This window comes from Pseudomonas fragi (genome assembly GCF_002269505.1).
Lineage (GTDB): Bacteria > Pseudomonadota > Gammaproteobacteria > Pseudomonadales > Pseudomonadaceae > Aquipseudomonas > Aquipseudomonas fragi_D.
The window spans coordinates 112,269-205,304 of the sequence record NZ_NQKQ01000006.1 but is presented as its reverse complement, the minus strand read 5'-3'; the positions used below and the strand labels follow the sequence as shown (position 1 = coordinate 205,304).

Below are 93,036 nucleotides of genomic sequence, written 5' to 3'. Positions count from 1 at the left end.
TCGGTACTCAAGTGTTTGTATTGGGTAGACATGGCAACACCTTACATCAGGTGTTGCACTTGTTCCTTGAGACCGCCGTGTCCGTGTCAGGCTCAGGTATAATATTAAATAGCGAGTATTTGGACTGAGGTCTTATTGAACCATTGAAAAAACTGGAGATTTCCGTCATCAGTTCAGTTTCAGATAAAGGTTCACTCTGTACAGCCTTCAACTCTTCAAGAAAATTGAATGGGCGTTGAGCAAATCTAGGCGACGGCGTTAACGAGGGTGAATGAGTGTTATAGGTGGACGTTCCGGACAGTACCAAGCGATCTACGAAGGAGTCAAACTCAACCATCTTTTGGGCTATAAGTGCTGTAGGACTTAATACTGAGCCACTGACAATAGAATCATATTTATCATGATGCCTTGCTAAAAACATAGCTTTCAACTCCTGATCCTTAGTTTATCCTGACACCTTAAATAGGCTGCGCAGACGGGCACATCAGTTACGCGAACTTGCCTTTCCTGCACTTAACTTACAAGCAGCGACATGTAACACACCATTGAAAACCAACCGCAACACATACCCTTTACCGAGTTAACTTAAACCACATATAACCTATAAACTTTCAACGCTATTTTTGTAAGCTTAAAATTGGACGATGCTGCATGAGCCATGACCAAGCACCCTCCTCGGGGTATCCTGCAAGCTCCCTACCCCCCTAATGTCCGGAGGCAGGGTAAAAATTTAATATTTCCTTAACTTCACCGGAACACTGTCAGATCGTATTTATCGATGGTTCAAAGCGAATTTTTCAGCTTTCATTCGATGTATAAAACACTATTCTTAGGCCCAGATTCCCACAGGATGTTGGCTATGCAGCTACGTAACTCTTCATCTCGCTATGGTGCCGTCAGCATCTTCATGCACTGGTCTGTTGCGTTGGCGGTGTTCGGGTTGTTCGCACTGGGTTTGTGGATGGTCGGTCTGGACTACTACAGCCCCTGGCGCAAAGAAGCCCCTGACCTGCATAAAAGCATTGGTCTGACGCTATTCGCTGTAATGCTGCTACGCGTTGTATGGATCTGGTTCAGCCCGGCACCACCGGCACTGGCCAGTTACAGCCGGGCAACACGAATCGGTGCCAAACTCGGGCATGGTTTTTTGTATCTGGGTTTGTTTGCCGTGATGATCGCCGGCTACCTGATTTCCACCTCTGAAGGCGTGGGCATCCCGGTTTTCGGCCTGTTTGAAGTGCCTGCACTGATTTCCAACCTGCCTGACCAGGCCGATGTCGCAGGTGTCATACATCTGTATCTAGCATGGGCCGTGGTAATTTTTGCAGGGCTTCATGGTCTGGTTGCTTTGAAACACCACTTTATTGATCGTGATGCGACCCTGACTCGTATGCTGGGGCGCAAAGCCTGATGCTCAACCTCAACTCAAAAGGAATAGAACGCATGTTGAAAAAGACCCTCGCTGCGCTGGCTCTCGGTACTGCAATGCTGACCGCAGGTCAGGCCATGGCTGCTGACTACACCATCGATAAAGAAGGCCAGCACGCCTTTATCGACTGGAAAGTCAGCCACCTGGGCTTCAGCTTCATTCACGGTACTTTCAAGGACTGGAGCGGCACTTTCTCGTGGGATGCAGCCAAACCTGCCGACAGCAAGATTGACGTGACCCTGAAAACCGCCAGCCTGTTTTCCAACCACGCCGAGCGTGACAAGCACATCGCCAGCAAAGATTTCCTGGACGTGAGCAAGTACCCGGAAGCAACCTTCAAGTCGACCAAGGTTGTGCCGACTGGCGAAAACACGGCTGACGTGACAGGCGACCTGACCCTGCACGGTGTGACCAAGCCTGTAACGTTCAAAGCAACGTTCAACGGCGAAGGCAAGGATCCGTGGGGCGGCGAGCGCGCTGGCTTCAACGCGACCACCACCATCAACCTGCAGGACTTCGGCATCAAGTCCCCAAGCAAGGACCAGACTCTGAGCCTGGATATCTCGCTGGAAGGCGTGAAAGCCAAGTAATAGCGCTTTCATACGGCTAAAAAAAACGCCCCGGCTTGTGAGAGCCGGGGCGTTTTTTTGTGCGTAGTTCAAGAGCCCCTCACCACGCCTCTCCTTCCGGGAGAGGGTTAGGGTGAGGGCGCTTTTGACTCAGCGGTTACGCGTCAACAGCGCTGGCTTCTCGCCACGAGGACGGTTGGGCAGTTGATCGAGCTGCTCAGGCGTCGGGAAGCGATCGCTTTTCGACTCTTTGTGCATGATCTTCGGCTGATTTTCCCGTGGGCCTTTAACCGCTGGCTCTTGACGTACATCGTCACGGGCCGGGCGGTTTTCGCGACGGGCCTGGCCGTCACGCGGAGCGCCACTGCGTGGACCGCTGCGCTTGGCAGGCGGAGTGCCAGTGCTGGCGCCGCTGCCGGTACGCGGACCGTTCTGACGACCACCGGTACGACCAGCTGGCGCAGCGCCAGTGCCAGCGCCAGTGCCAGTACCCTGTACCGGAGCGCCCGGACGACGGCCACGGCTCTGGTTGTTTTTGTTCTGGTACGGGCTGACGTAATCAGCGCGGTTACCAAAGTTATCCACATCGTCATCACGGAACTCGTCCGGCGCGCGGTTGGCGTCTGAACGAGGCGCTGGCTGACGCTGTTCACGGGCAGGTTGAGCCTCGCGTGGCTTTTGCTCACGAGCAGGACGCTCGCCACGAGCTGCCGCAGGCTTCTCTTTGCTCTTTTCCTTGCCCTTGTCTTTACGACCACCGCCACCGCCCGGGTTACCCGGACCGTCGCCACGTGGACCGCGCGGCGGGTTGCGCGGGTTACGCACATCCGGACGCTCACGTACTTCTGGTTTTTCAGCTTCTACGCTGCTGGCGTCAAAACCCATCAGGTCGCCATCGGCGATTTTCTGCTTGGTCATGCGCTCGATGCTTTTCAGCAGTTTTTCTTCGTCCGGAGCCACCAGCGAGATCGCTTCGCCCGAACGACCGGCACGGCCAGTACGGCCGATACGGTGAACGTAATCTTCGTCGACGTTTGGCAGCTCGAAGTTGACCACGTGTGGCAACTGATCGATATCCAGGCCGCGAGCAGCGATATCGGTGGCTACCAGGATGCGTACGGAACCGGCCTTAAAGTCAGCCAGGGCCTTGGTCCGTGCGTTCTGGCTCTTGTTACCGTGGATGGCCACAGCGCTGAGGCCGTGTTTGTCCAGGTACTCGGCCAGGCGGTTGGCGCCGTGCTTGGTACGGGTGAAAACCAGAACCTGTTCCCAGGCGCCAGCGGTGATCAAGTGCGCCAGCAAGGCACGCTTGTGCGTGGCAGGCAGACGGAACACGCGTTGCTCGATACGCTCTACCGTGGTGTTCGGCGGCGTCACTTCGATGCGTTCCGGGTTGCGCAGCAGCTTGCCGGCCAGATCGGTGATGTCCTTGGAGAACGTCGCCGAAAACAGCAGGTTTTGACGCTTGGCCGGCAGACGTGCGAGGACTTTTTTCACGTCATGGACAAAGCCCATGTCGAGCATCCGGTCGGCTTCGTCGAGCACCAGAATTTCAACGTGGGACAGGTCAACGCTGCCTTGGCCGGCCAGGTCGAGCAAACGACCCGGGCAGGCAACCAGTACGTCAACACCGCGAGCCAGGGCCTGAACTTGCGGGTTGGTACCCACACCGCCGAAGACGCAGGCACTGACGAACTTCAAGTCGCGGGCATAGAGCTTGAAGCTCTCGTGCACCTGGGCGGCGAGTTCGCGGGTAGGAGTCAGGACCAGCACGCGTGGTTGGCGTGGGCCGTGGCGCTGGGATTTGTCCGGGTGGCCATTGGGAAACAGCTTTTCCAGAATCGGAAGAGCGAAGCCGCCGGTTTTACCAGTACCTGTCTGAGCCGCAACCATCAGGTCGCGACCTTGCAACACGGCGGGAATGGCCCGCTGTTGCACCGGAGTAGGCTCGGTATAGCCCGCAGCTTCAATGGCGCGGACTAAAGCCTCGGAGAGACCGAGGGAAGCAAAGGACATGAGAAATCCTGTTCTAGTTAGGGCTTGGCCCAAAGGGATAGTCTTGCCTGGCGTGAATGGCGTTTAAGATGACGCAATCCCGTCCGGTCCTGCTCCAGTCCACAAGGTTCATTCGCACCGCTCGCGCGGGCAAGAGCTGCGCAGTAGCGGGGTTGAGTGGCTTGTACAAGGACGAGCGGCCGGGCGTAAGCCTGGCGGAAAACCCGGAGTATAACAGAGCAATCACGGCGCGCCGATTTCATGCTGCCCAACGGCTTTAAACCCATGTGGGAGCGGGCTTGCTCGCGATGCATACGACGCGTATCCCATGACGGACCGCAGCGATGCCATCGCGGGCAAGCCCGCTCCCACAAAGGCAGATCAGCGTGGCAGCTTGAGGTTGTTCCAGATCGCCAGGCTCGGATCAGCCTGGTTCAGGGTGTAGAAGTGCAACCCCGGGGCGCCGCCGTCGAGCAGGCGCTCGCACATTTCGCTGATGACCTGTTCACCAAACGCCTGGATGCTCTGCGTATCGTCGCCGTAGGCTTCAAGTTGCTTGCGGATCCAGCGCGGGATTTCAGCGCCACACGCGTCAGAAAAACGCGCCAGCTTGCTGTAGTTGGTGATCGGCATGATGCCGGGCACGATAGGGATCATCACACCGGCTGCTTCTACGCGCTCGACAAAACGGAAGTAGCTGTCGGCGTTGAAGAAGTACTGGGTAATGGCACTGTCAGCGCCAGCGTGGGCCTTGCGCACAAAGTTGTTGATATCGTCTTCGAAGTTGCGCGCTTGCGGGTGCATTTCCGGGTACGCAGCCACTTCGATATGGAAGTGATCGGCGGTTTCTTCACGAATGAAGCTCACCAGATCATTGGCGTAGCGCAGTTCGCCGCTGGCCATACCCATGCCCGAAGGCAGGTCGCCACGCAGCGCAACGATGCGCTTGATGCCCGCAGCCTTGTACTGGGCCAGCAGGCCGCGCAAATCAGCCTTGCTGTCACCCACGCACGACAGGTGCGGAGCCGCAGGGACTTTTACTTCGCTCTCCAGCTGCAGCACGGTATTGATCGTGCGATCGCGGGTCGAGCCACCGGCACCGTAAGTGCAGGAGAAAAAATCGGGGTTGTAGGTCGCCAGTTGGCGAGCCGTGTTCATCAGCTTTTCATGTCCAGCATCGGTCTTGGTCGGGAAGAACTCGAAGCTGAAACGACGGTCTTGAGACATGGGAATACCCTTGCGTACGCGAAGGGGGTCAGTGACAACCCCTGACGCTGAACTCACACATAAAAAAAAGGCGGTCAGTGCAAGCCTGACCGCCTTTCTTAATCAGTAACGGTAGGTTTCAGGCTTGAACGGGCCTTCGACGGTAACGCCGATGTAGTCAGCCTGTTGCTTGGTCAGTTGAGTGACCACGCCGCCGAAGCCGCGAACCATTTCCAGTGCTACTTCTTCGTCGAGTTTCTTCGGCAGGACTTCTACGGTCAGACGCTCGGCTTGCAGCTCGGCCGGCAGGTCAGCGTATTTCTGTGCGAACAGGAAGATCTGCGCCAGTACCTGGTTGGCGAACGAACCGTCCATGATGCGGCTTGGGTGACCTGTGGCATTGCCCAGGTTAACCAGACGGCCTTCGGCCAGCAGGATCAGGTAGTCGTCGTTCTGTGGGTCGAATTCGCCCAGGCCAGTACGGTGAACCTTGTGAACCTGTGGCTTCACTTCTTCCCATGCCCAGTTTTTGCGCATGAAAGCAGTGTCGATTTCGTTGTCGAAGTGACCGATGTTGCACACTACAGCGCGTTTTTTCAGCGCAGCCAGCATGTTCTTGTCGCACACGTTGACGTTACCGGTAGTGGTCACGATCAGGTCGATCTTGCCCAGCAGCGCAGCGTCGATGCTGGCAGCGGTGCCGTCGTTCTGGCCGTTGATAAACGGCGAAACCACTTCAAAACCGTCCATGCAGGCTTGCATGGCGCAGATCGGGTCAACTTCGGACACTTTAACGATCATGCCTTCCTGACGCAGGGACTGGGCCGAGCCCTTGCCCACGTCACCGTAGCCGATAACCAGTGCTTGCTTGCCGGACAGCAGGTGGTCAGTACCACGCTTGATGGCATCGTTCAGGCTGTGACGGCAGCCGTACTTGTTGTCGTTTTTGCTTTTGGTGACCGAGTCGTTCACGTTGATCGCAGGGATCATCAGCTCGCCTTTGGCCAGCATGTCCAGCAGACGGTGAACACCGGTGGTGGTTTCTTCAGTCACGCCGTGGATCTTTTTCAGCATGGCCGGGTATTTCTTGTGCAGCAGCTCGGTCAGGTCGCCGCCGTCGTCGAGAATCATGTTGGCATCCCATGGCTCGCCATCTTTAAGGATGGTTTGCTCCAGGCACCACTCGTACTCTTCTTCAGTTTCGCCTTTCCAGGCGAAAACCGGGATACCGGCAGCAGCGATAGCGGCAGCGGCCTGATCCTGAGTCGAGAAGATGTTGCACGACGACCAACGTACTTCGGCACCCAGGGCAACCAGGGTTTCGATCAGTACGGCAGTCTGGATGGTCATGTGGATGCAGCCCAGAATCTTCGCGCCCTTGAGCGGTTGTTCTGCTGCATAACGGCGACGCAGCCCCATCAGGGCCGGCATTTCGGACTCGGCGATAAAGGTTTCGCGACGGCCCCATTGGGCGAGGGACATATCGGCGACTTTAAAGTCGTTAAAACCTGCAGGCGTGTTTACAGCGCTCATCAAGAGCCTCCATTCGTTTAATCGCGAATGGGCGCCGTTGTGCGTTTAGTGCCTGCCCAGGGAGCCCTGAACAAACAACGCCCCATCCGAGCCTGACAGGTTGAACCTGCTGCAGCGCCCCTCGGACAGGTGGCGGGAACGGTACCGGGTAAAAATGACCGTTTTGAAGCGAGGGGCATTATAGCCATCCGCGCCGATGTTCCCAAGGATTTATCCACGGCATTTTGATTTGCATAATCGAGACCATAGTCGAAGCTTAATAGAGCTGAGTGCCGTGGTCTGACATCATGGTCGGCATCTAAGGCAAGACGGTCAGGAGCGAATATGAATTTTCACACCCGCAAATGGGTTAAACCCGAAGACCTCAACCCCAACGGCACCCTGTTCGGTGGCAGCCTGCTGCGCTGGATCGACGAAGAAGCCGCGATTTACGCCATCGTCCAGTTGGGCAACCAGCGTGTGGTCACCAAGTACATCTCCGAAATCAACTTCGTCAGTGCCTCGCGCCAGGGCGACATTATCGAGCTGGGCATCACCGCCACCGAGTTCGGCCGCACCTCGATCACCCTGACCTGCGAAGTGCGCAACAAGATCACCCGCAAAAGCATCCTGACCGTGGACAAGATGGTTTTCGTCAACCTGGGTGAAGACGGCCTGCCAGCGCCGCACGGACGTACCGAGATCAAATACGTCAAGGACCAGTTCCAGGACGACAATCAGGCTTGATGCCTGACTTGTGTAGTCGCTGCCGCAGGCTGCGAAGGGGTGCGTAGCAACCCGTTTGTTCGAAGGCACATCGATCCCCTTCGCAGCCTTCGGCAGCGACTACGGGTTTTGAGTGAACAGCTACAGTCCATGCGTGTCGTACCTTCACACGCCCATGGTTCTGGAGCCTTATGGACACTCAAAATTCAGGCAAAACCCCCAACCTGACGGCTGAAGAAAAGCACGACGTCACCAAAAACCAGCCGCCCAGGGCAGCCGTCCTGCACGAAATCATTCGCCTGCAGGGCGACATGGAGCTGGAGCGCAGCATCGCGGCCCTGTTCTGGTCGGCACTGGCCGCCGGGCTGACCATGGGCCTGTCGCTGATGGGCATGGGCCTGCTCAACTCACGCCTGCCCGACGGCGACGGTTTCAAGGTCATCGCAAGCTTCGGCTATTGCGCAGGTTTTCTGGCGGTCATCCTCTCCCGCCAGCAACTGTTTACCGAAAACACGTTGACCGCCGTTCTGCCGATCATGAGCAAACCCACGCTCAACAATTTCGGGCGGTTGCTGCGGCTGTGGGCGGTGGTGCTGGTGGGCAACCTGATGGGCACCCTGCTGGTGGCCTATGTGATGTTGCACCTTCCCATCTTCGATACACAGACCGACAAGGCCTTTCTGGAAATCGGCCGCAAGGTCATGGAAAACGACGCCAGCCAGATGTTCGCCAAAGGCATCATTTCGGGCTGGATGATTGCCACCATGGTGTGGATGATCCCGTCCATGGAAAGCGCCAAGATGTGGATCATCATCCTCATAACCTACCTGATGGCCCTGGGTGACTTCACCCATATCGTGGTCGGTACGGCCGAGGTGTCGTATCTGGTGTTTGCTGGCGAGTTGCCCTGGAAGGACTTCTGGCTGATCTTTGCCGGCCCCACCCTGGCCGGCAATATCATCGGCGGCAGTTTTATCTTTGCGCTGATCAGCCACGCGCAGATCCGCAGCGACACTCAAACACCCAAAGCTCAATAGAGCGCGATCAGATCACGTAATGCGCGATGGCCACAAAGTGCAGCAGGCTGCCGGCGATCACAAACAGGTGCCAGATGCCGTGGGCATGACGCAGGCGATGATCGAGGGCAAAAAAGATGATCCCCACGGTGTACATCACCCCGCCCGTGGCCAGCCATATAAAACCGGCAGTGCCCAGCGCTGCCAGTAACGGCTTGACGGCTACCAGCACAATCCAGCCCATGACCGCATAGATCACGATAGACAGAATGCGCGCCTCAGAGCGCGGCTTGATTTCTTGCAGCATGCCGATAACGGCCATGCTCCAGACAATCCCGAACAGCCACCAGCCCCAGGGCCCGTGCAGTGTGACCAGGCAAAACGGCGTGTAACTGCCCGCGATCAGCAAGTAAATCGACAAGTGATCAAACTTTTGCATGATCACCTTGGAGCGTCCGCGCACGCTGTGGTACACGGTCGACACGCTGTACAACAGCACCAGCGTGACCCCGTAGATGGCCACACTGACAATCTTCTGCGGGCTGCCATCGAGGCAAGCCATCACCAACAACCAGATACTGCCTGCTGCTGCCGCAACAGCACCCACCAGATGGGTCCAGGCGTTGAGTTTTTCCCCGTGATACATGTGCAAAATCCTCAAAAGCCGAGAGTGCGACTGCGTCACCTGGTTAGGAGATAAGGGTCAGGGTTGCGAACTTAAAGGGCAATGCGGCGTTCGTCGAGCAGTTGGACTGGATTGCCTTTGTGAGTGGCAGGTGCCTCTCGTTAACCGCCAAAAATCTTGACTCGCAGCATCAGCACCTGTTCAAGCAACTGCTGCGTACTGACCAACAGGCTCGCCAACAACCCCTCATCTTCGTCCATGTAACCTTCGTATTCCGCGAGGTTACGGCGCTCATGGCATAAGGCAAACAAACGCACCTGCACTTTGTCGATTGTTGACGTATGGATCAGGCTTTGAAAAACCAGATAACACCGGTCTGATCGATACCCGTATAGCCGCAAGGCGGTCAGTGCAATGGCGTGGGCTGCGTTGTAGGCCAGATCGAAACGGCTGGCGAAGGACAACTGGGCGCTGCCTGCATCTTTCAGGCGATCAACCGCCGACCGCAGCAGCCCTTCACACTCCTTGCGATCGAGCGGCTCAACCTTCAAGCCTCCAGTGCGTACCAGATTTTCCAGGTTTTCATTTTTCTCCATCCACGGGCTCCAACGGGTCATGACCGATCAGCGTGATTTTTTCCTGCTGCGCAACTCTCAGCACAAAACTGTTACCGGCAGCCAGCTTGGCGGCCCAGTCCTGAGGGGTGTAGAGCGTCGGGTTAATGGTACGGCCCAGCGATTCTTCAAGCGGAATCAGGTGCGCCATGACGTCACTGTAATGCAGATTTTCACCCATCAGCATGAGGTCGATATCGCTGCCGGCGTGTGCCTGATCCTTGGCAATCGAGCCATATACAAATGCCCATTGCAGTTGTTTTGCGAAGGGCATCAGAGCCGCGCGTAGCGGTTCAGAGAGCCCCGAAGTCTTGCGCATGATGCTGAGCAGCTCGTGATAAATCGGACACTGGGCATTTGCCTGGTAGTGAGCCTGATTTCCCTTACGAGTCACGGTGAGAATGCCTGATTGCTCCAGACGCACCAGCTCGCGCGTCAGGCTGCCTTTACCTACCTGAGCCCAACGTGCGATTTCATTGACGTAAAAACTCCGGTCAGGCTTGCCAAAGAGCAGGCCCAGCACCTTTTGCTGCGTGGTGGTAAATAGCGCATCACTGAGCGACAACATGTTCACGGCCCCACCAAAGAGTCCTAAAAGGGGAACGATAAGTCCCTTTTGAGGACTGATCAAGCTCTTGGAGGCTGATCGAGCTTCACCTGTGGAAGCGGGCTTGCTCGCGATAGCAGCACCGCGGTTCAACTGACAGGCCGCATCGCCCGCATCATGAGCAAGCCCGCTCCCACAAGTGAGGCTTAGTCAGCGCTTGTTCGCACCAGTTTTTCCAGTGCCAGCAAGTCCGGGATTTTCGCCACATGATCGCCCACCTGCACCGCCGCTCGCTCCAGCGGGCTGAGCGGTACGTCGACAAAGCTCAACTGGCTGTCGACCTTGTAGGAGCGCGGAATGCCTTGCACCACCATTGCCATGAACTTGAAGTCCGGGTCGCCGCCCAGGGTGTTGAGGATGACGATCCGCGCCCGCTCGCCGATCACCAGCGGTCCGCCGCACGCGGCCTCAAAGCTGATCAACGGCAGTTGATGGTCGCGCCAGGTGATCTGGCGCAGATGCCATGGCGGTGAGTCGCTGCTGGGTTCGCCGCGTTGCCAGCCGATCAGTTCGGCAATGGCCACGTTGGGCAGCAACAGGTAGCGGTCGGCCAGCGGCAGCAGTAACCCGGTCAGGCTGCCCACGCGATGGTCAAGCATGAAAGTTGCTCCAGTAGGCAATGCGCTCCAGCAGTACCGACTCTTGATAGGGTTTGCCCAGGTAGTCATTGACGCCAATGGCCATCGCCCGGTTCTGGTGTTTTTGCCCGGTACGCGAGGTGATCATGATGATCGGCAAGTCTTTGAGACGTGGATCGTTGCGCACGCGGGTGGCCACTTCGAAGCCGTCCATGCGCGGCATTTCGATGTCCAGCAGCATCAGGTCAGGGGTGTGCTCTTCCAGTACGCTCATGGCGTCGACCCCGTCCTTGGCGGTGATGACGTTCATGCCGTTGCGCTCCAGCAGACGACTGGTGACTTTGCGCACAGTGACCGAGTCGTCCACCACCAGTACCAGCGGCGGGCGCACGGCCGGAGTGAATTCCAGGGCACCCACCGCCTCGTGCTGCGCCCGCTGCAACGGCTGGCGCGCCTGATGGGCGCGGATATAGGCCAGCAGGTCGAGGATCAGCACCACCCGCCCATCCCCCAAAATGGTCGCGCCCGACAGGCCCTGTACCCCGGTGAATTGCGGGCCGAGGCTCTTGACCACAATCTCCCGCGAACCCAACAACGCATCCACCTGCAACGCTACGCGCTGGTCCTGGCAATGCACCAGCAGCACCGGCAGCGAATGGCTTTCGCCCACCAGCTTGGGTTTGCCCACGGTTTGCAACAGCTCGCCCAGGTAGCGCAGCTCGTAGGTTTGTCCGCCGTAGTGATACAGCGGCGGGTTGAGCTGGTAGTAACCCTCCAGCTCGTTGGGCATGACGCGCACGATACCTTCGACCGTGTCGAGGGCAATGGCGTATTGCTCGTCTGCGCACTGCACCATCAGGGCCCGGTTGAGCGATACGCTGAAGGGCAGGCGGATCTGGAAGTGCACGCCCTGCCCGGCCACCGAGTCGATGGTCATGCTGCCGCCCAACTGGCGCACTTCTTCGTGTACCACATCCATGCCGACGCCACGCCCGGAGATCTGGGTGATTTTTTCGGCCGTGGAAAACCCCGGTTGCAGGATGAACTGCAACACCTCGCGATCACTGATCGCCACTTCAGGGTCCAGCAGTCCGCGCAGGATGGCTTTGCGGCGCACGGCTTCCAGCGGCACGCCAGCACCATCGTCGTGCATGTCGAACACCACGTCGCCGCCTTCGTAGGACAGCTCGAGGCTGATCAGCCCCTGCTCCGGCTTACCGCTGGCATGACGCACGTCGGCGGGCTCCAGACCGTGGTCGACGGCATTGCGCAGCATGTGCTCCAGCGGTGCAACCATGCGTTCCAGAACGTTGCGGTCGATCTCGGCTTCAGCATTGATCACGCTGAATTCCACCTGCTTGCCCAGCTCGCTGGCCACCTGGCGCACCACGCGCTTGAGGCGCGGCAATACCCGCTCGAACGGCACCATGCGCGTGCCCATCAGACCTTCCTGCAACTGGGTGTTCACCCGCGCCTGCTTTTGCAGCAGGCCGTGGGCATCCTGGTAGCGCGCCGTCAGGGTGGCCTTGAGGTCGAGCAAATCGGAGGCCGACTCGAACAGGGCTCGGGACAGCTGCTGCAGCAGGGAATGACGGTCCATTTCCAGTGGGTCAAATTCGTCGTAGGCCACGCCATCGGCTTCGGTGTGCGCACGGTTGTGCAGGCGGCCCTGGGTTTCGTTGTCGAGGCGCCGCAGTTGGTCCTGCATCCGTTCAAGGGTGGTCTGCATCTCGTTGAGGGCGACCTGACCGTCGTTGACCTGCTGCTCCACGCGCCCCCGAATGATCGAAGCTTCACCCGCCAGGTTGACCAGGTCCTCGAGCAGCTCGGCCGGGACCTTGAGGGTATCCAGCCCGGTGCGTTCACCTTCGGGCACCGGTGCAGGTGCGGGCTCGGGCTTGACCGGGGTGGCAGGTGCCGGCCGGGCGTTGCGCTCAATCTGGCGGATTTTCTCGATCAGCACCTGAGGCGAAGGCAGCGACTGGCCACTGCGCAGCGCATCAAACATTTGCGCAAGCTGGTCGTGGCAACGCTGCAGCAACACAAACAGCTCATCACTGGGGGTGATGGCGCCTACCGAGATATCCTCGAAAAGAGTTTCAAGTTCGTGGGCAAAATCGCCAATCGCGGCAACTTCCACCATCCGCGCTCCGCCCTTGAGGGTATGGAGGTCGCGCAGCAGGTTTTCCACTTCCAGATGGTTCTGCGGTTCGGCTTGCCAACGCGCCAGGGCTGCACCCGAGCTTTCGAGGATATCGAAGGCTTCATCGAGGAAGATGTCCTGCAATTGCGGATCTTCATTGCTCGGTTTCGTTTGCGCAGCAACACTGCCGGGCGCAGGCAGGGCCGCACTGTAAAGGCGAAAGCCGCGAATGGCCTCGATCAGTTCATAGGGCTCGCTCAACGGTTGCTTGTGCAGCAGTTTTTCAAGCATCAGCGCCAGTTGTTCGTGGCTGCGCTCCAGTAGGCGAGCCAGTGCCGGGCTGTCACTCAGGCGCCGGTCCAGCAAGCCTTCGTACAAGTGTTCAAGCTCATGGGCCAGTTCGGCTACCGGCTCGATGCCGGCCATGCGCGCGCCGCCCTTGAGGGTGTGCAAGTCACGCTGCAAGGAGGACAGCGAAGCCAGGCTGTCGGGTGCACTGAGCCAGCGCTGCAGGGCTTGCGCGGCACTTTCGAGGATATCCACCGCCTCTTCGAGGAAAATCTCGACAATTTCCTCGTCAAAGTCCTCATCCTGGCCGCCCCCCAATTGCTCGGTGGCCGCCCCCAGCTCGGTCGCCTGCCTGCCATCACGGCGAATCAGCCCAGTGGCATCGGGCGCCAGCCCCTCATGCAGCAGCCCGTGCAGGGTCTGGAGCAACTGCGGCTGAGGGGTGATTTCCTGTCCCGCAGCCAACTGGTCGAGCATGTTGATCAGCGCTTCATGGGCGTCATCGGCGGCCTCGAAAAACCGCTCGCTGGGTGCCAGGCTGCTTTCTTCAACGGCGCCATAGAGGTCAAGCAAGGCTTCGCACAGCGCATCCATGGGCTGCAAGTCCAGCAGGTGAGCCGACTCCCCCAGAGTGGTCAGCTGGTCCAGCAGGGTGTCCAGGCCATCGCGTTCGTGGGGGTTGTGGTGCCAGGCTTTCAGCAGCTCCTGGGCATCGAACAGAATGTCCATGCTCTCGGCCAGAAACTCCGCCGTGCGCTGTGGGTCGCGCCTGGTCACCCAACTGTTTGCAGGGCTGTTGAGCACGGTGTCCAGGCGGGTGTCGATCAGTTGCTCGGTGCGCTCGATCAGAGAGCGTGCGCCCTGTATCTCGGCCAGCGGGTCGCTGTCCAGTTGCTTGAGCCCCGCATGCAGCAGAGTGTCAGCCTCCAGCAGCAGATCGATTTCATCCTCCCCCAGAGCAAGCGAATGCGCTTTGTATTCACGCACCAGATGGTCCAGCGGCGCGGCCAGCTCTGCCATGGGCACCACACCCGCCATATGCGCGCTGCCTTTGAGGGTATGCATGGCCAATTGCAAATCGTCACTGGCGTGCAGTGGCATATGTGCCCGGGCCTGGTCCAGAAAGCGGTCAAGGCGCTCCAGGTGGCTTTGTGCTTCCTGGCGGAAGATATCCAGCAACTGCGGATCGAAACTGCTGGCGTCCTGGGCGATCAGCAGCGGTTGCGGCTCGCCTTTGGCCAGGCGCTGGGCCCGTGCGGCCAACTGATCGACGTCTTCGCGCTGGCGCTGGCTTTGCTCGGCAAACGCCTGGATCAGCTCGGGCAGCATGGCCATTACGTCTTCAAGCAGTTGGAAGATCTGTGCAGACGGCGCCACGCTACGCTCAATCACCCGATTGAGCAGGTTTTCGACCGCCCACGCCAGTTCTGCCAACACCAGCGCACGCACCATGCGCCCGCTGCCCTTGAGGGTATGGAAGCCACGCCGCAACTCGGCCAGCGCAACACTGTCCGCCGGGTTGGCGACCCATTGCGGCAAACAGTCGTGAAGGGCAATCAGGACTTCATCTGTTTCTTCAAGAAAGACTTCCAGCAGCTCTTCGTCCAGCGGCGCTTCATCCACGGGGGGCGGCAGCAAACTGGCAGGCATGTGTTGAGCCGGAGGATTGAGTGCCGACAGCGGGCTGGCCAGTACATCGGCCAGGCTTGGCGCATGCAGGTCAGGCATCAGCCGTTGCTCCTGGGCGCCGGGTAGAGTGTTGGGCAAAGGTACGGGGTCAGGCGCCGGCGCATAACCCAGCTCGGCCAGGCTGCTTTCAGCCCGATCCAGCACCTGTTCGCTGGAAGCACCGGGGTCCAGGGCCAGGCGCTCCAGGTAATATTCGATGCTGATCAAGGTATCGGCCAAGTGATCCAGTTGCTCGTCCGCGGGGTGATCCGGGCCTTGCAGCACGCGCTCGCGCAAATACTCATTGCAGGCTTGCAGCAAACTGGCCGCGCGACTCAAGGGAATCATCGCCAGCGCGCCGCGGATTTGCGTCAACAGCGCAGGTACGGTCTGCAGGTGCTGGCGGTCGTACTCGGCCGCCAGATAATCGCCGATCAGGTCTTTGACTTCTTCAAGGCCGGTGCGTGCTTCCTTGATCACCAACTGGTGAATTTGCATCAGGTCAGTGGTGGGCAAACGGCTTTCTTCACGCAGCGAAGGCTCGACGCTACCGACCATGCCCGCCAGAGTGGCTTCGACATAGAGCAGGGCCGAGGCCACATCCATCAATACCGCATCGGTGGGTTCGCGCTGGCCCTGGGCCAGGCTTTGCAACACCGCCAGTTGATCAATAATGACTTTACGTGGCTGCCCGAACCCCAGCACGGCCAGGGTATCGGCGATCTGACGCAGCGGCGCCATCAGGCTGCTCAGTTCCGAGACATGGAGACGGTCGCTGCGCACAAACAGATCGAGGCGTTCCTTGACCCGCACCAGTTCTTCGCACAACGCCGCCACCACCGAGCGCATGGCGTCACGGTCAGGGCCGGCCAGCCGCGCCCGCTCTTCATCGACCATCGCCGCATCGGGCATGGCCTGATCCAGTTCGTAGTGGTTTTTCAACGCGAGCATTTTCGTGGTCGGGTGCTCGGCCTTGGCAATATAAAACAGCAGGCTGGTCAGCAGCTCTTCGGGGGCAGGATGGTTGATGGCCTCTATGCCCTGTGCCAGCAGGCGCTTGAGCTCCTTGTCCGTTTTTTTCAGCAGGCTGCGCAGGGCCGGGCTGTTGGGCACCCGGCCTTTAAACATGCCGTCGACCAGCGCCGCGGCAATCTTCCACAAGGCATTGAGCGGCGAGCCCTGGCACAGGCTTTGAAGCTTGGCGAACACGCTGGCCAGGATTTCCAGATTGGCCTGTACCGCTTCGCCCCGGCGCAAGCCCAAAAATGCGGCCTGCAGGCTATGGCGCAAAGCCCGCAATTCGCCCGGCAAATCTGCGGGCTGCAAGCGGGCCAGGGCGTCTGCATCCAGGGCGGGCAACACCTGCAAGGGCGGGCTGAACAGGCTGGTTTCCGCGAGCAGGGCCTCGCCACGGGCGCTGCGCAAGTCGTTGAGCAACGGCAACACCACCAAGGGCCAGTCGCGGCGGGCGCTGTGCACCCGATCCAGATACAAGGGCAACTGGCTGAACGCTTGCTGCAACAAGCGCAGGGCTTCGTCGATTTGGCTGACGCGGCCCTGTTGCAGGGCAATCACCAGTTTTTCCATTTCTTCGGCCAGCAGGGCCGCGCCATAGAACTCGACCATCAGCAAGCTGCCATGCACCTGATGAATGCAGCCCAGGCACTGGTCCAGCGCGTCGGTGGCCGGCTGCTGAGCGTAGGCGTCCAGCGCCACTCGGGCCTGTCTCAGGGTATGGGCAATTTCGCCTTTGACCCATTCAAGGGCCACGTAGTCGTGCCGATCAACCATAACGACTCCAGTCAGAATTGCAGCGCATTACTGTGGCTCATGGTCTTTGGACGGAGCTGGCAAAGTGAAGCCGGATACCGATCGCCGCAGCTGGCTGGCCATTTTGGCCAGGTTGCCAATGCTTTCGGCAGTCGCCGTGGAGCCGGACGAGGTCTGATTGGTGATTTGCTGGATGACATTCATGGTCAGGGAAATCTGCGCCGCCGAAGTGGTCTGCTTTTGTGCGGCATTGGAGATACTTTGAATCAAGTCTGCCAGATTCTGCGACACCCCTTCGATCTCTTCCAGCGCCACGCCGGCGTCATGGGCCAGACGGGCGCCACGCACCACTTCGGTGGTGGTTTGCTCCATGGAAATCACTGCCTCGTTGGTATCGGCCTGAATGGCCCGCACCAGGGTTTCGATTTGCCGCGTCGCCGCCGATGAGCGCTCGGCCAGGCGCTGCACTTCGTCTGCCACCACGGCAAAGCCGCGCCCGGCATCGCCAGCCATCGATGCCTGAATGGCGGCGTTGAGCGCCAAAATATTGGTCTGATCGGCAATATCATCAATCAGGCTGACAATATCGCCGATTTCCTGCGAAGACTCACCCAGACGCTTGATCCGCTTGGCGGTGTCCTGGATCTGATCGCGAATATTGTCCATGCCATGGATGGTGTTATGAACCACTTCATTGCCCTTGTTGGCAATGGCCACGGAACGCTCGGCAACCGCCGAAGACTCGGAAGCGTTGGCCGATACTTCGTCGATCGAATGGGCCATTTCCTTGATAGCCCCGGAGGCCTCGGCAATCTGCTGGGCCTGATGTTCGGAAGCTTCGGCCAGTTGCATGGCTGTGGCCTGGGTTTCCTGGACTGCTGCCGCGACCTGGCCTGCCGTCAGGTTGATGGTGGCCACCAGTTCACGCAGCTGGTCGATGGAGTAATTGATCGAGTCGGCGATGGCACCGGTGAAATCTTCGGTCACCGAGGCGGTCACCGTCAGGTCGCCGTCCGCAAGGTCGGCAATCTCGTCAAGCAGCCGCATGATCGCATTCTGGTTTCGCTCGTTCTTTTCTGCCGTTTCGCGCAATTGACGATTGGTTTCGCGCACCATCACCAGGCCGATCAGGATGATCGATGCCAGTGCCAACAAGCCCAGAACATAACCGCCGATAATATCCAGCGAGCGCCCGCTGGCGAGGTTTTCAAAACCATTGGCCAGGGTCGAAGCTTCGTCGAGCAGGGTTTGCGACAGACTGAAAATGTTGTTTGCCGCTTCACGCACATGGAACAGTTGCGGCGAGGTTTCAAGGATTTCGTCTACCGTACCGGACACAAACTGGAACAGTTCGGAAATGTCCTGCAAGCGGGCGCGGGCATCCTTGTCTTCAACCTGGGTAATTCTCATCCCTTCATTGCCTTCGAGCATGCCGTTGAGCACCAGACCGAAGCGGTTGGCATCACGGCCGAAGGCTCCGGCGGCCTGGGCGGCATTTTCGTCACCGGCCAGCACGGTATTGACCGCACCCAAAATACGCTCGGCCAGCAAGGACTGACGCTGGGCCAGGGCGACCTGGCTGGCTGGGGCGCCACGCTGCAAAAGGATTTCGACGACTTTTTCGTATTCGACCTGCAACTGCGGCACGGTTTCGGCCAGCGTTGCGGCCACCTGATGCAGCGACAGCACGGTTTGTTCGCTGGCCAGAATGGCGTTGACGTTATTGAGCAGCAGCTCCCAGTCACGCTGCACCGCCTGCATTTCCTTGTGTACGGACGCAGGAGCAGGAGGCAGGCCGGTAGCCGGGTCGCCTTTTTTCAGATAACCCCAGCGCTGGCTGAAATCATTGCGCGCATCGATCAGCAATTTGAATGCCGCGGCTTTGCCGGCAGCGGCCTCGGTGGCGTTTTTGGCGATACGCTGGGACAAAACCCGCAACTCGCCCGCGTGGCTGATGTACTGCTTGTCGTAGTTGGACTGGGTATTGAGGTAAGCAAAATTGGCGAACAACAGCATGATGAACACGATCAGGGCGATAAAAAGCACGATGATCTGCGAACGACTGCGCGACCCTTCCATTGGTTTAGCGGTATTGGCTGTGGTCATCGATCAGGTCCTGAGATGCCGTTTTAAAGCTGAAAGCCTGTTCACACGGCCACCGCCCAGAACTGTGGCGCCCGGGCCAGGGCAAACGGGCTGAACACCCACCACAGGTGCTCAGCGGCAAAGTGCCCTTGCACATAAGGCGCAAATACCGGGTGGGGCAAGGTTTGCGTATCAGTATTGAGGTCGGCATGGGCAAAGTGCTGCATGCCCTGCACTTCATCGACCTGTAAGCCGACAAACACCTCTTTGTATTCCAGCACCAATACACGACGCTGTTTACGCAGGGGTGACAGTTCGATCCCGAAAAACCCGCACAGGTCCATGATCGGCAGCAGTTGTCCGCGCAAATTGGCCACTCCCTTGACCCAGGGTTTTACCCCGGGCAGCAGCGTAAACCGCGGCTCATGCAGGATCTCGGCAATTTCACCCATCGGCGCCACAAAACAATGCTCACCGATGCGAAAACCAATACCGCTCCAGGTGTCGAGCTGCGCCTGTGCAGGCGCCAGACCCGCTGCCAGCGAGCGACAACGCTGGTCGATCTCAAGCAGCAGCTCGAAGGCTGTCAGTGCGCCGGGCATAGGGTGACCGTCATTTAGGAGGGTTTTCTTCCAGGATTTTTTTCACCTTGAGGATCAGTTGCTCTTCGTCCACCGGCTTGGTCAGGTAGCCCTTGGCACCCTGGCGCTGAGCCCAGACCATGTCGGTTTCCTGATCCTTGGTAGTCACAACGATTACCGGGATGTTGCCGGTTTCCGGATCTTTTGTGAGCTGACGCGTCGCCTGAAAGCCGTTGAGACCCGGCATCACAATGTCCATCAGCACCACATCGGGTTTTTCCAGACGCGCCAGGGCGACACCGTCTGCGCCGTTTTCGGCCTTGAGCACTTCATGGCCGTGCTTTTCGAGCATGCCGGTCAATTTGTACATTTCAGTCGGCGAATCATCGACGATCAGAATGCGAGCCATGGTGTTCCCCATTTATCAGGTGATTGGCCGGCTGGCCGGTGTCATTGGGCACTTTGGGTGATGTTGAAGGCTGGCACATGAGCCTTGATTGCGCTCAGCAGTTCGTCACGACTGAAGGGCTTGGTCAAAAATTGATCAGACCCCACAATCCGCCCCTTGGCCTTGTCGAACAGACCGTCCTTGGACGACAACATGATCACCGGGATCGACTTGAACGCCCGGTTACTCTTGATCAGCGCACAGGTCTGATAGCCATCCAGACGCGGCATCATGATGTCGACAAAGATAATGTGCGGGTGGTGATCGACAATCTTGGCCAGCGCATCAAAGCCATCGATGGCGGTAATCACCTCGCAGCCCACGTTTTTCAACAGTGTTTCGGCGGTGCGGCGAATGGTTTTCGAATCGTCGATCACCATCACCTTCAAGGCGCTGGAATGCTTTTCCATATCTGCTCTACCATCGCCAAGGCGACCCGTTTTGTTACAAATCTACGGCCTGAAACCCCAACTCCTTGATGGACAAGGGCTGCAAGCACTGTACGAGCCTTTTTAGCACAGTCACGACCGTCAATCTATCGAAGGGCTGCGGGCTGACTGGAGCAGGCGGTTTTTCCTTGACCGGGGCCACACTCAGCGCCACTCTGGCGCCACTTTTCAAAGCCTTTGCGCCCACTATTTATTTGAGGAATTTGCCATGAGCGTTCGAGTCGGGATTGTCATGGACCCCATTGCGGGCATCTCCTATAAAAAGGACAGCTCGCTGGCCATGTTACTGGCCGCCCAGGATCGTGGCTGGACCCTGTTCTACATGGAGCAGCAAGACCTTTACCTGAATGAAGGCAAGGCCCGGGCCCGCATGAAGCCGCTGAAGGTGTTTGCCAACCCGCAAAAGTGGTTTGAGCTGGACGCCGAGACCGACACGGCCCTGAGCGATCTGGACGTGATCCTGATGCGCAAGGACCCGCCCTTCGACATGGAGTTTGTGTACTCCACTTACCTGCTGGAACAGGCCGAGCGTGATGGCGTGCTGATCGTCAACAAGCCGCAAAGCCTGCGCGACTGCAACGAAAAACTGTTCGCCACCCAATTCACCCAATGTACGCCGCCGACCGTGGTCAGCCGCCGCGCCGACGTGTTGCGTGAGTTTGCTGCCTTGCACGGTGACGTGATCCTCAAGCCGCTGGACGGCATGGGCGGCACATCGATTTTCCGCCACCGTGTGGGCGACCCGAACCTGTCAGTGATTCTCGAAACCCTGACCAACAACGGCACCCAGCAGATCATGGCGCAGGGCTATTTGCCGGCGATCAAGGATGGCGACAAACGCATCCTGATGATCGACGGCGAGCCGGTAGATTACTGCCTGGCACGTATCCCGGCCCAGGGTGAAACCCGTGGCAACCTCGCCGCAGGCGGTCGTGGCGAAGCCCGCCCGTTGAGCGAAAAGGACCGCTGGATTGCAGCTCAGGTCGGCCCAACGCTGCGTGAAAAAGGTCTGCTGTTTGTCGGACTGGACGTAATCGGTGAACACCTGACTGAAATCAACGTTACCAGCCCGACCTGCATCCGCGAGATAGACAATGCATTCGGCACCAATATCGGCGCCCTGTTAATGGATGCGATTGAGCGCAAGCTCGCTGCACGCTGATCTGCAAGCCCTGTAACAGACCAACATTGCGCTATCATGGGCACCCCGTGAAACCCGCGATGTTGGTCTTTTTGCCATGACACTTCCCAACGACCTGCCCCTCGAACTCGACCATAAAGGCGTGCGCGCGGCCGATCGCCTCGGATTTACCCTGTTTGTGGCGGCGCTGCTGCATATCGCGGTGATTGTCGGCGTAGGGTTCAACATGGAAACGCCCAAACAGATCAGCAAAACCCTGGAAATCACCCTATCCACGTTCAAAAGCGAGAAAGCACCGGAAAAAGCCGACTTTTTGGCCCAGGACAACCAGCAGGGCAGCGGCACCCTGGACAAGAAAGCCGTACCCAAGACGACACAAATCGCCCCTTTCCAGGACAGCAGCGTTAAAAAGGTCACTCCGCCGCCTGCCGCCAGACCCGAGCAGACCCAGGCCGCGCCCAAGGCCGCCGTAACCACCGTGGCGCCCGCGGCGAAAAAAGCGCCGAGCCAGCCGCAGAAGGTCAAGACCGAAGCGGCACCCAAGGCCAGCATTCCAACATTTGACAGTTCCCAGCTGTCCAGCGAGATTTCCAGCCTCGAAGCCGAACTGGCCAACGAGCAGCAGCTTTACGCCAAGCGCCCGAAGATCTACCGCATGAGCGCGGCTTCGACCATGCGCGACAAAGGTGCCTGGTATAAAGAAGACTGGCGCAAGAAGATCGAACGCATCGGCAACCTCAACTACCCCGAGCAGGCACGTCGGGAAAAGATCTACGGCAAACTGCGCCTGCTGGTGTCGATCAACCGCGACGGTTCGCTACATGAAGTACTGGTGCTTGAGTCGTCGGGCCAGCCGCTGCTGGACCAGGCGGCACAACGCATCGTGCGCCTGGCGGCACCTTTTGCCCCCTTTACCGGTGATCTGGCGGACATCGACCGGCTGGAGATTATCCGCACCTGGAAATTCGCCGAAGGCGATCGGCTGTCCAGCAACTAATACACAGGGCAACGGTGGGAGCGGGCTTGCTCGCGATTGGATCGCTGCGTTTTAACGTTAAACCGCGCCGCCTGTATCGCGAGCATGCCCGCTCCCACAAAGACCTAGGAATCTTGAGCTGCAAACTTGTCAGTTAACGCTGCCAGCGCCACACTAAGACTCATGAAAAAACACGCGCCGACTTACCTCAAGCATCAATTCCTGATCGCCATGCCCCATATGGCCGACCCGAATTTTGCCCACTCCTTGACCTACATCGTCGAGCACACGGCCAATGGCGCCATGGGGCTGATGGTCAACCGCCCGCTGGAACTGAGCCTGGCAGATATTCTTGAGCAGTTGCGCCCGGAAAAACCGTCTTCACCCCTGTGCCAGCACGTACCGATTTTCGGTGGCGGGCCTGTCATGATCGACCGTGGCTTTGTCCTGCATCCGGCCAGCATGAACTTTGACGCTACCGTCGAACTCGATGACGGGCTGGCCCTGAGCACCTCTGCCGATGCGTTGTTCAGCATTGCCGATGGCCGCGGCCCGAACCGCAGCCTGATCTGCCTGGGCTATGCCGGCTGGGATGCGGGCCAGCTGGAAGCCGAATTGGCCGACAACGCCTGGCTGACCTGCCCGTATTCCGCTCATATCCTGTTTGATACCCCAAGCGAGCTGCGCCTCGACGCGGCCGCCAAACACCTCGGAGTGAACCTCAATTTGTTAAGCACCCAAGCAGGCCATTCCTGATGGCCAGCCTTCGTTTACTGCTGGGCTTTGACTACGGCACGCGCTCCATCGGCGTGGCTGTGGGCCAGATGATCACCGGCCAGGCCCGCGAGCTGTGTAACCTGAAAGCCGAAAATGGCATCCCCAAGTGGGAAGAAATCGAAAAGCTGATCAAGGAATGGCAGCCCGACGCGATGGTGGTCGGCATGCCCCTGAACATGGACGGCACCCCGAGCGACTTCTGCGCCCGCGCGCAAAAATTTGCCAACCGTCTGAATGGCCGCTTCAATCTGCCGGTTTTTACCCATGATGAACGCCTGACCACCTTCGAAGCCAAGGGCGAACGCCGGGCCCAGGGCGGCCAGCGCGGCAGTTACCGCGACAACCCCGTCGATGCCATCGCCGCCAAGCTGGTGCTGCAAGGCTGGCTCGACGAGAACCCGGCGCACTCTCAAGACTGACCCGGCGCTTGTACAATTGACCCGCCTCATTGTTTGCGCCCGCCGCCGCACGTTCTGCTGCGCGGGCCTTTTAAGGAGCCACCATGATCCTGCCTGTTCCCGCTGAACTGATCTCCCAGATGGCCCTTGATCTCAAGGCCCACCTGGCCCGTCGCGGTATCACTGAACCGCGTTTTATCGGTATTCGCACCGGCGGCATCTGGGTTGCCCAGGCGCTGCTCAAGGCGCTCGGCAGCGATGCGCCGCTGGGCACGCTGGACGTGTCGTTCTACCGCGATGACTTCAGCCAGAACGGCCTGCACCCACAAGTGCGCCCTTCCGAGCTGCCGTTCGAAATCGAAGGCCAGCACCTGGTGCTGATCGACGATGTACTGATGAGCGGTCGGACCATTCGCGCGGCGCTGAACGAACTCTTCGACTATGGTCGTCCGGCCAGCGTAACCCTGGTCAGCTTGCTTGACCTGGACGCCGCCGAGCTGCCGATCCGCCCGAATGTGGTCGGGGCCACCTTGTCACTCAAGCCAAGCGAACGGGTAAAATTGTCCGGCCCTGAACCACTGACACTCGAACTTCAAGACCTAGCCCTCTAAGAGACCATTGCGATGACGCCTACAGACGCCAAGCGCCCGCTGCAGCTCAATGATCAGGGCCAGCTGCGCCACTTTCTGTCGCTCGACGGCTTGCGCCGTGAGCTGCTGACAGAAATCCTCGACACCGCCGACTCGTTCCTTGAAGTTGGCGCCCGGGCGGTTAAAAAAGTCCCGTTGCTGCGCGGCAAGACCGTATGCAACGTGTTCTTCGAGAACTCCACCCGCACCCGTACAACCTTTGAAATGGCCGCCCAGCGCCTGTCTGCCGACGTGATCACGCTCAATGTGTCGACCTCGTCAGCGAGCAAGGGCGAAACCCTGCTCGATACCCTGCGCAACCTTGAGGCCATGGCCGCCGACATGTTCGTGGTGCGCCACGGTGACTCCGGCGCCGCCCATTTTATTGCCGAGCACGTGTGCCCGCAGGTGGCGATCATCAACGGCGGTGACGGCCGCCATGCCCACCCGACCCAGGGCATGCTCGACATGCTGACCATCCGTCGGCACAAGGGCGGCTTCGAAAACCTGTCGGTGGCCATCGTCGGCGACATCCTGCACTCGCGGGTAGCGCGCTCGAACATGATCGCCCTCAAGACCCTGGGCTGTAAGGACATTCGCGTTATCGCGCCGAAAACCCTGCTGCCGATCGGCATCGAGCAATACGGCGTGAAGGTCTACACCGACATGACCCAAGGCCTCAAAGACGTGGACGTGGTGATCATGCTGCGCCTGCAGCGCGAGCGCATGTCCGGTGGCCTGCTGCCGAGCGAAGGCGAGTTCTACCGCCTGTTCGGCCTGACCACTGCCCGCCTGGCCGGGGCCAAGCCTGATTGCATCGTCATGCACCCGGGGCCGATCAACCGTGGCGTCGAGATTGAATCCGCGGTGGCCGATGGCCCGCATTCGGTGATCCTCAACCAGGTGACCTACGGCATTGCCGTGCGCATGGCGGTGTTGTCCATGACCATGAGCGGGCAAACCGCCCAGCGCCAATTCGAACAGGAGAACGCCCAGTGAAGCTCAGCATTCTCGGCGCCCGTGTAATTGATCCGACCAGCCACCTGGATCAAGTGACTGACCTGCACCTGGAAGCCGGCAAGATCGTTGCCATTGGCGCAGCACCAGCCGGTTTCACCCCGACGCAAACCATCGAAGCCAAAGGCCTGGTGGCCGCCCCCGGGCTGGTTGACCTCAACGTTGCCCTGCGCGAACCGGGCTACAGCCGCAAGGGCACCATCGCCAGTGAGACCCGCGCCGCAGCGGCCGGTGGTGTCACCAGCCTGTGCTGCCCGCCGCACACCAAGCCGGTGCTGGACACCTCGGCCGTCGCCGAGCTGATCCTTGACCGCGCCCGTGAAGCCGGCAACTGCAAGGTGTTCCCGATCGGTGCGTTGAGCAAAGGCCTGGACGGCGAGCAACTGGCCGAACTGATCGCCCTGCGCGACGCAGGCTGCGTGGCATTTGGCAACGGTCTCAGCAGCTTCACCAACACCCGCACCCTGTGCCGGGCGCTGGAGTACGCGGCCACGTTCGACCTGACCGTGATCTTCCACTCCCAGGACCGTGATCTGGCCGAGGGCGGGATTGCCCACGACGGCGCAATGGCAGCGTTCCGCGGTTTACCGGGTATTCCGGAAACGGCCGAAACCGTAGCACTGGCCCGTGACCTGCTGTTGGTTGAGCAAAGTGGCGTGCGTGCGCACTTCAGCCAGCTGACCAGCGCCCGCGGTGTGGCCCTGATCGCCCAAGCCCAGGCCCGCGGCCTGAAAGTCACTGCGGATGTGGCGTTGTATCAGCTGATTCTGACTGATGAAGCGCTGGTGGATTTCTCCAGCGTTTACCACGTACAGCCGCCGCTGCGCACCCGCGCCGACCGTGACGGCCTGCGCGAGGCCGTGAAGTCAGGTGTGGTGCAGGCCATCTCCAGCCATCACCAGCCCCACGAGCGTGACGCCAAGCTGGCCCCGTTCGGCGCGACCGAACCGGGCATGAGCAGCGTTGAAGTGCTGCTGCCGCTGGCGATGACCCTGGTAGAAGACGGCTTGCTCGACCTGCCGACGCTGCTCAACCGCCTGAGCGCTGGCCCGGCCGAAGCCCTGCGCCTGCCAGCCGGCAAGCTGGCAGTGGGTTCGGCGGCGGACCTGGTGCTGTTTGACCCGGCGGCCTCGACCCTGGTTGGTGAGAAATGGCATTCCAAAGGCGACAACTGCCCGTTCCTCGGCCATTGCCTGCCGGGTGCCGTGCGTTACACGCTGGTGGATGGTCGGATCAGTTACGAAGGCTAACAACGGCCCTCACCCCAACCCTCTCCCTCCGGGAGAGGGCTAGGGTGAGGGGCTTTTGATCTTTAGCGGCGCTCTGCGTTTTTGATCGAGATCTGCTCGTTCAAGGTCCAGAAGTCGTACAGGATACCGATCAGGAACAAACCACCGGTAAACAGGTAGATGATCCCCGTGATCCATTTGCCCATGTACATGCGATGTACGCCAAAAACGCCCAGAAACGTCAGCAGAATCCATGACACGCTGTAGTCGGTGTCACCTGCGGTGAACCGCAAGTCAGCTTCACGATCCATGCTCGGGATCAGGAACAAGTCGACCAACCAGCCGATACCCAACAAGCCCAGGGTGAAAAACCAGATCGTCCCGGTTACCGGCTTGCCGTAATAGAAGCGGTGCGCTCCCAGAAAACCGAAAATCCACAGCAAATAACCCAGCACTTTGCTGTGAGTATCGCGCTGTACATCATCTCGATAGCCGCTCATAAATGCCCTCTTTGCTGCTGATAGAAAAATATTGTGAAGTTTTTTGTGACTTTTTTACTGTCGCGCAAAAGGTAAAAGTGTCTTACAAGAATCGGCGCAAAGCCTTGTAGGACCTGACCTGCACCCTCGCCATGCGACAATTTGCCACCACGTTTACGGAATTTGACCCTACAGTCCACCTGACAAATGGCCTGAGAAAGGACAAAAAAGCTGTTATAAAGTTTCGCGTTTATAACCATTGAGCCCTGCCGAATGCGTCCTATATTCAAGACATGGCTAACCATTTGCCTATTATTGCCACTGGCCGCCCACGCCACCAATCGTGAGCAACACCTTCCTTCGGGCTTCACCGGCTACACCGCAAAGTCATCTGCGGGCACGCCTTATGTTGCCTCTACCAGCAAGACCGTAGCACGTCCTGCGTCCAGTAAAGCCCACCGCAAGGCCCCCGGCAAAATTGCGGCCGCTTCCCTGGCCGCCGCCAACAAGCAGAGCAGCACGGTCCTGAGCCGCGCCGTCAACGTGCTGGGCACTCCTTATCGTTGGGGCGGCAGCAGCCCAAGTAAAGGGTTCGACTGCAGCGGGCTGGTCAAATACGCCTTTAATGACGTGGCCACCGTTGATTTGCCGCGCACCTCCAGCGAAATGGCCAGCGGCCATGGGCAAAAGGTCGAACGCAAAGACCTGAAGCCTGGCGACCTGCTGTTTTTCAATATCAAGAGCCGCAAGGTCAACCACGTTGCCATTTACCTGGGCAATGACCGCTTTATTCATGCCCCGCGTCGCGGCAAATCGGTGACTATCGACACGCTGCAAAAGCCTTACTGGCAAAACCACTACGTAGTCGCCAAGCGCGTTCTGCCAAAAGAGAAAGGCGCTTTGCAGGTCGTACAACGCTAAGCGCAGGCAAATCCTGCAGCCGCTGCCAGCGGCTGCAGGCCAACCAGGTCGGCGATATCCATCCCCCCTCCCAATTCCAGTAGAATGCCGCTGACTTTCACAACAGCGGGCTTAAAGAATGTCCACGATAGCAGGCAACATTGCCCAAGTTGAGGCGCGCATACGCGCAGCCGCACTGGCTGTGCAACGTGATGTAACCAGCATTCATCTACTCGCTGTCAGCAAGACCAAACCTGCTGGCGCGCTGCGTGAAGCCCATGCCGCGGGCATTCGCGACTTCGGTGAAAACTACCTGCAGGAAGCCCGCACCAAACAGGTCGAATTAGCCGACCTGCCCTTGTGTTGGCACTTCATCGGCCCCATTCAATCGAACAAGACGCGCGACATCGCCGAGCATTTCGCGTGGGTGCATTCCGTGGACCGGCTCAAGATTGCCCAGCGTTTGTCTGAACAACGCCCGGCCGACTTGCCGCCGCTCAATATCTGCATTCAGGTCAATGTCAGCGGTGAGGCCAGCAAATCGGGCTGTACCCCGACTGACTTGCCTGCGCTGGCGGCCGCCATCAGCGCCCTGCCACGCTTGAAGCTGCGCGGCCTGATGGCGATACCCGAACCCACGGAGGACCGCGCCGAGCAGGACGCTGCCTTTGCGGCAGTACGCACCTTGCAAGAGAGCCTGAACATGGGCCTCGACACGCTTTCAATGGGCATGAGCCACGACCTGGAGTCGGCGATTGCCCAAGGCGCCACCTGGGTGCGTATCGGCACTGCATTATTTGGCGCCCGTGACTACGGCCAGGCCTGAAAGGGCCTATCTCATTTTTTATAAGGATCGGTTATGAGCAAAATGCGTATTGCCTTTATCGGCGCCGGCAACATGGCTTCCAGCCTGATCGGCGGCCTGTTGGCCAAAGGTCTGGATGCAGCACAGATCCGCGCCAGCGATCCGGGTGCCGAGACGCGGGCCAAAGTGGCCGCCGAGCATGGCATCGAACTGTTTGCCGATAACGCGCAAGCCATCCAGGACGCCGACGTGATTGTCATTGCGGTCAAGCCACAGGCCATGAAAGCCGTGTGCCAGGACCTGCGTGCGCATCTGCAGCCCCATCAACTGCTGGTGTCCATTGCTGCCGGCATTACCTGCGCCAGCCTGCTTAACTGGCTGGGCAACCAGCCACTGGTGCGCTGCATGCCAAACACCCCGGCCCTGCTGGGCAAGGGCGTGAGCGGCCTGTTCGCCACTGCCGACGTCACCGCCGAGCAACGCCAGCAGGCTGAACAACTGCTCAGTGCCGTGGGCATCGTGGTGTGGGTAGACAGTGAAGCGCAGATCGATGCCGTGACGGCCGTGTCCGGCAGCGGCCCCGCGTACTTCTTCCTGCTGATCGAAGCCATGACCGATGCAGGCGTCAAGCTCGGCCTGCCCCGTGAGGTGGCCAAGCAACTGGCCGAGCAAACCGCTCTGGGCGCCGCACACATGGCCGTGGCCAGCGATGTCGATGCCGCCGAACTGCGCCGCCGCGTGACCTCGCCTGCGGGCACCACTGAAGCTGCGATCAAATCATTCCAGGCCGACGGCTTTGCCGCCTCGGTCGAAAAAGCATTGAGTGCCGCCGCGCACCGCTCGGCCGAAATGGCTGAACAACTGGGTCAATAAAGGAGTACATGATGTCCGGACTTAATGGCGCTGCCATTTTCGTGATTCAAACCCTGGGTAGCCTCTACCTGCTGATCGTCCTGCTGCGGTTTATCCTGCAGCTGGTGCGGGCCAACTTCTACAACCCGCTGTGCCAGTTCATCGTCAAGGCCACCCAGCCGCTGCTCAAGCCGCTGCGCCGGGTGATCCCGAGCGTGTTCGGCCTCGACATGTCGTCGCTGGTGCTGGCGATTCTCGTGCAGATGGTGATCTTCGCCGTAGTCCTGACGCTCAGTTACATGTCCTTCAACATTCTGGGCCTGCTGCTGTGGGCGATCATTGGCGTGACCGCGCTGTTTTTGAAAGTGTTCTTCTTCGCCATGATCATCAGCGTGATCCTGTCGTGGGTAGCACCGGGCAGCGTCAGCCCTGGCGCGGAACTGGTCAACCAGATCACCGAACCTGCCCTGGCACCGTTCCGCCGCTTCCTGCCAAGCATGGGCGGCCTGGATATCTCGCCGATCCTGGCGTTCATGGTGATCCAGCTGATCCAGAGCTTCGTGATCCCGCCATTGGCCATGTACGTCGGCATGCCGGTCATCTTGTTCGGCCTGATCTGATGAGCTACTACCGTTGGGACGGCGAGGATCTGATTCTCGACTGTCACCTGCAACCCAAGGCCAGCAGCGACGAGTTTGCCGGCCTGCACGGTGACCGTCTGAAAATCCGCCTCACCGCTCCTCCGGTAGAAGGCAAGGCCAACGCCCACCTGATGGCTTTTCTGGCCAAGGCGTTCGGCATTGCCAAAAGCCAGGTGAGCCTGATCAGCGGCGAACTCAACCGGCAGAAGCGTGTGCGTTTGCATGCGCCGAAAAAACTGCCGGACTTGCCAGGTTTGTCCCGACCCTGAACCAAAACTTGTAGTCGCTGCCGCAGGCTGCGAAGAGTTGCGTAGCAACTCGTTGTCCAGAGGGCGCCCACGATCCCCTTCGCAGCCTGCGGCAGCGACTACAGGTTTGGGTCAGGTCATAAAATCAGCCCAGACCATTGCTTGCTGCTGCGCCCCCCGCTCATTAGACTTACGCCTCATTTAAATGAGAGCAGGGTCGATGCCAGCTGCCTTTCCCCCCGATTCCGTTGGTCTTGTCGTGCCGCAAACGGCGCACTTCAACGAGCCCCTCGCGTTAGCCTGCGGTCGCTCACTGCCTGCCTATGAACTGATTTACGAAACCTACGGCCAGCTCAATGCCACGGCCAGCAATGCCGTGCTCATCTGTCACGCGCTGTCAGGGCATCATCACGCGGCGGGTTATCACAGCGCCGACGATCGCAAGCCCGGCTGGTGGGACAGCTGCATCGGCCCCGGCAAGCCCATCGACACCAACAAGTTCTTCGTCGTCAGCCTCAACAACCTGGGCGGTTGCAACGGCTCCACCGGGCCAAGCAGCCTCAACCCGCAAACCGGTCGCCCGTTTGGCGCCGACTTCCCGGTACTGACCGTTGAAGACTGGGTTCACAGCCAGGCACGCCTGGCTGACCGCCTGGGCATCAACCAGTGGGCTGCGGTAATCGGCGGCAGCCTGGGTGGCATGCAGGCGTTGCAGTGGAGCATCAGCTACCCGGATCGCCTGCGCCATTGCCTGGCGATTGCCTCGGCGCCCAAGCTGTCCGCGCAAAACATCGCGTTCAACGAAGTTGCCCGTCAGGCCATCCTCACCGACCCCGAGTTCCACGGTGGTTCGTTCCAGGAAAAAGGCGTGATTCCCAAGCGCGGCCTGATGCTGGCGCGCATGGTCGGGCACATCACCTACCTGTCCGATGACTCGATGGGTGAAAAATTCGGCCGTGGCCTGAAGAACGAAAACCTCAACTACGACTTCCATAGCGTCGAGTTCCAGGTCGAGAGCTACCTGCGTTATCAGGGTGAAGAGTTCTCCGGGCGCTTCGATGCCAACACTTACCTGCTGATGACCAAGGCGCTGGACTACTTCGACCCGGCAGCCAACTTCGATGACGATCTGGCCAAAACCTTCGCCGGGGCCAAGGCGCGCTTCTGCGTGATGTCGTTCACCACCGACTGGCGCTTCTCGCCGGCCCGTTCGCGGGAGCTGGTGGATGCACTGATGGCGGCAAAAAAAGACGTCTGCTACCTGGAAATCGATGCTCCGCAAGGCCATGACGCCTTCCTGATCCCGATCCCGCGTTACCTGCAAGCCTTCAGCAACTACATGAACCGCATAGAACTGTGAGAACGCCATGAGAGCCGACCTGGAAATCATCCAAGACTGGATCCCCGCCGGCAGCCGCGTGCTCGACCTCGGTTGTGGTGATGGCGAACTGCTGAGCTGGCTACGCGACAACAAGCAAGTCACCGGCTATGGCCTGGAAAACGACCCGGACAACATCGCCGAGTGCGTCGCCAAGGGCATCAACGTGATCGAGCAGGACCTGGACAAGGGCCTGGGCAATTTTGCCAGCAACAGCTTCGACATCGTGGTCATGACCCAGGCGCTGCAGGCCGTGCATTACCCCGACCGGATTCTCGACGAAATGTTGCGCGTCGGTCGCCAGTGCATCATCACCTTCCCCAACTTCGGTCACTGGCGCTGCCGCTGGTACCTGGCCAGCAAGGGGCGGATGCCGGTTTCCGAATTTCTGCCGTACACCTGGTACAACACGCCGAACATTCACTTCTGTACTTTCGAAGACTTCGAAGCGCTTTGCCGCGAGCGCGAAGCACAAGTGATCAACCGCCTTGCCGTAGATCAACAACACCGACACGGGTGGGCGAGCAAGATATGGCCTAACCTGTTGGGCGAGATTGGCATTTATCGTGTCAGCAGTCCCGGCCTTCAGGATCATCAGGTCGCGGTCTAAACCAGCAAGTTCAAGGAGAGTGACAATGGGTCGTATTGGATTACTACTGCTTTCGATGTGTTTTGGCATGCAGGCCTTTGCCGGTGACGGCACATCTGCCCAGCGTCAGCAGACGTTTGGCGATACAACGGTGTATTACAACGCGTTCCCGTCGACTTTCCTGACGCCGGACATCGCCAACGAATTTGAGGTCACCCGCAGCAAAACCAATGGGGTGCTCAACATCACCCTGAACAAGGGCGGCAAGAACATTGCCGCCAACGTTCAAGGCACGGTGCAGACCGGCGATGCCAAGCCAACGCCACTGACCTTCCGTCAGGTGGGCAAGAACGGCGAAATCAATTATCTGGCCCAGTTCCCGGTGGCCGGTCCGCAGACCTTCACCTTCAAGGTAGATGTGAAAGCCGGCGGCGCCACCTCTGAAACCATCCAATTTTCTCAAATGGTCGCTCCAATCGAATGATGAACCTTACGCAACTGGTACTGGCTAGCCACAACGCCGGCAAACTCAAAGAACTTCAGGCCATGCTCGGCGAGTCGGTGCAGTTGCGCTCGATTGGAGAATTCAGCAGCGTCGAGCCGGAAGAAACCGGCTTGTCGTTTGTTGAGAACGCAATTCTTAAAGCCCGCAATGCGGCACGTATCTCGGGCTTGCCGGCACTGGCCGACGACTCGGGGCTGGCCGTGGACTTTCTCGGCGGCGCTCCGGGTATCTACTCGGCGCGCTACGCCGATGGCCAAGGCGATGCGGCGAACAACGCCAAACTGCTCGATGCCCTCAAGGACGTGCCCGAGGCCGAGCGCGGCGCACAGTTTGTCTGCGTGCTGGCACTGGTGCGCCACGCCGACGACCCGCTGCCGATCATCTGTGAAGGCCTGTGGCACGGGCGTATCCTGCCTGCCGCCAGTGGCGAGCACGGTTTTGGCTATGACCCGCTGTTCTGGGTACCTGAGCGCAACTGCTCCAGTGCCGAACTGAGCCCGTCGGAGAAAAACCAGCTGAGCCATCGTGCTCGTGCCATGGTTCTGCTGCGTCAGCGTTTGGGCCTGAAATGACCCACGACACACCTCCACAGCCGCTCTATCTGGGCGCGGCTGGCTTTACCCAGCAGGCGCCACGCGCGCCGCTGAGCCAATTGCCACCCCTGTCGCTGTATATCCATATTCCGTGGTGCGTGCGCAAATGCCCGTATTGCGACTTCAACTCCCACACCGCCAGCCCGGTGCTGCCCGAAGAAGAGTACGTCGACGCGTTGCTGGCCGATCTCGATCAGGACCTGCACGCGGTTTATGGCCGCGAGCTGAGTTCGATTTTCTTCGGTGGCGGCACGCCAAGCCTGTTCAGTGCGCAAGCATTGGGCCGTCTGCTCAAGGGTGTTGAAGCACGTATCCCGTTTGCCCACGATATCGAAATCACCCTGGAAGCCAACCCGGGCACTTTCGAGCAGGAAAAATTCGTGGCTTACCGCAAGCTGGGGATCAACCGCCTGTCGATCGGCATCCAGAGCTTCCAGCAGGAAAAACTGCAGGCCCTGGGCCGCATCCACAACGGTGACGAAGCGGTGCGCGCGGCCGGCATGGCGCGACAGGCAGGTTTTGACAACTTCAACCTGGACCTGATGCACGGCCTGCCCGATCAGTCCCTCGACGACGCCCTGAGCGACCTGCGCCAGGCCATCGCGCTCAAGCCGACCCACCTGTCGTGGTATCAGCTGACACTGGAGCCCAATACGGTGTTCTGGAACCAGCCGCCGGTACTGCCTGAAGACGACACCCTGTGGGACATTCAGGAAGCCGGCCAGGCGCTGCTCGCCGAACATGGCTACGCCCAGTATGAAGTGTCTGCCTATGCCCAGCCTGGCCGCCCGGCGCGGCATAACCTCAACTACTGGAGCTTTGGCGACTTTATCGGTATTGGCGCTGGCGCCCACGGCAAACTGAGCCATCCTGATGGTCGCATCGTGCGCACCTGGAAAACTCGCCTGCCTAAGGACTACCTGAATCCGGCGAAAAACTTTCAAGCAGGCGAGAAAACCCTGACAGCTGAAGAGCTACCTTTTGAGTTTCTAATGAACGCCTTGCGCCTGACCGACGGCGTTGATTCGGCGCTCTACCCTCAGCGCACCGGGCTGGCACTGGACAGCTTGAGCATTGGACGCAAAGCAGCCGAACAAAGTGGCTTATTGCAGGTCGAACCGTCACGCCTGGCGGCAACCGCCCGAGGCCAGCTGTTTCTCAACGACTTGTTGCAGCACTTTTTGACCTAAGGAACTCGAATGGACTTGGTACTTGACCTGCTTGCCACCGTATCGCGCTGGAGCCGCAGCCACCTCTCGGAGATTGCCCTGGCCTTGATTGGCTGTGTGCTGGTGCTGTTCGGTGCCGACTTCAAGGGCTGGGTCGAACAGCGCCTGGGCAGCATTGCCGGCGCCCTGCGTGTGCCGCTCATGGCCCTGCTTTGCCTGATCGGCAGCGGTGCGGCGCTGATCTACGCCACGCCGTGGGTCGAACGCGGGTTGAGCCAGTTCAACAACTACAGCCTGGCGCCTGTACTGTTGGTGGTGCTGGTGTTGATCGGGGTGGTGGCGGATCGACGGGGGTAGACGTAACTGACTGTAGTCGCTGCCGAGGCACGAGGCTGCGATCGGCGGCGAAGCCGTCGTAAAACCAGATAATGCATTTTTTCAGGAAGACTGCGCATTCAGGATTTACGACCGCTTCGCGCTCGAACGCAGCCTTCGGCAGCTGCTACAAATGCCATGCTGAACCGGCCCCAGAACTGAGGCCGGTATAGAAAAACCGTTTACGCCAGTTTTTCGAACTTCAAATCCCACACGCCATGGCCCAGTCGTTCGCCGCGGCGTTCGAACTTGGTCACCGGGCGCTCAGGCGGACGTGGCACGCACTTGCCGTCTTCAGCCAGGTTGCGATAACCCGGCGCGACGTTCATCACTTCCAGCATGTATTCAGCATAGGGTTCCCAATCGGTAGCCATGTGCAACACGCCGCCGACCTTGAGCTTGGAGCGCACCAGTTCCGCGAAGGACGCTTGCACGATCCGGCGCTTGTGGTGACGGCTCTTGTGCCAAGGGTCCGGGAAGAACAGCAGCAGGCGATCAAGGCTGTTGTCTGCCACGCAACGGGTCAGTACTTCGATCGCATCGCAATCGTAAACCCGCAGGTTGGTCAGGCCTTGAGTCAGCACGCCATTGAGCAGCGCGCCCACACCCGGGCGGTGTACCTCTACGCCGATAAAGTCCTGTTCAGGCGAAGCCGCTGCCATTTCCAGCAGTGAATGGCCCATGCCAAAACCGATTTCCAGGGTGCGCGGCGCTGAGCGACCGAACACCTGGTCGAAATCGACAGGCGCGTCAGCCAGTGGCAGTACATACAGCGGCGTGCCTTGATCGAGGCCGCGTTGCTGGCCTTCGGTCATGCGCCCGGCGCGCATCACAAAACTCTTGATGCGACGGTGTTGGCGATCTTCGCCTTCTTCCGGGATTGGGGTGTCTAGTGATTCAGTCATCAGTGGCTCTTACTTGATCAGACCATCCAGCGGCGAAGAGGCGCTGGCATAGAGTTTTTTCGGCATGCGCCCGGCCAGATACGCCAGACGGCCCGCCACAATGGCGTGTTTCATGGCTTCAGCCATGATGATCGGATGCTGGGCATTGGCGATGGCCGAGTTCATCAGCACCGCCTCGCAGCCCATTTCCATGGCGATGGTCGCGTCGGAGGCAGTGCCCACGCCCGCATCGACCAGCACCGGAATTTTTGCTTCTTCAAGGATGATGCGCAGGTTGTAGGGGTTGCAGATCCCCAAACCGGTACCGATCAGACCGGCCAGCGGCATCACGGCAATACAGCCCATCGCCTCGAGTTCGCGGGCAATGATCGGGTCATCACTGGTGTACACCATCACGTCGAAACCGTCCTTGACCAGGATCTCGGCGGCCTTGAGGGTCTCGATGACGTTGGGGAACAGGGTTTTCTGATCGGCCAGCACTTCCAGCTTGACCAACTTGTGGCCGTCGAGCAGCTCACGGGCCAGGCGGCAAGTACGCACGGCTTCGACTGCGTCGTAGCAACCGGCGGTGTTCGGCAGGATGGTGTAGCGATCCGGCGGCAGTACGTCGAGCAGGTTAGGCTCGCCAGGATTCTGACCGATGTTGGTACGACGCACGGCAACGGTGACGATTTCAGCACCCGAGGCTTCGATGGCCAGGCGGGTTTCTTCAAGGTCACGGTACTTGCCGGTGCCCACCAGCAGGCGCGACTGATAAGTACGGCCAGCCAGGGTAAAAGGCTTGTCGTTGCGAACGTTGCTCATCGGGAATCCTCTTTAATTATGTGCACTGCGGGGTGAGCGTGACGCGTAAGGCAGTACTTAGCCGCCACCGATGGCGTGCACCACTTCGACCTGATCACCTGCTTTGAGTACCGTCTCGGCATGCTGGCTGCGCGGGACAATGTCCAGGTTCAGCTCGACCGCGACCCGACGGCCGGTCAGTTCCTGACGGGCCAAAAGGTCGGCGACGGTCTCGCCGTCCGGTAGTTCAAAGGATTCACCGTTCAACTGAATGAGCATGCGCGACGCTGCCTTCATTTTAAGGGGCCAGCATTCTAGCCCGATCAGTCAGGTCGACCCAAGCCATTCATCTTGCAAGCTCAGCTCAGGCGCCAGGCGGCGAGCCCCAGGCACAGCCAGCCGGCCAAAAACGCCAGGCCACCGAAGGGCGTGATGATCCCCAGCTTGCTGATGCCGGTCATGGTCAGTACGTACAGGCTGCCGCTGAACAGCACAATCCCCAGAGCGAAACAGACGCCGGCCCAGGTCACCAGGCGCCCGGGAAGGTGGGTGGCCAGCAGGGCCACGCCGAACAGGGCCAGGGTATGCACGAGCTGATAGGTCACGCCTGTATGAAAAATAGCCAGATACTGCTCTGTCAAACGACCTTTCAGGCCATGGGCGGCGAAAGCGCCCAGTGCAACACCGGTAAAGCCGAAGAACGCGGCCAGCATCAAAAAAACGCGCAGCATGGGGTAACTCCAGTCGGGATCATGGAATAGCGCAGTGTCTGTATAATGGCCCGCTCAACGGGTTCGGCCAAGTCATCCATGCTGCGTTTTCTTGTTCATCGCTTTCTTAAAGCCCTGCTCTGGTTCGCAGTGGGCAGCGCATTGCTGGTGCTGATTTTTCGCTGGGTGCCACCCCCCGGCACGGCACTGATGGTCGAGCGCAAGGTCGAGTCGTGGCTTGATGGCCAGCCGATTGACCTGCAACGCAGCTGGCGGCCGTGGGATGAAATATCCGACGAACTGAAAGTTGCGGTCATGGCGGGTGAAGATCAGAAATTCCCCGAGCACTGGGGTTTTGACTTCGGGGCGATCAGGGCTGCGCTGATCCACAACGAGCAAGGCGGCACAGTGCGCGGCGCCAGTACGCTGAGCCAGCAAGTGTCGAAGAACCTGTTTTTGTGGTCGGGCCGCAGTTGGCTGCGCAAAGGTCTGGAAGCCTGGTTTACCGCGTTGATTGAAGTGTTGTGGCCCAAACAGCGGATTCTGGAGGTGTACCTCAATAGCGCGGAGTGGGATGAAGGCGTGTTCGGCGCCGAAGCCGCAGCACAGCATCACTTTGGCGTGAGCGCCAAAAACCTTTCGCGCCAGCAGGCCAGTTATCTGGCGGCCGTGCTGCCCAGCCCGCTGAACTGGAGTGCCAGCCACCCCAGCACCTATGTCAGCCGCCGCGCCGGCTGGATTCGTCAGCAAATGAGCCAGTTGGGTGGCGACAGCTATCTCACCACTCTGAACAACTCACGCAAGGCGCCTTGGTCCAGTTAACCTGAAAGCCTGAAAGCCCCTCACCCCAGCCCTCTCCCATAGGGAGAGGGGGCTTGTTCGGGGGTGACGCGGATTTTGAGTACGCTGAAGATCGGCCCCCTCTCCCTCCGGGAGAGGGCTGGGGTGAGGGCCGGGGGTGACTCAGCAATCCGGCTTGTCAGCCGTATAACGACGGGCCGGATTCACCGCCGCACCAAACTCGCGCAGCGCCTTGGCGCCGATCAACAGCGGGTAGTTGAAGCTGCTCCGATCGGTAAGGTTGACCTCCACGGTGCGCTTGACGTTACCCAGGCACATTTCCAGATCCACCACCGGGCGCTTGGCGCTTTCGGGCGTGTCCCGGTCTTCATCTTCATCGGCGCGGCTTTTGATTTTGCTGATGCGCGCCACCTTATGTTCATACACTTTGCTGCTTGCGCCTTCGGTGGCCAGCTGGAAGCGTACCCACTCTTCACCGTCACGGGTAAAGGTCTGGATATTTTTGGCCGACAGCGACGCGGTCAAGGCACCCGTGTCCATCTTGGCTTTAAGGGTCTCGCCGATTTCCGGCAATTTGATGTACTCGTAACGCCCGTAAAGGGTCGGCTCGGCGGCCATTACCGGCAGCGCCAATACAGACAGCAACGCAAGAACAGACTTCATGCAGGCATTTCCTTTGAAAAAGTAAGAGTTAGACCACTTAGCCACAGTAGGTTCACACTGGGTGTGTGGGAGCGAGCCTGCTCGCGATACTGGCGACCTGATGAGTCTGCTTCACCGCGTTGAGGCTATCGCGAGCAGGCTCGCTCCCACAAGGTCCATGGATTTGGCGTTCTACGCCAGTCTGCTTATCATGACCCGTCCTTAAACGTTCAAGAGTTGCTTATGCGCCGCCTGCTCACCGGCTGTCTGGTCACCCTGTTATTGCTGTGCAACACCCTGATCCTGTTCGGGCCGTTGATGCTGTTTGCCTTGCTCAAACTGGCATCGTCGGGGCGCCTGCGCGACTACAATTCGCGGGCGGTGATGTGGATCGCCGAAACCTGGTCCGAAATCGACAAACGCATTTTTGCCCTGTGCCTGCCCACCCAATGGGACATTCGCGGCGCCGAAGGCCTGAGCCGCGATACCTCGTATCTGGTGATCAGCAATCACCAGTCGTGGGTCGATATCCCCGCCCTGATGCAGGGCCTGAACCGACGCACGCCGTTCTTCAAATTCTTCCTGAAAAAAGAACTGATCTGGGTGCCCTTTCTGGGCCTGGCCTGGTGGGCCCTCGACTACCCCTTCATGAAGCGTTATTCCAAGGCCTTTCTGGCCAAACACCCGCAGCTCAAAGGTGAAGACCTGAAGATCACCCGGGCCGCCTGCGAACTGTTCAAGCGCCAACCGGTGACGATCGTCAATTACCTCGAAGGCACGCGTTTCACCCCGGCCAAACACGCGCAGCAACACTCACCCTATACCTGGCTGCTCAAGCCCAAGGCAGGCGGCGTAGCGTTTGTGCTGGCGGCGATGGGCGAACAGCTGGATGCCGTGCTCGACGTGACCGTGGTTTATCCACAGGCAAAGATTCCGGGCTTTTGGCAGTTGATCAGCGGGCAGGTGCCCAAGGTGATTGTCGATATACAGACCCGCGAACTGGATCCGGCATTGTGGCAGGGGGATTACGAAAACGACCCGGTGTTCCGTGAACAGGTCCAGGGCTGGGTCAACCAGCTCTGGACCCTGAAAGACCAGCGCATCAGCACTTTGCGTGCCGAGCGCGGCTAGCCTTTAAACGCCCCAGGCGCTGCTCAGTTTGCTCAGCAGCGAAGTGCTGACGTTCTGGCCTTTGAAGTAGTCCAGCAATACCGGGGCAAACTTGGCAACCATGCCGTCCTGCATGCCCAGCGCAGTAAAGGCGCTGTTGAGCTGGTCAGTGTTGGCCACGTTGCTCACAGCGCTGGTTGCGGTCTCGGAAACGCCGCTGGACTTGCCCAGCAAGCCGCCCAACTGGCTCAGTTGGCCCAGGGCACCGGCGCCTGCCAGCTTGTTCACGCCTGGCACTTGCTTGGTCAGTTCGGAGTAGTCGCTGGAGGTCAGCTGGTTTTTCGCAAGGCTCAACATCGCGCCAATACCGCCCGCCGCCTGCTCAGGCTTGACGCCCAGCTCGTTGACCTTGGTCAGCATTTGCACGGCTTGTGCCGATTTGTCCGTGGTTGCGCCGTTACCGTTGCCACCCTGCACTTGCGCAGCCACGTTGGCCACGTCGCTCAGGCTAAAACCTGCAAACACCGGGCTCGCTGCCACGGTCATCAATGTTGCCAGTGCCACGCCGCTCAACTTTTTCATCGCTTCAACCTCTAGAACCAAAAAACCGCCCGCCATGGAGCGGTAAAACTATGGGTAAGACCCAAAAACCGGACAGATGTTCCCAAGTGCCACTATCGGATCAGACGGCCTGCGATCTTAATTGAAAACAGGTGCATCCGCTGAGCCCTTGCCTGCGTATACAGAGCAGCGAGGTGACTCACATGATTGGAACAACCCCACACCCTGAACTACCCTCAACCGACAACTGGTCTGAAGTCCTGGCTTTTTTTGAGGGGAGAACAGCTATTTTAACCGCCAATACCGATTACCTTGAAAAGCTCCTGGCCCAATGTTCACTGGGTAATCGGCGCGCCTTCGAAACCCTCTATCGCAGTGTGGCCCCGCGCTTGTACAGCGTGGCTTTGCGCTGCATGGGGCGCAGTGATCTGGCAGAGGAAGTGGTGCAGGAAAGTTTTGTGCGTATCTGGCACAACGCCTCGCGTTACGAAGCCCATTTGTCGGCACCGCTGACCTGGATGATCACCATCACCCGCAACCAGGCCATCGACCAGTTGCGCAAGCACCGCGAATTGCCATTGAGTGACCTGCAGCAGGACGCCGTGGCCGATCAAAGCCCCAGCGCCCTGGAACAACTGGACAGCGCCCGTGAAGCACGCGCCCTCAACCAATGCCTGGAAGGTCTGGAGGGCATGCAGCGCCAGAGCATCACCATCGCTTATTTTCATGGCCTGAGCGCCAGCGAACTGGCGCAGCAATTGGCCGCGCCGCTGGGGTCGGTCAAGTCCTGGATCCGCCGGGGTATGGAGCGACTGCGCAGGTGCCTCGAATCATGAACTATCAAACCCCCGAGCTGCGCCGTGCGCTGGCTGCCGATTACGCCATCGGGCTAATGCCGCCCAGGGCCCGCAGACGCTTTGAGCACCTGCTGCAAGGCGATGCGCTTCTGCGCGCCGAACTGGCCCGCTGGCTGGAACACCTTAACCTGCTGACCGAGCCCCTGATCGAGCAACCTGTTCCCGGTCACGTATGGCAGGCGATCGTGGCGCGCATCGAACCGCAAACCCTGCATGTGCCGGCAAAGCGTGCGTTCTGGAACTGGCTGCGCTTGAGTGCACTTGCCGGTTCACTGCTGATCGCCCTGAGCGTAGGCCTGCTGTATAACCGCGACAACGTTCAGTACAAGGCCACCTTGCTCAGCGGCACGGCGCAGCCCGCCCTGCGTATCGAGGCGCACGCTGACTATCTGAAGGTGCGGCCACTGGAACTGGCGGCTGTGGATACAGGCCGCAGCCTGGAGTTGTGGGCGATACCGGTCGAAGGCAAACCGGTGTCCTTGGGGCTGATCCCCCGCGATGGCGATGGGCGGATCGTACTCAGCCAAAGCCAGCAGCAATTGATCAGGATTCCGGTGGTGCTGGCGGTCAGCCTTGAACCCCAGGGCGGCTCACCAACCGGGCAACCAACCGGCCCCGTGCTGTATCAGGGACCGTTGGCGGCACTGTAAAACCCGTAGTCGCTGCCGAGGAACGAAGGCTGCGAGCTCTTGATAGTCAAAAGCTCGCAGCCTTCGTTCCTCGGCAGCGACTACGGGCGAAGCATGGTTTAACCCTTGCTGAACATCCGGTGCGGGTCGATCACAAACTTCTTCGGCACACCGGCATCGAACTCGCCGTAGCCCCGTGGCGCATCGTCCAGGCCGATCACCTCAACGCCGACAATGTCGGCAATCTTGATCCGGTCCCACATGATCGCCTGCATCAGCTGGCGGTTGTATTTCATCACCGGGGTCTGCCCGGTGTGGAAGCTGTGGGATTTAGCCCAGCCCAACCCGAAACGGATGCTCAGGCTGCCCTTCTTCGCAGCCGCATCCACCGCGCCCGGATCTTCCGTCACGTACAGGCCCGGAATACCGATCTTGCCTGCCACCCGCACCACGCCCATCAGCGAGTTGAGCACCGTGGCCGGCGCTTCATGCTTGACTCCGTCATGGCCGTGGCCGCGCGCTTCAAAACCGACCGCATCCACGGCGCAATCCACTTCCGGCTCGCCCAACAACTCGGCGATTTGTTCGTGCAACGGCGTGTCCTTGGACAGATCGGCAATTTCAAAACCCTGCGCCTTGGCGTGGGCCAGACGAATCGGGTTAACGTCACCGACAATCACCACCGCCGCACCCAGCAAGCGCGCGGAGGCCGCAGCTGCCAGGCCCACAGGTCCTGCGCCGGCGATATACACCGTACTGCCAGGGCCAACACCAGCAGTGACTGCGCCGTGATAGCCGGTGGGCAGGATGTCGGAGAGGCAGGTGAGGTCACGAATCTTTTCCATCGCTGCATCGCGATTGGGCAGCTTGAGCAGGTTGAAATCGGCGTAAGGTACCAATACATATTCAGCCTGACCGCCAACCCAGTCGCCCATGTCCACGTAACCATATGCGCCGCCGGGACGGGCCGGGTTGACGGTCAGACACACGCCCGTGTTCTGCTCCTTACAGCTGCGGCAGCGGCCGCACGCCACGTTGAACGGCACCGACACCAGGTCGCCGACTTTCAGGTGCTCCACATCACGCCCGGCTTCAATCACCTCGCCGGTAATTTCATGCCCCAGCACCAGCCCGGTTTGCGCCGTGGTGCGGCCACGCACCATATGCTGGTCCGAGCCGCAGATATTGGTCGACACCACCCGCAGGATCACCCCGTGGTGAATGGGCTTGCCCTGGGGGTTCTGCATCTTGGGGAAAGGAATGCTTTGCACTTCAACCTGGCCGTTGCCCAGGTACACCACACCGCGATTGTCAGCCATCGTATTCACCCTTGTTGTTATTGGAGGGATTAACTTGCTGCTTGCAGCTTAGAAGGTGGCGCGGGCTCAAAGCACCACCGTACGACCTCCATTTAGGAAAACGCGCCGTTCAATGTGATACCCCACACCTCGGGCCAGGGTTTGCGCTTCGATATCGCGGCCCTTGGCGATCAGGTCTTCGGGGTAGTGGCTGTGATCTACCACCTCGACACCCTGGGCAATGATCGGCCCTTCGTCGAGGTCGTTATTGATGTAGTGCGCGGTGGCGCCCACCAGCTTGACGCCCTTTTCATAGGCCTGGTGATAAGGCTTGGCGCCCTTGAAGCCGGGCAGCAGGGAGTGGTGAATATTGATCGCCTTGCCATCGAGCTTGCGGCACAGCTCGGGGGACAGCACTTGCATATAGCGGGCGAGGATCACCAGCTCGGCGCCAGTGTCTTCGATCACCTGCCAAACCTTGGCCTCCTGCGCGGGCTTGTTGGCCGGGTCGAGGGCGAAGTGGTGATAGGGAATACCGTGCCACTGCGCCAGAGGCGCCAGATCGGGGTGATTGGAGACCACGGCCACGACGTCCATTGACAACTGACCGATACGCTGGCGATAGAGCAGGTCGTTGAGGCAGTGGTCAGCCTTGGACACCATAATCAGCACTTTGGGCCGATGGTGTGGCGGCGTCAGTTCGAACGTCATGCCAAAGGCCTGGCCCCGTTCGGCCAGGCCTGCGCGAAATTCGTGTTCATCGAAACCGTCGGGCTGACGGAATTCGACACGGATAAAAAACCGCGCCGAGCGCTGGTCATCGAAGGAGTGGTGTTCGGTGACGTAGCAGCGATGTTCGAACAGATAGCGGGTAACCGCGTCCACTGTGCCCAGCAGGCTCGGGCAGTCGGCGGTGAGGATCCAGGTGTCGGGGGCGCGGCTCATGGGGAGTTCCTTGTTGTTTTTAGGTGAAAAGCAAAGAGCACCTCCCCCGGGCCCTCTCCCGGAGGGAGAGGGCACTGACCGCACGCGCGTTCAAGAACACCGACAATCAGCCCCCTCTCCCTCCGGGAGAGGGTTGGGGTGAGGGCCCGCCGTGACTCAGGCTTCGACGCTCAACCCGTATTCAGCCGCCGCATCCTGCAACCATAACCACCAGTAATCCGAAAAGCTGCGGCGAATCAGCAGTTCCCAGGTGTCTTCAGCCGTGTGGCGGATCACCAGCTGCGATTTGGCGAACACCGTGCCCACCGCCTTGCCCACCGGGAAGTTGTCCGGGTGTACGTCATAGCTGGTGGACTTCATCAGCACCTCGCGCACCTTCGGCCCGCTCAGTTCCAGCAGCTGTTGCCCGCCACTGACGTTGACCACCGAAATATGCAGCCCCGCCAGCGCCGCCCGCAGCGCTTGTTCCACGGCAAATTCCTGGCCGCCGGGCACAATCAGCAGCCATTCATCAGGCCCCATCCATTGCAGCGAGGTCTCAGCGTTGGCCACCAGGCTCAGGGCCACGGGCAGTTCCAGGCCCAGGGCCTTGTGCACACCTTCGGCAAAAGCCGGGTCTTTGGCGTCACCGCGCAGAGTCAGGTGACCCAGCAGTTTTTTCTCGCGTACGGTCACGCCGGGGTTTTTGCGGCCCTTGGCGATCAGACCGGCCAGGTTGGCATGGTGCAGCGATGACTCGGCTTTGGCGCCCGAGTCCGGACGCTGTTGGTATACGTTGGCTGTGGTCATGGATCACCCGTTAGCAATATTGTGTTGATTGACTGCCTTCGCGAGCAGGCTCGCTCCCACAGCTTGGCTCAAATATTCTGCCGTTCGCCTTTCGGGTCGAAGAACACCGAAGACACAATTTCCGCCTCGATCACGCTGCCGTCCGCCTGGGGCGAAAACACCCGTTCGCCGATGCGCTTCAAGCCACCCTTGACCACGCCCATGGCAAACGAATACCCCAGCGAGTTGTGCGCATAGCTGGAGGTCACGTGGCCGACCATGGTCATCGGGATCGCCTGCTTGGCGTCGAACACCAGTTGCGCACCCTCGGGCAGCCACTGGGTCGGGTTTAGAGGCTTGAGGCCCACCAGTTGCTTGCGTTGTTCACGCACGCAGTCTTCACGGTTCATGCCGCGCCAGCCGATCCACGAGAAGGGTTTGGTGCGGCCCACACACCAGCCCATGTTGAGATCGTCGGGGGTCATGGAACCGTCAGTGTCCTGGCCAACAATGATGAAGCCCTTCTCGGCCCGCAACACGTGCATGGTCTCGGTGCCGTAGGGGGTGAGGTTGTACTGCTTGCCCGCTCCGACGATTTTTTCCAGCACGCCCATGGCGTAATCGGCCTGGATATTGACCTCATAAGACAGCTCACCGGTAAACGAGATGCGAAACACCCGTGCCGGCACACCACCCACCAGGCCTTCTTTCCAGGTCATGAACGGGAACGCCTCGCGGTCCAGATCAATGTCGGTCACTTCGCTCAGCAACTTGCGGCTGTTGGGGCCGGACAAGGTCAGGGTTGCGTAGTGGTCGGTGACCGAAGTGAAGTACACCTTCAGCTCTGGCCATTCGGTCTGTTGATAGATTTCCAGCCACTGCAACACGCGGGCCGCGCCGCCAGTGGTGGTGGTCATCACAAAATGGTTATCGGCCAGACAGGCCGTCACGCCGTCGTCGAAGACCATGCCGTCTTCTTTGCACATCAGGCCGTAGCGGGCCTTGCCGACGTCGAGCTTGGTCCAGGCGTTGGTGTAGATGCGGTTAAGGAATTCGCGCGCATCCGGGCCCTGAATGTCGATTTTGCCCAGGGTCGAGGCATCGAGAATACCGACACTGTCACGTACAGCCTGGCACTCGCGCTTGACCGCCGCATGCATATCTTCGCCGTTACGCGGGAAGTACCAAGGGCGTTTCCACTGGCCGACGTCTTCAAATTCAGCGCCCTGCTTCACATGCCAGGCTTGCAGCGCGGTGTAGCGCACCGGCTCGAAGATATGCCCGCAATGGCGGCCCGCTACCGCGCCAAACGTCACCGGCGTGTAGTTGGGGCGGAACATGGTGGTGCCCATCTGCGGGATGGTCACGTTCAGCGAGCGGGCGGCAATCGCCAGGCCGTTGACGTTGCCCAGTTTGCCCTGATCGGTACCGAAACCCAGTGCGGTGTAGCGCTTGACGTGCTCCACCGACTCGAACCCCTCGCGGGTTGCCAGTTCGATGGCCGCAGCAGTGACGTCGTTTTGCAGGTCGACAAATTGCTTGGGCGCACGCGCCGTGCCCTTTTCATGAGGCACATGGAACAGCGCCAGGGTTGGCTCCTGAAGCTGGTTCAGGGCTTTGGGCAACACCCCTTCCACAGCCTTGAAACCTGCTTCGCAAGCGGCACGCACACCGCCTTCAAAACCATCGGCCAGGCTGTCACCCAGCGGGTAGACACCGTTGATACCCCCTACACACACGCGCTTTTGCGGGGCTTCGCCGGGGACGAAACCGAGGATATCTTCACGCCAGGTCGGCTTGCCGCCCAGGTGCGAGGCCAAATGCACCACCGGGCTGTAACCACCCGAAGTGGCCAGCAGATCGCACTCCAGCCACTCGCCGGGGCTGGCGACGCTCAGCGCCTTGACGTCAATCGCCGCCACCCGTGCACCGGTCACATGCTTGCTGCCACGCGCCTCGATCACTGCGCTACCAGTAAGAATGCGAATGCCCTTGGCCCGTGCCTCTTCGACCAGCGAACCACGGGGGTTGCTGCGCGCATCGGCGACGGCCACCACTTGCTGGCCGGCGTCGAGCCAGTCCAGCGCCACACGGTAGGCATGGTCGTTGTTGGTACTGAGCACCAGCTTTTTACCCGGCGCAACGCCGTAACGGCGTACGTAGGTAGACACGGCACCGGCAAGCATATTGCCCGGCACGTCATTGTTGCCATACACCAATGGCCGCTCGCAGGCGCCAGTAGCCAGCACCACGCGCTTGGCCCGGACCCGATGGATACGCTGGCGTACCTGACCGATCGGGGCGCGATCGCCGAGGTGGTCGGTGAGACGTTCGTGAATGGTCAGAAAGTTGTGGTCGTGATAGCCGTTCACCGTCGCCCGGGGCAACAGGATCACGTCTGGCAGCGTCTTGAGTTCAGCAATAACCTTGGCCACCCATTCCATGGCCGATTTACCGTCCAGGCTTTCGCGGCTGTCGAGCAGGCTGCCGCCGAACTCTTCCTGTTCGTCGGCGATGATCACCCGCGCACCGCTGCGGCCCGCTGCCAGTGCCGCTGCCAACCCCGCAGGGCCAGCACCGACGATCAGCACATCGCAGTGGTGGTTCATATAGTCGTAGGTATCAGGATCATTCTGGGTCGGCGAACGGCCAAGACCAGCCGCCTTACGGATGTACTTCTCGTAGGTCATCCAGAACGACTGCGGGTACATAAAGGTTTTGTAGTAAAAGCCCGGCGGCATCAGCTTGCCGCCGACCTTGCCGAGGATACCCATCACGTCGTTATTGACGTTGGGCCAGCCGTTGGTGCTGGTGGCGACCAACCCTTGGTACAACGCCTGCTGGGTGGCACGCACGTTGGGGATTTGCGTGGCTTCGGTGGCGCCGATCTGCAGCACTGCGTTGGGTTCTTCGGCACCGGCGGCGTAGATGCCCCGGGGCCGGGAATATTTGAAACTGCGACCGATCACGTCAACACCGTTGGCCAACAATGCGGCCGCCAGGCTGTCGCCTTCGTAGCCTTTATATTGCTGACCGTTGAAGGTAAAGCTCAGCACTTTGGTGCGGTCAACGCGGCCGCCATTGGGCAAGCGATGGGTCTGGCTCATACTTTTTCTCCCAGCTCGCGGGTGGCCGTGGTGGCCGATGGCGCCGTCTGTTCAGTGAACTGCGGTTTGCTGCCGATCAGGTAGGTTTCAAGAATTTCATAGGTCACGGTGTTACGCGTGGCATTGAAGAACTGCCGGCAACCGGCGACGTGGTTCCACAGTTCGTGGTGCAGGCCGCGGGGGTTGTCGCGAAAGAACATGTAGTCGCCCCACTCGGCGTCGGTGCAACTGCCGGGGTCAAGCGGACGCGGGATGTGCGCCTGGCCGCTGGCGTGAAATTCTTCTTCGGAGCGAAGCTCGCCGCAATGAGGACAGAAGATATGCAACATGGGTAATTCCTCTGTTAGTGGGCGACAGCGGCGGCGCCGTGTTCGTCGATCAGGGCACCGGTGTGGAACCGGTCAATGGAAAACGGGGCGGCCAGCGGGTGCATTTCACCTTTGGCCAGGCTGGCGGCAAACACGTTGCCCGAACCCGGCGTAGCCTTGAAGCCGCCGGTACCCCAGCCGCAGTTGAAGAACAAGTTCGGCACCGGGGTTTTCGAGATGATCGGGCAGGCGTCGGGCGTGGTATCGACGATGCCGCCCCATTGGCGGTTCATGCGCACCCGGGACAACACCGGGAACATCTCCACAATCGCCTGGATGGTGTGTTCGATCACCGGGTACGACCCGCGCTGACCGTAGCCGACCCAACCGTCGATACCGGCACCGATCACCAGGTCGCCCTTGTCGGATTGGCTGATGTAGCCGTGAACGGCGTTGGACATGATCACGCTGTCGATAATCGGCTTGATCGGCTCCGACACCAGTGCTTGCAGCGGGTGCGATTCGATCGGCAGGCGAAAGCCCGCCTGACGGGCCATATGCCCCGAGTTGCCGGCAGTGACCACACCCACGCGTTTGGCGCCAATAAAGCCCTTGCTGGTTTCAACGCCGATGCACACGCCGTTTTCCTTGCGAAAGCCGAGCACTTCGGTTTGCTGGATCAAATCCACGCCCAGGGCATCGGCGGCGCGGGCAAAGCCCCAGGCCACGGCATCGTGACGGGCCACGCCGCCACGCCGTTGCACGGTGGCGCCGATGATCGGGTAGCGGGTGTTTTTCGAGCAGTCGAGGTAGGGGATTTCGTCCGCCACCTGCTTGCCGTTGAGCAGCTCGCCGTCCACACCATTGAGGCGGTTGGCGCTGACCCGGCGCTCCGAGTCGCGCATGTCTTGCAGGGTGTGGCACAGGTTGTAGACGCCGCGCTGGGAGAACATGACGTTGTAGTTCAAGTCCTGGGACAGGCCTTCCCACAGCTTCATCGCGTGCTCATACAAGTGCGCCGACTCATCCCACAGGTAGTTGGAGCGCACGATGGTGGTGTTGCGCGCCGTGTTACCGCCACCGAGCCAGCCCTTCTCGACCACGGCCACGTTGGTGATGCCATGTTCCTTGGCCAGATAATAAGCAGTCGCCAGCCCGTGGCCGCCACCGCCGACGATGACCACGTCATAGACCTTTTTCGGGGTCGGCGTGCGCCACATTTTCTGCCAGTTTTCATGATGGCTGAGGGAGTGTTTGAAGAGGCCGAAGCCTGAATACCGTTGCATAGGGTTTACTCCAAAAACGCGCTCAGCGATAAACCGGGAAGTCTTTGCACAGCGAGGTCACCTGGCGGGCCACATCGGCCTCGATATCGGCATCGCCGAGGTGATCGAGGATGTCGCAAATCCAGCCAGCCAGCTCCGTGCACTGCGCCACCTTGAAACCCCGAGTGGTCACCGCCGGGGTGCCGATGCGCAGGCCCGAGGTCACGAAGGGTGATTGCGGATCGTTGGGCACGGCATTCTTGTTGACCGTGATATGGGCGCGGCCAAGGGCGGCGTCGGCATCTTTGCCGGTCAGGCCCTGGCGGATCAGGCTGAGCAGGAACAGATGATTGTCGGTGCCGCCCGAGACCACGTCGTAACCGCGCTTGATAAACACCTCGGCCATGGCCTGGGCGTTGTCGATAACCTGTTTCTGGTAGGTTTTGAAACCCGGCTCCAGCGCTTCCTTGAAGCACACGGCCTTGGCCGCGATCACGTGCATCAAGGGCCCGCCCTGACCGCCCGGAAACACCGCCGAATTGAGTTTCTTTTCCAGTGCTTCGTTCGCTTTGGCCAGAATCAGCCCGCCACGGGGGCCGCGCAGGGTTTTGTGGGTGGTGGTGGTGACCACATCGGCATACGGCAGCGGGTTGGGGTAAAGCCCGGCGGCGACCAGCCCGGCAACGTGGGCCATGTCGACAAACAGATATGCACCGACCTTGTCCGCAATCTGACGAAAGCGTGGGAAATCGAGGAATTTTGAGTAGGCCGAGAATCCGGCAATGATCATTTTTGGTTGATGCTCAACAGCCAGACGCTCGACTTCGTCGTAGTCGATCAAGCCGGTACTGGTGTCGATACCGTACTGCACAGCGTTGTACAGCTTGCCCGAAAAGCTCACGCTGGCGCCGTGGGTCAGGTGACCGCCATGGGCCAGGCTCATGCCCAGAACGGTATCGCCGGCATTGAGCAACGCCAGGTACACCGCGGCGTTGGCCTGGCTGCCCGAGTGCGGCTGCACGTTGGCGTAATCGGCGCCGAACAATTGCTTGGCGCGGTCGATTGCCAGCTGCTCGACTTTATCCACATGCTCGCAGCCGCCGTAGTAGCGCTTGCCCGGGTAGCCTTCGGCGTACTTGTTGGTCAGGCCGCTGCCTTGAGCTTCCATCACGCGCTGGCTGGTGTAGTTTTCGGAGGCGATCAGCTCGATATGATCTTCCTGGCGCTGATCTTCGGCATTCATGGCCGCTAACAAGGCATCGTCGTAACCCTGGATCTGATCCTGCTTGCTGAACATTGCGTTCTCCCAGCGCCAGCGCGCCTTTTGGTCTCGGTGGGGCTGATGCCCTTTGAGCCAGATGGTAGAGCTGGCGCAGACAGACCAAATGCCCATGGACGCCACGCAATGGTGCGTTTACGACATGGTTTCCCATAACCCTGTGGGAGCGGGCTTGCTCGCGATACTGGCGGCGAGGTTTGTCTGGTGAAACCGGGCGATGCCATCGCGGGCAAGCCCGCTCCCACATTTTGTTACAGGGCTTTGGGTTATTCTTTTGCAAGGTATTTGCGCACTTAAAGTCGTGCCTGTGCACCCGCCGGAATCTTGGATAAAGTGCACAACACAATTCGACCATGGAACCGGGAAATGACTGATAAGAGCCAACAATTCGCCAGCGACAACTACTCCGGTATCTGCCCTGAAGTCTGGTCTGCCATGGAAAAAGCCAACCACGGTCACCAGCGCTCTTACGGCGACGACGAATGGACCCTGCGTGCCTCCAACGACTTTCGCAAGCTGTTCGAAACCGACTGCGAAGTGTATTTCGCCTTCAACGGTACAGCGGCCAACTCCCTGGCGCTGTCGTCCTTGTGCCAAAGCTTTCACAGCGTGATCTGCTCCGAGACCGCGCACGTCGAAACCGACGAATGTGGCGCACCGGAGTTTTTTTCCAACGGCTCCAAGCTGCTGATCGCCCGCACTGAAAACGGCAAGATCACCCCCGAGTCGATCCGCGAAATCGCCCTCAAGCGCAAAGATATCCACTATCCAAAACCGCGGGTGGTCACCATCACCCAGGCCACCGAAGTCGGCAGCGTCTATCGCCCTGAAGAAATCCGCGCGATCAGCGACACCTGCAAGGAGTTGGGCCTTCTGCTGCACATGGACGGCGCCCGTTTCTCCAATGCCTGCGCATTTCTGGGCTGCACGCCGGCAGAGCTGAGCTGGAAAGCCGGTGTGGATGTACTGTGCTTTGGCGGGACCAAAAATGGCATGGCAGTGGGCGAAGCGATTCTGTTTTTCGACCACGCCTTGTCAGTGGATTTTGACTATCGCTGCAAGCAGGCCGGGCAACTGGCGTCGAAAATGCGCTTTCTGTCGGCACCCTGGGTCGGCCTGCTGGAAAACGACGCCTGGCTCAAACACTCGCGCCACGCCAACCACTGCGCGCAGTTGCTGAGCCAGCTGGTGAGTGACATTCCCGGGGTTGAACTGATGTTCCCGGTGGAGGCCAATGGCGTGTTCCTGCAACTGTCGGAACCGGCCGTGGCTGCGCTGACCGCCAGGGGCTGGCGTTTCTACACGTTCATCGGCAAAGGCGGCGCACGCTTCATGTGCTCGTGGGACACCGAGGAAGCGCGAGTGCGGGAACTGGCTGCGGATATACGGGAAGTGATGGCAGCTTAAAGCGAACACACCATCAATACTGTGGGAGCGAGCTTGCTCGCGATGGCATCAGCGCGGTCGTGCAGACAAACCGCGTTGCCTGAATCGCGAGCAAGCACGCTCCCACAGGGGGTGATTGGTTTGCGAACCGTCAGGATTGCCCCAGGGTTCGCTCAATCACATCGACCGTGGCGCTGACTTGCTCTTGATAACGGTCGAGTTCCTGTTTGTGGCTCAGTTGCAACTCAATCTGCTTTGAACACAGATTCAGTGCTGCCAGCACCAGCAGTTTGTCCCCGATCAGGCTCGGGTACTTTCTTTTCGTTTCGGCCAGGGCGGTTTTCAACATGACCGTGGCCGCCATCAGGGTTTTTTGCTCCCCTTCCGGCGCTTTGATCGTGTAGTCGTTACCCAAAATCGAGACGACATTTACTCCGTCTCTGTCCACGCTCATGCGCTGACAGGGCTCGCGCGCTCAACCAGTGCCTGGATGCGGGCGGCAGTCGCGCCTTGCTTCTCTTCCTGTTCCATCAGGGTCAGTTGCAGGCTTTCGTTTTCATCACGGGCCTGAGCCAGTTCGGCATTCAGTTGTTCGTTGGTGTCCAGCAGCTCTTGCTTTTGCTGAACCAGATCGCTGACCAGTTGTTCCAGTTTGCTAAGGGATGACTCAATCATGGTGATGTTCTCAAGCAGTTTCGAAGGGCGCGTACGATAAAGAAAAGTCACCGGCTAAGCTAGCGGCAACCTTGCTTTCAGACCCCTAAAGACTGTGGTTTGCAACCTTTGTTCCCGGCACGGGTTCTGGAACCACGAAAGCCCGTCAAAACTCGATCCGCACATCGCCCTTGGGCACGCTGCAGCACGACAAAATATAGCCTTCGGCAACGTCTTCGTCGGTGATGCCGCCGTTGTGGTCCATTTCGACTTCGCCGCCCAGCTTGAGCACCTTGCAGGTGCCGCAAATCCCCATGCCACACGCTTTGGGAATCAGCAGTCCCAGCTTGGCCGCCGCGGCATGCACGGTCTCGGCCGGGCCCACGCGGATGCTCTTGCCGGAGGCCGTGAATTCCACCTGGTTCAAGTCCGCCACGTCCAGTTCCGGTGCATCAGCGGCCTGCTCGGCCTGTTCCACCGCATCGGCCCGGGCTTCGGGCGGCGTCGCACCAAAGGACTCCTCGTGATACCGGCTCATGTCAAAGCCGTTGTTCTCCAGCAGGCGCTTGACCGCATTCATATACGGCGTCGGCCCGCAGCAGAACACCTCGCGCTCCATAAAGTCGGGCGCCATCAGGTCGAGCATCTTGTGGTTCAGATAACCGCGATACCCGGCCCAGGGTTCGCCCAACCCGTGTTTTTCGCAGATCAGGTGCAAGCTGAAGTTGTCGATACGCGACGCCATATGCTCCAGCTCGCGGTGGTAGATGATGTCTTTGGGCGAACGGGCGCTGTGGATAAACACCATGTCGACATTGGCGTTGGTGTCGTAGAACCAGCGCGCCATCGACATCACCGGGGTTATACCGACGCCGCCACTCAGATAGAGCACTTTGGGGCTCGGCGCGTCGATGGCGTTAAACAGCCCCACCGGCCCGTGCACGGCCAGTTCCTGGCCTTCCTGCAGGTTGTCGTGCAGCCAGTTGGACACACGCCCGCCCGGTACACGCTTGATCGTCACCGAAAAGCTGTAGGGCACCGAAGGCGAGCTGGAGATGGTGTACGAGCGCATCACCGGGTCGCCGTCGATTTCCAGCTCCAGGGTCACAAACTGCCCCGGCTTGAAAAAGAACAGGATCGGCTGGTCGGCCATAAAACAGAAGGTGCGCACATCCCAGGTTTCCTGAATCACTTTGACGCATCGCACGATGTGTCGGCCATTGGCCCAGGTCTGAGTGGTTACCGGGTTCAGAAAGCTATTGGACATGCGCTTCTCCACGGCCGACAACCGGCCTCTTGCTGGCGATTCTGCGCATGCCCTGAGGCGGCCATTTATCTATTCGCGACATTCACATGCTTATGGCGACCAGCCCCTGAAAACAGCACCTTCAGCGTCGGGAACAGATTTGGCCATGTCGCCCGCAGATATGGCCCCGGCGCACTTCGAACGCACACTCAGCGCCACTCATTGCATGTATTGCTTTGCCTTGCGTCGCACCCCTGATCAGCCATTTTTAGGCCACATCCGATGGCCATGAGGACTACAACGATGGACGTCACCGCAAACCTGAGCCTGGGCGATCCACTGGAACCCGCACGCAAGGCCACCGCCGAGATGTTGCAAAACCGCGAACGCACGTTTTCGCTGCCGCAGCCGTTTTACAACGACGAGCGCCTGTTCGACATCGACATGCAGGAGATTTTCCAGAAGGAGTGGCTGATTGCAGGCATGACTTGCGAGATACCGGCCAAGGGCAACTTTCTGACCCTGCAAATAGGCAAGAACCCGATCATCGTGATTCGCGGCGCCGAAGGCCAGGTGCATGCCTTTCATAACGTGTGCCGCCATCGCGGCTCACGGTTGTGCACCAGCGAAAAGGGCAAGGTTGCCAAGCTGGTGTGCCATTACCACCAGTGGACCTACGAACTGGACGGGCGCCTGCTGTTTGCCGGCACCGAGATGGGCGCCGATTTCGACATGAAGCAATACGGGCTCAAGCCGGTAAACGTCAAAACCGCGGGCGGCTACATCTTTATCAGCCTGGCCGAGAACCCTCCGGCCATCGATGAGTTCCTGGCTACGCTGAACCACTATATGGAACCTTATGACATGGAAAACACCAAGGTGGCGATTCAGACCACCCTGGTGGAAAAAGCCAACTGGAAGCTGGTGCTGGAAAACAACCGCGAGTGCTATCACTGCAACGCGTCACACCCCGAGTTGCTCAAGACCCTGCTCGAATGGGACGACGTGACCGATCCACGGGCCGATCAGGCCTTCAAGGATCACGTAGCCGCGTCGGCCGCTGCCTGGGACGCCGAAAAAATTCCTTATGCCCACGCCAGCTTCGGCCTGCGTAACCGTATTGTGCGCATGCCGCTACTCAAGGGCACGGTCTCGATGACCCTGGATGGCAAGCAAGGCTGTGCAAAACTCATGGGGCGGATCAAAAACCCGGACCTGGGCTCAATGCGCATCCTGCACCTACCGCACTCCTGGAACCACTGCATGGGCGATCACATCATTGTGTTTACCGTGTGGCCGATCAGCGCACAGGAAACCGTAGTCAGCACCAAATGGCTGGTCCACAAGGATGCGGTTGAAGGCGTGGATTACGACGTGGAGCGCATGCGCAAGGTCTGGGACGCCACCAACGACCAGGACCGCCGGCTGGCAGAAGAGAATCAGCGCGGCATCAACTCAATTGCCTACCAGCCGGGGCCGTACTCCAAGACCTACGAGTTTGGCGTGGTGAACTTTATCGACTGGTACAGCGAGCGGCTGCTGAACAACCTGGGGGCGGCGCCAGCGGCTTACCTCAAGGGAGTAGTGGCCCAGTAAACGCCGGGCCACCAGGGGATCAAGAAAGCGGGCAATGCATCAAATACGCCTCACCCGTCACGCGGATCAGCGGGTGGGGCGTTATCTGACAGGTTTTAACGATCCCGAAGCCATGGCGCTCATAGAATCGACGGGCACCGGTGTTGGCCGCATAGTCGATCAGGCTCAAGCCAGTCACACCCTGTTCGCTGCAACGCTGCCTGGCATGCTGCAAGAATCTGCCGCCCAATCCACGATTTCGCCAACCCTCATGCAGGGCCAGGCTTGAAATATACAGTGTGTCCGGTATTTCCATTTCCGCATAAGGTGCCAGCACCGGATCGGTCTCAGGCTGGGCGTCTGGATCGTGGCACATCACAAAGCTGTGCATCATGCCGATCACCTGGCCCTCGGCCTCGGCAATCAAGCAGTTTTCATACGAAAACTGGACGCCCTCACGGGCATAACGCATCGCCCCGACGTCCAGTAATTGCTGACCCGGCTGCGCAATCCGGCTCCAGATGTAATCGGCGCAACCTTCAGACGATATCTGAAAAAGACGCGCAATATCGCGTGCATCGGCACGCCTTCCTGGACGAAATAACACGCTCATTCACTTTACTCCACAGGGCCGGGAGCCCTTCTTTTAGCTCAAACCGATTCAAGCCGACAACACACCCGCTGCCTCATTTATGTCCATATATTGCATGCTTGTGATCATTTTTTAATCACACCCCTGTAACCCATGTAATCAAAGGGCTTCAGCCCTTAACCAACATCTTGTCCACAGGCACACCCACAGTAACTGTGGGGAAGTCATCAGGCATTACCTATAAAAGTCTCTGTACATTTTTTGTACAAAACCCTGTAGATCAAGCAGTTAAAGGCTTTCAGACAACCACACCCACCTTATCCACAGGTTGACCAACTGAATATGTGGGCAACTTTATCCACCCTGTTGAAAACTGCCCAAACCCCTACGCTGGCTGGATGTATGGCTTCAAAAGGACAGTAGAGTCGGGATTGAACGTTTTTTGAACAACAGCCTGCAGCCTATGAAAATAGAGGCCTGCAAGATATAGCGAACAAGTTATCCACATCTTCACCAACAGAGTTTGTGGATAAACACCGCAATCAACCAGCAGATAAGATTTCTTACTAGCGATCATTTTTCGTACAACCCCGCAAGAAGCCCGTAGGCCGTGCCCTGCAAGCAAATACAGACAGGTTACCCACAGGCAGGCACACAGAAATCCGGGGTAACTTTGTACAGGTGTCAGGCAGAACCTTGCTCACAAGAAATACGGTTCGTGAATTTGCTCACGGGGGAAGTTATGTCAGACGTAAAAAACGCCCGATCTATCACCCGCATCTGGAACGTTTCTTAGACTTTTTAGAGATTTAGCATCACTCCAAGCATTATAACAATTCCAGACTGCAAGCCCTCCCCCCTTATTAAATAACTCTAAACACTCACAAAATGAATAATTCAAAAGAAACATAATCAGAAAACGATTAGTCGCCTCATTTCAACGGATCCAATTTTGATTGCAGGACAATTGCCATCAAACGAATAAGTTCTATATTTATTTTTATGCAGCCTGTTCATCGACACGTTAATTCAGGCACTCAAAAACATACAAAAACTTCAGGTAACACGCCCCTAAACACGCAAATGCTTATATTTTAAACGTGAAAAATATGTGATCTTACCCGCCACACCTACAACTGCGAGCTCCTTATTAACCACCGATACAACCGTACAGAATCAACAAAATAAAACAATTTAGCTATTACATTTACACCCCTGCTTTATCCGTTTTCTGAAACGGCGAGGTCTGAATATGAAACATTCATTTCTGATTATACTTGTCATATGTGCAGGACTAACACCGACCTTTGCCCGTGCCAATTGCTGGCAAGATGCAGGTAACCGCTATGATATTGATCCGTTGCTGTTACATGCCATTGCCCAAGTTGAATCGAAAATGAATCCGGCAGCACGTAACATCAATAGAGACGGGACATACGATATAGGTTTGATGCAAGTCAACAGTCGTCATTTGAAGCACCTCGCCACTTTTGGCATCAGCGAATATCAACTCCAGACTCAACCCTGCACCAGTGTTATGGCGGGTGCCTGGATTCTCGCCAGACTGGTCCAGCAACTGGGTTACAGCTGGGACGCCGTGGGCGCCTACAACGCCGGAACAAGGCCAAATCGTGAGCATTTGCGCAATAGGTACGTCCTTCGCGTCAAGGGGTACTACGGGCAGTTAGTCAACCAACGCGAACAAAGACTCCAGGCTACCGCCCGTAAATCTCAGGCCATATTTGCATCTGGCGGTGAGCGCCAATACAAATGAAGGCGCTGGCTCAGGTTCCGGCCGCAAACGCTAACGCACAACGCCTTCTTCGATCAGGAGTTTGAGAATCACCTCGGCTCCCGCTTGAGCACTGAGCCCCGTGTGGACCTGCCCGGAACCGCCAGCCGCCTTGGCGGTAGCTGCTTTCATGCGATCTGCGCCACTTTTGGCCTTGATCACCTTCAAGCGCTTGGGCCGTGGTCGGGCAGGTTGCAGTACGCCGGTTGTGGATAACTCATCGGTAACGATTTCAACCACTTCAGCGTTGACCAAACCCCGCGTGGCGGGGCCGTAGGCGCTTTGACGCGCCTTTGGCGCAGCGTTATCCACAGTGACCAGAAACGGCAGGCGAACCTGCAGCCGACGTCGCTGCCCCCGGGGCAAGGCTTGCAGCACCTGCGCCACGCCATTGTGGATAGATTCGATTTGCGCCACGCCCACCAGCAGCGGCCAACCCAGCTCCTCGGCCAACAGGTAAGGCAGCATGCCCGAGCCCTCACCGGTTTCGGCCTGGCTGCCGGTGAGCACCAGTTGCACGCCCGCTTCACGGATGTAATCACGCAACACCGGCACGGCATCCGCGCCGTCGGGTTGCTCCAGCACATGCAGCTCGTCCAGGCCCATGCCCAAATAAGCGCGCAATGCGGGCTCATGGGGGTTGCCCGCGTGCAGCACATGCAGGCTTTCACCGGCCAGCTCCAGGCCCAGTTCGACGGCACGGGCGTCCTGCTCGGCGCGGCGGGCGCGGCCTGAAGCGGGATGGGCACCGATTGAAACCAGTGCAACGGTGGCGATGGTCATGTGTCTTTCTCCCAATCAAAAGCCCCTCACCCTAACCCTCTCCCGGAGGGAGAGGGGATTGACCGCACGCGGTCTAACGAACACTGACAATCGGCTCTCTCTCCCTCTGGGAGAGCGCTGGGGTGAGGGTACCCTGGCGCCAGTTATCCACAGCCACGATCAGCGCTTCAAGCACCGCCGCCCCGTCACCGATCACCGACAAATCAGCACGTTTGATCATGTCGCAGCCCGGATCGAGATTGATCGCCACCACCTTGTCGCACGCGCCAATCCCTTGCAGGTGCTGGATTGCACCGCTGATACCGACCGCCACGTAAACCCGCGCCGTCACCCAGGTGCCGCTGGCACCGACCTGACGGTCACGGCCCATGAAGCCATCGTCCACCGCCACCCGCGACGCACCTTCAGTAGCGCCCAATGCAGCGGCCGCCCTGTGGAAAAGTCCCCAGTCCTTGATGCCATTGCCGCCGCTAAGGATAAATTCGGCCTCGGCCATCGGCACTGCGGCCGGGTCGACCTCCACCGCGCCCAAATCTTCGATCCGCGGCAGGCAAGGCACTACGGCTGTGGATAACTGCACCACCAATGCTTCATGACGGGTTTCACTGACCGGCTCGGCGCATTCAGCCGTCGCCAGGATCAAACGGCGCAAAGGCTGCGCCATATCTTGCAGGCCCGCCCCGGCACGGCCGATACAGGCGCCGTCCTTGACCTGCCACACCCGCGTGGCCGGACGCTCGCCCAGGCTGGCAGCCAAACGTCGACCCAGTTCACCGCCCCCCGTGCGGCTGTCAGGCAACAGCCAGTGGCGCGGCGCAAACTGGTTATCCACAGCGCGCAAACCTAGCACCCGCTGCTCCGGTGCATAACCCTGGCTGTCGAGCAGCAACAGCCGATCCACCCCGGCCGTGGCAAAGGCCGTTTCCTTGCACTCGCCAAACACCACGGCCAGCACGGCGCCATCGCTGCCCGCCAATTGTCGGGCCAGCCCCAGCAGATCGCGGTCGTGACTGCTCAGGCGGCCCCCGACCATATCCGGCACCACGGCGATAAAAAACGCCGGGGCCGCAACCTGATGCAGCGGCAATTGCACCGTGGCACTGGCGGCACGTTTGGTCACGCCGCCCTGCTGCGCACCGCTGCGGTCTATACGTTTGATGCCGTTAGGGCCAATAAAGCCCACCCCGTGGACGTTTTTGCGCATTACGCCATTGGGTCCCATCCAGCTCTGCTGGGCGGGTTGCATGGCAGCGTGCAACGGGTGCAGACGGTTGCGGGCGATCCACTCGGCACGCGGGTCGCGGCGAATAATGTCACTCATGCGATGACCTCCGGTTCTGCACGCCGCGCCGGTTTGGCCGGGGCGCTGTCTTCAATCAGCGCATCAGCCACCAGTTCGGCGATGTCCTTGATTTGCGGACGGGGCTCGACCACCCCTTCGAGCATCGCCGTACATTGCGGGCAACCCACCGCTACGCGTTCGGCGCCAGTCTCGCGGATGTCATCCATACGCATGTCGGGGATCCGCTGTTTGCCGGGAATATCGGTAATCGGCGCGCCGCCACCGCCACCGCAGCAACGGGAGCGAAAGCCCGAGCGCTGCATCTCCTTGACCTCAATGCCAAGCGCGCGCAACACCGCACGCGGGGCCTCGTATTCGCCGTTATAACGGCCCAGATAGCAGGGGTCGTGATAGGTCACGCTGCCGCCCGCATCCGCGGCAAGGTTGAGCAGGCCGGCACTGATCAGCTCGGCCATGTAAGTGCTGTGATGTTGCACCAGGTAGTCACCGCCAAAGGCGCCGTACTCGTTTTTCAGCACATGAAAACTGTGCGGGTCACAGGTGACGATGCGCTGGAAGCTGTACTGCCCCAGGGTCTGGATATTGCGCTTGGCCAGCGCCTGAAAGGTTGCTTCATCGCCCAGGCGCCGTGCCACGTCACCACTGTCGCGCTCTTCCAGGCCCAGCACGGCAAAATTGATCCGCGCCGCCTTGAGCACTTTGACGAAAGCACGCAAGGTGCGCTGGTTACGCATGTCGAAGGCACCGTCACCGACCCAGAACAGCACATCCGCGGCGGGCTTGTCGCGCATCAGGTCAAGGTTCAGGTCTGCCGCCCAGTTCATCCGCCCGCCGGGGGCAAAACCGCCGGGGTTATCGGTGGCGATCAGGTTATCCAGCACCTGGGCACCGTTGTTCGGCGTCGCGCCTTTTTCCAGGGTCAGAAAGCGGCGCATGTCGACGATGGCGTCCACGTGCTCGATCATCATCGGGCACTCTTCAACGCAAGCACGGCAAGTGGTGCAGGACCACAGTGTGTCGGCATCGACCAGACCATTGACGATGGGCTGGTGCGGGTTGCCGCCGTGTTCACCGATGGGTTTGCCGGGGTATGGGCTGCCAGCAAAATGGGCATCGGTACCACCCGCAAGCCCGACCACCATGTCCTGAATCAGCTTTTTGGGGTTGAGCGGCTGGCCAGCGGCAAAGGCCGGGCAAGCGGCTTCGCATTTGCCACATTGCACGCAGGCGTCAAAACCCAGCAGTTGGTTCCAGGTGAAGTCCTTGGGTTTTTCCACGCCCAGGGGGGCATTGCGATCGTTCAGATTCAGTGGTTTCAGCCCGGTGGAGCGGCCACCACCAAAGCGCTCGGCGCGGCGATGCCAGGCCAGATGCAATGCGCCCGCGAAGGCGTGCTTCATCGGCCCGCCCCAGGTCATGCCGAAAAACAGTTCGGACACGCCCCACAGCACACCAAGCGCCAGCACGGCCGCCAGCGCCCAACCGCCAAAGCCTTCGGGCAATACACCTGCAACGGGCAGGGTGAGGACAAAAAAGCTCGCTGAAAACACCAGCAGGCTTTTCGGCAGGCGCATCCACGGGCCTTTGGACAGGCGTGACGGCGGGTTCAGGCGACGTTTGAACACGAACAGCGCGCCCACAAACATCAGCGCCGTGGCCAACAGCAAAACATAGCCGAGGATGCGGTTATGCAAGCCCAGGCCATGCACCAGGATTGCCAGCACGGCTGCCAGCACAAAGCCGCCAGCCGTGGCGACGTGGGTGTTGGCCATGTATTTGTCGCGGGCAACCACATGGTGCAGGTCGACCATATAGCGACGCGGCATGGCTAAAAGTCCGCCGAGCAGGTCGACTTTTGACGGGCGGCCGCGGCGCCACATGTTCATGCGGCGCACGGCGCCGATAAAGGCGAGGACCAGTGCCGCGAATAACAGAATGGGGAGAAGAAAGTTCAGCATGGGTGGCTCCCATCAATATTCGGTGTAAACACAAAACCCTCACCCCAGCCCTCTCCCGGAGGGAGAGGGGGCTGATTTGTGGAGGCTTTGAATCCGCGTGCGGTCAGTCCCCTCTCCCTCCGGGAGAGGGTTAGGGTGAGGGCCAGGGGTGTACTTAAAAATCCTTGCACAACCGCAGCGCGTCATAGATCGCCGCATGCACGTTGCGCTGGGCCACGCAGTCACCGATACGGAACAGCAAATAACCGTCCCCCGCTTCGCTTAAACACGGCTGCGGCTTGATCGCAAACAGGGCTTCGACATCGATCTGGCCCTTGTTGCGCGAATCCGGCTTGAGCCCGTAATACAGCTCTTCGTCAGGACGCACGCCGTTTTCAATCACCACCTGATCGACCACCCGCTCTTCCCTGGTTCCGGTGTATTCGTTCTCCAATACAGCAATCACCTTGTCACCCTCGCGGTAGACCTTCTCCAGCATCATGTCGCCGGTCATGATCACTTCCTTGGGGTACAGGCTGCGGTAGTACGTGGGGAAGGAGGTGCCGCCAATAGCCACGCCAGGCTTGGTGTCATCGGTGACGATTTCGACCTGCGCACCTTTGTCCGCCATATAGTCGGCAACCGACATGCCGGTAAATTCGCAAATGGTGTCGTAAACCAGCACGTTTTTGCCCGGTTCCACCTTGCCGTCGAGCACATCCCAACTGCTGACTACCAGCCCTTCGGCTGCGCCCCAGTGTTCGTTCTGCTCCACAAACGGGTGCCCGCCCACGGCCAGCACCACGATGTCCGGACGCAAGTCCATGATCGTCGCCGCATCAGCCGCCGTGCCCAGGCGCAGGTCAACTTTCAGGCGCGCCAGTTCCAGTTGAAACCAGCGGGTGATGCCAGCCATCTGATCTCGCTGCGGCGCTTTGGAGGCGGTAGTGATCTGCCCGCCGATGGCGTCCTTTTTCTCGAACAGGGTCACGTCATGGCCGCGCTCGGCAGCTACCCGCGCCGCTTCCATCCCCGCAGGCCCGGCACCGACAATCACCACCTTGCGTTTGGCCCCGGTGGATTTTTCGATAATGTGCGGCACGCCCATGTACTCACGGGAGGTGGCGGCGTTCTGAATACACAGCACGTCCAGCCCCTGGTACTGACGGTCAATGCAGTAGTTGGCACCCACGCATTGTTTGATCTGATCGACCTGGCCCATCTTGATCTTGGCGATCAGGTGCGGGTCGGCGATATGGGCACGGGTCATACCCACCATGTCGACATACCCCCCCTCCAGAATCCGCGTGGCCTGGTTCGGGTCCTTGATGTTCTGCGCGTGCAGCACCGGGGCCTTGACCACTTCCTTGATACCGGCGGCCAGATGCAGAAACGGCTCCGGCGGAAAGCTCATGTTCGGGATGACGTTGGCCAGGGTGTTGTGGGTGTCACAGCCCGAGCCGACCACACCGATAAAATCCAGCATGCCGGTATCGTCGTAGTACTTGGCAATTTGCTTCATGTCCTCATGGCTGAGGCCATCAGGGTGAAATTCATCGCCGCACAGGCGGATGCCCACGCAGAAATCAGGCCCCACTTCGGCGCGCACGGCCTTGAGCACTTCAAGGCCAAAACGCATGCGGTTCTCAAAACTGCCGCCCCATTCATCGGTGCGTTTATTGACGCGAGGGCTCCAGAACTGGTCGATCATGTGCTGGTGCACCGCTGACAGCTCCACTCCGTCCAGTCCGCCCTTTTTAGCCCGGCCTGCGGCGCTGGCATAGTTGCCGATCACCCGCCAGATTTCTTCGGGTTCGATGGTCTTGCACGTGGCCCGATGCACCGGCTCACGCACGCCGGAGGGCGACATCAGGGTTGGCCAGTTGAAACCGTCCCAACGTGAGCGGCGGCCCATGTGGGTAATCTGGATCATGATCTTGGCGCCATGCTTGTGCATCGCGTCAGCCAAATTCTGGAAGTGCGGGATAATGCGGTCGGTGCTCAGGTTGACCGAACTCCACCATTCTTGCGGGCTGTCGATGGCCACCACCGATGAGCCACCGCAAATCGCCAGGCCGATACCGCCCTTGGCCTTTTCTTCGTAGTACTGCACATAACGCTCGGTGGTCATGCCGCCATCGGTGGCATACACCTCGGCATGGGCGGTGCTGAGCACACGATTGCGAATGGTCAGTTTGCCGATTTGAATCGGCTCAAACATTGCTTCGAACGCCATATCCCGATCCTCGACTTACAACGGCTTGACGATAAACAGGCCGTGGTCGTGGCCTTCTTCCGATCCGCTATAAACCTGTTCTGCCACGGTGCGGATGTTGCTGCCACGGGCGTGCAGAATCTGGTCCATCGCGCCGGCAAACCAGCCGGTGAACATGTAGTCGACCTTGCGACCGACCTTGCCGTATACGTACACAAAGCAGGAGTGTTCCAGCTTGATGGTCGCGGTGCCTTTATCGAGGTCGATGTCCTCAATCGTGAACCGGCCCCAGCCGCGCTGCGAAAGGCGTTTCATATAGTGCTCGAACACTGCGACGCCTTCGATGCCGTGGCATTCAGCCTCTTTCTCGCACCAGTGCCAGGCGGATTTGTAGCCAGCTTTGTAGAGAATTTCGGCGTAGGCATCAGCACCCAGGACTTCTTCGATACCCATGTGGTTGTTAACGAAAAAGTGTCGCGGCACGTAGAGCATGGGCAGGGCGTCGGAGGTCCAGACACCGGTTTCGCTATCGACTTCGATGGGCAATTGCGGGGCGATTTTAGCCATGGAACAAAACTCCAGAAAATGAGTGAAACTATTGCTGGCGGCTTATTCGCCCCAGACATCCTTGAGCACGTTGACCCAGTTCTCGCCCATGATCTTGCGCACCACGCGTTCGCTGTGGCCGCGCTTGAGCAGGGTTTCGGTGAGGTTGGGAAACTCGCCCACAGTGCGGATACCCAGCGGGTTGATGATCTTGCCGAAGCTGGTCAGACGGCGGGCATAGCCCTTGTCGTGGGTCAGCATTTCGAAAAAGTCCTGACCGTGGCCCTGAGTAAAGTCAGTGCCGATACCGATCGAATCTTCGCCGACAATATTCATCGTGTATTCGATCGCTTCGGCGTAGTCGTCGATGGTCGAGTCGATGCCCTTGGCCAGGAATGGCGCGAACATGGTCACGCCGACAAAGCCGCCGTGGTCGGCAATGAATTTGAGTTCGGCGTCGGATTTGTTGCGCGGGTGCTCTTTGAGACCGGACGGCAGACAGTGGGAGTAGCAGACCGGCTTTTTCGACTCCAGGATCACCTCTTCCGAGGTTTTCGAGCCGACGTGAGAGAGGTCGCACATGATCCCGACACGGTTCATTTCAGCCACTACTTCGCGGCCAAAACCCGAGAGCCCGCCATCGCGTTCATAGCAGCCGGTGCCCACCAGGTTCTGGGTGTTGTAGCACATCTGCACCACGCCAACGCCGAGCTGCTTGAAGATCTCGATATAGCCCAGCTGGTCTTCAAAGGCATGGGCGTTCTGGAAGCCGAAGATGATCCCGGTCTTGCCCTGCTCTTTCGCTCGACGGATGTCAGCAGTGGTCTTGACCGGGATCACCAGGTCGCTGTTGTCGCGAATCAGGGTCTGGCTGGCGACGATATTATTGATCGTGGCCTGAAAGCCCTCCCAGACCGACACGGTGCAGTTGGCCGCAGTCAGGCCGCCCTTGCGCATGTCTTCAAACAGTTCGCGGTTCCATTTGGCAATGATCAGCCCGTCGATAACGATGCTGTCGGCGTGCAACTCGGCTGGGCTCATCAGGCGTCCCCTTGTTGGTGTTTGCTGCGCCGAATCGTCTGCCGGCGCTATTGGGGCCAGCATAGGCCTGGGGTCAAAACCAGCCGGGTGCAAAAGCGACAGCGTAATTGCCGAAAGCGTCAACTCGCGACAAAGCCGCCAACAGCAATGTCATGAGCCAGCTGTTCTTTGGCTCACGCATAAGCCAGAATCGGCCCCAACTATGGATTAGGAAGCGGCAATGAAATCGATTCTCCTGGCCTTGGCATTGATCACCGGCGGCGCCCATGCAGCTGAAAATGCCGACTACAACCCGTGCGACGCGGTGGAAAACGACCGCCAAACCCTGGCGTGCTCGGTGTTCAGCAAAAATGCGGCCGAGCAGTTGCTGACCGAAAACTACGAGGCCCTGCAGGAACGCATGACTTCGCTGTACGGCAGTAACGCCACCCAGCTCAATAACATCCTGAGCAAGATCAAGACCGCTCAGGCCCTGTGGCTGCACCAGCGCGACGCCGATTGCGCAATTGCCGTGTTCCCCGCGACCGCCGGTACCGAAGCGTTCAACATCGCCCAGAACGACTGCATGGCGCGCATCAGTGACGACCGCTCGGAGTTTCTGGAATCGATCGGGCAGGACTGATTTTCAAACTTGATAAAACCAGGGTTCTTATGACTATTTGCGGTATCGAGATCAAAGGCAGCGAAGCCATTTTTGCAATGGCTACCCAAGGCGCCAATGGCCTTGAACATGTGGCCCTGGCCACCAAAAAAATCGCCCTTGACGATGATGACGAAGCCGCCAACGTCAAGGCTTTCGCGGTGCAGTTGGCAGGTTTTGTAAAGAGCAACGGTATCACCCGGATCGCGATCAAGAAGCGCAGCAAAAAGGGTGAATTTGCCGGTGGCCCGACCACGTTCAAGATCGAAGGCATCATCCAGTTGCTGGACGATTGCGAGGTGCAGTTGCTGTCGCCGCAGACCCTCAATGCGCAATACAAGAAACACGCCTTCGACCTGCCGGCCTCGCTGAACAAGTATCAGCATGAGGCGTTCAAGGCGGCGTGTGCGGCATTGCTCAAGGGTTAGTAACGGCTACCCGATCCTGCCTCGGCGCACAGCTAAACCGCGCCCGGTAACTGCGGGTAAAATAGGACGGTGATTCAAAGCCGCAGGCAATGCTGATGTCCAGCACGCTCATGTCGGTCTGCCGCAGCAGTTGCCGGGCCTTTTCCAGACGCAGACCGAGGTAGAAGTTGCGCGGGGTGTCGTTCAGGTGCAAACGGAACAGACGCTCCAGCTGGCGCCTTGTAACCTTGATGCCAAGCGCCAGTTGCGCGGTGCTCAGTGGCGGCTCACTGTGTTGTTCCATCTCGCCAATCACCTGCACCAATTTTTTGTTATGGATGCCATAACGGCTGGCGACCTGCATGCGCTGGTGGTCTTTGCGCTGACGGATACGGCCAAGCACGAACTGCTCGGACACCTGAATCGCCAACTCTGGCCCATAAGCCTGGGCTATCAGGTCCAGCATCAGGTCGATCGAGGCAGTGCCGCCCGCACAGGTGATGCGCTGGCGATCAATCTCAAACAGCTCTTGAGTCACCTGCAGCTTGGGGTATGACTCTTTGAACGCTTCCAGCGCCTCCCAGTGCAAGGTCAGGCGATAGCCGTCGAGCAAGCCCGCCTGCGCCAGCACCACGCTACCCGTGTCGATGCCGCCCAAGGTTACGCCGTCGTTGTCCAGGCGTCGCAGCCACTGAATCAGGGCCGGGGTCACGTGGGTCAGCGGATCAAAGCCGGCCACCACCAACAACGTCGCACCGGCTTTAAGTGCCTCAAACCCGCCTTCGGCATTGACCGACATACCGTTGCTCGCCAACACGGCGCCACCCCCGCAACTGAGCACATGCCAGCGGTACAGCTCACCGCGAAAACGGTTGGCCACCCGCAGCGGCTCGATGGCCGAAATAAAGCCCATTGAGGAAAAGCCGGGCAGCAGAAGGAAGTAAAAATCCTGGGCCATAGGGGGGCTCTCAAGTCGGTTCAGCGGATTGAACCACAGTCAGGTCGCTGCAGTGCAAATCCACGTCGCCCCAGTGCGGTTGCGCAGCACGCCGTCTGCGTACCTTGGTATCACGGTGCACAAAGACGCCGATCCTCCAATAACAACCTGCCGAGGCCCCTCCCCATGAAACGACTGATCAGCTGTTGCCTGTTGGTACTGAGCCCCTACGTGTTGGCGGCTGAAGATGCTTCGTGCAAGAACGTACGCATGGGTGTGGTCAATTGGACCGATGTAATAGCCACCAGCGCCATGGCCCAGACCCTGCTCGACGGTCTGGGCTATAAAACCAAACAAACCAGTGCCTCACAGCAAATTATCTTCGCCGGCCTGCGTGACAAGCGGCTGGACATGTTTCTGGGTTACTGGAACCCGATCATGAACCAGAGCATTACCCCGTTTGTGGACGCCAAACAGGTCACGATACTGGCCGAACCGAGCCTTAAAGACGCCAAGGCCATGCTTGCCGTTCCGACCTATATGGCTGACAAGGGGCTCAAAAGCTTTGCTGACATTGCCAAATTCGAGAAAGAACTGGGCGGCAAGATTTACGGGATCGAACCGGGCTCCGGCGCCAATACCCAGATCAAGGCCATGATCGAGAAAAACCGGTTTGGCCTGGGCAAGTTCCAGTTGGTGGAGTCCAGTGAAGCCGGCATGCTCTCGGCGGTGACCCGCGCAGTTAATCGCAATGAGCCGATTGTGTTCTTCGGTTGGACCCCACACCCGATGAATATTAATCAGGACATGACCTACCTGACCGGCAGCGAAGGCGCTCTGGGCCCGGATGAAGGCCTGGCCACAGTATGGACAGTCACCACCCCGGACTACGCCAGCCGCTGCCCCAATGTCAGCCGTTTGCTCAGCAACCTGACCTTCAGCGCCGAAGACGAGAGCCGCATGATGCAGCCGCTGCTCGATCACAAGGATGCTCAAGCCTCTGCCCGGCAGTGGCTCAAGGACCATCCGCAAGACCTGCAGCGCTGGCTTGAAGGGGTGACCACGGTAGACGGCAAACCCGCTGCCGAACACCTGAAACTCAGCGCCAAATAATTCAACACTGAGCCCGCCTCGCAGCCTGCAATGACTGCGGTGTGGCGCACTACGCCCCAAGGAAATGCCCCATGAACCACGACGTCATCATCACCTGCGCACTCACCGGTGCCGGCGACACCAGCGGGCGCAGCCCTCTAGTACCGGTCAGTCCCAAGCAAATTGCCGAAGCTGCCGTAGAAGCGGCCAAATCCGGAGCCACAGTGGTGCATTGCCATGTACGTGATCCAAAGACCGGACAGTTCAGCCGCGATGTAGCGCTGTACCGCGAACTGATGGAGCGCATTCGCGAGGCGGATATCGACATCATCGTCAACCTCACCGCCGGGATGGGTGGTGACTTGCATATCGGCCCCGGCGAGAACCCGATGGAGTTTGGCCCCAACACCGATCTGGTCGGGCCGCTGACCCGTCTGGCTCACGTCGAGGAGCTGTTGCCGGAAATTTGCACCCTGGACTGCGGCACCCTGAACTTTGGCGACGGCGATACGATTTACGTGTCCACCCCGGCACAGCTGCGGGCGGGCGCCAAGCGGATCCAGGAACTTGGGGTTAAAGCAGAACTGGAAATTTTCGACACCGGCCATCTGTGGTTCGCCAAACAGATGATCAAGGAAGGCCTGCTGGATGACCCGCTGTTTCAGCTATGCCTGGGTATCCCGTGGGGCGCTCCGGCAGACACCACCAGCATGAAAGCCATGGTCGACAACTTGCCGCCTGACGCGGTGTGGGCCGGTTTCGGCATTGGTCGCATGCAAATGCCGATGGCCGCGCAGGCGGTGCTGTTGGGCGGCAACGTGCGGGTCGGGCTTGAGGATAATTTGTGGCTGGATCGCGGGGTTCTGGCCACCAACGGGCAACTGGTGGAGCGCGCCACAGAGATCCTCAGTCGCCTGGGCGCCCGGGTACTGAGCCCGGCAGAAGGCCGGGTGAAGATGGGGCTTAAAGAACGCCGCTAAGCAATTACGCAGCAGCATTGCCTGTGGGAGCGAGCCTGCTCGCGAAGGTCGTCAACGATAACGCCTGTTAACTGAGTTATCGCGCTGCCCTTGGGGCCTTCGCGAGCAGGCTCGCTCCCACGCAATCTCATTATTTTTATCCAGGAGCACGCCATGAGCTTTATCACCGAGATTAAAACCTTCGCCGCCCTGGGCAGCGGCGTCATCGGCAGCGGCTGGGTTGCCCGCGCCCTCGCCCACGGCCTGGACGTGGTGGCCTGGGACCCGGCCCCCGGCGCCGAAGCGGCCCTGCGCAAACGCGTCGCCAAAGCCTGGCCAGCACTGGAAAAAAGCGGCCTGGCTGAAGGCGCATCCCAAGACCGGCTTAGGTTTGTCAGCACCATTGAAGAATGCGTGCGCGATGCCGATTTCATTCAGGAAAGTGCCCCGGAGCGACTCGACCTGAAGCTTGAACTGCACAGCAAAATCAGCGCCGCCGCCAGACCCGATGCATTGATCGGTTCCAGCACCTCGGGCCTGCTGCCCAGCGAATTTTATGAAACCTCCACACTCCCCGAGCGTTGCATCGTCGGGCACCCGTTCAACCCGGTCTACCTGCTGCCACTGGTCGAGGTGGTGGGCGGGCAAAAAACCGCACCCGAGGCCATTCAGGCGGCGATCAAGGTCTATCAGTCACTGGGCATGCGCCCCCTGCATGTGCGCAAGGAAGTGCCCGGGTTTATTGCCGACCGCCTGCTCGAAGCCTTGTGGCGCGAAGCGTTGCACCTGATCAATGACGGGGTAGCCACTACCGGTGAAATTGACGATGCCATCCGCTTCGGCGCGGGTTTGCGCTGGTCGTTCATGGGTACCTTTATGACCTACACCCTGGCCGGAGGCGATGCTGGAATGCGTCACTTCATGAACCAGTTCGGCCCGGCCCTGAAACTGCCGTGGACCTACTTGCCTGCACCCGAACTTAGCGAAAAACTGATCGACGATGTGGTTGAAGGCACCACTGAACAACTGGGTCAGCACAGCATTGCCGCACTGGAAAGCTATCGGGATGACTGCCTGCTGGCGGTGATGGAAGCGGTTAACGCGACTAAACTCAAACATGGCATTGCCATCAACGATTGAACGAGGTTCAGCATGCCCGCGCTCACCACCTACACCACGCCCATTCTTGAAGAATGGGTCGATTACAACGGCCACTTGCGCGACGCCTTTTACCTGCTGATTTTCAGCTACGCCACTGATGCCCTTATGGACCGCCTGGGGCTGGACAGCCAGAACCGCGAAGCTGGCGGCCACTCCTTGTTCACCCTTGAAGTGCACCTCAATTACCTGCACGAAGTGAAGCTGGGCACTCAAGTGGAGGTGCACACCCGGCTTATTGGCCATGATAAAAAACGCCTGCATGTTTATCACAGCCTGCATCGGATCGGTCATGAGCAAACCCTGGCCGCTAATGAGCAAATGCTGCTGCATGTCGACCTGGCCGGTCCGCGCTCGGCACCGTTCAGCGAACATACGCTTGCGCTGTTGCAGGCCATAGAACGCCAGCAACGTGATCTGCCGAAACCTGACCATGTGGGTCGAGTGATTGCCTTGCCTGTGCCTTAAAACGACCTGTTCTTAGGCATATCAGACATATCACCGAACCGCCCTTGCCCACTGGCCAAAGCCCTACCAGAATCAGACTTCGATCGCGCTTTGTAGAAGGATAAACAGTCATGATGCACGCGGATTTGATTGATGAGCAGGATCTGGTTGGCCAACTGCGCTCGCTGGGCTTTGAAGTGTCAGGCACGGCGGAGCAGGCCTGCACTGCGGCAGTCTGTGGGCTGAACGAGACCAATGCTCGCGCCCTCAAGGGTTTTGTCGAAAAGCTCTACACTGGCAGCGCAACCATCTTGCCTGCGGTGCGCGAGGCCATTGACCGGCAGTTGCTGCCGGGCCTGGCGCAGTTCAAGCAGAGCAAGGCCGGGTAAAGTAAAGGCGCCCTCTCCCTCCGGGTAAGGGCGCTTTGGCCTGTTAAATCCTCACACTGGCAAACGTAGATTCGTTGCGCGCCTGATTCAACGCCGACATCGGCCCGGCCAGCGGCGCCAGCAACAGGGACTGCGGGATCTGCACCAGGGTGGTTTGCTGCGCCGTATTGGAACCCACACGCTCGTCCCGTGGCGGAATACCAAAGTATTCGCGGTAGCACTTGGAAAAATGCGGCGTCGACACAAAGCCGCACACCGCAGCCACTTCGATAATCGACATCGGCGTTTGCTTGAGCAACTGTCGCGCCCGCACCAGGCGCAATTTCAGGTAATAGCGCGACGGCGAACAATGCAGGTACTTCTGGAACAAGCGTTCGAGCTGACGCCGTGACACGGTTACATACACCGCCAGCTCATCAAGGTCGATGGGCTCTTCGAGGTTGGCTTCCATCAACGCGACGATTTCCTGCAGCTTGGGCTGGTTGGTACCCAGCATGTGCTTGAGCGGTACGCGCTGGTGGTCCTGCTCGTTGCGGATGCGTTCATACACAAACATTTCCGAAATCGCTGCCGACAGTTCACGGCCATGATCGCGGCTGATCAGGTGCAGCATCATGTCCAGCGGCGCGGTGCCGCCCGAACTGGTGAAGCGACTGCGGTCGAGGGTAAACAGCCGCGTGCTCATGGCCACCCGCGGGAAGGCTTCCTGCATCGAGGCCAGGCATTCCCAGTGCACGCTGCAATCAAAACCGTCGAGCAAGCCGGCATAGGCCAGGGCCCAGCTGCCGGTGCACACGGCACCCAGGCGACGTGACTGGCGCGCCTGGCTTTGCAGCCATGACACATGCTCACGGGTCACGGTGCGCTGAATACCAATACCACCACAAACGATGACCATATCCAGCGCCGGAGCCTTGTGCATGCTGGCGTCGGGGGTCACCTGCAGGCCATCACTGGCCCAGACCTGGCTGCCATCGGCGCTAAGGGTGCTCCAGCGATACAACTCACGGCCCGACAACTGGTTGGCCATCCGCAAGGGTTCTATCGCGGATGCCAGGGAAATGAGCGTGAAATTGTCCAGCAGCAGAAAGCCGATGGATTGAGGCGTACGGTTCTGGGGTTGGACCCCGGAGTTGAACGACGTCATCGCGGTATCTCCTCACACAAAGCGGGTGATGGCCTCAGGCGCAGGCTCTTGTTATTACCCTCGTTTCACGGGGCTTTAAGATAACAACGCAAATGCCATGCCTAAACTTGAATGGCTATTCAACAAAGCCTGAAAACGACGTCGCAATGTGTCTGGACAGCTGATGGGAAAACGCCGGTTAAACGCGGGTACACAGGTGCTGACCGACGCCGTTGAGCACATCGGTAGCACTTGTGGGAAGGATGTAGGAGCAGCTCGGTTACAGAATGTCACCTAAAGTACGAGTGCGCCAAAACGGGTCGGTGTGCGCTGAAAAAGCGCTACCCCAGGTGATTGAGGCTCAGCATTCCACCGCGCTGACCGCCAGGCCGCCGCGCGAGGTTTCCTTGTATTTGTCGTGCATGTCGGCACCGGTGTCGCGCATGGTGCGGATCACCCGGTCCAGAGAGATAAAGTGCTGGCCATCGCCACGCAAGGCCATCTGCGCTGCGTTGATCGCCTTGACCGCTGCAATGGCATTACGCTCGATGCATGGCACTTGCACCAGTCCGCCCACCGGGTCGCAAGTCAAACCCAAATTGTGCTCCAGGCCAATTTCAGCGGCGTTGCACAGTTGCTCCGGGGTGGCCCCGAGGATTTGCGCCAGCCCCGCTGCCGCCATCGCACAGGCCGAGCCGACTTCGCCCTGACAACCCACCTCAGCCCCGGAAATCGACGCATTCTTCTTGCACAAAATACCGATCGCCGCCGCGCTCAGCAGGTAGTCGACCACATGGGCTTCGCTGACTTCATCGCTGAATTTCATAAAGTAGTGCAGCACGGCCGGGATGATCCCCGCCGCACCATTGGTGGGTGCCGTGACCATGCGCCCGCCGGCTGCGTTTTCTTCGTTGACCGCCAGGGCGAACAGATTGACCCATTCCATCGCGCTCAAGGTCGAGCCGATCACATTGGGTTTGCCCAGTTCCTGCAGGCTGCGGTGCAGGCGCGCCGCACGCCGGCGCACATTGAGGCCGCCGGGCAGGATGCCTTCATGTTTCAGGCCTTGCTCCACGCAATCTTGCATGGCGCGCCAAAGCTTGATCAGACCGCAGCGGATTTCATCTTCGCTGCGCCAGATGCGTTCGTTGGCCATCATCAAGGCCGCCACGCTCAGGTGGTGTGTGCGACACAGATCAAGCAGCTCGACAGCACTATTGAAATCGTAAGGCAATTCAGTGCGATCCATGTCCAGTACGCCACTGGCCGCTTGCGCCGCATCCACTACAAAGCCACCGCCTACCGAGTAGTAGGTATCGCCATGCAATATGCCGTGCCCGCTGTACGCTACCAAAGTCATGGCATTGGGATGAAACGCCAGGTTCTCGTCAATCAGGCGCATGTCCTGCGACCACTCAAACGGAATCGGCAGATGGCCGTCGAGTAACAGGGTGCGGGTTTCGCGCAGCTGTGCAATACGCGAACCAATGCAGGAAGGGTCAATCGCGTCGGGCCATTCCCCCATCAAACCCATGATGACCGCGTTGTCACTGCCATGGCCAATGCCAGTGGCCGACAGCGAACCATACAGCTGCACCTCGATGCGGCTTACCTGTTGCAACTGGTCGCGCTCACGCAAGCCCTGAACAAACAGCGCAGCCGCCCGCATCGGGCCCACGGTATGGGAGCTGGAAGGGCCGATACCGATCTTGAACAGGTCAAACACGCTGATAGCCATGAGCACGAACCTCGGGGGTGAATACCTGCATCATGGGGTGTTTGCCAGGGGCGAAAACGTCCAGCTACGACCCGCCTTTGCCTGCCAGCGCCCCAGGCGTTTTATAGGCATGAAAAAGGCAGTTTTCAGGCCCCATTCGTCTAGATACGACCTCGCAGGTATCAGATACGACCCTGCCTGTACTGGTTGCGACGCCCCCTGTAGGCGTTTGATTTTCGCTGTTACATGATCAGTCCTGACTCGATTGCAAGATGCGCTGGCAATACGCCCGCCAGGCATCGCCCAACTGCAACTGATACGTGCGGCTTTTCGATCGAAAAACCGCAACCCGGACACACAGGAGTCGTTCCATGACACATTCCTCATCGTTGTTGTTGGCTGCATTGCTGAGTCTGCCCGTCATCACCCAGGCAGCAGAACCGGAGCAATGCAGCACCGTCAATTTCTCGGATGTCGGCTGGACCGACATTACCGTCACCACTGCCGTTACCAGCGAAGTGCTCAAGGGCCTCGGCTACAAAACCAAAACCACCATGATTTCCGTCCCGGTTACCTACAAGTCGCTGGCCGATGGCAAGAACATGGACGTGTTTCTGGGCAACTGGATGCCGACCATGGAAAACGACATCAAGGCCTACCGCGACGCAGGCACCGTCGAGACCGTGCGCGCCAATCTGGAAAACGCCAAATACACCCTGGCCGTACCCCAAGCGCTCTATGACAAGGGCCTCAAAGACTTCTCCGACCTGCCCAAGTTCAAAAAGGAGCTGGACGGCAAGATCTACGGCATCGAGCCGGGCAACGACGGCAACCGCATGATCCAGACCATGATCGACAAAAACGCCTTCGGCCTGAAGGACGCCGGCTTCAAAGTCGTGGAGTCCAGCGAAGCGGGGATGCTGTCGCAGGTCGATCGCGCCCAGCGCCGTGGCACCGACGTGGTGTTCCTGGGCTGGGAACCGCACCCGATGAACACCCGCTTCAAAATGAAATACCTCACCGGCGGCGACGAATTCTTCGGCCCCAATTATGGCCAGGCAACCATCTACACCAACACCCGCAAGGGCTACTCCGAGCAATGCAGCAACGTCGGCCAGTTGCTGAAAAACCTGGTGTTTACCCTCGACATGGAAAGCACCCTGATGGGCAAGGTGCTGGACGACAAGATCAAACCCGACGCGGCCGCCAAAGCCTGGCTCAAACAGAATCCACAAGTGCTCGAAACCTGGCTGGCAGGCGTCACCACGGTGGATGGCAAACCGGGGCTTGAGGCCGTTAAAGCCAGCCTTGCGAAGTAATCGCGGGCGCCGGGCGGTAACTGCACCCGGCTCCGTTTCAATTCCCCTGCATGCGGACGTTCACTACCATGCTGATTGATCAAAAAATCCCTCTGGGTGATTACATCGCACGCTTCGTCGAATGGCTGACCCAGCACGGCGCCAGCATTTTCGATGCCATCGCCAGCACACTGGAAGCCATGATCCACGCCGTGACCTTTGCGCTGACCTGGTTCAACCCCTTTGTGTTTATCGGGCTGATTGCCCTGCTCGCCCACTTTATCCAGCGCAAGTGGGGGCTCACGGTTTTTGTGGCGCTGTCGTTTCTGCTGATCCTCAACCTGGGTTACTGGCAAGAGACCATGGAAACCCTGGCCCAGGTGCTGTTCGCCACGTTTGTATGCGTGATTATCGGCGTACCGCTGGGAATCCTCGCGGCCCACAAACCCATGTTCTACACATTTATGCGTCCGGTGCTCGACCTGATGCAGACCGTTCCTACCTTCGTTTACCTGATCCCGACCCTGACCCTGTTCGGTCTGGGCGTGGTGCCGGGGCTTATCTCCACAGTGGTGTTTGCCATTGCCGCGCCGATCCGCCTCACCTACCTGGGCATTCGTGACGTCCCCCATGAGCTGCTCGATGCGGGCAAGGCGTTTGGCTGTTCGCGGCGCCAGTTACTCACCCGTATCGAGCTACCCCACGCCATGCCGAGCATCGCCGCCGGGATTACCCAGTGCATCATGCTGTCGCTGTCGATGGTGGTGATTGCTGCGCTGGTGGGTGCCGATGGCCTGGGCAAACCGGTGGTCAACGCACTGAACACCGCCGATATCGCATTGGGCTTTGAAGCCGGGCTGGCGATCGTGCTGCTGGCCATCATGCTCGACCGTATCTGCAAGCAGCCGGACGCCAAAGCGGGAGCCGACGCATGAGTATTATTCGTTTCGATAATGTGGACGTGATCTTCGCTAAAGACCCGCGTGAAGCGCTCAGCCTGCTGGATCAAGGCCTGTCGCGGGATCAGATCCTGAAAAAAACCGGGCAGATTGTCGGCGTTGAAAAAGCCAGCCTGGACATCGACAAAGGTGAAATCTGCGTACTGATGGGGCTGTCAGGTTCTGGCAAGTCCAGCCTGCTGCGTTGCATCAACGGGCTCAATACGGTCAGCCGTGGCCAGTTGTATGTAGAGCACGAAGGCAAACAGATCGACATCGCCTCGTGCACCCCCGCCGAACTGAAGATGATGCGCACCAAACGCATCGCCATGGTGTTTCAAAAGTTCGCCCTGATGCCCTGGCTGACGGTGCGCGAAAACATCAGCTTTGGCCTGGAGATGCAGGGCCGCCCCGAGAAAGAACGCCGCACGCTGGTGGATGAAAAACTTGAGTTGGTGGGCCTGACCCAATGGCGCAATAAAAAGCCCGATGAGCTGAGTGGCGGTATGCAGCAGCGGGTTGGCCTGGCGCGGGCGCTGGCGATGGACGCCGATATCCTGCTGATGGATGAACCCTTCTCGGCGCTGGACCCGTTGATCCGCCAGGGCCTTCAAGACGAGTTGCTGGAACTGCAACACAAGCTGAACAAGACCATTGTATTTGTCAGCCATGATCTGGACGAAGCGCTCAAGCTGGGAAGCCGCATTGCGATCATGAAAGACGGCAAGATCGTGCAGTACAGCAAGCCCGAAGAAATTGTGCTCAACCCTGCCGACGACTATGTACGCACCTTTGTGGCCCACACCAACCCGCTCAACGTGCTGTGCGGGCGCAGCCTGATGCGCACACTGGACAACTGCAAACGCATCAACGGTTCGGTGTGTATCGACCCGGGGGATGACTCGTGGATTGACCTGGCCGAGGGCAACACCATCAAGGGTGTGCGCCAGGGCGCCAGCGTCGTGGACCTGCAACACTGGAAAACCGGCCAGGCGGTAGAAGGCCTGGGGCGTGGGCCCACGCTGGTAGACAGTGGCATCGGCATGCGCGATGCACTCCAGATCCGCTACCAGACCGGCAACAAACTGGTGCTGCACGACAATCACAAAGTGGTGGGGATACTGGGCGATACAGAGCTGTATCACGCGTTGCTGGGCAAGAATCTGGGGTAGGCATTACCCTCACCCCAACCCTCTCCCAAAGGGAGAGGGAGCTGACTTGTGGAGATATTGAGTCAGCATGCGGTCAGTCCCCTCTCCCTCCGGGAGAGGGTTAGGGAGAGGGGCTTTTGCAGCACTTAGCTATAAACACGGCCAAGGAGTTGGCGATGGCTTTCAAACTGATCGAGCACATCACGGCTGATTTGCTCCTGGGTGAAGCCCATCAGGTCGTACTCCTGGTTGCCGTTGTGCAGGTACACCTCGGCCCGGTAATAACGACTGCGCACTTCATCAGCGTTGCTGGCGTCCTGTTCCGACTCGCTCGGTGCAGCCAGATAGCCGTCCAGGCTGACTTCGTAGACAAACGGGTTGCCTTCTTCCATCTCCACCCGCAGGCCCATGCAACGCTTGGCGCTGCCCAGCAGGGTTTGCACGTCCAGGCCCTGGCTGCGCAGTTGTGCCGCAGCGTCTTCCAGTGCCGGGGTCACACGCTTGTCCATAAAGCGCTGCACCACCGCTTGAGTCGGTTGCAGGTCTTGTGCAGTCAAACGCTCGCTGAAACCACGACGGCCTCGGGCAGCCAGTTCTGCTTGCTCCTGTTCGACCAGGGTGTCCTGACGCATTGCCTTGTGCAGGCCGAACATAAACAGCACCAACACCACCGAGAACGGCAGGCCTGCCAGCACCACCATGGTTTGCATGGCGGCGAAGTTACCGGCAAACAACAGACCGATGGTTACCAGTGTGATCACCGCCGACCAGAAAATCCGCAGCCAGTGCGGTGCATCCTCATCCACGTCGCCACCTTTGCAAGAAAGGTTGGCCATCATCACGGCACCCGAGTCCGCCGGGGTCAGGAACAATACAAAACCGACAAAGATCGACACGCCGATCACAATTTTCGACGCCGGGTAGTGCTCAAGCAGTTGGTAAATAGCCATCGACGGCTGCTCAAGCGCCGTTTTGCCCAGCTCCACGGCACCGTGGTTAACCACCAGGTCCAGCGCCGAGTTACCGAAGATCGACAACCAGGCCAGGGTGAAGCCCAACGGAATCAGCAGCACGCCCGCCACCAGTTCACGCACCGTACGACCACGGGAAATACGTGCGATAAACATCCCTACGAATGGGGCCCAGGAAATCCACCAGGCCCAGTAGAACAAAGTCCACAAGCCCAGCCAGCCTTCGGTTTTCTTGTTGTCGCCTTCGTACACGTACAGGTCGAAGGTTTTCATCACGATACCGTTGAGGTAATCGCCGGTGTTTTGCACAAAGCCATTGAGCAGGTGCAAGGTAGGCCCGAACAACAACACGAAAATCAGCAGGCCACTGAACAGGATAATGTTCAGGTTGGACAGTCGGCGGATACCGTTTTCAACGCCCGATACGGCAGCGATGGTTGCCACGGTGCTCATCACGATAATCACGATAAGCAGGTTGGTGTTGCTGTGCTCCATGCCGAACAGGTTCTCAAGCCCCGACGACACTTGCATCGAACCAATGCCCAGGTTGGTAACCAGACCCAGCAGCGTCACGAACATGCCGAAGCCGTCCACCGCATGGCCCGCAGCACCTTTGACCCAGCGCTCGCCCATCAACGGATACAGCGCCGATCGCAGCGCCAGCGGTTGGTTGTGACGGTAGGCAAAATAGGCCACGGCCAGACCGACCAGCGCATAAATCGCCCATCCATGCAGGCCCCAGTGCAGGAACGTCAGTTGCAACGCCTGACGCGCCGCTTCATGGCTGCCCGACACGCCTTCAGGCGGGTTGAAGTAGTGATCCAGCGGCTCGGATGCGCCGAAGTACAGCAGCGAAATACCGATGCCGGACGAAAACAGCATTCCGGCCCAGGCTCCATAGCTGAAATCCGGGGTGTCCTGCTTGGTGCCCAGTTTCAGTTTGCCGTAAGACGAAAACGCCAGACCGACCACAAAGATCAGGTAAGCGGCAATCACCACCATGTAGTACCAGCCGAAGCTGCGCGACAGCCATTCCTGGGCAATACCCAGAATGCGGCCCGCTTCTTCGGGGGCGATGATCAGAATGGCAGTCAACAAAAGTATCAAGGCAGTGGAGGTGTAAAACACCCAACCGTTGACCGTCACCTTTTGCGGTGGGGTCTTTATAAGAGAGGCAGAACTCATTGCACGGGTGCTCCAGGGAGTGCGAGACAAGGACTTAAGGCAACGCACCACACGACCATTCGCCTAGATAGCGACCAACGGTCGAGTGATATAAAGACACCGCTAAAAAACCGGACCCGCCCAGACCGCGTTCAAAACCTGTGTGCGTCCCCTTGAAATCAAGGGCTGCCCCGCGTGGTCTGATGCGTTGTGCCTGTTTGGATCTCCCGTCAGCGCCTGCGAAAGCCTGCTTCTGCTTGGGTTCCATGGGAATTTACCGTGTCGATTTGCGCCATTCATGCGTAGGAAAACGACATAAATCGCGACGATTTGTCGCAGAGCTTATTCTTTGTTGATTGAACGTTCAATCAAAACAAAATAGACTGGCTGCCGTTCAGTGATGTTTTTGCACTGCTCGCCGGCCCAAGGAGATTTGCGAAATGCCCAAGGTCGGTATGCAACCCATACGCCGCCAGCAGTTGATCGAAGCCACATTGACGGCTGTCGACCAGGTCGGGATGGCAGATGCCAGCATTGCGCTGATTGCCCGTCTGGCCGGTGTGTCCAACGGCATCATCAGTCACTACTTCAAAGACAAGAACGGTCTGATTGCCGCCACCATGCGGTACTTGATGAATGTCTTGATCGATAACGTCACCGAGCGCCGCCAAGCGCTGGCCGACGACAGCCCGCGGGCTCACTTGCAGGTGATCGTTGAAGGCAACTTCGACGCCAGCCAGGTCAATGGCCCGGCAATGAAAACCTGGCTGGCCTTCTGGGCCGCCAGCATGCACCAACCGTCGTTGCACAGATTGCAGCGCATCAACGACCACCGCTTGTACTCCAATCTGTGCTGCCAGTTCCGCCGAGTACTGCCCCAGGCCCAGGCCCGCAATGCAGCACGGGGCCTGGCAGCGCTGATCGATGGTCTATGGTTGCGGGGTGCCCTCTCCGGTGACGGCTTCGACACCGACCAGGCACAACGCATCTGCTACGAATATATGGATCTACAACTGGCGAAACAGGTGAGTTAGGCCTCAATCAATGCTTAACCCCTGAACTGTCGTGAGTTTGAGTTGCCCCAATCAGATGGCACCCGGCTCACGATGACCGCCAACCACTTATGCACTTGCGAGGATTTTATGGCCCGTTTCGAACTGCAAAAACTCTACATCGACGGCGGCTACACCGACGCCGGTAGCGACGCTACTTTCGATGCCATCAACCCGGCTAACGGCGAAGTCCTCGCTCAAGTGCAACGCGCTACCAAAGAAGACGTCGAACGCGCCGTTGTCAGCGCTGAAAAGGGCCAGAAAATCTGGGCCGCCATGACGTCCATGGAGCGTTCGCGCATTCTGCGTCGCGCCGTGGAAATCCTGCGCGAGCGCAACGACGAACTGGCCGCCCTGGAAACCCTGGACACCGGCAAGTCGTACTCTGAAACCCGCTACGTCGACATCGTCACCGGCGCCGACGTGCTGGAATACTACGCAGGCCTGGCGCCCGCCATCGAAGGCGAGCAAATCCCGCTGCGCACCACCTCTTTCGCTTACACCCGTCGCGAGCCGCTGGGCGTTGTGGCCGGTATTGGCGCGTGGAACTACCCGATCCAGATCGCCCTGTGGAAATCCGCACCGGCCCTGGCCGCCGGCAACGCGATGATCTTCAAGCCAAGCGAAGTCACTTCCCTGACCACCCTCAAGCTGGCCGAGATTTTCACTGAAGCAGGTCTGCCGGACGGCGTGTTCAACGTCCTGACCGGCAGCGGCCGTGAAGTCGGCACCTGGCTGACCGAGCACCCGCGCATCGAGAAAATCTCGTTCACCGGCGGCACCGACACCGGCAAGAAAGTCACCGCAAGCGCCACCAGCTCGTCCTTGAAAGACGTGACCATGGAACTGGGCGGCAAGTCGCCACTGATCATTTTCGACGACGCCGACCTGGATCGCGCCGCGGATACCGCGATGATGGCCAACTTCTACAGCTCGGGCCAGGTGTGCACCAACGGCACCCGCGTATTTATCCCGACGGCCATGAAAGCCGCTTTCGAAGCCAAGATCCTGGAGCGCGTTGCGCGCATCCGCATCGGCAACCCGGAAGACGAGAACACCAACTTCGGCCCGCTGGTCAGCTTTGCTCACATGGAAAGCGTGCTGGGCTACATTGCCAAGGGCAAGGAAGAAGGCGCCCGCGTGCTGTGCGGCGGTGAACGTCTGACCGAAGGTGACCTGGCCAAAGGCGCATTCGTGGCACCGACCGTGTTCACCGACTGCACCGACGACATGACCATCGTCAAAGAAGAAATCTTCGGCCCGGTAATGAGCATCCTCACTTACGACAGCGAAGAAGAAGTGATCCGCCGTGCCAACGACACCGAATTCGGTCTGGCGGCAGGTGTTGTAACCAAGGACCTGAACCGCGCTCACCGCGTGATTCACCAACTGGAAGCGGGCATTTGCTGGATCAATGCCTGGGGCGAGTCCGACGCAAAAATGCCGGTTGGCGGTTACAAGCAGTCGGGCATCGGTCGTGAAAACGGCATCAGCTCGCTGGCTCAGTACACCCAGATCAAATCGGTACAGGTAGAGCTGGGCGACTACGTTTCGGTGTTCTAAACCTGTCTGACTGATTATCTGTAGTCGCTGCCGCAGGCTGCGATGAAGTCCGCGCAGGCTTCAGGAAAACGGGTTGCTCCGCAACCCTTCGCAGCCTTCGGCAGCGACTACAGGCTTGTTTATTTCCAAGAGGGTGCATTTATGTCCCAAGAATTCGATTACATCATCATTGGTGCCGGCTCTGCCGGTAACACCCTGGCGACCCGTCTGACTGAAGACCAAGGCGTCACCGTGCTGCTGCTTGAAGCTGGCGGCCCGGACTACCGTTTCGACTTCCGTACCCAGATGCCTGCCGCACTGGCATTCCCGCTGCAGGGCCGCCGCTATAACTGGGCCTTCGAAACCGACCCGGAACCACACATGGACGGCCGTCGCATGGAATGTGGCCGTGGCAAGGGTCTGGGCGGTTCGTCCCTGATCAACGGCATGTGCTACATCCGCGGCAACGCGATGGACTACGACGGCTGGGCAAAACTGCCAGGCCTCGAAGACTGGGATTACCTGAACTGCCTGCCATATTTCCGCAAGGCCGAAACCCGCGACATCGGCCCCAACGATTACCACGGTGGCGATGGCCCGGTCAGCGTGACTACTCCTAAAGCCGGGAACAACGTGTTGTTCCATGCCATGGTTGAAGCAGGCGTACAAGCCGGCTACCCGCGCACCGAAGACTTGAACGGCTATCAGCAGGAAGGCTTCGGCCCGATGGACCGTACCGTAACGCCGAATGGCCGTCGCGCCAGTACGGCCCGCGGCTACCTGGACACGGCCAAGCAGCGTTCGACCCTGACTATCGTCACCCACGCCCTGACCGACAAGATCGAGTTTGAAGGCAAGCGTGCCGTTGGCGTGTCTTATATGGTTGGCGACAGCGACACCCGCATCCTGGCCAAAGCGCGTAAAGAAGTGCTGCTGTGCAGCGGCGCCATCGGTTCGCCAACTGTGCTGCAACGCTCCGGTGTCGGCCCGGCCGAACTGCTCAACAGCCTCGATATTCCTGTGGTCCATGACCTGCCGGGCGTCGGCCGGAACCTGCAGGATCACCTTGAGCTGTACCTGCAATACGCCTGCACCCAGCCGGTGTCGCTGTACCCGTCGCTGCTCTGGTACAACCAGCCGGCCATTGGTGCCGAGTGGCTGTTCCTGGGCAAGGGCATTGGCGCCAGCAACCAGTTTGAAGCCGGTGGTTTTATCCGCACCCGCGAAGAATTCGAATGGCCGAACATTCAGTACCACTTCCTGCCGGTAGCGATTAACTACAACGGCAGCAATGGTGTGAAAGAGCACGGTTTCCAGGCGCACATGGGCTCCATGCGTTCGCCAAGCCGTGGCCGGATCAACGTGAAGTCCAAGGACCCGCGTGAGTACCCGAGCATCCTGTTCAACTACATGGCCAGCGAACAGGACTGGCAGGAGTTCCGTGACGGCATCCGCCTGACCCGTGAAATCATGCAACAGCCTGCGCTGGATGCGTACCGTGGCCGTGAAATCAGCCCGGGCATCGACAAGCAGACCGACGAAGAGCTGGATACCTTTATCCGCGAACACGCCGAAACCGCTTTCCACCCGTCCTGCTCGTGCAAGATGGGCACCGACGAGATGGCCGTGGTCGACGCTGAAGGCCGTGTGCACGGGATGCAGGGGCTGCGCGTAGTCGATGCCTCGATCATGCCGCTGATTACAACCGGCAACCTCAACGCACCAACGATCATGATCGCCGAGAAAATCGCCGACAAGATCCGTGGTCGCCAGCCACTGCCACGCAGCACTGCCGACTACTACGTCGCAGGCGATGCGCCGGTACGCGGCAAGCCACTGCGTGAAGTGAGCCGTACCGCGCAATAACAGCAACACCCTGTGGGAGCGGGCTTGCTCGCGATACAAGCGACTCGGTACACCGGGAAATTCGCGGTGATACCATCGCGAGCAAGCCCGCTCCCACAGGTTCCATTCCAGTTTCATCTTGCCCCGCTTGCCCCGGCCTCAACGCAGGCACTACTCTAGTACCTCGCTTCGCGCCACACCCCCCCGCCCCACCCGACATGCCAGCCTTGCCTGGCCAAGAGGTTTTCTATGTTTGATGTTGTCTCTTCGAGCAAATGGCCGACCGGCTTTCTGATTAATCCAAACGCAGAACCTCTCGATCCAAAATGGCTCACCGAATTCAGCAAGATCCCCGCAGCCGCTGTCAGTGACTGTCTGGGCCGCAACGTCGGCGGTCTGGGCCTGAAGTCTTTCCACGGCAATCGTCCGATGTTGGGCAGCGCCCTGACCGTTCGCGTACGTCCGGGCGACAACCTGATGATCCTCAAAGCCATGCAAATGGCCCGCCCTGGCGATGTGCTGGTGATCGACGGCAGCGCCGACCTGACCCGCGCCGTTTTCGGCGGCATCATGCGCGCCATGGCCCTCAAGGCCGGGATTGTCGGCGTGGTGATCAACGGCGCCCTGCGCGACCTCGACGAATGGCAAACCGGCGAACTCCCGGCCTACGCCATCGGCGGTGTACATCGCGGCCCGAGCACTGACGGCGGCGGCGAAATCAACGTCCCTATCTCGTGTGCCGGCATGCTGGTAATGCCAGGCGACCTGATGATTGGCGATGGTGACGGCGTGGTTGCAGCTTCGCGCTCCGAACTGCCTGAATTGCTCAAGCGCTGCCATGACCTGCTGGCCCGTGAACAGGCAACGCTCAAGGCAATCGAAGAAGGCACTCTGGACCCGGACCGTTTTGACGCCATCCTGCGCGCCAAGGGTTGCCCGGTTTAAAGCAGAGCTTTACCCCATGCGCATATCTGCTTTTGCCTTTAGTCCCCTCTCCCTCCGGGAGAGGGCTAGGGTGAGGGGCTGTTGACTCTAACAAGGAGGTCCATGCATGTTCGATTTCTACCCTCAGCTCAAGCAGCGCTTTGACGCGCTGCGCACCCGGGCCGAGTTCTTTTCGTTACGTTATGTACGCGAGTCCGGGCAATACCTGTCGGTACGCAAGAACGTCGCAGAGCCTCCCTCATTCAGTCACGACCAGGGCGCCATGCTCACCGTGCGGTTGCGCGGCATCGAAGCCTACGCCGCCACCAACGACTTGTCCCAAGCCGGTCTGCAGGCCGCGCTTGATCGTGCCGAAGCCCAGGCCCAACTGATCGCCGGGCACGCGCTGCTCAACCTGAGCCAGGAGCCGGTGTCCCATGAGCGCGCGGATTTTTTCTCACCCGATCTTGACCAGGCCTTTCCCTCTCTCAGCGAGTGCTTTGCCCTGCTGGGCGCCGAATCCGCCGCCGTGCCCAAAGACGAGCGGCTGGTGAGCTGGGTAGTTTCACTGGGCCTCAATCACGTCGAACAAATTTACCTGAACAGCGCCGGTGCCGAGCTGCGCCGGGCCCAGCGTTTTGTCTACCCGGGCATGAGCGTCACTGCTTATGACGGCAACGACAGCCAGAGCCGCAGCCTGGGCCGCGAGAACTTTGGCCAGCAAGGTGGCGCCGATGTGATCAGCCGCTGCGGGCTGATCGGTGCTGCCCCCCAGGTCGCCGATCAGGCCCTGCAATTGCTGCTGGCGCCCAATACACCGGTCGGCAAGCGCGACCTGCTGCTGATGCCGGACCAGATGATCCTGCAAATCCATGAATCCATCGGCCACCCGCTGGAACTGGACCGTATTCTCGGTGACGAGCGCAATTACGCAGGCACCAGCTTCGTCAAGGCCAGCGACTTCGGTAGCCTGCAATACGGCTCAAAACTGCTGAACGTGACCTTCGACCCGACTATCCCCGAGGAATTGGCCAGCTACCGCTTCGACGACGACGGCACCCCGGCCTACAAGGAGTTCCTGATCCGCGAAGGCCTGCTGCTGCGCCCGCTGGGTGGCGCGCTGTCGCAATTCCGTTCGGGCCTCGAAGGCGTGGCCAACAGCCGCGCCTGCGGCTGGAACCGGCCGCCGATCGACCGCATGGCCAACCTCAATATCGAGCCGGGCGATCAGTCGCTGGAGCAAATAATTGGCGGTATCGAAAGCGGCATTCTGATGGCCACCAACCGTTCATGGTCGATTGACGATGCGCGCAACAAGTTTCAGTTCGGTTGCGAGTGGGGCCAGTTGATCGAGGACGGTGAGCTCAAGGGCGTGGTCAAGAACCCCAACTACCGGGGCATTTCCGACCAGTTCTGGCGCAACCTCAGCGCCGTGGGCGACGCCAGCACCTTCAAGGTGCTGGGCACGCCGAACTGCGGCAAGGGCGAACCCAACCAGGTCATCCGCGTGGGCCATGCGTCCCCGGCCTGTGTGTTCAGTCAAATTGATGTGTTTGGAGGCGATGCCTGATGAGTACCCCATTGAGTCAGGCCGGGCAGTTCAAGGCGTTGGTCGAGTGGCTGGGCAAAGCGATCCGCCCGCCAGAGCAATTCACCCTGGGCTATGACGGCGAAGCATCGGAATTTATCCGCTTCAACAAGGGCAAGGTGCGTCAGGCCGGGCAGGTGCAGCAGGCCAGTCTGAGCCTGAAGTTGATCCGCGACGGCCGCCATGCCGATGTGAGCCTCACCCTGGCCGGCGAGTCGAACGTCGACAAACAACGCCTGGCCGATGCGCTGCAGCAACTGCGCGACACCTTGCCGTTGCTGCCCGTCGACCCGTATTTACTGCTTAACCCGCAGCCGTGGCACAGCCATGCCGAGCAGAGCCAGCCGCTGCCGGACACGGCCCGGGTTCTGGAAGAAATCCGCAGTGCGTCCAAAGGTGTCGATCTGGTGGGCTTTTATGCCAGCGGCCCGATCAGCTACGGCTACGCCAGTTCCGAAGGCGCTTTTGGCTGGCATCAGGCCAATAGTTTCAACTTCGACTGGAGCCTGTTCCACAGTAACGGGCAGGCCGTCAAAGCCAGCTACGCCGGTGCCGACTGGGACAGCGAGCGTTTCGCCCGACGCATGCAACTGGCCCGCGAGCAACTGAGCTTCCTCGATCGCCCGCTGCACGCCCTGGAGCCCGGTGAATACCGCGCCTACCTGGCCCCGGCCGCGCTGGAGGAAGTGATGAGTATGTTGTGCTGGGGCGGCTTTTCGGCCCAGGCCCTAGCCAGTAAATCCAGCCCGCTGCAAAAGCTCTACGCGGGCGATACGCAACTGAGCCCGCTGGTGTCGTTTGATGAGCAGGTCAGCCAGTCCCTGAGCCCGGCGTTCTCCGGCGAAGGGTACCCGCGCCAGGACTTGTCACTGGTCAAGCACGGCAAGGCCGAGCAGCAACTGGTGAGTTCGCGCAGTGCCGCCGAGTATGGCCTGGAGGTCAATGGCGCGCCGGAACACGAAGCACCGAGTGCACTGGCAATGGCAGCGGGGACGCTGGCGCAGGCCGATATCCTCAAACAGCTGGGCACCGGGCTGTATATCAGCAACCTGTGGTACCTGAACTACTCGGACCAGCCGGCCGCGCGTCTGACCGGCATGACCCGCTTTGCCACCTTCTGGGTCGAGAACGGCGAGATAAAGGCCCCGGTCAACACCATGCGGTTTGATGACAGCGTCTATAGTCTGCTGGGTTCGCAGCTGGAAGCGCTGACGGCCGAGCGTGAACTGCTGCTGTCGGCCAGCACCTACGACCAGCGCCAGACGGCGTCGAACCTGCTGCCGGGGGCGCTGATCAAAAAGCTGACTTTGACGTTGTAATAAAATCTGTAGTCGCTGCCGCAGGCTGCGAAAGATTTGCAGGGCATTTAATAAGACGGGTTGCTCAGCAACCCTTCGCAGCCTTCGGCAGCGACTACAAAGAATGCTCATCATAAAAAGAGGTCCTATGCCCGTACGCCCGGTTCTAAGCCCTGAAACCCTGCGCTGGTTGCCGTGGGTGGTGGCCATTGCGTTTTTCATGCAGTCACTCGACGGCACGATCCTCAACACCGCCCTGCCCGACATGGCCAGCGACCTGAAAGAAAACCCGCTGCGCATGCAGGGTGTGATCGTCGCCTACATGCTCACCGTCGCCTTGCTGATTCCGGCCTCGGGGTGGATCGCCGACCGCTTCGGCACCAAAAAAATCTTCTTCAGCGCCATTCTGTTGTTCAGCTTTGGCTCGTTGCTCTGTGCCCTGTCCGGCACCCTCAACGAGCTGATTGGCGCACGGATCGTCCAGGGCCTGGGCGGCGCCCTGATGCTGCCCATCGGCCGGCTGGTGGTGCTCAAGGCCTATCCGCGCTCGGAACTGGTGCGGATCATGGGCTTTATCACCATCCCCGGCCTGCTCGGCCCGCTGATCGGCCCCACGATGGGCGGCTGGATGGTGCAGTACCTGAGCTGGCACTGGATCTTCCTGATCAACCTGCCCGTGGGCATTCTCGGCTGCTGGGCGGTCTGGCACTTCATTCCGGATTTGCGCGGCAGCGAACGTACCCGTTTCGACGGGTTGGGCTTTGTGCTGTTTGGCGCGGCGATGGTGTTTATCACCATTGCCATGGAAGGCCTGGGCGAGCTGCATATGCCGCATCTGCGCGTGATGTTGCTGCTGTTTGCGGGCATGGCCTGTCTGGCCGCGTACTGGTTACGCGCGGGCAATATCAGCAACCCGCTGTTCTCCCCGGTGCTGTTTAAAACCAAGACCTTCGCAGTGGGCATCCTCGGTAACCTGTTCGCCCGCCTGGGCAGCGGCGCCCTGCCGTTTCTGGTGCCGCTGCTGTTGCAAGTCGCGCTGGGCTATTCCCCGTCGCAGGCCGGGATGAGCATGCTGCCACTGGCCGCGGCTGCGATGCTGGCCAAATGGGTGGCAAGGCCGCTGATCGAGCGCGTGGGGTATCGCACGGTGCTGACGGCCAACACCTTTGCCCTGGGCCTGATGCTGGCCAGCATGGGCCTGGTGACAGAACACACGCCTTATCCGCTGTTGCTATCAATGCTGGCCGTACTGGGGGCGATCAACTCGTTGCAGTTCACCGCCATGAACACCGTGACCCTGATCGACCTCGATGACGCCAGCGCCAGCAGCGGCAACAGTTTGCTGTCGGTAGTGGCGCAACTGTCCCTGAGCCTGGGCGTGGCTTGTGCCGGGGCATTGCTCGGCGGCTTTACCGGGGATGGCGGCAGCGATGGGGTGGACACGGTACTGGGCGCGTTCCAGCTGACCTTCCTGACGGTGGGGATCATGGCGATGCTGGCAGCGGCGATTTTCCTGCAATTGTCACCGCAGGACGGGCGAAAACCCAAGGCCAACTCGGAGCATGAGCTGGAACATTAAGCTGCTTTTTAAGCAGAACTGGATGACATCTCGTCCAGAATGTTCAGGCAAAGGGCATGGGACTGGTACACTGCGCGACATTTTGTTTTGCAGGCCAGTCCCGTGACCACCATTGCCACCGCTTTTAATACTCTGCCTCTGTCCGCCGCCATGCTGGCTAACCTCGACTCCCTCGGTTATGCCCAGATGACGCCGATTCAGGCGCAGAGCTTGCCGGTGATCCTCAAAGGCATGGACCTGATCGCCCAGGCCAAGACCGGCAGTGGCAAAACTGCCGCCTTCGGCATCGGCCTGCTGAACCCGATCAACCCGCGCTTCTTCGGCTGCCAGGCCCTTGTGATCTGCCCGACCCGCGAACTGGCTGACCAGGTTGCCAAGGAAATCCGCCGTCTGGCCCGCGCCGAAGACAACATCAAAGTGCTGACCCTGTGCGGCGGCGTGTCGTTCGGCCCGCAGATCGGCTCGCTGGAGCACGGCGCGCACATCATCGTCGGCACTCCGGGGCGTATCCAGCAGCACTTGCGCAAGGGCTCACTGGTACTGGACGGTCTGAACACCCTCGTACTGGACGAAGCTGACCGCATGCTGGACATGGGCTTCTATGACGCCATCGAAGACATCATTGTCAAAACCCCGGAGCGTCGCCAGACCCTGCTGTTCTCGGCCACCTACCCGGCCGGTATCAAGCAGCTGTCGTCCAAGTTCATGCGCAACCCTCAGCAGGTAAAAGCCGAGGCGCTGCACACTGACAGCCAGATCGAGCAGCGCTTCTACGAAATCTCGCCTGAAGAACGCATGAGCGCCGTGACCAAGGTGCTGGGCCACTTCCGCCCGCAGTCCTGCGTAGCGTTCTGCTTCACCAAGCAGCAGGTGCAGGAAACCGTTGATCACCTGACCTCCAAGGGCATCTCGGCCGTCGGCCTGCATGGCGACCTGGAGCAGCGCGACCGTGACCAGGTACTGGCCATGTTTGCCAACCGCTCGACTTCAGTACTGGTTGCCACCGACGTAGCCGCCCGTGGTCTGGACATCGACGCGTTGGACATGGTGCTCAACGTTGAGCTGGCCCGCGATTCGGAAATCCACATTCACCGTGTTGGCCGTACCGGTCGCGCCGGTGAAAAAGGCGTGGCCATCAGCCTGGTTGCCCCGTCCGAAGCGCACCGCGCCCAGGCCATCGAGCAGTTGCAGAAAGCGCCGCTGAACTGGGAAACCCTGGACACCCTGACCTCTCAGGGCGGCGCTCCGTTGCTGCCGGCCATGAGTACGCTGGTGATCGGTGCCGGTCGTAAAGACAAGGTTCGCCCGGGTGACATCCTCGGCGCCCTGACCGGCGACGCGGGTATCCCGGGTGCCCAGGTTGGCAAGATCGCGATCTTTGACTTCCAGGCCTACGTGGCGGTTGACCGCACCATCGCCAAGCAAGCGGCCCAGCGCCTGAGCGAAGGCAAAATCAAAGGCCGCGTACTGCGCGTGCGGGTTTTGTAAGACGCTTCAAGAGCCCCCTCACCCCAACCCTCTCCCGGAGGGAGAGGGGGAAGATTTACACAGAATTCGAAATCACCTCGATCAAGCTCCCTCTCCCTCCGGGAGAGGGCTGGGGTGAGGGCTGCTTTTAACGAGGACACCGCTTTGCGCTCTACCGACGTTGTGATTATTGGCGCTGGCGCCGCAGGTTTGATGTGCGCGCTGACCGCTGCCGGCCGCGGGCGAAAGGTCATGCTCATCGACCACGCCAACAAGGCGGGCAAAAAGATCCTGATGTCGGGCGGTGGCCGCTGCAACTTCACCAACATGTACACCGAGCCCAATAATTTCCTGTCGCAGAACCCGCACTTCTGCAAGTCGGCCCTGGCCCGCTACACCCAGTGGGACTTCATCGAACTGGTGAGCAAGCACGGCGTGCCTTACCACGAGAAGAAACTCGGCCAGCTGTTCTGCGATAACAAATCCAGCGACATCCTCGAAATGCTCCTCGATGAATGCCAGAAAGCGGGCGTCAGCCTGCACCTGGACACTTCGGTCGAGCAGATCGAAAAAACCGACAACGGCTACAGCCTCAACACCACGCTGGGGCCGGTTGACTGCCAGTCTCTGGTGGTCGCCACCGGCGGGCTGTCGATCCCGACATTGGGCGCGACAGGTTTCGGTTATCAAATCGCCAAACAGTTCGGCCACACCCTGCTGCCAACACGCGCAGGCCTGGTGCCGTTCACCATCACCGATCAGCTTAAAGAAATCTGCACCGAACTCTCGGGCACCTCAGTGGATTGCCTGGTGAGCTGCAACGATCAAAGCTTTCGCGAAAATATCCTGTTCACCCATCGGGGTTTGAGCGGGCCGGCGATTTTGCAGATTTCCTCGTTCTGGAACCCGGGCGACACCGTTGAAATCAACCTGCTGCCCGACCTCGACGCCCTGAGCTGGCTGCAAACCCAGCAGGCGGAACGCCCCAACAGCGAGTTGAAAACCCTGCTGGGTGAAATCTTCACCAAGAAAATGGCCAACCTGCTGGCCGAGCACTGGTTCGAGTCCAAGCCAATGAAGCAGTACACCCCGGCTGAGCTGGCGCTGGTGGCTGACAAACTGGCGAGCTGGAAGGTGGTCCCTGCGGGCACCGAAGGCTATCGCACCGCGGAAGTGACTCTGGGCGGGGTCGATACCCGTGAAGTATCGTCCAAGACCATGGAATCGCTGAAAAGCCCCGGTCTGTATTTTGTCGGCGAAGTGTTGGATGTCAGCGGCCATCTGGGCGGTTTCAACTTC

General features: G+C 59.5%; 88 protein-coding genes and 1 riboswitch (1 of these 89 cut by a window edge). Of the genes, 48 read left to right on the top strand and 40 right to left on the bottom strand.

The window, feature by feature from the left end:
- Positions 1-859 precede the first annotated feature (859 nt).
- Together CJU81_RS08135 and CJU81_RS08130 are read left to right on the top strand one after the other, a co-directional pair.
- Entirely contained in the window at positions 860-1,411 is a 552-nt protein-coding gene (locus tag CJU81_RS08135) for a cytochrome b (protein WP_095027486.1), read from the top strand.
- Positions 1,412-1,443: 32 nt separating this feature from the next.
- A complete protein-coding gene (locus CJU81_RS08130) occupies positions 1,444-2,019 on the top strand; it encodes a YceI family protein (RefSeq protein WP_016782513.1) in 576 nt (191 codons plus the stop codon).
- Positions 2,020-2,148: 129 nt separating this feature from the next.
- On the opposite strand, the gene CJU81_RS08125 is transcribed toward CJU81_RS08130, so the two are convergent.
- The 3 genes from CJU81_RS08125 to ahcY all read right to left on the bottom strand — a co-directional run bounded on the left by CJU81_RS08125 (position 2,149) and on the right by ahcY (position 6,732).
- Positions 2,149-4,014 carry a DEAD/DEAH box helicase gene (locus tag CJU81_RS08125; RefSeq protein WP_095036196.1) on the bottom strand — a complete coding sequence of 622 codons (1,866 nt, stop codon included), beginning with the start codon at positions 4,012-4,014 and terminating at the stop codon, positions 2,149-2,151.
- Between the two features lie 360 nt (positions 4,015-4,374).
- The gene (gene metF, locus CJU81_RS08115) at positions 4,375-5,220 is read right to left on the bottom strand and encodes a methylenetetrahydrofolate reductase [NAD(P)H] (protein ID WP_016782516.1); all 846 of its coding nucleotides are present in this window, start codon (positions 5,218-5,220) and stop codon (positions 4,375-4,377) included.
- A 102-nt stretch (positions 5,221-5,322) separates the two neighbouring features.
- On the bottom strand, positions 5,323-6,732 hold the full coding sequence (gene ahcY / locus CJU81_RS08110; protein WP_016782517.1) for an adenosylhomocysteinase: 1,410 nt from the start codon (positions 6,730-6,732) through the stop codon (positions 5,323-5,325).
- Positions 6,733-6,754: 22 nt separating this feature from the next.
- Positions 6,755-6,861: riboswitch (S-adenosyl-L-homocysteine riboswitch) on the bottom strand.
- 195 nt (positions 6,862-7,056) lie between these two features.
- Between ahcY and CJU81_RS08105 the strand changes: the two genes are divergently transcribed.
- Both CJU81_RS08105 and CJU81_RS08100 read left to right on the top strand, forming a co-directional pair.
- Positions 7,057-7,458 carry an acyl-CoA thioesterase gene (locus CJU81_RS08105; RefSeq protein ID WP_088378780.1) on the top strand — a complete coding sequence of 134 codons (402 nt, stop codon included), beginning with the start codon at positions 7,057-7,059 and terminating at the stop codon, positions 7,456-7,458.
- A 170-nt stretch (positions 7,459-7,628) separates the two neighbouring features.
- Positions 7,629-8,474: a formate/nitrite transporter family protein gene (locus CJU81_RS08100; protein ID WP_095036194.1), complete on the top strand. Its 846-nt coding sequence runs from the start codon at positions 7,629-7,631 to the stop codon at positions 8,472-8,474.
- A gap of 7 nt (positions 8,475-8,481) precedes the next feature.
- On the opposite strand, the gene trhA is transcribed toward CJU81_RS08100, so the two are convergent.
- From trhA to pilG, 9 genes are all read right to left on the bottom strand, one after another.
- Positions 8,482-9,099: a PAQR family membrane homeostasis protein TrhA gene (gene trhA / locus CJU81_RS08095; RefSeq protein ID WP_095027489.1), complete on the bottom strand. Its 618-nt coding sequence runs from the start codon at positions 9,097-9,099 to the stop codon at positions 8,482-8,484.
- Positions 9,100-9,239: 140 nt separating this feature from the next.
- On the bottom strand, positions 9,240-9,674 hold the full coding sequence (locus CJU81_RS08090) for a hypothetical protein (RefSeq protein WP_095036193.1): 435 nt from the start codon (positions 9,672-9,674) through the stop codon (positions 9,240-9,242).
- The gene (locus tag CJU81_RS08085; protein ID WP_095036192.1) at positions 9,661-10,266 is read right to left on the bottom strand and encodes a transcriptional regulator; all 606 of its coding nucleotides are present in this window, start codon (positions 10,264-10,266) and stop codon (positions 9,661-9,663) included. Before CJU81_RS08085 ends, CJU81_RS08090 begins: the two co-directional genes overlap by 14 nt.
- A gap of 179 nt (positions 10,267-10,445) precedes the next feature.
- Entirely contained in the window at positions 10,446-10,898 is a 453-nt protein-coding gene (locus tag CJU81_RS08080; protein ID WP_095036191.1) for a chemotaxis protein CheW, read from the bottom strand.
- Complete coding sequence (locus CJU81_RS08075; protein WP_095036190.1) at positions 10,891-16,767, bottom strand: Hpt domain-containing protein; 5,877 nt, start codon at positions 16,765-16,767, stop codon at positions 10,891-10,893. Before CJU81_RS08075 ends, CJU81_RS08080 begins: the two co-directional genes overlap by 8 nt.
- A 27-nt stretch (positions 16,768-16,794) precedes the next feature.
- The gene (locus CJU81_RS08070; protein WP_095036189.1) at positions 16,795-18,852 is read right to left on the bottom strand and encodes a methyl-accepting chemotaxis protein; all 2,058 of its coding nucleotides are present in this window, start codon (positions 18,850-18,852) and stop codon (positions 16,795-16,797) included.
- A gap of 41 nt (positions 18,853-18,893) precedes the next feature.
- The gene (locus CJU81_RS08065; RefSeq protein WP_095036188.1) at positions 18,894-19,433 is read right to left on the bottom strand and encodes a chemotaxis protein CheW; all 540 of its coding nucleotides are present in this window, start codon (positions 19,431-19,433) and stop codon (positions 18,894-18,896) included.
- Between the two features lie 10 nt (positions 19,434-19,443).
- Positions 19,444-19,821: a twitching motility response regulator PilH gene (pilH, locus tag CJU81_RS08060; protein WP_095036187.1), complete on the bottom strand. Its 378-nt coding sequence runs from the start codon at positions 19,819-19,821 to the stop codon at positions 19,444-19,446.
- 41 nt (positions 19,822-19,862) lie between these two features.
- Entirely contained in the window at positions 19,863-20,270 is a 408-nt protein-coding gene (pilG, locus tag CJU81_RS08055) for a twitching motility response regulator PilG (protein WP_095036186.1), read from the bottom strand.
- A gap of 247 nt (positions 20,271-20,517) precedes the next feature.
- On the opposite strand from pilG, the gene gshB reads away from it, so the two are divergent.
- The 7 genes from gshB (at position 20,518) to CJU81_RS08020 (ending at position 26,497) form a co-directional block, all read left to right on the top strand.
- Positions 20,518-21,471, top strand: a complete 954-nt coding sequence (gene gshB, locus CJU81_RS08050; RefSeq protein ID WP_094999863.1) for a glutathione synthase — start codon at positions 20,518-20,520, stop codon at positions 21,469-21,471.
- Between the two features lie 76 nt (positions 21,472-21,547).
- Positions 21,548-22,447 carry an energy transducer TonB gene (locus CJU81_RS08045; protein ID WP_095036185.1) on the top strand — a complete coding sequence of 300 codons (900 nt, stop codon included), beginning with the start codon at positions 21,548-21,550 and terminating at the stop codon, positions 22,445-22,447.
- Positions 22,448-22,609: 162 nt separating this feature from the next.
- Positions 22,610-23,182, top strand: coding sequence for a YqgE/AlgH family protein (locus CJU81_RS08040; RefSeq protein ID WP_095036184.1), 573 nt, complete (start codon positions 22,610-22,612; stop codon positions 23,180-23,182).
- Complete coding sequence (ruvX, locus tag CJU81_RS08035) at positions 23,182-23,622, top strand: Holliday junction resolvase RuvX (protein ID WP_088378774.1); 441 nt, start codon at positions 23,182-23,184, stop codon at positions 23,620-23,622. The genes CJU81_RS08040 and ruvX overlap by 1 nt, the downstream gene beginning before the upstream one ends.
- An 83-nt stretch (positions 23,623-23,705) precedes the next feature.
- Complete coding sequence (gene pyrR / locus CJU81_RS08030; protein ID WP_095036183.1) at positions 23,706-24,212, top strand: bifunctional pyr operon transcriptional regulator/uracil phosphoribosyltransferase PyrR; 507 nt, start codon at positions 23,706-23,708, stop codon at positions 24,210-24,212.
- Positions 24,213-24,224: 12 nt separating this feature from the next.
- Positions 24,225-25,229 carry an aspartate carbamoyltransferase catalytic subunit gene (locus tag CJU81_RS08025; RefSeq protein WP_095036182.1) on the top strand — a complete coding sequence of 335 codons (1,005 nt, stop codon included), beginning with the start codon at positions 24,225-24,227 and terminating at the stop codon, positions 25,227-25,229.
- A complete protein-coding gene (locus CJU81_RS08020; protein ID WP_095036181.1) occupies positions 25,226-26,497 on the top strand; it encodes a dihydroorotase in 1,272 nt (423 codons plus the stop codon). Before CJU81_RS08025 ends, CJU81_RS08020 begins: the two co-directional genes overlap by 4 nt.
- 62 nt (positions 26,498-26,559) lie before the next feature.
- Here the strand turns inward: CJU81_RS08020 and CJU81_RS08015 are convergent, their stop codons facing one another.
- Positions 26,560-26,976, bottom strand: coding sequence for an NINE protein (locus CJU81_RS08015; protein ID WP_095036180.1), 417 nt, complete (start codon positions 26,974-26,976; stop codon positions 26,560-26,562).
- 252 nt (positions 26,977-27,228) lie between these two features.
- Here CJU81_RS08015 and CJU81_RS08005 point away from each other — a divergent pair, with 252 nt between their 5' ends.
- The 11 genes from CJU81_RS08005 to CJU81_RS07955 all read left to right on the top strand — a co-directional run bounded on the left by CJU81_RS08005 (position 27,229) and on the right by CJU81_RS07955 (position 34,992).
- Positions 27,229-27,876 (top strand): C40 family peptidase, encoded by a 648-nt coding sequence (locus CJU81_RS08005; protein WP_095036178.1) that lies wholly within the window; start codon positions 27,229-27,231, stop codon positions 27,874-27,876.
- 118 nt (positions 27,877-27,994) lie between these two features.
- Complete coding sequence (locus CJU81_RS08000) at positions 27,995-28,681, top strand: YggS family pyridoxal phosphate-dependent enzyme (protein ID WP_095036177.1); 687 nt, start codon at positions 27,995-27,997, stop codon at positions 28,679-28,681.
- A gap of 33 nt (positions 28,682-28,714) precedes the next feature.
- Positions 28,715-29,533 carry a pyrroline-5-carboxylate reductase gene (gene proC, locus CJU81_RS07995; protein WP_095036176.1) on the top strand — a complete coding sequence of 273 codons (819 nt, stop codon included), beginning with the start codon at positions 28,715-28,717 and terminating at the stop codon, positions 29,531-29,533.
- A gap of 11 nt (positions 29,534-29,544) precedes the next feature.
- Entirely contained in the window at positions 29,545-30,132 is a 588-nt protein-coding gene (locus CJU81_RS07990; protein ID WP_016782540.1) for a YggT family protein, read from the top strand.
- Complete coding sequence (locus CJU81_RS07985; RefSeq protein WP_095036175.1) at positions 30,132-30,422, top strand: DUF167 domain-containing protein; 291 nt, start codon at positions 30,132-30,134, stop codon at positions 30,420-30,422. Before CJU81_RS07990 ends, CJU81_RS07985 begins: the two co-directional genes overlap by 1 nt.
- 199 nt (positions 30,423-30,621) lie before the next feature.
- Positions 30,622-31,761: a homoserine O-succinyltransferase MetX gene (gene metX, locus CJU81_RS07980; RefSeq protein ID WP_016782542.1), complete on the top strand. Its 1,140-nt coding sequence runs from the start codon at positions 30,622-30,624 to the stop codon at positions 31,759-31,761.
- Between the two features lie 7 nt (positions 31,762-31,768).
- Positions 31,769-32,389: a methionine biosynthesis protein MetW gene (metW, locus tag CJU81_RS07975; RefSeq protein WP_016782543.1), complete on the top strand. Its 621-nt coding sequence runs from the start codon at positions 31,769-31,771 to the stop codon at positions 32,387-32,389.
- A gap of 25 nt (positions 32,390-32,414) precedes the next feature.
- Complete coding sequence (locus CJU81_RS07970; protein WP_095036174.1) at positions 32,415-32,852, top strand: DUF4426 domain-containing protein; 438 nt, start codon at positions 32,415-32,417, stop codon at positions 32,850-32,852.
- Positions 32,849-33,445, top strand: coding sequence for an RdgB/HAM1 family non-canonical purine NTP pyrophosphatase (gene rdgB, locus CJU81_RS07965; protein WP_095036173.1), 597 nt, complete (start codon positions 32,849-32,851; stop codon positions 33,443-33,445). The genes CJU81_RS07970 and rdgB overlap by 4 nt, the downstream gene beginning before the upstream one ends.
- Positions 33,442-34,656, top strand: coding sequence for a radical SAM family heme chaperone HemW (gene hemW / locus CJU81_RS07960; protein ID WP_095036172.1), 1,215 nt, complete (start codon positions 33,442-33,444; stop codon positions 34,654-34,656). The genes rdgB and hemW overlap by 4 nt, the downstream gene beginning before the upstream one ends.
- 9 nt (positions 34,657-34,665) lie before the next feature.
- Positions 34,666-34,992 (top strand): DUF3392 domain-containing protein, encoded by a 327-nt coding sequence (locus CJU81_RS07955; RefSeq protein WP_046810379.1) that lies wholly within the window; start codon positions 34,666-34,668, stop codon positions 34,990-34,992.
- A gap of 200 nt (positions 34,993-35,192) precedes the next feature.
- Here CJU81_RS07955 and trmB read toward each other — a convergent pair whose 3' ends face one another.
- From trmB to CJU81_RS07935, 4 genes are all read right to left on the bottom strand, one after another.
- Positions 35,193-35,915: a tRNA (guanosine(46)-N7)-methyltransferase TrmB gene (gene trmB / locus CJU81_RS07950; protein ID WP_016782548.1), complete on the bottom strand. Its 723-nt coding sequence runs from the start codon at positions 35,913-35,915 to the stop codon at positions 35,193-35,195.
- Positions 35,916-35,924: 9 nt separating this feature from the next.
- A complete protein-coding gene (locus tag CJU81_RS07945; RefSeq protein ID WP_086795669.1) occupies positions 35,925-36,719 on the bottom strand; it encodes a thiazole synthase in 795 nt (264 codons plus the stop codon).
- A 57-nt stretch (positions 36,720-36,776) separates the two neighbouring features.
- Positions 36,777-36,977, bottom strand: a complete 201-nt coding sequence (gene thiS, locus CJU81_RS07940; RefSeq protein ID WP_016782550.1) for a sulfur carrier protein ThiS — start codon at positions 36,975-36,977, stop codon at positions 36,777-36,779.
- Between the two features lie 80 nt (positions 36,978-37,057).
- On the bottom strand, positions 37,058-37,429 hold the full coding sequence (locus tag CJU81_RS07935; RefSeq protein ID WP_095027514.1) for a DUF423 domain-containing protein: 372 nt from the start codon (positions 37,427-37,429) through the stop codon (positions 37,058-37,060).
- Positions 37,430-37,474: 45 nt separating this feature from the next.
- Here CJU81_RS07935 and mtgA point away from each other — a divergent pair, with 45 nt between their 5' ends.
- Entirely contained in the window at positions 37,475-38,230 is a 756-nt protein-coding gene (gene mtgA, locus CJU81_RS07930) for a monofunctional biosynthetic peptidoglycan transglycosylase (protein ID WP_441007408.1), read from the top strand.
- Between the two features lie 141 nt (positions 38,231-38,371).
- On the opposite strand, the gene rloA2 is transcribed toward mtgA, so the two are convergent.
- Positions 38,372-38,872 (bottom strand): retropepsin-like aspartic peptidase RloA2, encoded by a 501-nt coding sequence (gene rloA2 / locus CJU81_RS07925; protein ID WP_095027515.1) that lies wholly within the window; start codon positions 38,870-38,872, stop codon positions 38,372-38,374.
- A gap of 222 nt (positions 38,873-39,094) precedes the next feature.
- Between rloA2 and CJU81_RS07920 the strand changes: the two genes are divergently transcribed.
- Positions 39,095-39,982: an acyltransferase gene (locus CJU81_RS07920; protein WP_095036171.1), complete on the top strand. Its 888-nt coding sequence runs from the start codon at positions 39,095-39,097 to the stop codon at positions 39,980-39,982.
- Between the two features lie 3 nt (positions 39,983-39,985).
- On the opposite strand, the gene CJU81_RS07915 is transcribed toward CJU81_RS07920, so the two are convergent.
- Positions 39,986-40,543 (bottom strand): DUF2780 domain-containing protein, encoded by a 558-nt coding sequence (locus CJU81_RS07915; RefSeq protein WP_095036170.1) that lies wholly within the window; start codon positions 40,541-40,543, stop codon positions 39,986-39,988.
- Between the two features lie 182 nt (positions 40,544-40,725).
- Between CJU81_RS07915 and CJU81_RS07910 the strand changes: the two genes are divergently transcribed.
- Together CJU81_RS07910 and CJU81_RS07905 are read left to right on the top strand one after the other, a co-directional pair.
- Positions 40,726-41,358 carry a sigma-70 family RNA polymerase sigma factor gene (locus tag CJU81_RS07910; RefSeq protein ID WP_254924821.1) on the top strand — a complete coding sequence of 211 codons (633 nt, stop codon included), beginning with the start codon at positions 40,726-40,728 and terminating at the stop codon, positions 41,356-41,358.
- Positions 41,355-42,029, top strand: coding sequence for an anti-sigma factor (locus CJU81_RS07905; protein WP_095036169.1), 675 nt, complete (start codon positions 41,355-41,357; stop codon positions 42,027-42,029). The genes CJU81_RS07910 and CJU81_RS07905 overlap by 4 nt, the downstream gene beginning before the upstream one ends.
- A 98-nt stretch (positions 42,030-42,127) precedes the next feature.
- Here the strand turns inward: CJU81_RS07905 and fdhA are convergent, their stop codons facing one another.
- The 7 genes from fdhA to glyA all read right to left on the bottom strand — a co-directional run bounded on the left by fdhA (position 42,128) and on the right by glyA (position 50,996).
- A complete protein-coding gene (gene fdhA / locus CJU81_RS07900) occupies positions 42,128-43,327 on the bottom strand; it encodes a formaldehyde dehydrogenase, glutathione-independent (RefSeq protein WP_095036168.1) in 1,200 nt (399 codons plus the stop codon).
- Positions 43,328-43,393: 66 nt separating this feature from the next.
- Entirely contained in the window at positions 43,394-44,251 is an 858-nt protein-coding gene (purU, locus tag CJU81_RS07895; protein WP_095036167.1) for a formyltetrahydrofolate deformylase, read from the bottom strand.
- A gap of 156 nt (positions 44,252-44,407) precedes the next feature.
- Complete coding sequence (locus CJU81_RS07890) at positions 44,408-45,040, bottom strand: sarcosine oxidase subunit gamma (RefSeq protein WP_095036166.1); 633 nt, start codon at positions 45,038-45,040, stop codon at positions 44,408-44,410.
- 68 nt (positions 45,041-45,108) lie between these two features.
- Positions 45,109-48,126: a sarcosine oxidase subunit alpha gene (locus tag CJU81_RS07885; RefSeq protein ID WP_095036165.1), complete on the bottom strand. Its 3,018-nt coding sequence runs from the start codon at positions 48,124-48,126 to the stop codon at positions 45,109-45,111.
- On the bottom strand, positions 48,123-48,455 hold the full coding sequence (locus CJU81_RS07880; protein WP_095036164.1) for a sarcosine oxidase subunit delta: 333 nt from the start codon (positions 48,453-48,455) through the stop codon (positions 48,123-48,125). Before CJU81_RS07880 ends, CJU81_RS07885 begins: the two co-directional genes overlap by 4 nt.
- Positions 48,456-48,469: 14 nt before the next feature.
- On the bottom strand, positions 48,470-49,720 hold the full coding sequence (locus CJU81_RS07875) for a sarcosine oxidase subunit beta family protein (RefSeq protein WP_016782563.1): 1,251 nt from the start codon (positions 49,718-49,720) through the stop codon (positions 48,470-48,472).
- A 22-nt stretch (positions 49,721-49,742) separates the two neighbouring features.
- Entirely contained in the window at positions 49,743-50,996 is a 1,254-nt protein-coding gene (gene glyA / locus CJU81_RS07870) for a serine hydroxymethyltransferase (RefSeq protein ID WP_095036163.1), read from the bottom strand.
- A gap of 348 nt (positions 50,997-51,344) precedes the next feature.
- Between glyA and CJU81_RS07865 the strand changes: the two genes are divergently transcribed.
- A complete protein-coding gene (locus tag CJU81_RS07865) occupies positions 51,345-52,385 on the top strand; it encodes a threonine aldolase family protein (RefSeq protein ID WP_095036162.1) in 1,041 nt (346 codons plus the stop codon).
- 130 nt (positions 52,386-52,515) lie between these two features.
- Here CJU81_RS07865 and CJU81_RS07860 read toward each other — a convergent pair whose 3' ends face one another.
- From CJU81_RS07860 to gbcB, 3 genes are all read right to left on the bottom strand, one after another.
- Positions 52,516-52,818, bottom strand: a complete 303-nt coding sequence (locus tag CJU81_RS07860; protein WP_095027526.1) for a cell division protein ZapA — start codon at positions 52,816-52,818, stop codon at positions 52,516-52,518.
- Positions 52,815-53,039 (bottom strand): hypothetical protein, encoded by a 225-nt coding sequence (locus CJU81_RS07855; protein WP_095036161.1) that lies wholly within the window; start codon positions 53,037-53,039, stop codon positions 52,815-52,817. Before CJU81_RS07855 ends, CJU81_RS07860 begins: the two co-directional genes overlap by 4 nt.
- A 145-nt stretch (positions 53,040-53,184) precedes the next feature.
- A complete protein-coding gene (gene gbcB / locus CJU81_RS07850) occupies positions 53,185-54,285 on the bottom strand; it encodes a glycine-betaine demethylase subunit GbcB (protein WP_095036160.1) in 1,101 nt (366 codons plus the stop codon).
- 282 nt (positions 54,286-54,567) lie between these two features.
- Here gbcB and gbcA point away from each other — a divergent pair, with 282 nt between their 5' ends.
- Positions 54,568-55,860 carry a glycine-betaine demethylase subunit GbcA gene (gbcA, locus tag CJU81_RS07845; protein WP_095036159.1) on the top strand — a complete coding sequence of 431 codons (1,293 nt, stop codon included), beginning with the start codon at positions 54,568-54,570 and terminating at the stop codon, positions 55,858-55,860.
- Between the two features lie 19 nt (positions 55,861-55,879).
- On the opposite strand, the gene CJU81_RS07840 is transcribed toward gbcA, so the two are convergent.
- On the bottom strand, positions 55,880-56,452 hold the full coding sequence (locus tag CJU81_RS07840; protein ID WP_095036158.1) for a GNAT family N-acetyltransferase: 573 nt from the start codon (positions 56,450-56,452) through the stop codon (positions 55,880-55,882).
- A gap of 1,231 nt (positions 56,453-57,683) precedes the next feature.
- On the opposite strand from CJU81_RS07840, the gene CJU81_RS07835 reads away from it, so the two are divergent.
- Positions 57,684-58,205, top strand: coding sequence for a transglycosylase SLT domain-containing protein (locus tag CJU81_RS07835; protein ID WP_095036157.1), 522 nt, complete (start codon positions 57,684-57,686; stop codon positions 58,203-58,205).
- Positions 58,206-58,235: 30 nt separating this feature from the next.
- Here the strand turns inward: CJU81_RS07835 and etfB are convergent, their stop codons facing one another.
- The 6 genes from etfB to CJU81_RS07805 form a co-directional block, all read right to left on the bottom strand.
- The gene (gene etfB / locus CJU81_RS07830; RefSeq protein ID WP_095036156.1) at positions 58,236-59,006 is read right to left on the bottom strand and encodes an electron transfer flavoprotein subunit beta; all 771 of its coding nucleotides are present in this window, start codon (positions 59,004-59,006) and stop codon (positions 58,236-58,238) included.
- A 73-nt stretch (positions 59,007-59,079) separates the two neighbouring features.
- Positions 59,080-60,327 (bottom strand): electron transfer flavoprotein subunit alpha, encoded by a 1,248-nt coding sequence (gene etfA / locus CJU81_RS07825; protein ID WP_095036155.1) that lies wholly within the window; start codon positions 60,325-60,327, stop codon positions 59,080-59,082.
- On the bottom strand, positions 60,324-62,267 hold the full coding sequence (gene dgcB, locus CJU81_RS07820; protein ID WP_095036154.1) for a dimethylglycine demethylation protein DgcB: 1,944 nt from the start codon (positions 62,265-62,267) through the stop codon (positions 60,324-60,326). The genes etfA and dgcB overlap by 4 nt, the downstream gene beginning before the upstream one ends.
- 154 nt (positions 62,268-62,421) lie before the next feature.
- On the bottom strand, positions 62,422-64,482 hold the full coding sequence (gene dgcA, locus CJU81_RS07815) for a dimethylglycine demethylation protein DgcA (protein ID WP_095036153.1): 2,061 nt from the start codon (positions 64,480-64,482) through the stop codon (positions 62,422-62,424).
- 15 nt (positions 64,483-64,497) lie between these two features.
- On the bottom strand, positions 64,498-65,028 hold the full coding sequence (locus CJU81_RS07810) for a 4-vinyl reductase (protein ID WP_095036152.1): 531 nt from the start codon (positions 65,026-65,028) through the stop codon (positions 64,498-64,500).
- 42 nt (positions 65,029-65,070) lie between these two features.
- Positions 65,071-66,048, bottom strand: a complete 978-nt coding sequence (locus CJU81_RS07805) for a dipeptidase (protein ID WP_095036151.1) — start codon at positions 66,046-66,048, stop codon at positions 65,071-65,073.
- 220 nt (positions 66,049-66,268) lie between these two features.
- On the opposite strand from CJU81_RS07805, the gene CJU81_RS07800 reads away from it, so the two are divergent.
- Together CJU81_RS07800 and CJU81_RS07795 are read left to right on the top strand one after the other, a co-directional pair.
- Positions 66,269-66,670: a lysozyme inhibitor LprI family protein gene (locus CJU81_RS07800; RefSeq protein WP_095027537.1), complete on the top strand. Its 402-nt coding sequence runs from the start codon at positions 66,269-66,271 to the stop codon at positions 66,668-66,670.
- A 29-nt stretch (positions 66,671-66,699) separates the two neighbouring features.
- The gene (locus CJU81_RS07795) at positions 66,700-67,116 is read left to right on the top strand and encodes a DUF3010 family protein (RefSeq protein WP_095036150.1); all 417 of its coding nucleotides are present in this window, start codon (positions 66,700-66,702) and stop codon (positions 67,114-67,116) included.
- Here the strand turns inward: CJU81_RS07795 and CJU81_RS07790 are convergent.
- Positions 67,106-68,053, bottom strand: a complete 948-nt coding sequence (locus CJU81_RS07790; RefSeq protein ID WP_095036149.1) for a GlxA family transcriptional regulator — start codon at positions 68,051-68,053, stop codon at positions 67,106-67,108. The genes CJU81_RS07795 and CJU81_RS07790 overlap by 11 nt on opposite strands.
- 165 nt (positions 68,054-68,218) lie before the next feature.
- Between CJU81_RS07790 and choX the strand changes: the two genes are divergently transcribed.
- From choX to CJU81_RS07765, 5 genes are all read left to right on the top strand, one after another.
- Positions 68,219-69,145 carry a choline ABC transporter substrate-binding protein gene (gene choX / locus CJU81_RS07785; protein ID WP_095036148.1) on the top strand — a complete coding sequence of 309 codons (927 nt, stop codon included), beginning with the start codon at positions 68,219-68,221 and terminating at the stop codon, positions 69,143-69,145.
- Positions 69,146-69,216: 71 nt separating this feature from the next.
- Positions 69,217-70,104, top strand: a complete 888-nt coding sequence (locus CJU81_RS07780; protein WP_095036147.1) for a 3-keto-5-aminohexanoate cleavage protein — start codon at positions 69,217-69,219, stop codon at positions 70,102-70,104.
- 153 nt (positions 70,105-70,257) lie between these two features.
- Positions 70,258-71,223, top strand: a complete 966-nt coding sequence (locus CJU81_RS07775) for an L-carnitine dehydrogenase (RefSeq protein ID WP_095036146.1) — start codon at positions 70,258-70,260, stop codon at positions 71,221-71,223.
- Positions 71,224-71,235: 12 nt separating this feature from the next.
- Positions 71,236-71,709, top strand: coding sequence for a thioesterase family protein (locus tag CJU81_RS07770; RefSeq protein WP_095036145.1), 474 nt, complete (start codon positions 71,236-71,238; stop codon positions 71,707-71,709).
- 110 nt (positions 71,710-71,819) lie between these two features.
- Positions 71,820-72,077 carry a hypothetical protein gene (locus CJU81_RS07765; protein ID WP_095036144.1) on the top strand — a complete coding sequence of 86 codons (258 nt, stop codon included), beginning with the start codon at positions 71,820-71,822 and terminating at the stop codon, positions 72,075-72,077.
- 43 nt (positions 72,078-72,120) lie between these two features.
- On the opposite strand, the gene CJU81_RS07760 is transcribed toward CJU81_RS07765, so the two are convergent.
- Both CJU81_RS07760 and CJU81_RS07755 read right to left on the bottom strand, forming a co-directional pair.
- The gene (locus tag CJU81_RS07760; protein ID WP_088378748.1) at positions 72,121-73,224 is read right to left on the bottom strand and encodes a GlxA family transcriptional regulator; all 1,104 of its coding nucleotides are present in this window, start codon (positions 73,222-73,224) and stop codon (positions 72,121-72,123) included.
- A gap of 340 nt (positions 73,225-73,564) precedes the next feature.
- Entirely contained in the window at positions 73,565-74,941 is a 1,377-nt protein-coding gene (locus CJU81_RS07755; protein WP_095036143.1) for an L-serine ammonia-lyase, read from the bottom strand.
- Positions 74,942-75,291: 350 nt separating this feature from the next.
- Between CJU81_RS07755 and CJU81_RS07750 the strand changes: the two genes are divergently transcribed.
- The 3 genes from CJU81_RS07750 to choV all read left to right on the top strand — a co-directional run bounded on the left by CJU81_RS07750 (position 75,292) and on the right by choV (position 78,328).
- A complete protein-coding gene (locus tag CJU81_RS07750; protein WP_095027545.1) occupies positions 75,292-76,239 on the top strand; it encodes a choline ABC transporter substrate-binding protein in 948 nt (315 codons plus the stop codon).
- 68 nt (positions 76,240-76,307) lie between these two features.
- On the top strand, positions 76,308-77,153 hold the full coding sequence (gene choW, locus CJU81_RS07745; protein WP_095036142.1) for a choline ABC transporter permease subunit: 846 nt from the start codon (positions 76,308-76,310) through the stop codon (positions 77,151-77,153).
- A complete protein-coding gene (choV, locus tag CJU81_RS07740) occupies positions 77,150-78,328 on the top strand; it encodes a choline ABC transporter ATP-binding protein (protein WP_016782583.1) in 1,179 nt (392 codons plus the stop codon). Before choW ends, choV begins: the two co-directional genes overlap by 4 nt.
- Before the next feature lie 125 nt (positions 78,329-78,453).
- On the opposite strand, the gene CJU81_RS07735 is transcribed toward choV, so the two are convergent.
- On the bottom strand, positions 78,454-80,406 hold the full coding sequence (locus CJU81_RS07735) for a BCCT family transporter (protein ID WP_254924826.1): 1,953 nt from the start codon (positions 80,404-80,406) through the stop codon (positions 78,454-78,456).
- A 476-nt stretch (positions 80,407-80,882) separates the two neighbouring features.
- On the opposite strand from CJU81_RS07735, the gene betI reads away from it, so the two are divergent.
- The 9 genes from betI to CJU81_RS07690 all read left to right on the top strand — a co-directional run.
- Positions 80,883-81,476 carry a transcriptional regulator BetI gene (gene betI / locus CJU81_RS07730; RefSeq protein ID WP_016782585.1) on the top strand — a complete coding sequence of 198 codons (594 nt, stop codon included), beginning with the start codon at positions 80,883-80,885 and terminating at the stop codon, positions 81,474-81,476.
- Between the two features lie 108 nt (positions 81,477-81,584).
- Positions 81,585-83,057 carry a betaine-aldehyde dehydrogenase gene (betB, locus tag CJU81_RS07725; RefSeq protein ID WP_095036140.1) on the top strand — a complete coding sequence of 491 codons (1,473 nt, stop codon included), beginning with the start codon at positions 81,585-81,587 and terminating at the stop codon, positions 83,055-83,057.
- Positions 83,058-83,198: 141 nt separating this feature from the next.
- Complete coding sequence (gene betA / locus CJU81_RS07720; protein ID WP_095036139.1) at positions 83,199-84,902, top strand: choline dehydrogenase; 1,704 nt, start codon at positions 83,199-83,201, stop codon at positions 84,900-84,902.
- 228 nt (positions 84,903-85,130) lie between these two features.
- Positions 85,131-85,826 carry an RraA family protein gene (locus CJU81_RS07715; RefSeq protein ID WP_095036138.1) on the top strand — a complete coding sequence of 232 codons (696 nt, stop codon included), beginning with the start codon at positions 85,131-85,133 and terminating at the stop codon, positions 85,824-85,826.
- 106 nt (positions 85,827-85,932) lie between these two features.
- Entirely contained in the window at positions 85,933-87,375 is a 1,443-nt protein-coding gene (locus tag CJU81_RS07710) for a TldD/PmbA family protein (RefSeq protein ID WP_095036137.1), read from the top strand.
- Entirely contained in the window at positions 87,375-88,712 is a 1,338-nt protein-coding gene (locus CJU81_RS07705; RefSeq protein WP_095036136.1) for a TldD/PmbA family protein, read from the top strand. Before CJU81_RS07710 ends, CJU81_RS07705 begins: the two co-directional genes overlap by 1 nt.
- A 127-nt stretch (positions 88,713-88,839) precedes the next feature.
- On the top strand, positions 88,840-90,270 hold the full coding sequence (gene mdtD, locus CJU81_RS07700) for a multidrug transporter subunit MdtD (protein WP_095036135.1): 1,431 nt from the start codon (positions 88,840-88,842) through the stop codon (positions 90,268-90,270).
- A 150-nt stretch (positions 90,271-90,420) separates the two neighbouring features.
- Positions 90,421-91,758 carry an ATP-dependent RNA helicase DbpA gene (gene dbpA / locus CJU81_RS07695; RefSeq protein ID WP_228795946.1) on the top strand — a complete coding sequence of 446 codons (1,338 nt, stop codon included), beginning with the start codon at positions 90,421-90,423 and terminating at the stop codon, positions 91,756-91,758.
- A 144-nt stretch (positions 91,759-91,902) separates the two neighbouring features.
- Positions 91,903-93,036 carry the 5' portion of an NAD(P)/FAD-dependent oxidoreductase gene (locus CJU81_RS07690; protein WP_095036198.1) on the top strand. The gene runs 45 nt beyond the window's last position, so 1,134 of the gene's 1,179 nt are visible here — the first part of the coding sequence; the start codon lies at positions 91,903-91,905; its stop codon lies off the right edge, out of view.

What these genes read in the sequence shown, in the direction of transcription:
- choX (WP_095036148.1), top strand. Translation starts at nt 68,219, where the DNA reads ATGAAACGACTGATCAGCTGTTGCCTGTTGGTACTGAGCCCCTACGTG.
- CJU81_RS08040 (WP_095036184.1), top strand. Translation starts at nt 22,610, where the DNA reads ATGAAAAAACACGCGCCGACTTACCTCAAGCATCAATTCCTGATCGCC.
- CJU81_RS07915 (WP_095036170.1), bottom strand. Translation starts at nt 40,543, where the DNA reads ATGAAAAAGTTGAGCGGCGTGGCACTGGCAACATTGATGACCGTGGCA.
- dbpA (WP_228795946.1), top strand. Translation starts at nt 90,421, where the DNA reads ATGCTGGCTAACCTCGACTCCCTCGGTTATGCCCAGATGACGCCGATT.
- CJU81_RS08070 (WP_095036189.1), bottom strand. Translation starts at nt 18,852, where the DNA reads ATGACCACAGCCAATACCGCTAAACCAATGGAAGGGTCGCGCAGTCGT.
- CJU81_RS07800 (WP_095027537.1), top strand. Translation starts at nt 66,269, where the DNA reads ATGAAATCGATTCTCCTGGCCTTGGCATTGATCACCGGCGGCGCCCAT.
- CJU81_RS07945 (WP_086795669.1), bottom strand. Translation starts at nt 36,719, where the DNA reads ATGAGCAACGTTCGCAACGACAAGCCTTTTACCCTGGCTGGCCGTACT.
- metX (WP_016782542.1), top strand. Translation starts at nt 30,622, where the DNA reads ATGCCAGCTGCCTTTCCCCCCGATTCCGTTGGTCTTGTCGTGCCGCAA.
- purU (WP_095036167.1), bottom strand. Translation starts at nt 44,251, where the DNA reads ATGAGCCGCGCCCCCGACACCTGGATCCTCACCGCCGACTGCCCGAGC.
- CJU81_RS07885 (WP_095036165.1), bottom strand. Translation starts at nt 48,126, where the DNA reads ATGAGCCAGACCCATCGCTTGCCCAATGGCGGCCGCGTTGACCGCACC.
- etfB (WP_095036156.1), bottom strand. Translation starts at nt 59,006, where the DNA reads ATGACCATCGCCACCGTTGCACTGGTTTCAATCGGTGCCCATCCCGCT.
- CJU81_RS07910 (WP_254924821.1), top strand. Translation starts at nt 40,726, where the DNA reads ATGATTGGAACAACCCCACACCCTGAACTACCCTCAACCGACAACTGG.
- CJU81_RS07880 (WP_095036164.1), bottom strand. Translation starts at nt 48,455, where the DNA reads ATGTTGCATATCTTCTGTCCTCATTGCGGCGAGCTTCGCTCCGAAGAA.
- CJU81_RS07840 (WP_095036158.1), bottom strand. Translation starts at nt 56,452, where the DNA reads ATGAGCGTGTTATTTCGTCCAGGAAGGCGTGCCGATGCACGCGATATT.
- mtgA (WP_441007408.1), top strand. Translation starts at nt 37,475, where the DNA reads ATGGCCCGCTCAACGGGTTCGGCCAAGTCATCCATGCTGCGTTTTCTT.
- CJU81_RS07765 (WP_095036144.1), top strand. Translation starts at nt 71,820, where the DNA reads ATGATGCACGCGGATTTGATTGATGAGCAGGATCTGGTTGGCCAACTG.
- etfA (WP_095036155.1), bottom strand. Translation starts at nt 60,327, where the DNA reads ATGAGTGACATTATTCGCCGCGACCCGCGTGCCGAGTGGATCGCCCGC.
- proC (WP_095036176.1), top strand. Translation starts at nt 28,715, where the DNA reads ATGAGCAAAATGCGTATTGCCTTTATCGGCGCCGGCAACATGGCTTCC.
- choW (WP_095036142.1), top strand. Translation starts at nt 76,308, where the DNA reads ATGCTGATTGATCAAAAAATCCCTCTGGGTGATTACATCGCACGCTTC.
- CJU81_RS08130 (WP_016782513.1), top strand. Translation starts at nt 1,444, where the DNA reads ATGTTGAAAAAGACCCTCGCTGCGCTGGCTCTCGGTACTGCAATGCTG.
- CJU81_RS08065 (WP_095036188.1), bottom strand. Translation starts at nt 19,433, where the DNA reads ATGCCCGGCGCACTGACAGCCTTCGAGCTGCTGCTTGAGATCGACCAG.
- CJU81_RS07970 (WP_095036174.1), top strand. Translation starts at nt 32,415, where the DNA reads ATGGGTCGTATTGGATTACTACTGCTTTCGATGTGTTTTGGCATGCAG.
- dgcA (WP_095036153.1), bottom strand. Translation starts at nt 64,482, where the DNA reads ATGGCGTTCGAAGCAATGTTTGAGCCGATTCAAATCGGCAAACTGACC.
- CJU81_RS07760 (WP_088378748.1), bottom strand. Translation starts at nt 73,224, where the DNA reads ATGACGTCGTTCAACTCCGGGGTCCAACCCCAGAACCGTACGCCTCAA.
- metF (WP_016782516.1), bottom strand. Translation starts at nt 5,220, where the DNA reads ATGTCTCAAGACCGTCGTTTCAGCTTCGAGTTCTTCCCGACCAAGACC.
- gbcA (WP_095036159.1), top strand. Translation starts at nt 54,568, where the DNA reads ATGGACGTCACCGCAAACCTGAGCCTGGGCGATCCACTGGAACCCGCA.
- pilG (WP_095036186.1), bottom strand. Translation starts at nt 20,270, where the DNA reads ATGGAAAAGCATTCCAGCGCCTTGAAGGTGATGGTGATCGACGATTCG.
- trmB (WP_016782548.1), bottom strand. Translation starts at nt 35,915, where the DNA reads ATGACTGAATCACTAGACACCCCAATCCCGGAAGAAGGCGAAGATCGC.
- CJU81_RS07835 (WP_095036157.1), top strand. Translation starts at nt 57,684, where the DNA reads ATGAAACATTCATTTCTGATTATACTTGTCATATGTGCAGGACTAACA.
- metW (WP_016782543.1), top strand. Translation starts at nt 31,769, where the DNA reads ATGAGAGCCGACCTGGAAATCATCCAAGACTGGATCCCCGCCGGCAGC.
- choV (WP_016782583.1), top strand. Translation starts at nt 77,150, where the DNA reads ATGAGTATTATTCGTTTCGATAATGTGGACGTGATCTTCGCTAAAGAC.
- ahcY (WP_016782517.1), bottom strand. Translation starts at nt 6,732, where the DNA reads ATGAGCGCTGTAAACACGCCTGCAGGTTTTAACGACTTTAAAGTCGCC.
- CJU81_RS08090 (WP_095036193.1), bottom strand. Translation starts at nt 9,674, where the DNA reads ATGGAGAAAAATGAAAACCTGGAAAATCTGGTACGCACTGGAGGCTTG.
- CJU81_RS08105 (WP_088378780.1), top strand. Translation starts at nt 7,057, where the DNA reads ATGAATTTTCACACCCGCAAATGGGTTAAACCCGAAGACCTCAACCCC.
- CJU81_RS07985 (WP_095036175.1), top strand. Translation starts at nt 30,132, where the DNA reads ATGAGCTACTACCGTTGGGACGGCGAGGATCTGATTCTCGACTGTCAC.
- CJU81_RS07905 (WP_095036169.1), top strand. Translation starts at nt 41,355, where the DNA reads ATGAACTATCAAACCCCCGAGCTGCGCCGTGCGCTGGCTGCCGATTAC.
- CJU81_RS07795 (WP_095036150.1), top strand. Translation starts at nt 66,700, where the DNA reads ATGACTATTTGCGGTATCGAGATCAAAGGCAGCGAAGCCATTTTTGCA.
- CJU81_RS08045 (WP_095036185.1), top strand. Translation starts at nt 21,548, where the DNA reads ATGACACTTCCCAACGACCTGCCCCTCGAACTCGACCATAAAGGCGTG.
- CJU81_RS08015 (WP_095036180.1), bottom strand. Translation starts at nt 26,976, where the DNA reads ATGAGCGGCTATCGAGATGATGTACAGCGCGATACTCACAGCAAAGTG.
- CJU81_RS07705 (WP_095036136.1), top strand. Translation starts at nt 87,375, where the DNA reads ATGAGTACCCCATTGAGTCAGGCCGGGCAGTTCAAGGCGTTGGTCGAG.
- CJU81_RS07875 (WP_016782563.1), bottom strand. Translation starts at nt 49,720, where the DNA reads ATGCAACGGTATTCAGGCTTCGGCCTCTTCAAACACTCCCTCAGCCAT.
- fdhA (WP_095036168.1), bottom strand. Translation starts at nt 43,327, where the DNA reads ATGGCTGACAATCGCGGTGTGGTGTACCTGGGCAACGGCCAGGTTGAA.
- mdtD (WP_095036135.1), top strand. Translation starts at nt 88,840, where the DNA reads ATGCCCGTACGCCCGGTTCTAAGCCCTGAAACCCTGCGCTGGTTGCCG.
- CJU81_RS08080 (WP_095036191.1), bottom strand. Translation starts at nt 10,898, where the DNA reads ATGCTTGACCATCGCGTGGGCAGCCTGACCGGGTTACTGCTGCCGCTG.
- CJU81_RS08100 (WP_095036194.1), top strand. Translation starts at nt 7,629, where the DNA reads ATGGACACTCAAAATTCAGGCAAAACCCCCAACCTGACGGCTGAAGAA.
- glyA (WP_095036163.1), bottom strand. Translation starts at nt 50,996, where the DNA reads ATGTTCAGCAAGCAGGATCAGATCCAGGGTTACGACGATGCCTTGTTA.
- rdgB (WP_095036173.1), top strand. Translation starts at nt 32,849, where the DNA reads ATGATGAACCTTACGCAACTGGTACTGGCTAGCCACAACGCCGGCAAA.
- trhA (WP_095027489.1), bottom strand. Translation starts at nt 9,099, where the DNA reads ATGTATCACGGGGAAAAACTCAACGCCTGGACCCATCTGGTGGGTGCT.
- pilH (WP_095036187.1), bottom strand. Translation starts at nt 19,821, where the DNA reads ATGGCTCGCATTCTGATCGTCGATGATTCGCCGACTGAAATGTACAAA.
- CJU81_RS07810 (WP_095036152.1), bottom strand. Translation starts at nt 65,028, where the DNA reads ATGGCTAAAATCGCCCCGCAATTGCCCATCGAAGTCGATAGCGAAACC.
- betB (WP_095036140.1), top strand. Translation starts at nt 81,585, where the DNA reads ATGGCCCGTTTCGAACTGCAAAAACTCTACATCGACGGCGGCTACACC.
- betI (WP_016782585.1), top strand. Translation starts at nt 80,883, where the DNA reads ATGCCCAAGGTCGGTATGCAACCCATACGCCGCCAGCAGTTGATCGAA.
- dgcB (WP_095036154.1), bottom strand. Translation starts at nt 62,267, where the DNA reads ATGCTGAACTTTCTTCTCCCCATTCTGTTATTCGCGGCACTGGTCCTC.
- CJU81_RS07710 (WP_095036137.1), top strand. Translation starts at nt 85,933, where the DNA reads ATGTTCGATTTCTACCCTCAGCTCAAGCAGCGCTTTGACGCGCTGCGC.
- CJU81_RS08135 (WP_095027486.1), top strand. Translation starts at nt 860, where the DNA reads ATGCAGCTACGTAACTCTTCATCTCGCTATGGTGCCGTCAGCATCTTC.
- CJU81_RS07775 (WP_095036146.1), top strand. Translation starts at nt 70,258, where the DNA reads ATGAGCTTTATCACCGAGATTAAAACCTTCGCCGCCCTGGGCAGCGGC.
- CJU81_RS08005 (WP_095036178.1), top strand. Translation starts at nt 27,229, where the DNA reads ATGCGTCCTATATTCAAGACATGGCTAACCATTTGCCTATTATTGCCA.
- CJU81_RS07865 (WP_095036162.1), top strand. Translation starts at nt 51,345, where the DNA reads ATGACTGATAAGAGCCAACAATTCGCCAGCGACAACTACTCCGGTATC.
- pyrR (WP_095036183.1), top strand. Translation starts at nt 23,706, where the DNA reads ATGATCCTGCCTGTTCCCGCTGAACTGATCTCCCAGATGGCCCTTGAT.
- CJU81_RS07715 (WP_095036138.1), top strand. Translation starts at nt 85,131, where the DNA reads ATGTTTGATGTTGTCTCTTCGAGCAAATGGCCGACCGGCTTTCTGATT.
- gshB (WP_094999863.1), top strand. Translation starts at nt 20,518, where the DNA reads ATGAGCGTTCGAGTCGGGATTGTCATGGACCCCATTGCGGGCATCTCC.
- betA (WP_095036139.1), top strand. Translation starts at nt 83,199, where the DNA reads ATGTCCCAAGAATTCGATTACATCATCATTGGTGCCGGCTCTGCCGGT.
- rloA2 (WP_095027515.1), bottom strand. Translation starts at nt 38,872, where the DNA reads ATGAAGTCTGTTCTTGCGTTGCTGTCTGTATTGGCGCTGCCGGTAATG.
- CJU81_RS07855 (WP_095036161.1), bottom strand. Translation starts at nt 53,039, where the DNA reads ATGATTGAGTCATCCCTTAGCAAACTGGAACAACTGGTCAGCGATCTG.
- CJU81_RS07790 (WP_095036149.1), bottom strand. Translation starts at nt 68,053, where the DNA reads ATGGCCCAGGATTTTTACTTCCTTCTGCTGCCCGGCTTTTCCTCAATG.
- CJU81_RS08000 (WP_095036177.1), top strand. Translation starts at nt 27,995, where the DNA reads ATGTCCACGATAGCAGGCAACATTGCCCAAGTTGAGGCGCGCATACGC.
- CJU81_RS07935 (WP_095027514.1), bottom strand. Translation starts at nt 37,429, where the DNA reads ATGCTGCGCGTTTTTTTGATGCTGGCCGCGTTCTTCGGCTTTACCGGT.
- CJU81_RS07920 (WP_095036171.1), top strand. Translation starts at nt 39,095, where the DNA reads ATGCGCCGCCTGCTCACCGGCTGTCTGGTCACCCTGTTATTGCTGTGC.
- ruvX (WP_088378774.1), top strand. Translation starts at nt 23,182, where the DNA reads ATGGCCAGCCTTCGTTTACTGCTGGGCTTTGACTACGGCACGCGCTCC.
- CJU81_RS07755 (WP_095036143.1), bottom strand. Translation starts at nt 74,941, where the DNA reads ATGGCTATCAGCGTGTTTGACCTGTTCAAGATCGGTATCGGCCCTTCC.
- CJU81_RS07750 (WP_095027545.1), top strand. Translation starts at nt 75,292, where the DNA reads ATGACACATTCCTCATCGTTGTTGTTGGCTGCATTGCTGAGTCTGCCC.
- CJU81_RS08125 (WP_095036196.1), bottom strand. Translation starts at nt 4,014, where the DNA reads ATGTCCTTTGCTTCCCTCGGTCTCTCCGAGGCTTTAGTCCGCGCCATT.
- CJU81_RS07780 (WP_095036147.1), top strand. Translation starts at nt 69,217, where the DNA reads ATGAACCACGACGTCATCATCACCTGCGCACTCACCGGTGCCGGCGAC.
- CJU81_RS07890 (WP_095036166.1), bottom strand. Translation starts at nt 45,040, where the DNA reads ATGACCACAGCCAACGTATACCAACAGCGTCCGGACTCGGGCGCCAAA.
- CJU81_RS07770 (WP_095036145.1), top strand. Translation starts at nt 71,236, where the DNA reads ATGCCCGCGCTCACCACCTACACCACGCCCATTCTTGAAGAATGGGTC.
- CJU81_RS08075 (WP_095036190.1), bottom strand. Translation starts at nt 16,767, where the DNA reads ATGGTTGATCGGCACGACTACGTGGCCCTTGAATGGGTCAAAGGCGAA.
- CJU81_RS07955 (WP_046810379.1), top strand. Translation starts at nt 34,666, where the DNA reads ATGGACTTGGTACTTGACCTGCTTGCCACCGTATCGCGCTGGAGCCGC.
- thiS (WP_016782550.1), bottom strand. Translation starts at nt 36,977, where the DNA reads ATGCTCATTCAGTTGAACGGTGAATCCTTTGAACTACCGGACGGCGAG.
- CJU81_RS07990 (WP_016782540.1), top strand. Translation starts at nt 29,545, where the DNA reads ATGTCCGGACTTAATGGCGCTGCCATTTTCGTGATTCAAACCCTGGGT.
- CJU81_RS07860 (WP_095027526.1), bottom strand. Translation starts at nt 52,818, where the DNA reads ATGAGCGTGGACAGAGACGGAGTAAATGTCGTCTCGATTTTGGGTAAC.
- hemW (WP_095036172.1), top strand. Translation starts at nt 33,442, where the DNA reads ATGACCCACGACACACCTCCACAGCCGCTCTATCTGGGCGCGGCTGGC.
- gbcB (WP_095036160.1), bottom strand. Translation starts at nt 54,285, where the DNA reads ATGTCCAATAGCTTTCTGAACCCGGTAACCACTCAGACCTGGGCCAAT.
- CJU81_RS08025 (WP_095036182.1), top strand. Translation starts at nt 24,225, where the DNA reads ATGACGCCTACAGACGCCAAGCGCCCGCTGCAGCTCAATGATCAGGGC.
- CJU81_RS07805 (WP_095036151.1), bottom strand. Translation starts at nt 66,048, where the DNA reads ATGAGCCCAGCCGAGTTGCACGCCGACAGCATCGTTATCGACGGGCTG.